The organism is Stenotrophomonas sp. 2YAF26, assembly GCF_052114625.1.
In the GTDB taxonomy this organism is placed as follows: Bacteria; Pseudomonadota; Gammaproteobacteria; order Xanthomonadales; family Xanthomonadaceae; genus Stenotrophomonas; species Stenotrophomonas indicatrix.
Map to the genome: position 1 here is coordinate 1 of NZ_JBFRFC010000024.1, position 113,027 is coordinate 113,027.

At 66.0% G+C, this 113,027-nt stretch carries 100 protein-coding genes, 1 other RNA gene and 4 pseudogenes (1 of these 105 running past the window's edge); 59 read left to right on the forward strand and 46 right to left on the reverse strand.

All coding sequences use genetic code 11. The annotated features are described in order from the left end of the window. Positions 1-228 precede the first annotated feature (228 nt). Complete coding sequence (locus AB4Y98_RS18675) at positions 229-522, reverse strand: PsiF family protein (RefSeq protein ID WP_442244905.1); 294 nt, start codon at positions 520-522, stop codon at positions 229-231. 117 nt (positions 523-639) lie between these two features. After that, positions 640-1,272, reverse strand: coding sequence for a uracil phosphoribosyltransferase (gene upp, locus AB4Y98_RS18680; RefSeq protein WP_025878832.1), 633 nt, complete (start codon positions 1,270-1,272; stop codon positions 640-642). Between the two features lie 153 nt (positions 1,273-1,425). Here upp and AB4Y98_RS18685 point away from each other — a divergent pair, with 153 nt between their 5' ends. From AB4Y98_RS18685 to AB4Y98_RS18700, 4 genes and pseudogenes are all read left to right on the forward strand, one after another. Further along, complete coding sequence (locus AB4Y98_RS18685; RefSeq protein ID WP_442244906.1) at positions 1,426-3,984, forward strand: TonB-dependent receptor; 2,559 nt, start codon at positions 1,426-1,428, stop codon at positions 3,982-3,984. Further along, the gene (locus AB4Y98_RS18690) at positions 3,984-5,102 is read left to right on the forward strand and encodes a phytase (RefSeq protein WP_394198339.1); all 1,119 of its coding nucleotides are present in this window, start codon (positions 3,984-3,986) and stop codon (positions 5,100-5,102) included. The genes AB4Y98_RS18685 and AB4Y98_RS18690 overlap by 1 nt, the downstream gene beginning before the upstream one ends. A gap of 53 nt (positions 5,103-5,155) precedes the next feature. Beyond that, positions 5,156-6,463, forward strand: coding sequence for a metallophosphoesterase family protein (locus tag AB4Y98_RS18695; RefSeq protein ID WP_363731380.1), 1,308 nt, complete (start codon positions 5,156-5,158; stop codon positions 6,461-6,463). A 10-nt stretch (positions 6,464-6,473) separates the two neighbouring features. Beyond that, positions 6,474-6,608, forward strand: a pseudogene (locus AB4Y98_RS18700) (inorganic diphosphatase); the annotation flags it as partial. Between the two features lie 105 nt (positions 6,609-6,713). Here AB4Y98_RS18700 and AB4Y98_RS18705 read toward each other — a convergent pair. Next, a complete protein-coding gene (locus AB4Y98_RS18705) occupies positions 6,714-7,295 on the reverse strand; it encodes a hypothetical protein (RefSeq protein WP_363731262.1) in 582 nt (193 codons plus the stop codon). Between the two features lie 112 nt (positions 7,296-7,407). Here AB4Y98_RS18705 and AB4Y98_RS18710 point away from each other — a divergent pair, with 112 nt between their 5' ends. Next, the gene (locus AB4Y98_RS18710; RefSeq protein WP_442244907.1) at positions 7,408-8,823 is read left to right on the forward strand and encodes a cryptochrome/photolyase family protein; all 1,416 of its coding nucleotides are present in this window, start codon (positions 7,408-7,410) and stop codon (positions 8,821-8,823) included. 141 nt (positions 8,824-8,964) lie between these two features. Beyond that, on the forward strand, positions 8,965-9,660 hold the full coding sequence (locus AB4Y98_RS18715; RefSeq protein ID WP_089240401.1) for an OmpA family protein: 696 nt from the start codon (positions 8,965-8,967) through the stop codon (positions 9,658-9,660). A gap of 181 nt (positions 9,661-9,841) precedes the next feature. Here AB4Y98_RS18715 and AB4Y98_RS18720 read toward each other — a convergent pair whose 3' ends face one another. Beyond that, on the reverse strand, positions 9,842-10,873 hold the full coding sequence (locus AB4Y98_RS18720) for a LysR family transcriptional regulator (RefSeq protein WP_025878839.1): 1,032 nt from the start codon (positions 10,871-10,873) through the stop codon (positions 9,842-9,844). Positions 10,874-11,020: 147 nt separating this feature from the next. Between AB4Y98_RS18720 and AB4Y98_RS18725 the strand changes: the two genes are divergently transcribed. From AB4Y98_RS18725 to AB4Y98_RS18750, 6 genes are all read left to right on the forward strand, one after another. Further along, on the forward strand, positions 11,021-11,248 hold the full coding sequence (locus AB4Y98_RS18725; RefSeq protein WP_223494836.1) for a hypothetical protein: 228 nt from the start codon (positions 11,021-11,023) through the stop codon (positions 11,246-11,248). Further along, on the forward strand, positions 11,245-12,015 hold the full coding sequence (locus tag AB4Y98_RS18730; protein ID WP_025878841.1) for an SDR family NAD(P)-dependent oxidoreductase: 771 nt from the start codon (positions 11,245-11,247) through the stop codon (positions 12,013-12,015). Before AB4Y98_RS18725 ends, AB4Y98_RS18730 begins: the two co-directional genes overlap by 4 nt. Positions 12,016-12,106: 91 nt before the next feature. Then, positions 12,107-13,330, forward strand: coding sequence for an efflux RND transporter periplasmic adaptor subunit (locus tag AB4Y98_RS18735; RefSeq protein ID WP_025878842.1), 1,224 nt, complete (start codon positions 12,107-12,109; stop codon positions 13,328-13,330). 127 nt (positions 13,331-13,457) lie between these two features. Then, the gene (locus AB4Y98_RS18740) at positions 13,458-16,628 is read left to right on the forward strand and encodes an efflux RND transporter permease subunit (RefSeq protein ID WP_025878843.1); all 3,171 of its coding nucleotides are present in this window, start codon (positions 13,458-13,460) and stop codon (positions 16,626-16,628) included. A gap of 63 nt (positions 16,629-16,691) precedes the next feature. Continuing rightward, entirely contained in the window at positions 16,692-17,429 is a 738-nt protein-coding gene (locus AB4Y98_RS18745; protein WP_442244908.1) for an SDR family oxidoreductase, read from the forward strand. Continuing rightward, the gene (locus tag AB4Y98_RS18750; protein ID WP_025878845.1) at positions 17,423-18,844 is read left to right on the forward strand and encodes an efflux transporter outer membrane subunit; all 1,422 of its coding nucleotides are present in this window, start codon (positions 17,423-17,425) and stop codon (positions 18,842-18,844) included. Before AB4Y98_RS18745 ends, AB4Y98_RS18750 begins: the two co-directional genes overlap by 7 nt. A gap of 41 nt (positions 18,845-18,885) precedes the next feature. Here the strand turns inward: AB4Y98_RS18750 and AB4Y98_RS18755 are convergent. Further along, positions 18,886-19,264: pseudogene (locus tag AB4Y98_RS18755) on the reverse strand (VOC family protein). Between the two features lie 139 nt (positions 19,265-19,403). Here AB4Y98_RS18755 and AB4Y98_RS18760 point away from each other — a divergent pair. Continuing rightward, a complete protein-coding gene (locus AB4Y98_RS18760; protein WP_442244909.1) occupies positions 19,404-19,667 on the forward strand; it encodes a hypothetical protein in 264 nt (87 codons plus the stop codon). Positions 19,668-19,685: 18 nt separating this feature from the next. On the opposite strand, the gene AB4Y98_RS18765 is transcribed toward AB4Y98_RS18760, so the two are convergent. The 9 genes from AB4Y98_RS18765 to ssrA form a co-directional block, all read right to left on the reverse strand. Next, on the reverse strand, positions 19,686-20,540 hold the full coding sequence (locus tag AB4Y98_RS18765; protein WP_442244910.1) for an endonuclease/exonuclease/phosphatase family protein: 855 nt from the start codon (positions 20,538-20,540) through the stop codon (positions 19,686-19,688). Between the two features lie 135 nt (positions 20,541-20,675). Continuing rightward, entirely contained in the window at positions 20,676-20,915 is a 240-nt protein-coding gene (locus tag AB4Y98_RS18770; RefSeq protein WP_223485122.1) for a hypothetical protein, read from the reverse strand. Between the two features lie 163 nt (positions 20,916-21,078). Further along, positions 21,079-21,951, reverse strand: coding sequence for a glyoxalase III HchA (hchA, locus tag AB4Y98_RS18775; RefSeq protein WP_442244911.1), 873 nt, complete (start codon positions 21,949-21,951; stop codon positions 21,079-21,081). Positions 21,952-22,028: 77 nt separating this feature from the next. Continuing rightward, positions 22,029-23,009, reverse strand: a complete 981-nt coding sequence (locus AB4Y98_RS18780; protein ID WP_442244912.1) for a hypothetical protein — start codon at positions 23,007-23,009, stop codon at positions 22,029-22,031. Positions 23,010-23,074: 65 nt separating this feature from the next. Further along, on the reverse strand, positions 23,075-25,078 hold the full coding sequence (locus tag AB4Y98_RS18785; protein ID WP_442244913.1) for an esterase/lipase family protein: 2,004 nt from the start codon (positions 25,076-25,078) through the stop codon (positions 23,075-23,077). A gap of 116 nt (positions 25,079-25,194) precedes the next feature. After that, on the reverse strand, positions 25,195-25,662 hold the full coding sequence (locus tag AB4Y98_RS18790) for a hypothetical protein (protein WP_032977818.1): 468 nt from the start codon (positions 25,660-25,662) through the stop codon (positions 25,195-25,197). Between the two features lie 92 nt (positions 25,663-25,754). Then, the gene (locus tag AB4Y98_RS18795) at positions 25,755-26,078 is read right to left on the reverse strand and encodes a hypothetical protein (RefSeq protein ID WP_279209288.1); all 324 of its coding nucleotides are present in this window, start codon (positions 26,076-26,078) and stop codon (positions 25,755-25,757) included. 24 nt (positions 26,079-26,102) lie between these two features. After that, positions 26,103-26,456, reverse strand: a complete 354-nt coding sequence (locus AB4Y98_RS18800) for a TM2 domain-containing protein (protein ID WP_442244981.1) — start codon at positions 26,454-26,456, stop codon at positions 26,103-26,105. Positions 26,457-26,575: 119 nt separating this feature from the next. Continuing rightward, positions 26,576-26,968: a transfer-messenger RNA gene (gene ssrA / locus AB4Y98_RS18805) on the reverse strand. Positions 26,969-27,131: 163 nt separating this feature from the next. Between ssrA and AB4Y98_RS18810 the strand changes: the two genes are divergently transcribed. Beyond that, complete coding sequence (locus AB4Y98_RS18810; protein WP_025878858.1) at positions 27,132-27,563, forward strand: GNAT family N-acetyltransferase; 432 nt, start codon at positions 27,132-27,134, stop codon at positions 27,561-27,563. A 141-nt stretch (positions 27,564-27,704) separates the two neighbouring features. Beyond that, the gene (locus tag AB4Y98_RS18815; protein ID WP_025878859.1) at positions 27,705-28,277 is read left to right on the forward strand and encodes a hypothetical protein; all 573 of its coding nucleotides are present in this window, start codon (positions 27,705-27,707) and stop codon (positions 28,275-28,277) included. Positions 28,278-28,358: 81 nt separating this feature from the next. On the opposite strand, the gene AB4Y98_RS18820 is transcribed toward AB4Y98_RS18815, so the two are convergent. Both AB4Y98_RS18820 and smpB read right to left on the reverse strand, forming a co-directional pair. Continuing rightward, the gene (locus tag AB4Y98_RS18820; protein ID WP_442244914.1) at positions 28,359-28,787 is read right to left on the reverse strand and encodes a GNAT family N-acetyltransferase; all 429 of its coding nucleotides are present in this window, start codon (positions 28,785-28,787) and stop codon (positions 28,359-28,361) included. Beyond that, the gene (smpB, locus tag AB4Y98_RS18825; protein WP_025878861.1) at positions 28,787-29,290 is read right to left on the reverse strand and encodes an SsrA-binding protein SmpB; all 504 of its coding nucleotides are present in this window, start codon (positions 29,288-29,290) and stop codon (positions 28,787-28,789) included. The genes AB4Y98_RS18820 and smpB overlap by 1 nt, the downstream gene beginning before the upstream one ends. A gap of 57 nt (positions 29,291-29,347) precedes the next feature. Here smpB and AB4Y98_RS18830 point away from each other — a divergent pair, with 57 nt between their 5' ends. Continuing rightward, the gene (locus AB4Y98_RS18830; protein WP_025878862.1) at positions 29,348-29,773 is read left to right on the forward strand and encodes a type II toxin-antitoxin system RatA family toxin; all 426 of its coding nucleotides are present in this window, start codon (positions 29,348-29,350) and stop codon (positions 29,771-29,773) included. A 3-nt stretch (positions 29,774-29,776) separates the two neighbouring features. Then, positions 29,777-30,034, forward strand: coding sequence for an RnfH family protein (locus tag AB4Y98_RS18835; RefSeq protein WP_428704188.1), 258 nt, complete (start codon positions 29,777-29,779; stop codon positions 30,032-30,034). A gap of 35 nt (positions 30,035-30,069) precedes the next feature. Here AB4Y98_RS18835 and AB4Y98_RS18840 read toward each other — a convergent pair whose 3' ends face one another. Next, on the reverse strand, positions 30,070-30,465 hold the full coding sequence (locus AB4Y98_RS18840; RefSeq protein WP_025878864.1) for an outer membrane protein assembly factor BamE: 396 nt from the start codon (positions 30,463-30,465) through the stop codon (positions 30,070-30,072). A 103-nt stretch (positions 30,466-30,568) separates the two neighbouring features. On the opposite strand from AB4Y98_RS18840, the gene fur reads away from it, so the two are divergent. Beyond that, positions 30,569-30,976 (forward strand): ferric iron uptake transcriptional regulator, encoded by a 408-nt coding sequence (gene fur, locus AB4Y98_RS18845; RefSeq protein ID WP_025878865.1) that lies wholly within the window; start codon positions 30,569-30,571, stop codon positions 30,974-30,976. 63 nt (positions 30,977-31,039) lie between these two features. Here the strand turns inward: fur and AB4Y98_RS18850 are convergent, their stop codons facing one another. Next, positions 31,040-32,290: an SGNH/GDSL hydrolase family protein gene (locus AB4Y98_RS18850; protein WP_442244915.1), complete on the reverse strand. Its 1,251-nt coding sequence runs from the start codon at positions 32,288-32,290 to the stop codon at positions 31,040-31,042. Between the two features lie 97 nt (positions 32,291-32,387). Here AB4Y98_RS18850 and AB4Y98_RS18855 point away from each other — a divergent pair, with 97 nt between their 5' ends. After that, complete coding sequence (locus AB4Y98_RS18855) at positions 32,388-33,305, forward strand: LysR family transcriptional regulator (RefSeq protein WP_442244916.1); 918 nt, start codon at positions 32,388-32,390, stop codon at positions 33,303-33,305. A gap of 37 nt (positions 33,306-33,342) precedes the next feature. On the opposite strand, the pseudogene recN reads toward AB4Y98_RS18855, so the two are convergent. Continuing rightward, positions 33,343-34,923: pseudogene (recN, locus tag AB4Y98_RS18860) on the reverse strand (DNA repair protein RecN); the annotation flags it as partial. Between the two features lie 115 nt (positions 34,924-35,038). Here recN and hrcA point away from each other — a divergent pair. The 4 genes from hrcA to dnaJ all read left to right on the forward strand — a co-directional run bounded on the left by hrcA (position 35,039) and on the right by dnaJ (position 40,099). Then, positions 35,039-36,103 carry a heat-inducible transcriptional repressor HrcA gene (hrcA, locus tag AB4Y98_RS18865; protein ID WP_025878869.1) on the forward strand — a complete coding sequence of 355 codons (1,065 nt, stop codon included), beginning with the start codon at positions 35,039-35,041 and terminating at the stop codon, positions 36,101-36,103. Between the two features lie 63 nt (positions 36,104-36,166). After that, complete coding sequence (gene grpE / locus AB4Y98_RS18870) at positions 36,167-36,682, forward strand: nucleotide exchange factor GrpE (RefSeq protein ID WP_025878870.1); 516 nt, start codon at positions 36,167-36,169, stop codon at positions 36,680-36,682. Positions 36,683-36,885: 203 nt separating this feature from the next. After that, positions 36,886-38,811: a molecular chaperone DnaK gene (gene dnaK, locus AB4Y98_RS18875; protein WP_099820185.1), complete on the forward strand. Its 1,926-nt coding sequence runs from the start codon at positions 36,886-36,888 to the stop codon at positions 38,809-38,811. A gap of 154 nt (positions 38,812-38,965) precedes the next feature. After that, on the forward strand, positions 38,966-40,099 hold the full coding sequence (dnaJ, locus tag AB4Y98_RS18880; RefSeq protein WP_025878872.1) for a molecular chaperone DnaJ: 1,134 nt from the start codon (positions 38,966-38,968) through the stop codon (positions 40,097-40,099). A 99-nt stretch (positions 40,100-40,198) separates the two neighbouring features. Here the strand turns inward: dnaJ and AB4Y98_RS18885 are convergent, their stop codons facing one another. Beyond that, the gene (locus AB4Y98_RS18885) at positions 40,199-40,996 is read right to left on the reverse strand and encodes an AraC family transcriptional regulator (RefSeq protein ID WP_093819924.1); all 798 of its coding nucleotides are present in this window, start codon (positions 40,994-40,996) and stop codon (positions 40,199-40,201) included. A 73-nt stretch (positions 40,997-41,069) separates the two neighbouring features. Here AB4Y98_RS18885 and AB4Y98_RS18890 point away from each other — a divergent pair, with 73 nt between their 5' ends. From AB4Y98_RS18890 to AB4Y98_RS18900, 3 genes are all read left to right on the forward strand, one after another. After that, a complete protein-coding gene (locus AB4Y98_RS18890; protein ID WP_134832383.1) occupies positions 41,070-42,269 on the forward strand; it encodes an MFS transporter in 1,200 nt (399 codons plus the stop codon). A gap of 464 nt (positions 42,270-42,733) precedes the next feature. Then, positions 42,734-43,597, forward strand: a complete 864-nt coding sequence (pdxY, locus tag AB4Y98_RS18895) for a pyridoxal kinase (protein ID WP_442244917.1) — start codon at positions 42,734-42,736, stop codon at positions 43,595-43,597. Next, complete coding sequence (locus AB4Y98_RS18900; protein WP_442244918.1) at positions 43,594-44,718, forward strand: prephenate dehydrogenase; 1,125 nt, start codon at positions 43,594-43,596, stop codon at positions 44,716-44,718. Before pdxY ends, AB4Y98_RS18900 begins: the two co-directional genes overlap by 4 nt. A gap of 168 nt (positions 44,719-44,886) precedes the next feature. Here AB4Y98_RS18900 and AB4Y98_RS18905 read toward each other — a convergent pair whose 3' ends face one another. The 5 genes from AB4Y98_RS18905 to AB4Y98_RS18925 form a co-directional block, all read right to left on the reverse strand. After that, complete coding sequence (locus tag AB4Y98_RS18905; protein WP_025875144.1) at positions 44,887-45,081, reverse strand: hypothetical protein; 195 nt, start codon at positions 45,079-45,081, stop codon at positions 44,887-44,889. A gap of 68 nt (positions 45,082-45,149) precedes the next feature. After that, positions 45,150-46,928, reverse strand: coding sequence for an ABC transporter transmembrane domain-containing protein (locus AB4Y98_RS18910; protein ID WP_442244919.1), 1,779 nt, complete (start codon positions 46,926-46,928; stop codon positions 45,150-45,152). Beyond that, complete coding sequence (locus AB4Y98_RS18915) at positions 46,921-47,517, reverse strand: IMPACT family protein (protein WP_080149105.1); 597 nt, start codon at positions 47,515-47,517, stop codon at positions 46,921-46,923. The genes AB4Y98_RS18910 and AB4Y98_RS18915 overlap by 8 nt, the downstream gene beginning before the upstream one ends. A gap of 34 nt (positions 47,518-47,551) precedes the next feature. Next, a complete protein-coding gene (locus AB4Y98_RS18920; RefSeq protein ID WP_442244920.1) occupies positions 47,552-48,532 on the reverse strand; it encodes a hypothetical protein in 981 nt (326 codons plus the stop codon). Next, positions 48,529-49,047 carry an RNA polymerase sigma factor gene (locus AB4Y98_RS18925; RefSeq protein WP_229291374.1) on the reverse strand — a complete coding sequence of 173 codons (519 nt, stop codon included), beginning with the start codon at positions 49,045-49,047 and terminating at the stop codon, positions 48,529-48,531. Before AB4Y98_RS18925 ends, AB4Y98_RS18920 begins: the two co-directional genes overlap by 4 nt. Before the next feature lie 247 nt (positions 49,048-49,294). On the opposite strand from AB4Y98_RS18925, the gene AB4Y98_RS18930 reads away from it, so the two are divergent. Beyond that, positions 49,295-52,141, forward strand: coding sequence for a bifunctional diguanylate cyclase/phosphodiesterase (locus tag AB4Y98_RS18930; protein ID WP_032977624.1), 2,847 nt, complete (start codon positions 49,295-49,297; stop codon positions 52,139-52,141). A 19-nt stretch (positions 52,142-52,160) separates the two neighbouring features. Here AB4Y98_RS18930 and AB4Y98_RS18935 read toward each other — a convergent pair whose 3' ends face one another. Together AB4Y98_RS18935 and AB4Y98_RS18940 are read right to left on the reverse strand one after the other, a co-directional pair. After that, positions 52,161-52,754 carry a TIGR00730 family Rossman fold protein gene (locus AB4Y98_RS18935; RefSeq protein WP_025875132.1) on the reverse strand — a complete coding sequence of 198 codons (594 nt, stop codon included), beginning with the start codon at positions 52,752-52,754 and terminating at the stop codon, positions 52,161-52,163. Between the two features lie 194 nt (positions 52,755-52,948). Further along, on the reverse strand, positions 52,949-54,445 hold the full coding sequence (locus AB4Y98_RS18940; protein WP_442244921.1) for an aminotransferase class III-fold pyridoxal phosphate-dependent enzyme: 1,497 nt from the start codon (positions 54,443-54,445) through the stop codon (positions 52,949-52,951). A 246-nt stretch (positions 54,446-54,691) separates the two neighbouring features. Here AB4Y98_RS18940 and queA point away from each other — a divergent pair, with 246 nt between their 5' ends. From queA to fabV, 6 genes are all read left to right on the forward strand, one after another. Continuing rightward, positions 54,692-55,723 (forward strand): tRNA preQ1(34) S-adenosylmethionine ribosyltransferase-isomerase QueA, encoded by a 1,032-nt coding sequence (gene queA, locus AB4Y98_RS18945; RefSeq protein ID WP_442244982.1) that lies wholly within the window; start codon positions 54,692-54,694, stop codon positions 55,721-55,723. Between the two features lie 140 nt (positions 55,724-55,863). Beyond that, the gene (tgt, locus tag AB4Y98_RS18950) at positions 55,864-56,994 is read left to right on the forward strand and encodes a tRNA guanosine(34) transglycosylase Tgt (RefSeq protein ID WP_312786511.1); all 1,131 of its coding nucleotides are present in this window, start codon (positions 55,864-55,866) and stop codon (positions 56,992-56,994) included. Between the two features lie 136 nt (positions 56,995-57,130). Then, positions 57,131-57,475, forward strand: coding sequence for a preprotein translocase subunit YajC (yajC, locus tag AB4Y98_RS18955; protein ID WP_089240484.1), 345 nt, complete (start codon positions 57,131-57,133; stop codon positions 57,473-57,475). 61 nt (positions 57,476-57,536) lie between these two features. Then, positions 57,537-59,393 carry a protein translocase subunit SecD gene (gene secD / locus AB4Y98_RS18960; protein ID WP_442244922.1) on the forward strand — a complete coding sequence of 619 codons (1,857 nt, stop codon included), beginning with the start codon at positions 57,537-57,539 and terminating at the stop codon, positions 59,391-59,393. A gap of 15 nt (positions 59,394-59,408) precedes the next feature. Continuing rightward, positions 59,409-60,389, forward strand: coding sequence for a protein translocase subunit SecF (secF, locus tag AB4Y98_RS18965; RefSeq protein WP_025875120.1), 981 nt, complete (start codon positions 59,409-59,411; stop codon positions 60,387-60,389). Between the two features lie 685 nt (positions 60,390-61,074). Next, a complete protein-coding gene (fabV, locus tag AB4Y98_RS18970) occupies positions 61,075-62,334 on the forward strand; it encodes an enoyl-ACP reductase FabV (RefSeq protein ID WP_223494866.1) in 1,260 nt (419 codons plus the stop codon). 108 nt (positions 62,335-62,442) lie between these two features. Here the strand turns inward: fabV and AB4Y98_RS18975 are convergent, their stop codons facing one another. The 3 genes from AB4Y98_RS18975 to AB4Y98_RS18985 all read right to left on the reverse strand — a co-directional run bounded on the left by AB4Y98_RS18975 (position 62,443) and on the right by AB4Y98_RS18985 (position 66,333). Continuing rightward, entirely contained in the window at positions 62,443-64,512 is a 2,070-nt protein-coding gene (locus AB4Y98_RS18975; protein ID WP_442244923.1) for an EAL domain-containing response regulator, read from the reverse strand. Between the two features lie 91 nt (positions 64,513-64,603). After that, positions 64,604-65,788, reverse strand: coding sequence for an NAD(P)/FAD-dependent oxidoreductase (locus AB4Y98_RS18980; protein WP_093819896.1), 1,185 nt, complete (start codon positions 65,786-65,788; stop codon positions 64,604-64,606). Beyond that, on the reverse strand, positions 65,785-66,333 hold the full coding sequence (locus tag AB4Y98_RS18985; RefSeq protein WP_033830883.1) for a YaeQ family protein: 549 nt from the start codon (positions 66,331-66,333) through the stop codon (positions 65,785-65,787). Before AB4Y98_RS18985 ends, AB4Y98_RS18980 begins: the two co-directional genes overlap by 4 nt. A gap of 180 nt (positions 66,334-66,513) precedes the next feature. Between AB4Y98_RS18985 and AB4Y98_RS18990 the strand changes: the two genes are divergently transcribed. Beyond that, a complete protein-coding gene (locus AB4Y98_RS18990; RefSeq protein WP_442244924.1) occupies positions 66,514-67,383 on the forward strand; it encodes a pseudouridine synthase in 870 nt (289 codons plus the stop codon). A 13-nt stretch (positions 67,384-67,396) separates the two neighbouring features. Here the strand turns inward: AB4Y98_RS18990 and AB4Y98_RS18995 are convergent, their stop codons facing one another. Then, positions 67,397-67,885: a YaiI/YqxD family protein gene (locus AB4Y98_RS18995; protein ID WP_363732989.1), complete on the reverse strand. Its 489-nt coding sequence runs from the start codon at positions 67,883-67,885 to the stop codon at positions 67,397-67,399. Between the two features lie 304 nt (positions 67,886-68,189). Here AB4Y98_RS18995 and AB4Y98_RS19000 point away from each other — a divergent pair, with 304 nt between their 5' ends. The 4 genes from AB4Y98_RS19000 to AB4Y98_RS19015 all read left to right on the forward strand — a co-directional run bounded on the left by AB4Y98_RS19000 (position 68,190) and on the right by AB4Y98_RS19015 (position 71,946). Further along, positions 68,190-68,399: a cold-shock protein gene (locus AB4Y98_RS19000; protein WP_025875108.1), complete on the forward strand. Its 210-nt coding sequence runs from the start codon at positions 68,190-68,192 to the stop codon at positions 68,397-68,399. Between the two features lie 151 nt (positions 68,400-68,550). Further along, entirely contained in the window at positions 68,551-69,240 is a 690-nt protein-coding gene (locus AB4Y98_RS19005) for a glutathione S-transferase (protein WP_442244925.1), read from the forward strand. Between the two features lie 31 nt (positions 69,241-69,271). Further along, positions 69,272-70,837: a protein adenylyltransferase SelO gene (locus AB4Y98_RS19010; RefSeq protein ID WP_442244926.1), complete on the forward strand. Its 1,566-nt coding sequence runs from the start codon at positions 69,272-69,274 to the stop codon at positions 70,835-70,837. A gap of 572 nt (positions 70,838-71,409) precedes the next feature. Then, the gene (locus AB4Y98_RS19015; RefSeq protein WP_230113356.1) at positions 71,410-71,946 is read left to right on the forward strand and encodes an adenine phosphoribosyltransferase; all 537 of its coding nucleotides are present in this window, start codon (positions 71,410-71,412) and stop codon (positions 71,944-71,946) included. Between the two features lie 154 nt (positions 71,947-72,100). On the opposite strand, the gene dbpA is transcribed toward AB4Y98_RS19015, so the two are convergent. The 4 genes from dbpA to AB4Y98_RS19035 all read right to left on the reverse strand — a co-directional run bounded on the left by dbpA (position 72,101) and on the right by AB4Y98_RS19035 (position 75,593). Then, complete coding sequence (gene dbpA / locus AB4Y98_RS19020; protein ID WP_230113357.1) at positions 72,101-73,477, reverse strand: ATP-dependent RNA helicase DbpA; 1,377 nt, start codon at positions 73,475-73,477, stop codon at positions 72,101-72,103. Positions 73,478-73,579: 102 nt separating this feature from the next. Next, the gene (locus tag AB4Y98_RS19025; protein ID WP_442244927.1) at positions 73,580-73,852 is read right to left on the reverse strand and encodes a hypothetical protein; all 273 of its coding nucleotides are present in this window, start codon (positions 73,850-73,852) and stop codon (positions 73,580-73,582) included. A gap of 44 nt (positions 73,853-73,896) precedes the next feature. After that, complete coding sequence (locus AB4Y98_RS19030; RefSeq protein ID WP_442244928.1) at positions 73,897-74,439, reverse strand: CbrC family protein; 543 nt, start codon at positions 74,437-74,439, stop codon at positions 73,897-73,899. 74 nt (positions 74,440-74,513) lie between these two features. Beyond that, the gene (locus tag AB4Y98_RS19035; protein WP_442244929.1) at positions 74,514-75,593 is read right to left on the reverse strand and encodes a YeiH family protein; all 1,080 of its coding nucleotides are present in this window, start codon (positions 75,591-75,593) and stop codon (positions 74,514-74,516) included. A gap of 101 nt (positions 75,594-75,694) precedes the next feature. On the opposite strand from AB4Y98_RS19035, the gene AB4Y98_RS19040 reads away from it, so the two are divergent. Both AB4Y98_RS19040 and AB4Y98_RS19045 read left to right on the forward strand, forming a co-directional pair. Continuing rightward, positions 75,695-76,570 carry a LysR family transcriptional regulator gene (locus AB4Y98_RS19040; protein ID WP_442244930.1) on the forward strand — a complete coding sequence of 292 codons (876 nt, stop codon included), beginning with the start codon at positions 75,695-75,697 and terminating at the stop codon, positions 76,568-76,570. 159 nt (positions 76,571-76,729) lie between these two features. Continuing rightward, on the forward strand, positions 76,730-78,628 hold the full coding sequence (locus tag AB4Y98_RS19045; RefSeq protein ID WP_442244931.1) for an ATP-binding cassette domain-containing protein: 1,899 nt from the start codon (positions 76,730-76,732) through the stop codon (positions 78,626-78,628). A 300-nt stretch (positions 78,629-78,928) separates the two neighbouring features. On the opposite strand, the gene AB4Y98_RS19050 is transcribed toward AB4Y98_RS19045, so the two are convergent. Then, the gene (locus AB4Y98_RS19050) at positions 78,929-79,390 is read right to left on the reverse strand and encodes a c-type cytochrome (protein WP_099821251.1); all 462 of its coding nucleotides are present in this window, start codon (positions 79,388-79,390) and stop codon (positions 78,929-78,931) included. A gap of 9 nt (positions 79,391-79,399) precedes the next feature. After that, positions 79,400-79,795: a c-type cytochrome gene (locus AB4Y98_RS19055; RefSeq protein WP_312108249.1), complete on the reverse strand. Its 396-nt coding sequence runs from the start codon at positions 79,793-79,795 to the stop codon at positions 79,400-79,402. A 205-nt stretch (positions 79,796-80,000) separates the two neighbouring features. On the opposite strand from AB4Y98_RS19055, the gene AB4Y98_RS19060 reads away from it, so the two are divergent. The 3 genes from AB4Y98_RS19060 to AB4Y98_RS19070 are packed head-to-tail and all read left to right on the forward strand — an operon-like array spanning position 80,001 to position 87,747. Further along, positions 80,001-81,152 (forward strand): efflux RND transporter periplasmic adaptor subunit, encoded by a 1,152-nt coding sequence (locus tag AB4Y98_RS19060; RefSeq protein WP_025875055.1) that lies wholly within the window; start codon positions 80,001-80,003, stop codon positions 81,150-81,152. Beyond that, a complete protein-coding gene (locus tag AB4Y98_RS19065) occupies positions 81,149-84,670 on the forward strand; it encodes an efflux RND transporter permease subunit (RefSeq protein WP_442244932.1) in 3,522 nt (1,173 codons plus the stop codon). The genes AB4Y98_RS19060 and AB4Y98_RS19065 overlap by 4 nt, the downstream gene beginning before the upstream one ends. Beyond that, complete coding sequence (locus AB4Y98_RS19070; protein WP_442244933.1) at positions 84,667-87,747, forward strand: efflux RND transporter permease subunit; 3,081 nt, start codon at positions 84,667-84,669, stop codon at positions 87,745-87,747. Before AB4Y98_RS19065 ends, AB4Y98_RS19070 begins: the two co-directional genes overlap by 4 nt. A 190-nt stretch (positions 87,748-87,937) precedes the next feature. Here AB4Y98_RS19070 and AB4Y98_RS19075 read toward each other — a convergent pair whose 3' ends face one another. From AB4Y98_RS19075 to ykgO, 6 genes and pseudogenes are all read right to left on the reverse strand, one after another. Then, positions 87,938-89,158, reverse strand: a complete 1,221-nt coding sequence (locus tag AB4Y98_RS19075; protein ID WP_442244934.1) for a TraB/GumN family protein — start codon at positions 89,156-89,158, stop codon at positions 87,938-87,940. Positions 89,159-89,162: 4 nt separating this feature from the next. Next, positions 89,163-89,693, reverse strand: a complete 531-nt coding sequence (locus AB4Y98_RS19080) for a GNAT family N-acetyltransferase (RefSeq protein WP_025875048.1) — start codon at positions 89,691-89,693, stop codon at positions 89,163-89,165. Between the two features lie 14 nt (positions 89,694-89,707). Beyond that, positions 89,708-90,595, reverse strand: coding sequence for a carbon-nitrogen hydrolase (locus AB4Y98_RS19085; RefSeq protein WP_025875046.1), 888 nt, complete (start codon positions 90,593-90,595; stop codon positions 89,708-89,710). A 125-nt stretch (positions 90,596-90,720) separates the two neighbouring features. After that, positions 90,721-91,614: pseudogene (locus AB4Y98_RS19090) on the reverse strand (agmatine deiminase family protein); the annotation flags it as partial. 39 nt (positions 91,615-91,653) lie between these two features. After that, positions 91,654-91,983 carry a hypothetical protein gene (locus AB4Y98_RS19095; RefSeq protein ID WP_442244935.1) on the reverse strand — a complete coding sequence of 110 codons (330 nt, stop codon included), beginning with the start codon at positions 91,981-91,983 and terminating at the stop codon, positions 91,654-91,656. 146 nt (positions 91,984-92,129) lie between these two features. Continuing rightward, the gene (gene ykgO, locus AB4Y98_RS19100) at positions 92,130-92,255 is read right to left on the reverse strand and encodes a type B 50S ribosomal protein L36 (protein WP_005409283.1); all 126 of its coding nucleotides are present in this window, start codon (positions 92,253-92,255) and stop codon (positions 92,130-92,132) included. A gap of 197 nt (positions 92,256-92,452) precedes the next feature. Between ykgO and cmk the strand changes: the two genes are divergently transcribed. The 8 genes from cmk (at position 92,453) to galU (ending at position 100,744) form a co-directional block, all read left to right on the forward strand. Continuing rightward, a complete protein-coding gene (gene cmk / locus AB4Y98_RS19105; RefSeq protein ID WP_025875034.1) occupies positions 92,453-93,130 on the forward strand; it encodes a (d)CMP kinase in 678 nt (225 codons plus the stop codon). Between the two features lie 201 nt (positions 93,131-93,331). Next, a complete protein-coding gene (rpsA, locus tag AB4Y98_RS19110; RefSeq protein ID WP_025875032.1) occupies positions 93,332-95,017 on the forward strand; it encodes a 30S ribosomal protein S1 in 1,686 nt (561 codons plus the stop codon). Between the two features lie 89 nt (positions 95,018-95,106). Beyond that, complete coding sequence (locus tag AB4Y98_RS19115) at positions 95,107-95,412, forward strand: integration host factor subunit beta (protein WP_005409286.1); 306 nt, start codon at positions 95,107-95,109, stop codon at positions 95,410-95,412. A 77-nt stretch (positions 95,413-95,489) separates the two neighbouring features. Continuing rightward, complete coding sequence (locus AB4Y98_RS19120) at positions 95,490-95,774, forward strand: lipopolysaccharide assembly protein LapA domain-containing protein (protein ID WP_223494898.1); 285 nt, start codon at positions 95,490-95,492, stop codon at positions 95,772-95,774. A 6-nt stretch (positions 95,775-95,780) separates the two neighbouring features. Then, positions 95,781-96,959, forward strand: a complete 1,179-nt coding sequence (gene lapB / locus AB4Y98_RS19125; protein ID WP_032977571.1) for a lipopolysaccharide assembly protein LapB — start codon at positions 95,781-95,783, stop codon at positions 96,957-96,959. Between the two features lie 3 nt (positions 96,960-96,962). Continuing rightward, complete coding sequence (locus AB4Y98_RS19130) at positions 96,963-97,940, forward strand: MraY family glycosyltransferase (protein ID WP_442244936.1); 978 nt, start codon at positions 96,963-96,965, stop codon at positions 97,938-97,940. A gap of 15 nt (positions 97,941-97,955) precedes the next feature. Next, positions 97,956-99,869 carry a polysaccharide biosynthesis protein gene (locus AB4Y98_RS19135; protein ID WP_442244937.1) on the forward strand — a complete coding sequence of 638 codons (1,914 nt, stop codon included), beginning with the start codon at positions 97,956-97,958 and terminating at the stop codon, positions 99,867-99,869. Beyond that, positions 99,866-100,744, forward strand: a complete 879-nt coding sequence (gene galU, locus AB4Y98_RS19140) for a UTP--glucose-1-phosphate uridylyltransferase GalU (RefSeq protein WP_025875017.1) — start codon at positions 99,866-99,868, stop codon at positions 100,742-100,744. The genes AB4Y98_RS19135 and galU overlap by 4 nt, the downstream gene beginning before the upstream one ends. 581 nt (positions 100,745-101,325) lie before the next feature. On the opposite strand, the gene AB4Y98_RS19145 is transcribed toward galU, so the two are convergent. The 3 genes from AB4Y98_RS19145 to AB4Y98_RS19155 all read right to left on the reverse strand — a co-directional run bounded on the left by AB4Y98_RS19145 (position 101,326) and on the right by AB4Y98_RS19155 (position 105,671). Next, complete coding sequence (locus tag AB4Y98_RS19145; RefSeq protein ID WP_025875015.1) at positions 101,326-102,534, reverse strand: acetyl-CoA C-acyltransferase; 1,209 nt, start codon at positions 102,532-102,534, stop codon at positions 101,326-101,328. 69 nt (positions 102,535-102,603) lie between these two features. Further along, the gene (locus AB4Y98_RS19150) at positions 102,604-104,976 is read right to left on the reverse strand and encodes a 3-hydroxyacyl-CoA dehydrogenase/enoyl-CoA hydratase family protein (RefSeq protein ID WP_032977563.1); all 2,373 of its coding nucleotides are present in this window, start codon (positions 104,974-104,976) and stop codon (positions 102,604-102,606) included. Positions 104,977-105,002: 26 nt separating this feature from the next. Then, positions 105,003-105,671, reverse strand: a complete 669-nt coding sequence (locus AB4Y98_RS19155) for a TetR/AcrR family transcriptional regulator (RefSeq protein ID WP_025875011.1) — start codon at positions 105,669-105,671, stop codon at positions 105,003-105,005. A 226-nt stretch (positions 105,672-105,897) separates the two neighbouring features. Here AB4Y98_RS19155 and ndk point away from each other — a divergent pair, with 226 nt between their 5' ends. From ndk to moeB, 8 genes are all read left to right on the forward strand, one after another. Continuing rightward, positions 105,898-106,323: a nucleoside-diphosphate kinase gene (gene ndk, locus AB4Y98_RS19160; protein WP_008265389.1), complete on the forward strand. Its 426-nt coding sequence runs from the start codon at positions 105,898-105,900 to the stop codon at positions 106,321-106,323. Between the two features lie 10 nt (positions 106,324-106,333). Next, positions 106,334-107,539 (forward strand): 23S rRNA (adenine(2503)-C(2))-methyltransferase RlmN, encoded by a 1,206-nt coding sequence (gene rlmN, locus AB4Y98_RS19165; protein ID WP_025875003.1) that lies wholly within the window; start codon positions 106,334-106,336, stop codon positions 107,537-107,539. Next, complete coding sequence (gene pilW / locus AB4Y98_RS19170; RefSeq protein ID WP_442244938.1) at positions 107,526-108,311, forward strand: type IV pilus biogenesis/stability protein PilW; 786 nt, start codon at positions 107,526-107,528, stop codon at positions 108,309-108,311. Before rlmN ends, pilW begins: the two co-directional genes overlap by 14 nt. An 18-nt stretch (positions 108,312-108,329) precedes the next feature. After that, entirely contained in the window at positions 108,330-109,190 is an 861-nt protein-coding gene (locus tag AB4Y98_RS19175; protein ID WP_223494902.1) for a helix-turn-helix domain-containing protein, read from the forward strand. A 64-nt stretch (positions 109,191-109,254) separates the two neighbouring features. Continuing rightward, positions 109,255-109,893, forward strand: coding sequence for a YfgM family protein (locus tag AB4Y98_RS19180; protein ID WP_025874997.1), 639 nt, complete (start codon positions 109,255-109,257; stop codon positions 109,891-109,893). Beyond that, entirely contained in the window at positions 109,893-111,101 is a 1,209-nt protein-coding gene (gene bamB / locus AB4Y98_RS19185) for an outer membrane protein assembly factor BamB (RefSeq protein ID WP_088100629.1), read from the forward strand. The genes AB4Y98_RS19180 and bamB overlap by 1 nt, the downstream gene beginning before the upstream one ends. A gap of 15 nt (positions 111,102-111,116) precedes the next feature. Next, the gene (gene der, locus AB4Y98_RS19190) at positions 111,117-112,514 is read left to right on the forward strand and encodes a ribosome biogenesis GTPase Der (RefSeq protein WP_025874993.1); all 1,398 of its coding nucleotides are present in this window, start codon (positions 111,117-111,119) and stop codon (positions 112,512-112,514) included. Positions 112,515-112,607: 93 nt separating this feature from the next. After that, positions 112,608-113,027: the 5' end (the start) of a molybdopterin-synthase adenylyltransferase MoeB gene (moeB, locus tag AB4Y98_RS19195; protein ID WP_442244939.1), read on the forward strand. Its footprint extends 717 nt past the window's final position; 420 of the gene's 1,137 nt are visible here — the first part of the coding sequence; the start codon lies at positions 112,608-112,610; its stop codon lies off the right edge, out of view.

Consider the following 113,027-nt stretch of genomic DNA (forward strand, 5'->3'; position numbering starts at 1 on the left):
GTGTCGGATTACGGGGACGCCGCAAGTACGTCCTTGTAGGCTTGGCAGCCGCATCCATGCGGCTGACACCCCGCAATCCGACACCGCCCCGCCGCTGACAGATTTTCGTGATCTGTCGGGTCGGATCCCGTTGCTGCGCAACGGGCTCTGACCCCATTCGACGGACAGGTTCCAAGTGACGGTCAGTAGATCCACGCCATGCGTGGATGGGGCCTTTCTTCGCTGTTTTTACGATGCCTTGAGGCAGCTGCTCATGAAGGTCTTGCGGGCGTCGCCGGCGAGCTTTGGGGTGGCGGCATCTGCGTTGCACTTCTTCATGCGCTCCTGCGGCGTGGCAGGGGTTGCCGGTGCGGCTGCGTGCGAACTCAGGCATGCGCTCTGTGCGGACTTGTAGGCGTCGTCTTTCAGCCCTTTGTTCTTTGCCGAACAGTCGGCCATGCGCTGTTGCTGTGGGGTGGCTGCGTTGGCGGCAAGCGGGAGGCCGACCAGCAGGGCGGCGGCGAGCAGCAAAGAGGCTTTCATGGTGGCTCCAGGGCAGGGCGGGTGCGCGGAGCATTCGCCCGTCGCTGCAAAGCCGGCGTGAAGGTGCCTGGAGCGGGTGGAGCACTTCCTTTCGAAAGCGCTCCGCCCCGGTCGATCTCAGCCCACGCGGGTACCGAAGATGCGGTCGCCGGCATCACCCAGGCCCGGCAGGATGTAACCCTTGTCGTTGAGCTGCGCATCGATCGCGGCGGTGTAGATCTCCACGTCCGGGTGCACGGCCTTGACCGCTTCGATGCCCTCCGGCGCGGCAACCAGGAAGATGCCCTTGATCCGGCGTGCGCCGGCACGCTTGAGCATGTCGATGGTGGCGATCAGGGTGCCGCCGGTGGCCAGCATCGGGTCGAGGATCAGCGCGTCGCGCTCTTCCAGGCGGCCGGTCAGGCGCTCGAAGTAGGGCACCGGCTGCAGGGTTTCCTCATCGCGCTGCAGGCCGACCACGCTGACACGGGCGGCCGGGATCAGCGACAGCACGCCGCTGAGCATGCCCAGGCCGGCGCGCAGGATCGGCACCACGGTGATCTTGGCGCCGGCGATGCGCTGCACGGTGACCGGGCCGGACCAGCCAGGCAGGGTGTGCGGCTCGGTTTCCAGGTCGGCGGTGGCCTCGTAGGCCAGCAGCGTGCCCAGTTCGTTGGCCAGTTCGCGGAAATCCTTGGTGCTGAGCGCGGCGTTGCGCATCAGGCCGATCTTGTGCTGCACCAGCGGGTGGCGCACTTCGACGATCTTCATGGGAGGGTCTGGCAGAAGGGGAGGCCCCCATTTTAAGCGGAATGCGCGGTGGTGCCGAGCCGGGTCCGGCAGGCCAGGCTCCACCGGTGTCATGCCCATGCAACCTGCCGGACATACCGTGCTGACCCAATCTTTACACCGTTGGGGATAGCTGTGCAGAAGAAGAACACGTTGGGCCTGGCAATCAGCCTCTCGCTGCTGGTGACGGCCAGCCCGTCAGTGCTGGCGGCCGAAAACGCTGCCGCTGCCGTGGCAGGGGGTGTCGCCGCAGCGACCGATCTGGACCGCATCGAAGTGCGCGCGCAGCTGGAATCGCAGGTACGCGCCGTCGACCTGAAGCGCAGCAGCGATGCCATCGAAGACGCCGTGTCCTCCGACGCGCTGGGCCAGTACCCGGACAAGAACGTGGCCGAGTCGCTGCAGCGCCTGCCGGGCATCAGCGTGACCCGCGACCAGGGTGAAGGCCGGTTCGTGGTGGTGCGTGGCCTGGATGCCAACCTCAACAGCGTCAGCGTCGACGGCATCGCCATCGGCACCCCGGAAGATTCCAGCCGCGCGGCGCCGCTGGATGTGATTCCGTCCGATTCGACCGAGCGCCTGCGCGTGGTCAAGTCGCCGACCCCGGACATGCCGGGCGACGCCATCGGTGGCGCGATCCTGGTTGAATCGGCCTCGGCCTTCGATCGTGACGGCCGCAGCCTGCGCGGCAAGATCGAAGCCAGCCACCAGCAGCTGTCCGGCGAAACCAGCCCGAAGGCGGCCTTCAATTACAGCGAAGTGTTCAACGACACCTTCGGCGTGGCGCTGGGCGTGAACTACCAGAAGCGCACGTTCGAATCCGACAACACCGAAGTGGAGTACGACGGCGAAGACGATCCCGCACCGGGCGATGTCACCGCGATCAACCTGCAGCACCGCAAGTACGAAATCGAACGCAAGCGCATCGGCGCCAACCTCAACCTGGACTGGCGCCCGAACGAGGACAGCAAGTACTACCTGCGTGCGCTGTACAGCCAGTTCGATGATGCCGAAACCCGCCAGCGCGTGATCTTCAACTTCGATGACGCGAAGATGGTGAAGACCGGTACCGACCAGTACCGGTTGGAGGGCATGCCGAAGGATTCCATCGACAAGCGCATGCGCTACCGCACCAAGGAAGAGAACACCTTTGCGGCCAGCCTGGGCGGCGAGAACACGCTGACCAACGCCGTGGTCGATTACAAGGTTGGTTTCACCCGCACCGAAGAGCGGGTGAACGATGAAATGGAGGCGCGCTTCAAGCTCAACGGCAAGGCCTTCAACGGTACGCTGGACCAGAGCAGTCGAATGCCCAGCTACAGCTTCGACAATCCGCAGTGGCTGGACAACGCGAACTACGCGTTCGACCGCTTCGTGATTTCACCCAAGCAGGTGGACGACAAGGAGCACAGCGCCCAGGTCAACGTGCGCTTCGACGGCGACAGCAGCAGCATCAAGTTCGGCCTGCTGGGGCGCTGGCGCGACCGCGACGTCAACGTAGACGAAAGCGAACTGCGCGTCGGCCCGAAGGTTGCCCTGTCCAGCTGGACCACCGGCTCCCCGGATCACCGCCACGGCACCCTGGGTGACGGCATGGATTCGGACGCGATGCGCGCGTACTGGGCGGCCAACCGTGGCCAGTTCAGTGCCCGGCCGCAGGATGTCGGCGCCAACGCGATGACCTCGCTGGAAGAGGACTACACCGCCAGTGAAGACATCTTCGCCAGCTACGCCATGGGGACCTGGGATGTCGGTGCGCTGCGCATCATCGGTGGCGTGCGTGTGGAGAACACGCGCTTCAGGGCCGAAGGCAACCAGGTCGATGTGGCGGCCAACGGCCGCAGCTACACCGTAACCCCGCGCGTGGCCAACAGCAGCTACACCAACGTACTGCCGGGCCTGCACCTGCGCTACGACGTAGCCGATGACTGGGTGCTGCGCGCGTCGGCCAACAAGACCGTTTCGCGCCCGTCCTTCGGCGATATCTCGCCGCGCGTCGGCTACAGCCGCGGCGACGAGGAAGTGCGCCTGGGCAATCCTGAGCTGGACCCGTACGAGTCGAAGAACATCGACCTGTCGGTGGAGAAGTACCTCGGCAGCACCGGCATCGTTTCGCTCGGTCTTTTCCACAAGTCCATCGACGGCTACATCGTCGAGACGGTGCGCACCAATGATCCGGCCTACGGTGGTTTCGACGTGACCCAGCCGATCAATGGCCGCAAAGCCACCGTGCGTGGTGCGGAGCTGAACTGGCAGCAGCAGCTGGCCTTCCTGCCCGCCGGCCTGGACGGCCTGCTGGTGGGCGCCAGCGGCACCTGGCTGGATACCGGATTCGACGCTGGCATCGAGGATCGCGCCGGTGAGGATTTCACCCTGCCGCGTGCCTCCAAGCACGTGTACAGCGCCCACATCGGCTATGAAAAGTACGGCCTCAGCACCCGTCTGGCGGCGGTGTACCGCAGCGAGTACCTGGACAGCATCGGCAAGGGCCGTGCGTTCGACATCTACGTGGCGCCCAACACCCAGCTCGACTTCTCGCTGGACTACAAGTTCAACGCGAACGTGAGCGTGTACTTTGAAGCGCAGAACCTGCTGGACAAGCCGTTGGAGCTGTACCAGGGCACGCGCTCGCGCACCCTGCAGATGGAGGAATATGGCCGCACCTACGCCGTCGGCCTGAAGGTGGCGCTGTGATGGCGCGTTGCATCACCCTGATGGCGGCCTCGCTGGCAGCCGTTCTTGCCGCCGGCTGCACGCCGGCCGCGGACAAAGCGCCGGCAGCGGCTGCAGCGACCGGCGCTGTGGCACCGGTCGAGCGCAACGTGGCGACCATCGCCGAGGCCTTCCTGACCCCGATGACCCCGGCCGACAACATCGATTCGCCCGCGTCCTGGCAGGCGCCGGATGGCAAGACCTGGCTGATCGCCACGGCCAAGGCCACCGACAAGCTGGTGGTCTACGACGGCAGCAACGGCCAGCACCTGCGCGACGTCGGCAGCACCGGCACCGGCCTGGGCCAGTTCGATCGTCCCAACGGCATCGCGGTGATCGATGACCTGCTGTGGATCGTCGAGCGCGACAACCACCGTGTGCAGGTGCTTTCGCTGCCGGACTTCACTCCGTTGGCCACCTTCGGTGCCGACGATCTGCGCAAGCCCTACGGCCTGTGGGTGGACCGCCGTGCCGATGGCTACAGCGTCTACGTCACCGACTCCTGGGACAACGGCGAGGACGCACAGGGCAAGGACATCCTGCCGCCGCTGGCTGAGCTGGACAAGCGCGTGCGCCAGTACCACGTGTCCCGCGATGGCACGAAGGTGCAGGCAACACTGTCGGCCAGCATCGGTGATACCAGCGAAGCCGGCGCGTTGCGTGTGGTCGAATCGATCTGGGGGGATCCGGCCAATGATCGCCTGCTGATCGCCGAAGAGGACGAAAGCTACGCCAGCGAATTCAAGGTCTACACCCTGGCCGGGCGCTTCACCGGCACCACCTTCGGTCGCGACGTGTTCAAGGCGCAGGCCGAAGGCGTGATGCTGCGCACCTGCGGCAAGGACGGCTGGTGGATCACCACCGAGCAGGGCAAGCAGCGCAGCGTGTTCCATCTGTTCGACCGCCATACGCTGAAGCCGGTGGGTGCGTTCCAGGGCAATACCGTGGCCAACACCGATGGCATCTGGATGATGCAGCAGCCGACGCCACGGTTCCCGCACGGTGCCCTGTATGCGGTGCACGATGACCAGGGTGTGGTGGCCTTCGACTGGGAGAGCATCGCCAAGCAGTTGGCCCTGCCGCTGGAGTGTGGCTCGTGAGCGCGCGTTTGGTGCGCCTGCTTGCGATCGGGCTGCTGCTGGCATTGCCATCGATGGCGATGGCTGCGGCCGAGCCCAATACGCAGGTGCCGTCGGGCAGCCGCTACTACGCGGCCACACCGGTGCCGGACCGCATCGTTGCCTCTCCATCGGTCGACCCCAGCCACGGCTTCGCAGTGGCCTGGCGCACCGATGGCAGCGTGCAGTCGCCGCTGCTGGAAATCGCACGGGCCGACGATTCGCCGGCCATCGAGGGCATCGTCCAGGTGCGCGCGAAGACCCAGGTGCTGCAGACCGAGAACGGCCTGTCGCATCATCATCGCGCCGACATCGATGGTTTGCAGCCGGACACCCTGTATGTCTACCGCGTACAGGGCAATGGCAGCTGGAGCGCGTGGAACCAGCTGCGTACGCTGGCCGCTGCCGACCAGCCGCTGACCCTGCTGTATTTCGGCGATACCCAGAACAAGAACGTCAGCCATGTAAGCCGCGTGGTGCGGGCTGCACAGAAGGCCGCGCCGGATGCACGGATCAGCCTGTTTGCCGGCGACCTGGTCAGCGGTGGCGACAACATGGACGACAGCGAATGGGGCGAATGGTTTGCCGCCACCAACTGGCTTGCACAGGAGACGCTGGTGGCGCCGGCGATCGGCAACCACGAGTACTTCGAGGAATTCGAGGACACGCCACAGGAGCGCCGTGTGCTGGGCCGCCATTGGCCGGTGACCTTCGCCCTGCCGGGCAACGGTGCCAGCGCGGCGGCGGGTACCAGCTACTGGTTCGACGCACAGGGCGTGCGCGTGGCCGTGGTCGATGGCACTTCGGCGCTGGATCTCGGTACCGCCAAGGCGCAGGCACAGTGGTTGGACAAGGTGTTGTCCGGCAACCGGCAGCCGTGGACGATCGTTCTGCTGCACCAGCCGTTCTATTCGCCGCGCGAGGGCCGCGAGAATGCTGCCCTGCGCAAGGTGCTGCTGCCGGTGGTGCGCCGCCACAAGGTGGATCTGGTATTGCAGGGGCATGACCACACCTATGGCCGTCGCGGCGAAGGGCAGGCGGCAACGCCGCAGTACGTGGTGACCGTAGCCGGGCCGAAGCAGTACCGCCTGTCGGACGAAGCACGCACGACGATGGACCCTGTGGGCGAAGACACCCAGCTGTTCCAGGTGTTGCGCATCGATCCGCAGCGCCTTCGCTACGAGGCCCGCACGGTGACCGGGCGCCTGTACGACGCCTTCGAGCTGAAGCGCGATGGCGGTGGCAGCAAGCAACGGGTGGAGCAGCAGGAGGGACGGATCGCGCCGCGTGACTGCGCGCGTGCGCAGACCGCCAAGGGCCGCACCGACCGGTGCTGGGAGTGAGGGCAGACCGATGAGCACGCGCCCGCGCCTCGTTCMCGTGGCCGCCATTGCCGTTGCCCTGCTGCTGGTAGTGGGCGCGGTGGCTGCTGCCGATACCGTACTGCACCCGTTCCTGGCCGCTCAGCCGGAGCAGGTGCCGCAGGAAAGAACGACGGACGGGTGATCAGCGAAGCGATGCAGCAGTCCAAAAGTGGATCCATGCCACGCGTGGATTGAAGCTTTCCGTGCACCATCCGCGCATGGCGTGGCTCTACTGCATTGCGTCCAGGAACAGTTCTGCTTCATCCGTGCTGCCCAGCACCACAGCGACAGCGCGCAGCGCCGCTTCGCGATGAACCGGACGGATCCCGCCATCATCGTCATCGCTGTACAGATCCTCATCGGCCTCGAGGTAAACGCTGCCGGCCGCCGCCAGTGCGGCCATCAGGGTCGGTACGTCGGCGACGAACCCGTCGGCGTCCCAGTGGCCCGCGCCATGACGGGCGAACAGAACGCGGCCATCGTCGATGTCGAGGATGAGAGGGTCGGCGCCACGGTCGGCGATCACCAGCCAGTGCGCTGGCCAGTCGCTGATCGGTTCGCCATCGATGCCGTTCCAGCGATAGCCTGCCTGGTAGGCCCACAGGCGCTGCAAGGGCGGTATCCACACCTCAAGGCCTGGAATGGTGATGCCGCTGGGCCCTTTGGCAGGATTGAATACCTCACCGAACGGGCCGACGCGTGCATAGAATCTGGCCAGCACGTCCGGCAGCGGGAACGGCCCCTGCCACGCGTCGGCGGATTGCGGTTGCAGGGGGCCGAAGCGGGCAAACGTGGCGCGAAGATCATCCATGACGTGGGCCGGGCGGAAGCGGAAGAGCGCGCAGCCTAGCAGAGCCGGTCGCACGCATTGCCTTCACCGTCACTGGCTATCATGGCCGCCCAGCAACTGAGAGGCAGTGCACGTGTCGGTAGCGTTGGTATGGTTCCGTCGGGATCTGCGGTTGCAGGACAATCCGGCGCTGCAGGCGGCGCTGGAAGCTGGCCACGATGTGGTGCCGGTGTACATCCACGCGCCGCATGAAGAGGGCGAGTGGGCGCCGGGCGCGGCCTCCAATGCATGGCGCCATCGTTCGCTGGCAGCGCTGGACGCCGACCTGCGTGCACGGGGTTCATCGCTGGTGCTGCGTGCCGGTGACAGCCTGCCGGCCCTGCAGGCGTTGATCGAGCAGACCGGCGCTGAAGCGGTGTACTGGAACCGCAAGTACGAACCGGCGACGCAACCGCGCGATGCCGCCATCAAACGCACGCTGCGCGAGCAGGGCATCGATGCGCAGAGCTGCAACGGCAGCCTGCTGTTCGAGCCCTGGGACATCGCCACCCAGCAGGGGCAGCCCTACAAGGTATTCACTCCGTACTGGCGCAACGTACTCAGCCACTGGCGTTTGCCCGCCTTGCAGGCTGCACCGGAGACGCTGCCGGCGCACACGGTCGACAGCCTCGCGCTGGATACGCTGCAACTGGCGCTCACGCTGGACTGGGATACCGGGTTCTGGGAACTCTGGCAGCCGGGCGAGACCGGTGCGCTCGAGGCGTTGTCCGTGTTCGAGGATGGTGCGCTGCGCGGCTATCGCGAGCAGCGCGACCTGCCGGATCGGGTCGGTACCTCGCGGCTGTCGCCGCACCTGCATTTCGGCGAAATCGCGCCGTGGCGCATCGCCCACGCGCTGGAAGGCCTGCGCAATGCCGGCACCGATGCCGACATCGACGGCTACCTGCGCCAGCTCGGTTGGCGTGATTTCGCCTACCACCTGCTGCACCATTTCCCGAAGACGCCCACCGACAACCTCAATCCACGCTTCGATCGCTTCCCTTGGTCCAACCCCAGTGCTGCCCAGCTGCACGACTGGCAGCGCGGCAACACCGGTGTGCCCATCGTTGATGCTGGCCTGCGCGAGCTCTGGCATACCGGCTACATGCACAACCGGGTGCGGATGATCGTTGCCAGCTACCTGTGCAAGCACCTGCGTGCGCATTGGCTGCACGGCGCGCGCTGGTTCTGGGACACGCTGGTGGATGCGGACCTGGCCAACAACACGATGGGGTGGCAGTGGGTGGCCGGCACCGGTGCCGACGCGGCTCCCTATTTCCGGGTATTCAATCCGGTTACACAGGCCGAGAAATTCGATCCACAGGCGCGCTACATCAGTCGCTGGGTGCCTGAGCTGGTGGCGCTGCCGGTGAAGGCACGGTTCGCTCCATGGCAGCACCCGCAGCTGTTGGCCGAACTCTCGCCCGGCTACCCGCGCACGCCGCTGGTGGACCTGGCGGCTGGCCGGGATGCCGCTCTGGCCGCCTACCGTCAGTCGGCGGCGGGGTAAAGCGCTGGCTGAGCGGTCCAGACAGCTAGCTGAACACGTCCCTGTCGACCGGTGTGATCATCATCCCGACATCGCGTCCGGCTGTTTATCCTCGTTGCCGCCCGCAAGCCGCCGGCCCGACCGGAAACCAAGGAGAACACCATGATCCGCAACACCACCCGCAACGTCGCACTGGCCCTGATGAGTGCGGCCGTCCTGTCGGCCTGCGCCACCGGCGGCTCCTATGTGCAGAGTGATCCGTACGGCAACCCGACCGAGCAGCAGAACCGCACCGGCCGCAATGCCCTGATCGGTACTGCCATCGGCGTGGCCGCGGGCCTGCTGACCGGCGACAGCGCGACCGAACGTCGCCAGCATGCGCTGATCGGCGCGGGCATCGGTGCACTCAGTGGCGCCGCGGTGGGTCAGTACCAGGATCGCCAGGAGCGCGCGCTGCGCGAGCGCACCGCCAACACCGGCATCGATGTCGAGCGCCAGGGCGACAACATCATGCTGAACCTGCCCGACGGCATTACCTTCGACTTCGGCAAGTCGGCACTGAAGCCGCAGTTCTACGGCTCGCTCAATGGCGTTGCCGGCACCCTGCGCGATTACAACCAGACCATGATCGAAGTGGTCGGCCACACCGACAGCATCGGCAGCGACGCGGTCAACAACCGTCTGTCCAAGGAGCGTGCTGATTCGGTGGCGCAGTACCTGATCGGCCAAGGCGTGCAGAGCGTCCGAATCGAGACCCTGGGCGCGGGCAAGTCCTATCCGATCGCTGACAACAGCACCGATGCCGGCCGTGCCAAGAACCGTCGCGTCGAGATCCGCGTGATTCCTCTCAAACAATAACGCGCAGCGTTATCGCTGTTCCGGCGCAGCCGGAACGAAAATGCCGCCCTTGCAGGCGGCATTTTCTGTAGGTGCCGAGCTTGCTCGGCACGCCGATAGCCCATGTGGAGAGCCGTGCCGACCAAGGTCGGCATCTACCGGAGGCGATCCAGGAGCAGGGTACAGGCGGCATCGCTGCAGCTTACGCCGCCGAAGCAGCCACCTTCTCCAGGATCCGCTTGCCGCTGCTCGCCAGCGCCGCTTCTTCCTGTTCCTGCTGCTGCCGCGCCAGCTTCGCACCGGGGCACTGCGCCAGCATGTAGTTGGCATCGAAGTTGAGCTTCTCCACCAGGAAATCGACGAACGCGCGCACCTTCGGCGAGACCAGCCGGCCACCGGCGAACACCGCGTTGAAATCCACTTCCGGCCCGGTCCAGCCGGCCAGCACGCGGCGCACCATGCCCGACTCGACGAACGGCTTGGCCATCACGTCGCCGGTCAGCAGCAGACCTTCGCCGCACACCAGCGCGCCATTCAGCGCAGACATGTCGTTGGCCGTCATCAGCGGCGTCACCGGGAAGTCGCGCAGCTCGCCACCGTTCTCGCCCAGCTGCCAGGTAAAGCGCGGCGAATTGCCGGTGTGGTACGGCTTGCGCATGGCCAGGATGCGGTGGAACTGCAGCTCTTCCGGATGCAGCGGCTCGCCGTAGCGCTCGATGTAGGCCGGGCTGGCGAACACCTGCGTGCGCAGGCTGCCGAGCTTGCGCGCCACCAGGTTGGAATCGGGCAGGGCACCCACGCGCAGGGCAAGATCGGCCTCACCGGCGATCAGGTCCAGCTTCTCGTTGCCCATGTGCATGTCCAGGCGGATCTCCGGGTACTGCGCATGGAACTGGCCCAGCAGCGGTGCGATCCAGGTGATGCCGATCGAATAGGGCACGGTGAAGCGCAACCAGCCGCGTGGACCGGACTGCAGCTGGCTGACCGCGCTTTCGGCTTCTTCAAGTTCGCGCGCGATGCGCTGGCAATGCTCGTGATAGATCGAGCCGGCTTCGGTGAGGCCGAGGCGGCGCGTGGTCCGGTGCAGCAGGCGCGCACCGAGGCGCGTTTCCAGTTCCTGCACCTTGCGGCTGACCGTGGTCTTGGGCAGGCCGAGCGATTTTGCAGCGGCGATGAAGCTGCCTTGCTCGACCACTTTGACGAAGATCAGCGTCTCGTTGAGATCGTGGGACATGGTCAGGAATCCTGGACGTCGGGGATGGGGCAATCGTGACAGAACGATTRGACCGGGGACGGGATGATTATTCCCCTTAATCAGGACTAATCAAGTAGGGGTTTGAGGTCTATCGTGGCGCCATTCGCTAATTGGAGCCCGTCCGCCATGAGCCTGCGCAACATTCTTGCCCGCTTCCGGATTGCCGGCCAGAACGCTCTGGACCTGGCAATGACCGTCGAATCCCGTCCTAGCTCCTTGGTTAACAAGGATTTTCGGGAGTTTACAGCACCCATGCGTCAGCAGCGTGGCGGTGCCTTGCGCCTTGCATCCCACAAGGGTGACCGACTGCGTCGAATCGGGACTATCCCGGATTTGGGAGGAAATGTCCCGTGAATGGGATTCTGACGCCCGAAGTCCTGGTTCTCGGCGGCACCGGTGCCGTGGGCCAGGGTGTGGTCGGTGCATTGCTGGAGGCCGGCAGCCCCGTGCTGGTGGTCGGCCGCGATCCGGGCCGCCTGGCGGCGTTGCACGAGCAGTTCGCCGATGAGCCGGGCCTGCAGACGATGCTGGGCTCGCTCAGCGACGACAGTTCGGCACGTGCGCTGGCCGAACGCGTGGCGCAGCGGCCGCGCCCGCTGGCAGCGGTGGTTGCCGCGATGGGCGGTCCGTACAACCGTGGCCGTGTGGTCGAGCGTGGCGGTGACGCCCTGTCGGCGGCATTGCAGGCGGACCTGATGCCGCATGTGCACGCGGTGCACCACCTGCTGCCGCTGCTGCAGGACAACGTGCACGCCCGCCGCTACGTGATGATCGGCAGCCCGGCCGGGCTCAAGCCCTGGGCAGGCTATGGCGAGACCTCGATCACCACCGCAGCGTTGCGCATGTACGCGCAGGTAGTGCACCAGGAAGCGCAGGCCGTAGGCGTACGCGCGCAGATGCTGGAAGTGTGCAGTCCGGTCTGCACGCCGGCCAACGCTGCCAACGCCTGTATCGAATGGCCGAGTTCACTGCTGGTCGGTCGCCGCGTGGTGTCCCTGCTCGACGGGTGCCGCGACAACCGCGCAATCGTCCGTTGCGACAGCAGTGATGCCGAACTGCCACGCGGCCTGCTGCACCTGGAAATACCGCCGCTGTGGCGCGACACCGCAGGCGTCGCTTGACCTCGACTTTGGTTGAGGTCGCAGGATACGCCGCCGAAAGTTGATAGCAATTCTCAAATAGCTGTACCACCCCTCCGTACGGATGCATGCCATGACTTCCCCCAATACCACTCCACATCGTTTCGGTCATCGCATCGCGATGGCTGGCGTGTCGATCCTCGCTGCCGCCGTCCTGGCGGCCTGCAGCGGAGGCCATGCCGAAGAAGCCGGCGCGCCGCCCCCGCCGCAGGTCAGCGCTGCCCCCGTGTTGCTCAAGCAGGTCAGCCAGTGGGACGAATTCAGCGGTCGCGTCGAGGCCGTGCAGAGCGTCGAGCTGCGCCCGCGCGTGTCCGGCTACATCGACAAGGTCAACTACGTTGAAGGCGAAGAAGTGAAGAAGGGCGCCGTCCTGTTCACCATCGATGCCCGCAGCTACCAGGCCGAGTACGATCGCGCCAACGCCGAACTGGCCCGTGCGCGTACCCAGGCGGTGCTGGCCCGCAGCGAGTCCGAGCGTGCCAAGCGCCTGGCCGAGCAGCAGGCGATTTCCACCGAGACCGCCGAACAGCGTCGTGCGGCCGCCGACCAGTCCGGTGCGGCGGTGCAGGCTGCGCAGGCAGCGGTGGATGCCGCCCGCCTCAACCTGGAGTTCACCAAGGTGCGTGCGCCGATCGACGGCCGTGCCGGCCGGGCGATGGTCACCGCCGGCAACCTGGTCACCGCTGGCGACAGCGCCAGCGTGCTGACCACGCTGGTCTCGCTGGATACCGTGTTCGTGTACTTCGATGCCGACGAAAGCACCTTCCTGCGCTACGCGCAGATGGCGCGCAAGGGCGAGCGCCCGAGCGAGCGCGACAGCGAGCTGCCGGTGAAGATCGGCCTGTCCGGTGAAGAAGGCTACCCGCACTCGGGCAAGGTCGACTTCCTCGACAACCAGGTGACCCGCAGCACCGGCACCATCCGCGTCCGCGCGCTGCTGGACAACGCCGATCGCCAGTTCACCCCGGGCCTGTTCGCCCGCGTGCAGCTGCTCGGCAGCGGCCAGTTCCAGGCCATGCTGATCGACGACAAGGCCGTGCTGACCGACCAGGACCGCAAGTACGTCTATGTGGTCGACAAGGATGGCAAGGCCCAGCGCCGTGACATCCGCCTCGGCCGCACCGCCGAAGGCCTGCGCATCGTCGAGCAGGGCCTGGCCGCCGGTGACAAGGTGATCATCGATGGTGTGCAGAAGGTCTTCATGCCCGGTATGCCGGTGCAGGCGAAGGCGGTGGCGATGCAGCCCACCGCTGCGCCGGCGCCGGGTCGCGATGCAACTGCCGCACTGAACCACTGATCCGCCGGCTCCTGATCCGCGTCCCCGCTTAGCTGCCGGTGCCAGCGGCAGCCGTCACTGCCTTCGCCAGATTGGCGAGGGGCAGGGCGGCTGTTGCCCGCCGACGGCCTTTTCCAGGAATTCTTCCATGGACTTTTCCCGTTTCTTCATCGACAGGCCGATCTTCGCGGCGGTGCTGTCGATCGTGATCTTCGCCGCAGGCCTGATCTCGATTCCGATGCTGCCCATCGGTGAGTACCCCGAAGTGGTGCCGCCGTCGGTGGTCGTACGCACGGTCTACCCGGGCGCCAACCCGAAGGTGATCGCCGAAACCGTGGCCACCCCGCTGGAGGAGGCCATCAACGGCGTTGAGGGCATGATCTACCTCAAGTCGGTGGCCGGTTCCGACGGCGTGCTGCAGATGACCATCACCTTCCGCCCGGGCACCGACCCGGACGAAGCGGCGGTGAAGGTGCAGAACCGTGTTGCCCAGGCCCAGGCGCGACTGCCCGAGGACGTGCGCCGGCAAGGCGTGACCACCCAGAAGCAGTCACCCACCTTCCTGATGGTGGTGCACCTGACCTCGCCCAACGGCAAGTACGACACCCTGTACCTGCGCAACTACGCCCGCCTGCACGTCAAGGACGCGCTGGCACGTATCCAGGGCGTCGGCGACGCACAGATCTTCGGCGGTGGTGACTATGCCATGCGCGCCTGGCTGGACCCGGACAAGGTGGCTGCGCGCGGCCTGACCGCCAGTGACGTTGTGCGCGCCATGCGCGAGCAGAACGTGCAGGTCTCGGCCGGCCAGCTCGGCGCCGAGCCGATGCCCAACAGCCAGTTCCTGACCCTGATCAATGCCCAGGGCCGCCTGCGCAGCGAGCAGGAGTTCGGCGACATCGTGCTCAAGAGCGGCACCGACGGTGAAGTGGTGCGGCTGGCGGATGTGGCCCGGGTCGAACTGGGTGCCGGTGACTACACGCTGCGCTCGCAGCTGGACGGCAAGAACGCGGTGGGTATCGGTATCTTCCAGGCCCCCGGCGCCAACGCGCTGGAGATCCGCGATGCGGTGATGGCCAGCATGGACGAGATGCAGAAGACCATGCCGGCCGACGTGAAGTACGAAGCGGTGTATGACACCACCATATTCGTGCGCGACTCGATCAAGGCCGTGGTCTCCACCCTGCTGGAAGCCATCGCGCTGGTGGTGCTGGTGGTGATCCTGTTCCTGCAGACCTGGCGTGCGTCGATCATCCCGCTCATCGCGGTGCCGGTGTCGATCGTCGGTACGTTCGGCGCGCTGTACCTGCTGGGCTTCTCGATCAACACGCTGAGCCTGTTCGGCCTGGTGCTGGCGATCGGCATCGTGGTCGATGACGCGATCGTGGTGGTGGAAAACGTTGAACGCAACATCGAAGAAGGCCTGACCCCGCTGGCCGCTGCGCATCAGGCGATGCGCGAAGTGTCCGGGCCGATCATCGCCATCGCGCTGGTGCTGTGCGCGGTGTTCGTGCCGATGGCGTTCCTGTCGGGCGTCACCGGTCAGTTCTACAAGCAGTTCGCGGTCACCATCGCCATCTCCACGGTGATCTCGGCGATCAACTCGCTGACCCTGTCGCCGGCCCTGGCGGCCCGCCTGCTCAAGCCGCATGGCGCGCCGAAGGATGCCCCGACCCGCATCATCGACCGCCTGTTCGGCTGGGTGTTCCGTCCGTTCAACCGCTTCTTCAAGTCCAGCTCGGAAAAGTACGAGCGTGGCGTGTCGAAGATCCTCGGTCGTCGTGGTGCGGTGTTCGTGGTGTATGCGGTGCTGCTGGTCGGTACCGGCTTCATCTTCAAGCTGGTGCCGCCGGGCTTCATTCCGACCCAGGACAAGCTGTACCTGATCGCCGGCGTGAAGCTGCCGGAGGGTTCGTCGATCGCGCGTACCGATGAAATGCTGCGCAAGGTCGCCAAGATCGCCCAGGAAACCGACGGTGTGGCTCACACCATCTCGTTCCCCGGTCTGAATGCCCTGCAGTTCACCAACACGCCCAACACCGGTGTTGCGTTCATTCCGCTCAAGCCGTTCAGCGAGCGCCATGGCCGCACCGCGGCGCAGATCAATGCGGAGATCAACCAGAAGATCGCAGGCCTGCAGGAAGGGTTCGCCTTCGCCATGATGCCGCCGCCGATCCTCGGCCTCGGTAACGGCAACGGCTACCAGATGTTCATCCAGGACCGTGGCAACCTCGGCTATGGCGCACTGCAGAACGCGGTGCAGTCGATGCAGGGTGCGGTTGCACAGACCCCGGGCATGGCCTTCCCGATCACCAGCTACCAGGCCAACGTGCCGCAGCTGGATGCCGAGGTGGACCGTGTCAAGGCGAAGGCCCAGGGCGTACAGCTGACCGAGTTGTTCGATACGCTGCAGACCTACCTGGGTTCGGCCTACGTCAACGACTTCAACCAGTTCGGACGTACCTGGCAGGTGATCGCGCAGGCCGATGGCCAGTTCCGTGACAGCGTCGAAGACATCGGCAAGCTGCGGACCCGCAACGATCGTGGCGAGATGGTGCCGATCGGCTCGATGGTCACCGTCAAGGAAACCTACGGTCCGGACCCGGTACTGCGCTTCAACGGCTATCCGGCCGCTGACCTGGCCGGTGAAGCCGACCCGCGTGTGCTGTCCTCGGCCGAAGCGATGAACAACCTCACCGCCATCGCCGCCAAGGTGCTGCCGGTGGGCATGGCTACCGAGTGGACCGACCTGAGCTACCAGCAGGCGACCCAGGGCAAGGCGGCCTTCATCGTGTTCCCGGTGGCGATCATGCTGGCGTTCCTGGTGCTGGCCGCGCTGTACGAAAGCTGGTCGCTGCCGCTGGCGGTGATCCTGATCGTGCCGATGACCCTGCTGTCCGCGCTGTTTGGCGTGTGGATGACCGGCGGCGACAACAACGTGTTCGTGCAGGTCGGCCTGGTGGTGCTGATGGGCCTGGCGTGCAAGAACGCGATCCTGATCGTCGAGTTCGCCAGAGAGCTGGAAATGGGCGGCAAGGGCATCGTCGAAGCGGCACTGGAAGCCTGCCGCCTGCGTCTGCGCCCGATCGTGATGACCTCCATCGCCTTCATCGCCGGCACCGTGCCGCTGGTGCTGTCGCATGGTGCTGGCGCCGAAGTGCGCTCGGTGACCGGTATCACCGTGTTCGCCGGCATGCTGGGCGTGACCCTGTTCGGCCTGTTCCTGACCCCGGTGTTCTACGTGGCACTGCGCAAGTTCGTCACCCGCAACGGTGGTGGCCAGCTGGTGCAGCACGGCGAGCCGACCATCCACCACTGACATGGAAAACAGCGGCGCCGGCAACCACCGGCGCCTGCTTCCCCCTACCAAGGCAATGAATCCATGAACACCCATCAGAACAAGATCGCGCTGGTCACCGGCGCAACCCGCGGCATCGGCCTGGAAACCGTGCGCCAGCTGGCACAGGCCGGCGTGCACACGCTGCTGGCCGGGCGCAAGCGCGAAACCGCAGTGGAACTGGCGTTGAAGCTGCAGGCCGAGGGCCTGCCGGTGGAAGCGCTGCAGCTGGACGTCAATGATGGCGCCAGCATCGCCGAGGCGGTCGAGCAGGTGCGTCAGCGCCATGGTCGTCTGGACATCCTGGTCAACAACGCCGGCATCATGATCGAGAACCCAGCGCAACTGCCGTCGGAGCAGTCGCTGGACACCTGGCGTCGCACGTTCGAGACCAACGTGTATGCGCTGGTGGCGGTGACCCAGGCCTTCCTGCCGCTGATCAAGCAGGCCAAGTCCGGCCGCATCGTCAACGTCTCCAGCATGCTCGGCTCGCAGACCCTGCATGCCGATCCGACCTCGGGCATCTACGACTTCAAGATCCCGGCCTACAACGCGTCCAAGGCCGCGGTGAACAGCTGGACCCTGGCTCTGGCCCATGAACTGCGCAGTACGCCGATCAAGGTCAACACCGTGCACCCCGGCTACGTGAAAACCGATATGAACGGTGGCAACGGCGAGATCGAAATCGTCGAGGGCGCGCGTTCCAGCGTGCAGATGGCGCTGATCGGCGAGTCCGGCGCCAGCGGCAGCTTCACCTACCTGGGCGAGGTGCTGCCATGGTGATCCGCACCCTGGCGATGGCCGTCTCCAGCCTGGTGCTGGCGGGCTGTGTCAGCGTCGGCCCCAACTACAAGGCACCGGTGCAGGAGCCCGTCGTCCTGCAGGGTGCACAGCAGCCGGTCTTCAGCACCACCTCGCCGGTGGCCAGCTGGTGGGCGCAGTTCGATGACCCGGTGCTTGAAGAACTGGTGCACGGCGCGCTGTCGGACAACCTGGACCTGCGCGTGGCTGTCGCCCGTGTCAGCCAGGCCCGTGCCGTGTTTGTCGAGAGCCGCTTCGACCAGGCGCCACACGTTACCGCTGGCGGCAGCTACGACCGCCGCAAGCAACCCGATCCGCAGCTGGGTGGGCAGCGGGTGTTCAGTGAAAGCTACCAGCTCGGCTTCGATGCGGGCTGGGAGCTGGATCTGTTCGGCCGCAAGCGCCGTGCTGCAGAGGCCGCGCGTGCCGACCTGGACGCCGAGCAGGCCAACCTTGCCGACGCGCAGGTGCTGATCGCTGCCGAAGTGGCACGCAACTACTTCGAACTGCGTGGCACCCAGAAGCGCATCGCGGTTGCCCAGCGCACCCTGGTCAACCTGCGCGATACGCAGCGGCTGACCGAGGCGCGCTGGGAACTGGGTGCCGGCAGCGAGCTGGACGTGCAGAGCAGCCGGGCACGGTTGAAGGCCATCGAGGCCGACATCCCGCTGCTGGAAGTGGCCGAGACGCAGTCGCGCAACCGGTTGGCTGTCCTGCTAGGCCAGCGTCCGGAAGTGCTGACCGCCATGCTGGCGCCGCACGAAGTGCCGGCGTTTGCCAAGGCATTGCCGCTGGGTGATACCCGCGAACTGCTGCGCCAGCGTGCCGACGTGCGGGTCGCCGAACGCCGCCTGGCCGCCGCCACCGCGCGTGTCGGCGTGGCCACGGCCGATCTGTTCCCGCGGTTGTCGCTGTCCGGCTTCGTCGGCTTCCTCGGCGGCGACGCCAGTGGCCTGGTCAACGGCAACAACAAGGCCTGGTCGCTGACCCCGTCGTTGAGCTGGGCGGCATTCGACTTCGGTACGGTCAAGGCACGCCTGCGTGCCAGCAAGGCCGAGGCCGAGGGCGTAGCCGCGCAGTACGAGCAGGCGGTACTGCTGGCGCTGGAAGACACCGAAAATGCGTTGACCCGCTACTCCAAGCAGCAGGCGCGGCTGGCCATCGTGGTCGAGCAGGCGCAGGCGGCACGGCGTGCCGAATCGCTGGCGCAGATCCGCTACCGCGAGGGCTCGGAAGACTTCCTGACCCTGCTGGACGCGCAGCGCACGCAGCTGGTGGCCGATGATGCACTGGCGGCCGCCGAATCAGAGGTCAATGTCAGTGTCGTGGGTGTGTACAAGGCACTCGGTGGCTGGGGCCAGTCACCGCAGGCGCCGAGCGTGGCGCAGGCGCGCTGATCGACAGGGGACGGAAGCATCTGCTTCCGTCCCTTTTTTCATCATGGCCAGTGGTTGGCCGGAGCATCGTGATCACGCATGCGCACGATGCAGAATCGATGACCGGTGGGCGCTTCCATCACCCACCAGCGTTTTGACGAAACCGACCCGGCGGGCACCGAGTTTTTCCAGCCGTTCGGCTTCGGCGTCGATGTCGTCGCTTTCGATATCCAGATGCACCCGCGACGGGTGATCGACCCGCTGCACCTCCACGTTCAAGCCTGCCGGTGCACCTGTCAGGTCGGCATACTCTGCGTCGCCTTCAGCACGGGCGGGCTCGGCCTGCAGGCCCAGCGCTGCGGCCCAGAAGCGTGCGCTGTCCGCGGCAGGCGTGTCCTGGCAATCGATGATGAAGCCCGCCAGTCGGCTGCGATGGGTCATGTGCCGTCTCCGCTCAATGAGGATGCCGGCAGGGTAGCGCGTGCGCCGCCGCGCGCGTTCTCGCGGTCATGACGTTTCTGACTCTGCCGGAACTGCGGCCCACCGTGTAACTAGTGGGGAAACCAAGGGAGGACGGGACATGAGCGAACAGAAGCAATCGGCCCAACGGACGCTGCTGGGCGATCCCGGCCTGCCTGGGGCCGGCCTGTCGGTCGCCGTGGTGATGCTGCTGGTACTGGCGGCAATGGCTGCGCTGATCGGCTTCCTGCGCCTGCCCGATTCAATGCTGGGTATTGGCCTTGTCGGCATTGCGGTGTTCCTCGCCGTCGGCGCACGCATCTGCCAGGCGCGCGACCAGCACCAGGCGCTGTACCGCCTGCTGGGCAAGCGACCCCCGCCGTAGCGAGGGTCGCTGCAGTGCTCAGTGCTTCGGCCAGTCCAGCTCAACGACCAGCGGGAAGTGGTCGGAGGGCAGCACGCCGCCGATGCGGCGGTCATCGGTCAGGAAGCTGCGCGCGTGGAAGCCACGTACCAGCACCCAGTCCAGCTCGGCGGTCGCCGTTCCTGTGAAGTTGTGGAAGGTCAGGCGCGGACCCTGCGGCGACTTGACCTGGCGACGGGTGTCCTGAAGCACCCGGGTGAAGGCCTGATAGGTGCCGCCGCCGGGCTCGCTGTTGAAATCACCGGTCAGCACCACCGGCAGATCGGAAGGCAGCGCGGCCACGCGCGTGGCGATCAGTTCTGCACCCTTGATCCGCCGCGGTTCGTCCTCGTCGCGGTAGGGCAGGTGAGTGTTCATGAAGTAGAAGCGACGGCCATCATCCAGGCGACGAAACACGGCCCAGGTGACCATGCGCGGGAACAGGTTGCCCCAGCTGATGCTGCCTGCAACCTCGGGTGTATCGGACAGCCAGAAGTTACCGGACTGCTCCACTGCCAGCACCTTGCTGTCGTAGAAAACGCCCATGTGCTCGTCGCCGCTGCCCCCGCGGCGGCCCTCGCCGAACCAGCGATAGTCGGGCAGATGCTCGGCCAGGTAGTTGGCCTGCTCCAGCACCAGCTCCTGGGTGCCGATCACCGCCGGATGCGCCTGCTGGATCACCTTGACCATGGCATCGCGGCGGTCTTCCCAGCGCTTGCCAGGGTCGGTGTCGGCGGGCGTACGCACGTTGAAGGACATCACTTTCAACGGCGCGGGCGAGGCTGCCCAGGTAACGGCGGGCAGTGCAAAAGCCAAGAGTGCGCAGAGCGCGGACGTGCGGAAGCGAGACAACATCGTGGAATCCCTCCATTCCATGAAAGCGGTTTCATGGAGAATGCCATGGAAGGCAAGGGCAGCGGTATGCCGGGATGGGCGGCTGCAAGGGCCGGGCGGACGGCGTGCGACCGCCCGGCAGATGCCACTGGGCGATCAGGGGTCGTACATCATCCCGTTCTCGTCGCGGTTGTAGTGGTCGCTGGCCACGCGGGTGCCGTCGTCATAGACCACGTACAGCGTGCAACGCTGGTGGATGCCGAAGCCGGCCCGGAAGGGCACGCACTCTTCCTGCAGGCCGACCTCTTCGGCGGCATTTGCCGGCGCTGAAGGCACCAGCGCGGCAAGAGCCAGCACGGCACCGAATGAACACGCGAACAGTTTCTTGTGCAGCATCATCGAACACGCTCCTTGTTGTCGTGGGTGCTACCAGACTCCATTGATGCAATGACTGCCGACCGCCGCTGGCAACAGCGTGCCGGCGCCACACCTGCAGCGCAGAACACAGGTGCGGTCCTGTGTAGCACGCAGCCTGCGTCGGCAGGAAGTGCCTGTCCTCTCAGCGACCGGCCAACGCATCCAGCAGGGTGCGCGCAGCCAGCTTGCCCAGCGCATTGCCCGCCAGCGGGCTGTCGCCGGTCAACAGCAGGCGGTCCTGCATCACGCTGCCATCGATGCCCTCGTTGACGATCTGCACGCCCTGCTGGGCCAGGCGCTCACSGAAGAACCACGGCAGTTGACCAGGCATGTAGCCGATATCCGGGGTCTGCCGGTCCATTGCATCGGGGAAGGCGCAGATCCGATGCCCGCGGAACAATGAACCGCCACCGGCTTCATCCACGCCGGCCGCCAGCAGTGCGGCAGGGCCGTGACAGAGGGTGATGATGTGACGTTGATTGTCCATCGCCCACTGCAGGGTGGCCTTCACCGCGCGGCTTTCCGGCAGGCCGATCAACGCACCGTGACCGCCGGGAATGAACACCGCGGCGTAGTCCGAACCGGCATCGAGTGCCCTCGCCACCTCGTCGAGGTGCAGAGGCTGGCGGAAGCGGGATTCGTAGCGTTCGTACAGGCCGCCGATCTCGCGATCTTCGCGTGGGAACGCCCACCATTCAAACTTCACCGGGTTGCCCGACAGCGTCGCCACGTCGATGCCGAAGCCGGCCTTGTGCAGGTGATACATCGGCAGCAGCGTCTCCACCGGATGGTTGCCGGTCGAGAACAGGTGGCCGTTGGCGGTCGGCAGATAACGTTCGTCGGCGGCGATCATCAGCACTTTCCAGCGTCCGTCACGGCGGGCATCGGGATAGTCCGCGCCGGACAGATCGGTGGTTGCCGAAGTGAACTGGGACAGCGAGTACGGCGACGGGAAAAACGCATCGCGCTCGGCCGGGTCGGGGCTGGGCTGACGGCTGGGCTCTGACGTGTTCATGCGGACCTCCTGCGGAAGAGAGTGGTCACCTTAGCCAGAGCGATGCGTACGCACGATGAGGGATTTCCCCAATGCGATCAGGCAGGGGGCGCTTGCTGAACCCGCTGGTAGGCGTCGTCCAGCATTGCCAGGAAAGCCTGTCGCTGCGCGGCATCAAGCACCACCGCGCGTTCGAACGCATCCACGCTCGCACTCCAGTCCGCCAGTGTGTCGTCGTTGTAGAGGGCCTGATGCCGTTCCCATGCTCCGCCTGCCTTCAGGTACAGCCACTTGTCGAACAAGTGCAGCGGGCTGCCGTTGTCCAGTCGCAGGGGGCGGGTGGTCCTGGTGTGGGCCAGCACGCTGCGCAGCGCAGGTGAATCGTGAAGCTGGCCTGCCCAGACGTGGTTGCCAAGATGTTGCTCGGCAAAGCGCAGGATCGCTTGGTGATCATCCTCCAACCCGGCCTCGTAGAGTGCCTGCGGCACCCGCAGGTGCCGGCGATCGAACAGCCACTTCAGTACCAGCGTTGCCGCCTGCGGGGTGGTGTTGTGTTCATTGCCAGGGTCGAAATCATGATGGCCGATGAACTCGCGGTCCTCATGCAGATTGAGCTGGATGGTGTCCACGCGCTGCCTGCGCTTGCAGAACCAGAGCTTGATGTCGACGTCCCCGGTAAGTGGCTTTTCAAAGTAGGCGGTGTCGCCGAATTCTTCCAACCGGCCGTTGAAGTACGCCAGGCAGTCCTGGAGTGTGGCTGATGGCTGCACGTATCCGTCCCAGAAGCCTTCGGGCTTTGGCGGATTGCCCTTGGGCCGGCGACTGAACAGGGTGGCGGACTTGAAGTGGCTCAGCAGGCTGCCACGCGCTCCGACGGTGGGCGGATAGAAGCGATCATTGATGATGTCGAAGGCAAAGTAGAACTCCATGTCGTGGAGCTTGTCCTTGACCGATTTCTGCCCCTGGTTCGCGCTGATCGTGGTCGGGGGCTTGCCGATACCGTGCTGCGCGAACCATGCCTGCAGATGAGCATCCGAGCCCTTGCTGCCGAGCAGCTCGACCAGTGTTGAGATATGCATTCCATTGCCTCGTTGTCGGTGGCCCGGTCGGGAAAGCGCGGGCCATGGTTGCTGTATGTCGTGCGCTACTTCGCCGGCAGAGGATGAGCCTCCATATCCTCATGCAGGATGCGGCGAAGTTCGACGATGGCCGGCGTGGCTTCCTGCACGCTGTGACCGGACACGATCACCTTTTCCGAGACGGCCTTCGGCAGGTGCGAGCTCCAGTAGGGGACCAGTCCATCGTCGGTCTTTTCCAGAGGACCTTCAGCCTGGGTGCGCGCGATGATCGAGTGGTAACGCACCTTCGGCGATATCGGCAGATCGGCCACGGCCTTGACGAAGGCATCGTCCTTGTCCAGGTTCTGGATGCTGTTCATCTGGTAGCCGTGCTTGTCATCGTTGCGCTCGACCTTGCCGTCGTTTGCCAATGTCGCGACATCCTCCAGCACGGTCAGCGGCAGGCGCACGAAGCGGCCGAGCCAGCGCCCCAGCCGCGTGCCGGCAACATCGGTGCCGCGATGGGGGGTAGCGATGAACACCACCCGTGAGATTTCCGGTTCCGGCTGGAATGTCAGCACCGGCGCGCCCTTCGTACGCAGCAGTTCGCGCTGCGCCGGGGTCATCTGCGCAGTCGCCAGCAGGGTGTCGACCAGATGGTCGCCGGAGGAGGACACCATCAGCCGCGAAATCACCCCGCCCATGCTGTGCGCGACCACCACCATGTCGTGCGATGCGAGCGCCTTGCCGGTTGGGTCGAAGTGCTGCAGTGCCTCGTGCAGGATCCGCCGGATCTCATCGTGGCTGAGAGCGATCGGCATGTTGGTCGGGTAGTAGAACTGCCAGATCTGGAAGTCGCCGCGGATCTCATCGTCACGCATCAGTTCGTTGGCCACGTTGACCCACGCCTCCGGGCTGCTGGCCAGGCCATGGATCATCAGCAGCACGCGGCGGTCCGGATCGTACGGCTGCATCATGAACAGATGCGGCTTGTCGATACCGCCCTTGCCGCCGAACAGCGTACGCAGTGATTGCCGGCTGAAGTTGGAGCGGGCCAGCCACAGCGCGTAACCGGCGGTGAAGTTCGCCGCCAGTGGCACCTGCTCGCCGTGCAGTTCCACCACCGCTACCTGATACGGGTCGTGGATCTCCAGTTCCGGCTCGTCGTCGTGCAGCACTTCCCACAGGTTGTTGCCGGAAAAACGCAATAGCACGGTCATCGACGGCGACGGCATCTCGCTCCAGTCGCGCTCGGCCGTCGTTGCGGTACCAGCGGCGGCGGCCGCCAGGCCGGTGCTGGCCGGGTCTGCCATCACCGCCACCAGTTCGGCGCCGAAGCCATCGCGGCGATGCACGCTGCGCAGGGTGCCGGTGAAGGACATCGATGCGGCCGGTACCAGTTCGATCGGCTCGCGCGTGTCCGCTACCGCGCCATCGTCGGCAGGCGCCAGTACGAAGGTCCAGCGTCCCAGCTGGAACCTCCCGTTGTCATTGCGCACCTGCTTGCTCGAATACGCGTCGAACAGCAGCACGGCTGATTCCTGCACGGCCAGGTTGTAGTAGTCGCGCACCTGGGTCTGGCGGTCTTCGAAGCCACGCTGGTTCGCGGTGCGTTCGGTGAAGAACAGATATGCATAGGATTGCCGCGCGATCTGCATCCACGCATCCAGGCGCGGCTGGAAGGTCGGGTCAGGCGGGGCGGTCGCGGCCTTGCTGCGGGCCACCGACGCCGACTCGCGCTTCGGCGCCGGCATCGTCATCGCGTACTGCACCCACAGTTCGGCCAGCGCCGAGCGCTTGTCTTCCTCGCGGACGACGATGCTGCCCTCCATCGCCTCGATGCAGGGCAGGCCGGGCTTGGCACAGGCGCCCTCGTCCAGCCCAGCCACGCGCAGGGTCTCCATGGTGGCCGCGCTGAGCTTGCCGCTGGTGAGAATGTCACCGCGCTTGAGCGCGATGTACTGTCCTGGCGTGACCGTGCCCACCTGCACCGATGGGCCGAACTGGCGCAGCGTCGCGCACCCGCTCAGGGCGAGCAGGGCAACGAGGACGAAGGTGGTGCGGATGACGCCGATGCCTGTTCTTGCCATGTGAACTCCCTGCGCTGGCGCCACTCTAGCGGCAGGCGTGTCAACGCGGAAGCAGGCCTGCGGAAGCGCCGGACCGTGCCCGGCGAACCCCGCCTGTCAGCCGGTCTCCCCGCAGATCATCCCTCGATCAGGCAGGTCACCGCAGCCGAATAACCTTCGTAGTCGTCACCGGCACCCACATGCAGCGTGTGCGTGGCATCAATCTTCTTGAGGTAGGAAGGCGCTTCGGTCTCGGCCGCGTCGTTGACCGTCGTCACTCCCCAGGATCGGGCCAAACGCTGGTGATCGACGCCCTGCAGATACACATGCAGGCTCTTGTAAGGCTTGGAAATACTCACATCCGCGCTGGCCACGGTTCCACCGAACAGCGCCACCGGCTTGCCCTTGGGCTCGAACACGCTGCCGGGGTCGCGGCTCAGGCCGGCGGCATGGAATGCCTGCTCCACCTGCGCTTCAGTGAAATCGGAACCCGCCTTGCAGGCCAGCAGAGTTTCCAGCGCGGTGGTGCTGGTTGCCGGAGGTGCGGCAACAGCGGCGGTTGTCAAGGGCAGGCCCAGCATCAGGGCGATAAGCGGCTTGTTCATTGCAGGTCCTTCTGTATGTCGCGGAGCAGCGGAGGCGCCGGCACCAAGTCCGGGAAGACAGGCTGAAGTGTGGGGCAGGGCAGCGTTGTCGGCTAGGCCCCCTCGCTGGGCTGCCAAGCGATTCTCCGATCAAGGGCATCCAAGGCCAGTTGCGCCCACTGGCGGACCTCTTCCAACGGATGCTGCAGCTCAGCCCGCAGGGTCGGGCTGACCGTGCTGTCGCCTGATTCGCCGAGCAGTTCCAGCAGCTTTCCGCGCGAGTAACCATCATCCACGGCCGGCAGCCGGGCAAGCAGGTGGGGCACCGCAATGGCCGCGGCCGGGCGAAGACCCCAGTAGGCGTCTTCGAAGGTTGCTGGATCCTGATCCAGGATCTGGTCGAGCCAGGAGACAACGTCGATTCTGTCGAGATCCATGGCGGCCCCTCCCGTAGCCAAGGATTACACCATCTGCACGCCAGAGGCGTCGGTTTCCACTGTGATCATTTCCACCAGTGCCCATAGGCCGGTGAACAGCACGCCGATCAAGAGCCAGCCCAACAACAGCGTGATCAGTAGTTGGCAGACCGCCCGTCCGTGGTAACCGGCATAGAAGTTGTGCACGCCGAAAATGCCCAGGAACAGGGCGAGCAGGATGTAGATGGCACGGTTCCTGGCGATAGGCGCGGATTGCGAAACCGGTGCCGCATAGACAGCGTCGCTTGGCTGCTGAGTGGCCGGTGGGGCAGCTGCATCGCAGGTCGGGCAGAGCGCCGGATCGCTGCGTGCCTTGCAGTTGCATTCGGAGCTGTTCATCAACGCCACGGTGCTTCTCCTTGTCGAGGCAGCGGTTCTGGACCTGATGCGGCCAACAAAAAAGCCAGACCCCAATCGACGGGAGATCTGGCTTTTCGTGCCCCGAAGGGCGGTACAAATGGTGGAGGTGGGCGGAATTGAACCGCCGTCCGAAGGCACTCCATCCCCAGCACTACATGCTTAGCTCACCGTTGAATCTCATCCCCGAGCAGCACGGTGTGCAAAGCGCACCCGGGAACCAGCCTGTTGTGTTCTTGTGCCGGACTGACAGGCAGCCGCCCAGCGCGATTCCATGATAATGACTCTACGCTGCGAGCATGGACACAAGCAGTTTCGAGGCTCCGCCTAAGTCGGCAGAAGGTCACGCACCGCAGTTTTTAGGCTGCGAGAGCGACCGGAGCGTAGTTGTCGTCGTTGGCAACTAGAGTTTTGCAGCTGGATTTACGAGGAAAGCTACCCCCTCGGCATGCGCCAGGCGACTTCACAACCCCCGTCGAAACCAATGCACCCCCGGTTTCTTCAAGTTCTGCAAGGTACGAGGCCTGTTCCGTGTCGCCACGGTCAGTACCTGCCCAACGCTGCGCATGCTACGCCAAAAAACCTGAACAGTCACCCGCTTCCGCAGGTCGCTTGCTAGCATCGGCGGTTCCGATAGTTGCCCAGGGAATGGACCGCATGCAGCTCGAAATCGCCGTGACCGACGCCCCCAGCCCGCAAGCACTGGAGCTGATTGCCGATGGCCTGGATCAGTTCAATCTGCAGGCGGCCGGCCATGCCGATCGACGCACCTTGGCCGTGCTGGCCACCGATCCGGCCAGCGGCGAAGTGGTGGGTGGCTTGAGCGGGCGCACCTCGCTGGGCCTGTTGTTCATCGACCTGTTCTACCTGCCGCCCGCACAGCGGGGTAATGGCCTGGGGTCGCAGATGCTTGCCGCTGCCGAAGAGGAAGCGCGCCGACGCGGCTGCCGTTCCGCCGTGCTCTACACCATTAGCTTCCAGGCGCCGGACTTCTATGTGAAGCATGGCTGGACCGTATTCGGCCAGGTCCCGTGCGATCCACCGGGGACTAGTCGCGTGTTCCTCAGCAAGGATCTCCGCGCGGCGTGAATGGCAGGCGTCGGCCGGTCGTCACGCCAATCCGCAACATGTTGTAGAGCTTCCGTCATAGCGGATTGCTAACGTCGTGGGCACGAATTTGCGACACACTGGCTACGACCATTCCAGCCAGAACAGATACGGAGACGGCCGGTGACCGAAGCAATGCAACAGCGCAGCCTGCGTCAGCTGGTTGGCCCGGTAGGGGCCGATTACCAGCGGCGGGCACTGCCGCCCGGCTGGGTCTGGGCGGTGCTGGCGGTGTTGTTGGCTGCAACCTGGGCAACCGAGTTGCCGGCCACGGCTGCAGCCGCGCTGATCGCCAGTGCGGTGGTGGTGCATTGGCCTCGGCGTGGCCGCTTCCATTGGCTGGGCTGGCGGCTGCCGGCCCTGGCGGTATTGGCCGCACTCCTGTGGGGTCCGGATGTACTGTCACAGTGGTTCGAACATGGCCTGGCCTTGACCCTGATGTCGCTGGCCAGTCTCAGTATTGGCGTGCACGTGTGGCAGTCGCGGCAACTGGCGCGGCAGCTGCAGGCCTCCGCCGACGCGCTGGACGACGCCCAGTTGCTGGCCCTGCTGCCCGTCGACGCCGCGCGGCTGGCGCAGCAGTGGCGTGCCGGTGATGATCGCCATGCCCCGGAGCTGTCGGTGGTGATGCACCTGGCGGTGATGCACGCGGCGCTGTCACCGCGTCTGCGCGGGCAGGGCATGCTGGCGGGTTGAGTCGTTGCCCGTAACGGTGGGCGATGCCCGCGCTGGGGCAGTCTGGCGCAAACCTTCGAAAGCCGACGGAGGTGCCGTGGGCTAAAGGACTGGCAGCACCTTGCGCAGATAGATCCGCTCGTGGCCCGGCGGGCAGTCGGGGAGCCGCCCGAACACTTCATAGCCCTGCCGCAGGTAGAAGTGTTCGGCCTGCCAGTCGAAGGTGTCGAGCATCACCCCGCACGCACCAACGTCACGGGCCTGGGTCTCGGCATCCGCCAACAGGCGCTGGCCGATGCCACGCCCGCGAAGTTCCGGGTCGACCCACAGGACATGCACCTGCAGCCAACCTGCGCAGACATCTGCAAGCAGTCCGCCGCGCAGTTCACCTTGTTCATCGCGCCAGGCCAGCCGGACCGGCACGTCTTCGAAGTGGAAACCGCTGCTGGCGCGGTTGAACGCAGACAACCGCGCGCACAGCTCGCGCGCGTCTTCAGCATTGGCCGCCGCAGGAGCGTCGGCGCGCTCCATCAGGCGTCGCGGTTGCCGCGACGCATTACCCGCTGCTTCTCGATCGCCCAGTCACGATCCTTGGCGGCATCGCGCTTGTCGTGGGTCTGCTTGCCCTTGGCCAGCGCCACTTCCAGCTTGATCTTGTTCTTGCTCCAGTACATGGCGGTGGGCACGATCGTGTAGCCATCACGCTCGACCTTGCCAACCAGCTTGTCGATCTCGCTCCGGTGCAGCAGCAGCTTGCGCTCGCGCCGGTCGTTGGCCACCACGTGGGTGGAGGCCTGGATCAGCGGGGTGATCTGCGCGCCGATCAGGAAGATCTCGCCGTCCTTCACATAGGCGTAGGCGTCGACGATGTTGCCGCGGCCAGCGCGGATCGACTTCACTTCCCAGCCCTGCAGGGCCAGGCCGGCTTCGAAGCGGTCTTCGATGTGGTACTCGTGACGGGCACGCTTGTTCAACGCGATGGTCTTGTTGGCCGTCGCGCTCTTTGCTTTATCCTTGCCGGTGTTCTTGCTCATTTCCGTATTGTCTCCGATTCGGGCCCGCCCGGTCGATTGCCGAAGCGTCCTGTATTCATGCCTACTATCCGCCGCAGTGCCCTGGTCGAACATTCGGCCGCGCGCATGTTCGATCTGGTCAACGACGTCCAGGCCTATCCGCGCCGCTTCCGCTGGTGCTCCGACGCCCGCATCCTCGAGCAGGGCGAAGACCGGCTGGTCGCTCGCCTGGACCTGGGCCTGGGTTCGTTCAGCACCTGGTTCCAGACCGAAAACACCCTGCAACGCCCGCACAGCATCGACATGCAGCTGCGCGAGGGGCCGTTCAAGCAACTGCACGGCCGCTGGGAATTCCACGCCCTGGCGGAAGATGCCTGCAAGGTCACCCTCACCCTGGACTTCGAGCCGAGTTCACGCCTGCTGGGTCCGGCGCTGGCCATCGGCTTCCAGGGATTGGCCGATCGCATGGTCAACGATTTCGTCCGCGTCGCCGACGAGGGCTGAACGATGATCGAGGTCGAGGTCGTGCTGGCTTGGCCACAACAGGTGCTGTCGCGCCGGCTGCAGCTGGAGGAGGGGACGACCGTGGCTGATGCCGTGGCAGCGGCCCGGCTCGAAGGCAGTGCCGACTGTCCTGCCGCCGCCGTGCATGGCGTACTGGCGCAGCCGCATCAGGTGCTGCTGGATGGTGATCGTGTGGAGCTGCTGCGTGGCCTGCAGGCCGACCCGAAGGACAACCGCCGGCGACGCGCGCGCGGCGGTTGATCTCCAAGGCCCGTCCGGAGGACGGGCAGGGTGGCTCAGCGGCCGCCCTTCTTCTTCTTGTCCTTCGGCAGATTGCGGCCGAACTGGCGCACGGTCTGCTGGGCAAGGGCCTTGTCGTTGGCCGGGAAGTAATCGCCATCCCAACGGGTGACCACATCATTTTCGAAGTACACGACGAAATTCTTCACGTCGGTACGGCCCAGGCGGTTCACGCGTTCGGTCGAGGTGTAGTCCCAACGCTGGGCATGGAACGGATCCGGCACCGACGGGGTGCCCAGCAGGGCAGTGACCTGCTGCTTGCTCTGCCCGACCTGCAGTTTGGCAACGGCATCTTCCCGGATCAGGTTGCCCTGGTAGATGGGTTGCTTGTAGATGATGCCGCACCCGGTGGTGGACAAGGCGACGGCGGCGACCAACAGGAGATTGCGCATCGGGACTGGCGGTTGGGGAAATCAATCCGATGATACACTCCCGGCGTGCCACCGCGACCCAATCCGAGGCAGCTGGCGCTAAATCGCCAATGAACGGAGACCTATGGAAACCCACGACCTGCGTAAAGTCGGCCTGAAGGTGACCCATCCGCGGATGCGGATCCTGGCGCTGCTCGAGCAGCGCAATGCCCAGCACCACATGACCGCCGAAGACATCTACCGCCAGCTGCTGGAGCATGGCGATGAGATCGGCCTGGCCACGGTGTACCGGGTGCTGACCCAGTTCGAGGCCGCCGGCCTCGTGCTCAAGCACAATTTCGAAGGCGGCCAGGCCGTCTACGAACTCGACCGCGGCGGCCACCACGACCACATGGTCGATGTGGACAGCGGCAAGATCATCGAGTTCGAAAGCACCGAGATCGAAGACCTGCAGCGCAAGATCGCTGCCGACCACGGCTACGAGCTGGAAGAGCACTCGCTGGTGCTGTACGTGCGCAAGAAGCGCAAGTAAGCCCCGCAGCCAGCTGATTGCGACGAAACCCCGGGCATGCCCGGGGTTTTTGTTTGTCTGGCCTCAGCGTCGCGGTAGATCCACGCCATGCGTGGGTGGCCCCATCAGGACGTCCAGATCCACCGCCTCGGCCATCGCCCGGTTCCCCGCATCGCCCGGGTGCAGGTGGTCACCGGAGTCGTAGGCAGCCGCCATCCGTGAGGGATCGGCCGGATCGCGCAGGGCCGCGTCGAGGTCGATCACCGCGTCGAACGGGCTGTCCGTGCGCAGCCAGGCGTTGAGCTGCTGGCGCAGGGTGTCCTTGTCCGCGGCGTAGTAGTCGTCCAACGGGGTGCCGGGCAGGGCGCCGGCAAACGGGGGCAGGGTCGCGCCGAGGATGCGCAGGCCGCGTGCGTGGGCGCGCTGGGCCAGGTCGCGGTAGCCGGCCTGCAGCTCGGCCAGGCTGGGCCGGGCCTGCGCGCGGGCAAAGGCCGTGCCCGGCCAGCTGATGTCGTTGATGCCGATCAGCACGATCACACTGGCGACACCGGGCTGGTCGAGCACGTCACGCTGGAAACGCTTGCGGGCCGATTCGCCCATGCCATCGCGCAGCAGGCGACCGCCGGATATGCCGGCATTGACCACCGCTACACCTTCTGGTGCCAGCCGCGCGGCGAGGTGATCGGTCCAGCGCTGGTCCTGGTCGAGGCTGGCGGTGGCGCCATCGGTGATCGAATCGCCGATCACCACCACGCTGCGCGCGATGGCCGGGGCCTCGACGTCGATAGCCGACAGGAGCAGGCGGGCCGTGGTGCTGCTGGCGTCGTGCAGCGCGGGCCGTTGATGCTGGTCGCCTGGCGCAATCCAACTGGTCTGCCGCCCTTCCCAATGGAAGGTCTGCAGCGGCGTGCGGTCGGGCAGGTAAACGCTGACCTGCACCGCCTGCTGATCAGCGGTGGGAAGGGACAGCGGATCGCTCAGGCGGTCCTGCCCAGGCGCAATCACGACCCCGGGCTGGCCGTCGAAGCGCAGCGGCTGCGGCGTGTCCCCCGTATGGGCGGCGATGCTGGCAGCGCCGATCCGCAAAGGTTGGGTGCCGTAGGCATTGCTCAGCCGGACCCGCAGGCGCGACCCGCCCAGGCTGATGCGAGCGCTCTGGCGGAAGGTCTGGTCCTGCAGTTGGCCGGGAATGAAGGTAGGGAACAGGAAATCGCTGCCCCACACCGGCTGCGGGCTGGCTTGCCAGCTGGCGACCCAGTGCGGGGCAGGTGACGCAGCGGCGGCGCCGGACAAGGCAAGCAGGGCGGTAGCGGTCAGTTGGCTCAGGCGATTCATCGGGATGACCTGGTGGGAGGGACGGTCATGGTGCGTCCAGGGTTATCTGTGACCTAGACTGCGCATGGACAATCATCTGTGAATCGAATTCATTGACATGGCACGCACCGACATCAACCGATCCGGCGAACTGGAAGTGTTCGTGCGGGTGATCGAAACCGGCGGCTTTTCCGCCGCCGCCCGCAGCCTGGAGATGACGCCGTCGGCGGTCAGCAAGCTGGTTGCGCGGCTGGAGCAGCGGCTGGGTACGCGCTTGCTGCAGCGTTCCACCCGCCAGTTGCAGCTGACCCCGGAGGGCTGCGCGTTCTATGAGCGCGGCCTGCGGGTGCTGGCCGATCTGGAAGAGGCCGAACGCTGCGCCAGCGCCCACGCCGAGCCGCGCGGGCGGCTGCGGGTCAATGCCAACGTGCCGTTCGGCCAGCACTTCCTGGTGCCGCTGCTGCCGGAATTCCTGCAGCGCCATCCGCAGGTCGGTGTGGACCTGACCCTGACCGACGAGGTGATCGATCTGCTGGAGCAGCGCACCGACGTGGCGGTACGGGCCGGCCCGTTGAAGAGTTCCAGCCTGGTCGCGCGCCGGCTGGGTGCAACGCGGATGATGATCGTGGCGGCACCGGCCTATGCGGCACGACACGGACTGCCGGGCAATGCCGACGCGCTGCTGGCGCACAACCGGTTGGATATCGGCCATGCACGGTCGGTGCAGGGCTGGCCGCTGCTGCAGGATGGCCAGCAGTTGCGGGTGCTGCCGAGCGGGAATGCGCGCGCCAGCAATGGCGACGCGCTGCGTCAGCTGGTGTTGGGTGGGCTGGGCCTGGCCCGGCTGGCGGCGTTCCAGGTGCAGGCCGACATCGCGGCAGGCCGGTTGCTGCCGGTGCTGGAGGACGCCAACCCGGGCGACCTGGAAGAGGTGCACGCGGTGTTCCTGGGGCAGGGGGGCTACCTGCCGCTGCGGGTGCGCGCGTTCCTTGATTTCCTGGTGGAGAACGTCGACCTGACGCAGCCGCGGGGGTAGTGCCGGCCGCTGGCCGGCAGCGTCATGACCTTCGTCCACGTGCGTTGGGTTGCCGGAGCTTCTCCACCGCGCTCTGGGTCATGCCTTCCACCGGTGCCTTGCTGACCCGGTAATGCGCGTGGCCCTTGGAGGCGACCTGCGGCAGGTGGGTCACGCACAGCACCTGGCGCTTTTCGCCGAGGGCGCGCAGCTTCTGGCCGACGATATCGGCCACCGCGCCACCGATGCCGGAGTCGACTTCGTCGAACACCATGGTCGGCACTGCATCCAGGTCGAGCGCGGCTACTTCGATGGCCAGCGAAATACGTGACAGCTCGCCACCGGAAGCGACCTTGCGCAGCGCACGCGGTGGCTGGCCCGCATTGGCTGCCACCAGGAACTCGACGCGCTCGGCGCCCTGCGGGTCCGGCTTGCCGTTGTCCTGCGGCTCCAGCTCGATCAGGAACTGGCCGCCGCCCATGCCCAGCTCCGCGATGATGCCGGTGGTGGTGGCCGACAGCTCGGCAGCAGCGGTGCGGCGGCTGGTGGTCAGTGCTGCGGCCTCGACGCGCCAGGCCGCTGCGGCCTTTTCAATTTCGCCGGCCAGACGCTGCAGGCGCTCGTCGGCGCCGCGCAGCTGTTCCACTTCGGCGTGCATGCGCTCACGCTGCGCACCCAGCTCATCCATCGGCACGCGGTGCTTGCGGGCCAGGTCGTGCAGGCGGCCGAGGCGGCGCTCGTTCTCCTCGAACTGGTCCGGATCGGCGTCCAGATCGTCATGCACCCGGTCGAGCAGGGCCAGGGCCTCGTGCAGCTGGATGGAGGCGCTGTCGATCAGGGCATCGACGTCGCCCAGCCGCGGGTCATGTTCGGCCACCCTGGCCAGTTCATGCCGCACCTGCTGCAGCAGATCCAGCGCCGAGTGGCCTTCGTCGCCGTTGAGCTGGTCCGAAGCTGCCTGGCAGGCGGCCAACAGGGCGCTGGCGTGCGCCTGACGGCGATGGCTGGCGCCGAGCGCGGTGATCGACTCCGGCTCCAGATCCTCACGGTCCAGTTCACGCAGCTGGTGTTCGAGGAAGCCGATGCGGTCACTCACGTCGCCCTGTTGCGACAGTGCGAGGGATTCATCGACCAGCGCCTGCCAGGTGGCGGCAGCGCGGCGCACCTGGCGGCGTTCGCTTTCGTTGCGGGCATAGGCGTCCAGCAGGGCCAGCTGCGACGGGCGCGTCAGCAGGGCCTGCTGCTCATGCTGGCCATGGATCTCCACCAGCAGGCCGGCGAGGTCGGCCAGCTGCGCCAGGGTGACCGGGCGGCCGTTGATCCACGAGCGCGAGCCGCCGTCGGCGCGGATCACGCGGCGCAGCTGGCACTGGTCTTCATCGTCCAGCTCATTGCTGGCCAGCCACTGGCGGGCGGCCTGCAGCTGGTCCAGCGCGAATTCGGCCGACAGTTCGGCCCGGGCCGCGCCATGGCGGACCACGCCGCTGTCGGCGCGCAGGCCGGACAGGAAGCCCAGAGCGTCGACCATCAGCGACTTGCCCGCGCCGGTCTCGCCTGAAACCACGGTCATGCCCGGCCCGAACTCCAGTTCGGTGGCGCGGACGACGGCGAAATCCTTGATTGAAAGATGTCTGAGCATGGGTAAGGGGGTGTCTGCAGCCGCGCAACGCTAGCACGCGCGGCGGGGTCGTCCAATGACTTGCCAAGGGGATGCGTCGCCATTATCTAATGTCCCTGTCTCACAGGTTGATTCCATGCACGGTTCTCCCGACCAACTTGCCCCGCGCGCGCGGCACCTGCTGCGCACGCTGATCGCGCGCTACATCCAGGATGGCGAGCCCGTGGGTTCGCAGACGCTGGCGCGCGTGGCCGGCCTGGAGGTCAGTCCGGCCACCATCCGCAACATCCTCGGTGACCTGGAAGACCTGGGCCTGCTGGCCTCGCCGCATACGTCGGCGGGCCGGATTCCGACCGCGCATGGCTACCGGGTGTTCGTCGACAGCCTGTTGCAGATGCAGCCGCCGGGCGAAGGGGAGCTGGCCCGACTGCGTCAGGAGCTGGCCGGAGGCGGCAGTACCCAGGCGCTGCTCGGCAGTGCGTCGGAGCTGCTGTCGGCGATGAGCCACTTCGTTGGCGTGGTCAGCGCGCCGCGCCGCGAGCAGTTCGCCTTCCGCCAGATCGATTTCGTGGCGCTGGACGGGCGCCGGGTGCTGGCGATCCTGGTGTTTGCCGACAATGAAGTGCAGAACCGGGTGATCGAGACCCGCCAGGACTTCGCACCGGGGCAGCTGGAGCAGGTGGCCAACTACCTCAATGCCCACTTTGCCGGGCTGCCCCTGGCCGAGATCCGTACCCGCCTGCTGCTGGAGCTGCGCGACGCCCGTTCCGAGCTGGAACAGGTGCTGGCGCACAGCGTCGAGCTGGCCGAGCAGGCCTTGCAGCCGCCGGCCGACGACATGCTGGTGGCCGGCCAGACGCGTCTGATGGGGGTGCAGGACCTGTCCGACCTGGAGCGCCTGCGCGAGCTGTTCGAGCTGTTTTCCAGCAAGCGCGAGATCCTGCAGCTGCTGGAGCGGACCATCCAGGCCCCCGGCGTGCGCATCTTCATCGGCGAGGAAACCGGCGTGGTACCTCTGCAGGGCGTCTCGCTGGTCACCGCGCCGTACACCGCCAACGGCCAGGTACTGGGCGTGCTGGGCGTGATCGGGCCGAAGCGGATGGCCTACGACCGGATGATTCCGCTGGTCCAGGCCACCGCCGATGTGCTCGGCGCGGCCTTTTCGCCGGGCGGGCGAACTCCGGGTGCATCGGACGCTTGAAACGCAGCATCCCGCCCACACTAGGGTGGGTGGAGGCGGAGAGTGACCGCCAGGGACCCAGACATGAATCAAGATCAGCCAGACATCGCCGCCCAGCAGGCCGCCGCCGACGCAGCTGCCGCCGAGGGCGTCAACGAACAGATCGAACAGCTCCGTGCCGAAGTGGAGCAGGTCAAGGCCGAAGCGCTGCGTGAGCGCGCCGACCTCGACAACCAGCGCAAGCGCGTGGCCCGCGACATCGAACAGGCGCGCAAGTTCGCCAACGAGAAGCTGCTGGGCGAACTGCTGCCGGTATTCGACAGCCTCGATGCCGGCCTCAAGGCCGCCGGTGACGATGCCCACCCGCTTCGCGAGGGCCTGGAGCTGACCTACAAGCAGCTGTTGAAGGTCGCTGGTGACAACGGCCTGGTGCTGCTGGACCCGACCGGGCAGCCGTTCAACCCGGAACACCACCAGGCGATCAGCCAGGTCGCTGCCCCCGGCGCCGCCCCGGGCAGCGTGGTGACCGTGTTCCAGAAGGGCTACCTGCTCAACGAGCGCCTGCTGCGGCCGGCGCTGGTGGTGGTTGCCGCCGATTGACCGCGGGCGCCGGGCCTGGCCTGGCGCGGGTTTTCCCGCCGCGACCGGGGCATCGGCACGACCGACGCTGAACGTGTTGGGCGAACGGAAACACAGCGTTCGGGGGATGGCTTGAATGTTCCACGAGCCTCCCCCACATCCCATTCATCCACCGGCCGAACGGCCGGGCTGACAAAAACAACATCCTTCAAGGAGTCTCCCCCATGGGCAAGATCATTGGTATCGACCTCGGCACCACCAACTCGTGCGTGGCGATCATGGACGGCGGCAAGGCCCGCGTCATCGAAAATTCGGAAGGCGATCGCACCACCCCGTCGATCGTCGCCTACACCAAGGACGGCGAAGTCCTGGTCGGTGCCTCGGCCAAGCGCCAGGCCGTGACCAACCCGAAGAACACCTTCTACGCGGTGAAGCGCCTGATCGGCCGCAAGTTCACCGACGCCGAAGTGCAGAAGGACATCGCGCACGTCCCGTACAGCATCCTGGCCCATGACAATGGCGATGCCTGGGTGGCCACCAGCGATGCCAAGAAGATGGCGCCGCAGGAAATCTCGGCCAAGGTGCTGGAGAAGATGAAGAAGACCGCCGAGGACTTCCTCGGTGAGAAGGTCACCGAAGCGGTCATCACCGTGCCGGCCTACTTCAACGACAGCCAGCGCCAGGCAACCAAGGACGCTGGCCGCATCGCCGGCCTGGACGTCAAGCGCATCATCAACGAGCCGACTGCGGCCGCGCTGGCCTATGGCCTGGACAAGGGCGACAACAAGGATCGCAAGATCGTTGTGTACGACCTGGGCGGCGGCACCTTCGACGTTTCGGTGATCGAGATCGCCAATGTCGACGGCGAGAAGCAGTTCGAAGTGCTGGCCACCAACGGCGACACCTTCCTGGGTGGCGAAGACTTCGACAACCGCGTCATCGAGTACCTGGTTGAAGAGTTCAACAAGGACCAGGGCATCGACCTGCGCAAGGATCCGCTGGCCCTGCAGCGCCTGAAGGATGCTGCCGAGCGCGCCAAGATCGAACTGTCCAGCGCCCAGCAGACCGAAGTGAACCTGCCGTACGTCACCGCTGACGCGTCGGGTCCGAAGCACCTGAACATCAAGCTGACCCGCGCCAAGCTGGAGTCGCTGGTGGAAGAGCTGATCAAGAAGTCGATCGAGCCGTGCCGCGTGGCCCTGAACGATGCCGGCCTGCGTTCGAGCGACATCAGCGAAGTGATCCTGGTCGGCGGCCAGACCCGCATGCCGAAGGTGCAGCAGGCTGTCACCGAGTTCTTCGGCAAGGAACCGCGCAAGGACGTCAACCCGGACGAAGCCGTGGCACTGGGTGCTGCGATCCAGGGCGGCGTGCTCGGCGGCGACGTCAAGGACGTGCTGCTGCTGGACGTGACCCCGCTGTCGCTSGGCATCGARACSATGGGCGGTGTGTTCACCAAGATCATCGAAAAGAACACCACCATCCCGACCAAGGCCTCGCAGGTGTTCTCCACCGCCGAGGACAACCAGTCGGCCGTGACCGTGCACGTGCTGCAGGGTGAGCGCGAGCAGGCCCGCTTCAACAAGTCGCTGGCCAAGTTCGACCTGTCCGGCATCGAGCCGGCCCCGCGCGGCCTGCCGCAGGTGGAAGTGTCCTTCGACATCGACGCCAACGGCATCCTGCACGTGTCGGCCAAGGACAAGAAGACCAACAAGGAACAGAAGGTCGAGATCAAGGCCGGTTCGGGTCTGTCCGAGGAAGAGATCGCACGCATGGTCGCCGACGCGGAAGCCAACCGCGAAGAAGACAAGAAGTTCCAGGAGCTGGTGCAGGCCCGCAACCAGGCCGATGCCCTGATCCACGGCACCCGCAGCGCGATCACCGAGCACGGCAGCAAGGTCGGTGGCGAAGTGATCGGCAAGGTGGAAGCGGCCCTGGCCGATCTGGAAACCGCGATGAAGGGTGACGACAAGGCGCAGATCGAAGCCAAGTCGAAGGTGCTGGAAGAAGCTGGCCAGTCGCTGTTCGCTGCGGCTTCGGCCGACCAGGGCGGTGCCGCCCCGGGTGCCGACGCCGGCAATGCGGGCAAGGCGCAGGATGACGTGGTGGACGCCGAGTTCACCGAAGTCAAGGACGACAAGAAGTCCTGATCCGGACCGACACGGGACGCTGGTTGCCAGCGTCCCRTTGTCGTACCAGGGTCCTGACCGCCCTCTGGCGTGTCGGGGCGCCCGACGCAAGAGCGGACCTGGTTCCGCTCTTCCGCTTTGACGAATCCCGACTTTCCGGAATGCGATCCACGATATGAGCAAGCGCGATTACTACGAAGTGCTGGGCGTTGCCCGCACCGCCACCGACGAAGAACTGAAGAAGTCCTACCGCCGTTGCGCGATGAAGTTCCACCCGGACCGCAACCCGGGCGATGCGGCGGCCGAAGCCTCCTTCAAGGAGTGCAAGGAAGCCTACGAAGTCCTGTCCGACGGCAACAAGCGCCGCATGTACGACAGCCATGGCCACGCCGCGTTCGAACACGGCATGGGCGGTGGTGGCGGTGGTCCGGGCGGCCCGGACATGAACGATATTTTCGGCGACATCTTCGGCAACATCTTTGGTGGTGCCGGCGGTGGTGGCCCGCGCCAGGCGCGTCGCGGCGCCGACATCGGTTACGTGATGGAGCTGGACCTGGAAGAAGCGGTGCGTGGCGTCGAGCGCCGCATCGAGATTCCGACCCTGGCCGAATGCGGCGACTGCGATGGCAGCGGCTCGGAAGACGGCAAGGTCGAGACCTGCAACGTCTGCCATGGTCGTGGCCAGGTGCGCATCCAGCGCGGCATCTTCGCCATGCAGCAGGCCTGCCACAACTGTGGTGGCCGTGGCCAGATCATCGCCAAGCCCTGCAAGACCTGCCACGGCAACGGCCGTGTCGAAGAAGACAAGGTGCTGTCGGTGAAGGTGCCGGCGGGCGTCGATACCGGCGACCGCATCCGCCTGGCGGGTGAGGGCGAGGCCGGCCCTGCGGGGACGCCACCGGGCGATCTGTACGTGGAAGTGCGCGTGCGTGAGCACCACATCTTCCAGCGCGACGGCGACGACCTGCACTGCGAAGTGCCGATCCGCATTTCGCAGGCCGCACTGGGCGATACCGTGCGCGTGGCCACCCTCGGTGGCGAAGCGGAAATCCGTATCCCGGCCGAGACCCAGACCGGCAAGCTGTTCCGCCTGCGCGGCAAGGGTGTTCGTTCGGTACGCAGCCGCAGCGAGGGCGACCTGTACTGCCGCGTTGTGGTGGAGACGCCGGTCAACCTCACCAGCGACCAGCGCAAGCTGCTGGAGCAGTTCGAAGCCACCTTCAACGGCGAGGATGCGCGCAAGCACTCGCCGAAGTCGGCGACCTTCATCGACGGCGTCAAGGGCTTCTGGGATCGGATGACGTCCTGATCCCTTGAGGGAAATGTTGAACGACAGCGCCGGGCCATGCCCGGCGTTTTCGTTTCCGGTGCAGCAGATCCGCACCATGCGTGCACGCGGTGCAACGGATCAACGGAAAAACGCCGCCGGCGTCTGCCCCAGCTGGCGCTTGAACATGCTGGTGAATGCACTGGGGCTGTCGTAGCCCATCGCCAGCGCCACATCGATCACCTTCTCGCCGCGGGCCAGCCGTTCCATCGCGGCCAGCAGGCGCGCCTGCTGCCGCCACTGGCCAAACGTCATGCCCAGTTCGCTGGCGAAGTGGCGCTGGATGGTTTTCACGTCGATCGCCAACGCCTGCGCCCAGTCCTGCAGGGTCGCTTCGTCGCCGGGATGTTTCTGGATGTGCTGGCAGATCCTGTGCAGGCGCGGGTCGACGGGCTCGGGCAGGTGCAACGGCAGTACGTCCATGCGGTGCAGTTCGTCGAGCATCAGCCGCACCACGCGGCCATCGCGGCTGTCTTCTTCATGCGGTCCGTCGATCAGGATGGCTGCCTGCAGCAGTTCGCGCAGCAGGGGTGCTACCTGCACGGCGAAGGGCTCGGCGGGGAGCTGCGGGGCGAATGACGGTTCGATGTACAGGCTGCGCATGTGCACCTCGGCGATGCAGTCCACCGCATGCGCCATGCCCGCCGGCATCCAGATGGCGCGGGTGGAGGGCACCACCCAGCGGCCGACCTCCGAGCGCACCACCATCAGCCCGGACATGGAATAGACCAGCTGGTGCCGTCGGTGCTTGTGCGCCGCGATGTGGGTGCCGGCGCGGTAGTCGCGTGCGCGGCAGGTGACCGGGCGATGCACCGGCACCTCGTTCCACGGCGCGGTTTCGCGGACGGGACAGGGGGTGTCCTTTTTGCGATAGGCCATGACCAGAACGCGGCAGAAGGGAGCGGATGCCCACCGTAGCATGCACGGCTCGCCCCCATCCTGACCGTGCGCAATGTCGACTCTGGCTTCTCCCGCCGTATCCGCCCGCCCCGTATCGCCAGGAGTGCTGGCGGCCATCTCCAGCTCGCACATGGTCAACGACATGATGCAGTCGCTGATCCTGGCCATCTATCCGGTGATCAAGGGCGGCTTCAATCTCAGCTTCACCCAGATCGGCCTGATCACGCTGACCTACCAGCTCACCGCGTCGATCTTCCAGCCGCTGGTCGGCCTTGCCACCGACCGCCGGCCGGCCCCGTACTCGCTGCCGATCGGCATGGCCTCGACCTTGTGCGGCATGCTGCTGCTCGGCTTTGCGCCCAACTACGCGATGGTGCTGCTGGCCGCCGCGCTGGTAGGTATCGGTTCGGCCATCTTCCATCCGGAAGCCTCGCGCATCGCACGCCTCGCCTCCGGCGGCCGTCATGGCCTGGCGCAGTCGGTATTCCAGGTGGGAGGCAACTTCGGCACGGCGCTGGGGCCGCTGATCGCCGCAGCGGTGATCGTGCCCTATGGCCAGCATGCCGCATCTTGGTTTGCCGGTGCAGCGTTGATCGGCATTGCCCTGCTGACCTATGTCGGTCGCTGGTACTCGCTGCATCTGGGTGCGCCCCGGCCAGCAGCACACGGTGTGACTGCCGCGCGCCATCCGCCGCGCACGATCGCCCGGGTGCTGGCCATCCTGCTGGTGCTGATCTTCAGCAAGTACTTCTACATGGCCAGCATCGGCAGCTACTTCACCTTCTACCTGATGCATCATTTCGGCATTCCGGTGGCGCAGGCGCAGCTGCATCTGTTCGCCTTCCTGGTGGCGTCCGCCGCGGGTGGATTCTTCGGCGGGCCGCTGGGCGATCGTATCGGTCGCAAGCCGATCATCTGGGCCTCGATCCTGGGCGTGGCACCGTTCGCGCTGATGCTGCCGCATGCCGACCTGCTGTGGACGACGGTGCTGGCGGTGCTGATCGGCTTCGTGCTGTCTTCGGCCTTCTCGGCGATCGTGGTCTACGCGCAGGAAATGATGCCGCACCGCATCGGCATGGTGTCCGGGTTGTTCTTTGGCTTTGCCTTCGGCATGGGCGGCCTCGGAGCAGCGGTGCTCGGTCTGCTGGCTGACAAGACCAGCATCGAATTCGTCTACCAGCTGACCGCGTTCCTGCCGTTGCTGGGCATCGTCGCGGCCTGGCTGCCGCCGTCAAGGCCTACTGCGCACTGAGGGGTGTTCTTCGGCAGGGCTGCGCCCTGCACCTGCAGATGCCACGGCAACGGCCGAAGCAACGGCCGAAGCAACGGCCGAAGCAACGGCGACAGCGGGGTTCCTGCGGGATGGCGGGGTGGGCCCGGTTGCGGGGGACGCTGCAAGTACGTCCCTGTAAGCTCGGTCGCGCCATCCATGGCGCTCACGCCCCCGCAACCGGACCCACCCCGCCTTCGACAGATCTCCGCAATCTGTCGGGATGGCATGACTGGATCTTGGTGGGTGTCGACCTTGGTCGACACGTCGCGGATGCTCTTCGATTCGAATTCGAAATATTCGATTCCGATGGAGATTCATCCACACATGTCGTGGCTCCATCACCATCCGTCACCGGGAAACTGTCGAGGGCGGGGCGGTATGGGGCTGCAGGACCGTTGGCGCCATGGATGGCGCCATCGAGCCCCCATGGATGGGTTTACGGCGTGTCCTGCAGCCCCATACCGATCGATGTCATTTCGGTCCAATCACAACTGGTCTACGGCCATGCCGGCAACAGCGCCGCGCTGCCCCCGATGCGTGCGCTCGGCGTGCGCGTGGCCTCGATCCCGACCACGCTGCTGAGCAATGCGCCGTTCTACGAGACCACCCGTGGCCGTGTGCTGCCCAGCGACTGGTTTGCCGATCTGCTGCTCGGCACGCATGAACGTGGTCTTCCGCAGCGGGCGAAGATGCTTGTCTCCGGTTACTTCGGCAGCGCTGCCAACGGTGCTGCGTTTGCTGATTGGCTGGACGAGATCCTGCCGGCATGTCCGCAGCTGCGCTACTGCCTGGACCCGGTGATYGGCGATACCCACACCGGTCCCTATGTGGAGCCAGGACTGGAAGCGATCTTCGCTGAGCGCCTGCTGCCGCATGCATGGCTGGTTACCCCGAATGCCTTCGAACTCGGTCGCCTGACCGGCATGCCGGCGCTGGCCGAAGTCGATGCCATTGCTGCCTCGCGCGCGCTGCTGGCGCGGGGGCCGCAGTGGGTGCTGGCACACAGCGTCGGTGGCAATCCGGGCGAGCTGGTGACGCTGGCTGTGGGTCGCGAGGAAACCTGGCGCTGGACCTCGCCGCTGTTGCCGGTGGATGTGGCAGGCACCGGCGACGTGCTGATGTCGCTGATGGTGTCCTTCCTGCTGCGTGGTGAGCCGATGCAGATGGCCATCTCGCGGGCCATCGCCGGCACCCATGCGGCGCTGGAGGCGACCCTGGCCCATGGCTTCGAAGAGTTCGACGTGATCGCGGCCGCACCGGCGGCGCTGGCCGACGGCATGCGCTTCCGCGCCGAACGGCTGGCATGAGCGATCTGCACGAACGCACGCCGCGCACGGTCGGCATCGTCGGCAGTGCCGGCGCCTATGGGCGCTGGCTGACCCGGTTCTTCGAACAGCACATGCAGGTGCGGGTGATCGGCCACGATCCGGCCGATCCGGGTTCGCATGCGCCGGAGCAGTTGCTGGAACAGGCCGACGTGTTGGTGTTCTCCGCACCGATCCGGCACACGTCCACGTTGATCGCCGAGTACGTGCGCCTGTCGGCGGGCCGCGAGCAGGAACGCTTGTGGCTGGATGTGACCTCGGTGAAGGAAGCGCCGGTGCAGGCGATGCTGGCCTCGTGCGCCGAAGTGGTGGGCCTGCATCCGATGACGGCGCCGCCCAAGGCGCCGACCCTGAAGGGCCGGGTGATGGTGGTCTGCGAGGCAAGGCTGTTGCATTGGCGGCCTTGGGTCGACGCGTTGTGCCTGGCACTGCAGGCCGAATGCGTGCGCGCCACCCCGCAGCACCATGACCAGATGATGGCGCTGGTGCAGGCGATGGTGCATGCGACCCACCTGGCCCAGGCGGGTGTGCTGCGCGAGTACCAGCCGCAGCTGGGGACGCTTGCGGCGATGCTGCCGTATCGATCGGCTTCGTTTGAACTGGATACGGCGATCATCTCGCGCATCCTGTCGTTGAATCCGGCGATCTACGAAGACATCCAGTTCGGCAATCCTTATGTGGCGCCGATGCTGCAACGTCTGATCGGCCAGCTGCAGACGCTGCAGGTACAGGTGGGGCAGGGCGACGACGCTGCGCGGGGCGCGTTCCGCGATCACCTGCTGGAGGCCAACAGGAGTGCCTTCGGCGATCAGGCGCTGGCTGCGGGCAACTACACCTTCGAGCGCGTCGGCTATCTGCTGGCCGACCTGACCGAGCGCAATGCACTGTCGGTACATCTGCCTGAAGACCGCGCCGGTTCGTTGCGTGAGCTGCTGAACGTGTTCGAGCAGCACGGCATCAGCCTCGCCTCGATCCACTCCTCGCGCACGCCTGCCGGCGAAGTGCATTTCCGCATCGGTTTCGTGGCCGGCAGCGAGCCAGGGGCTATCGCGGCAGCCGCGGCCGAAGTGGATGCCAGCGGGATCGGCCGGGTGCTGGCGTAACGCCATTCATCCACAGGGCGTGTGGATGGCTTCTGCGCAAACATGTGGATAACCTGCGGCAGGCCTTGGCGTGCAAGGCTGTCAAGATGGTTGGTCAAAAAATGACCAACCTTTTTTCTGTCCGGAACAGCAGTAGAGCCGGGGCATGCCCGGCTCTGCGGTGGATCGCTAGATCGACAACCTGACCTCGCCGCCGCTGGTGGTGAACTCGCGGCCGTTGCGTACCAGCTGGCGTCCGTCATCAAGCTCATAACGCGGCGTCGCTTCGGAGCCATGCCCACTGCCGCTGGCCTCGGGCTTGAACTCGATGATGATGTGGCTTTCGCCATTGCTGTCGACAGCGGGGAACTGACGGAACGACATGCCTGGCCTCCTACAGTGGTTCGTCGCTACGCCGCCAGAGTGATCCGGCCGGTGTTAGCCGGCCGTCATCAATCGATGAACTGCAGGCGTGCAAGCTCCGCATACAGGCCGCCTTCAGCCAGCAACTCCGCATGCGTGCCCTCGGCCACGATACGGCCATGGTCCATCACCACGATGCGGTCGGCCTTCAGCACGGTCGCCAGCCGATGGGCGATGACCAGCGTGGTGCGCCCGGCCATCAGGCGTTCCAGTGCCTGCTGCACGCCATGTTCGCTCTGTGCATCCAGCGCGCTGGTGGCTTCGTCGAGCAGCAGTATCGGTGCGTCCTTCAGCAAGGCACGGGCGATCGCCACGCGCTGCTGCTGGCCACCGGACAGGCGGGCACCGCGCTCGCCCAGTTCGCTGTCGTAGCCCTCTGGCAACGCACGCAGGAAGGCGTCGGCCTCGGCGGCACGGGCTGCGTCCTCCACCTCGGCGTCACTGGCCTCCAGCCGACCATAGCGGATGTTGTCGCGTGCGCTGGAGGCGAACAATGTCGGCTGCTGCGGCACCAGCGCCAGCTGCGCGCGAAGCTCGGCCGGATCGACCTCGCGCACATCGATGCCGTCCACGCAGATGCGGCCGCTTGCCGGATCGTGGAAGCGCAGCAGCATCGACAGCACCGTGCTCTTGCCGGCGCCTGACGGGCCGACCAGGGCGACGGTTTCACCCGGCCGCACGTGCAGGTTGAAATGGTCCAGCGCGGCCTGGTCCGGTCGCTGCGGGTAGTTGAACACCACGTCGTCGAAATGGATTTCGCCACGCAGCGGCTGTGGCAGCGCACGCGGCTTGGCCGGGGCACGGATCTCGATGTCTTCCTGCAGCAGCTCGCCGATGCGGCCCATGCCGCCGGATGCGCGCTGCAGTTCGTTCCACACTTCGGCCAGCGCACCGACCGAACCGCCGCCGATCAGCGCGTACAGCACGAACTGGCCCAACGTACCGGCGCTGAGGCGCCCGTCGATGACGTCGTGCGCGCCCAGCCACAACACCCCGACAATCGCACCGAACACCAGCAGGATGGCGCTGGCGGTCACCAGCGACTGCGCGCCGATGCGCCGGCGCGCGGCACGGATCGCATCGCCCAGCGCATGGTCGAAACGGCCGCGTTCATAGGGCTCGCGCGCATGCGCTTGCACGGTGCGCACCGCGCCCAGCGTTTCGCTGGCCAGGCTGTTGGCATCGGCGATGCGGTCCTGGCTGCTGCGCGCGATGGTACGCAGCTTGCGCGCGCCGATGATGATCGGCAGCACTGCCAGCGGGATGCCGAGCAGCGACCAGGCGGCCAGCCGCGGACTGGTGACAAACAGCATCGCCAGGCTGCCGACCACGGTGACACTGCTGCGCAGCGCCACGGACATGGTCGAGCCGACCACGCTGCGCAGCAGTTCGCTGTCGGCGGTCAGGCGCGAAACCAGCTCGCCGCTGCGGCTGCGGTCGTGGAAGCCGGCGCCGAGCTGGATGAGGTGCGCGTACAGCCGGCTGCGCAGGTCCGCCACGACCTTCTCGCCGAGCAGCGAAACAAAGTAGAAGCGCGCCGCCGTCGCCAACGCCAGCACCACAGCGACCAGCATCAGCAATGCAAAGGCACGGTTGATCTGGCCCCCGCTGCTGAAGCCGTGGTCGATCATCTGCTTCACCGCCGGCGGCAGGCTCAGGGTCGCTGCCGAAGAAACGGCCAGGGCCAGCAGCCAGGCGCTGAACAATCCGCTGTGGCGGCGCACGAACGGCCACAGTGTGCGCAGGCTGCCGAGGCGGCGCAGCGGCGGGGAGGCCGGGTCGGTCGCCGGTGCGTCCTTGTCAGTCATCGAGGGGGTCATCTTGGATACGGATACGATCACGGGTGGCGTCGCGCAGGCGGATTTTCAATGCGTCGACCTGCTCTGCGGGCAATTCCACCCGCAATCTCACGCCATTGGCATCAAACTGTTCATCGCGTTTTTCGGCCGCGTGGGCCGGCAGGGCCGCATGCAGCGCGCCCAGGTCCTCGAATCCAGCTACCAGCTGCAGCCGCGCCATCGCCACCAGTGGCAGGCGCGGCGCGGTGCGCAGGCATTCGGCAGCGGCGCCGCCGTAAGCCCGGACCAGGCCACCGGCGCCCAGCTTGATGCCGCCGAACCAGCGGGTGACCACCACCATCACCCGGTCGAATCCCTGGCCATCGATGGCGGCCAGGATCGGGCGGCCCGCGGTGCCGGCGGGCTCGCCGTCATCGCTGGAGCGATAGTCCTGGCCGTGCCGGTAGGCCCAGCAGTTGTGGGTCGCATCGGCTACCGATACGTCCTGCAGAAATGCCATCGCCGCAGATGCGCTCTCGATCGGCGCGGCATGCGCGATGAAGCGGCTGTGCTTGACGTCCAGGGTGTGGTTGACCGGTTGGGCGAGGGTGTCGGGCATTCCCTTCATTCTACGGGCTTGCCGCCGACGTGCCTCAGTCGTCCAGCAACGGTCGCACATCCTTTGGCAGGCGCGCCTCTGGATAGGTCTGCAGATAACGCTCCAGGCTCGCCCGGGCCAGGTCGCGCTGGCCGGCGTCGCGGCGCTCGCGGATCTTCTGCAGCCATTGCCGGCGTGGCAGCCCGGCATCGGCCTGCACTTCGGCCTGTACCGCGTCCGCGCTGAGGTTCGCGTCGCTTGCGCGGCGCATGACGCCAGGCGCGGTTCTGCCGGCCGCCTCCTGCTTGGCTGCGGTGAGTGCGACGCGGTCTTCGGCGATGGCCTGCGCGGAGGTCATTGATTCCGCCGTCGCCGCAGTGGCCTTGCGCGCCCTCATCGTCGCGGCAGGAGCCGCAGGGGCAGGCGCCGAATAGGCTTCGGCTGCGGGCGCTGCCGCCGGCATCGGGGGCGGCGCAAACGCTGTGTCGGCTGCAGGCGCAGGTGGCGGTGCCGGCGCCAACATTGGAGCGGGTGCCTGCCGGGGTGCGGCAGGCGCGGGTTTCACCACCTCCGCGATGGCCGGTGCCGGTGCCGGTGCTGCGTTGGCCGCCGCGGGTGCCGGTGCTGCGGCCGGTGCAGGTAGCTGTGCGGCTTCGGTGGCCGCAACATCGGCGGCCGCGCTGTCGTAGGCAGTGCCTTCGGCGCTCGCATCGGCCGCCATTTCCTGTACAGCAGGCGCAGCGGCCCCTGCCTCGGCAGGGGCCGACGGAGGCTCTGGACGCATCTGCCAGGCGATGCCAACGGCGAACACCGCCGATGCGGCAACGCCGAACACGGCCGGCCAGCGGCGGCGCGGGCGCAGCGTGCGTGGTGCCGCCGGAGACGCGGTTGCCTCGCGTACCGGCGTGTCCACGGCCGCACGCGCAGCGGCGAGGATCGCCGCGTCCAGTGCCGGCGGAGGGCCCTGTTCGGTGCGGCGCCCAAGCAGGCGTGCCAGTTCGCGTTCTTCCGGCGTCAGTGCATCGTCTCGGTTCATGCGTTCAGTCCCGCACGCAGCTTGTCCATCGCATAGCGCAGCCGCGATTTCACGGTTTCCCGGCCAACGCCGGTGATCTGGCCGATCTCCTCCAGGCTCAGTTCCTGTTCCAGCCGCAGCTGCAGCACTTCGCGCTGTTCTGCGGGCAGTTCTTCCATCGCCAGCTGGATGCGGCGACGTTGTTCGAATTCGGACAATTCCGCTTCCGGTGTCTGCCCATCTTCCAGCGCGGCCAGGCGCAGATCGGCATCGGCCGGTGCAGGGGGGCGATGGCGGGCGGCGCGCCAGTGGTCGTTCAGGCGGTTGTGGGCGATGCGGAACAGCCAGGTGCTGAAGGCGGCATCGGCCTGCCAGCCTGCACGCGCGCTGATCACCCGCTGCCAGACGTCCTGGAACATCTCCTCGGCCAGCGCGGTGTCGCGCAGCTGCCGCAGCAGGAAGCCGAACAGGCGCTTGCGATGACGGGCATACAGGCTTTCGAACGCGTGCACTTCACCGGCGGCCCAGGCCAGCATCAAGGCTTCATCGGTTGGCAGGGCGCTGGCATCCACGCCGTACAGGGTAAGCCCTGCAGGCGGTGGCGCATAGCCAGCGATGGGGTGGGACAGGGCGACAGTCACGGCAGGAACCGGGAGGGGATCGAAAGGAAAAACGCCCGAGGGCACGTTTCGGGGTTGCCGGGCTTCCATTGCCCCCCGGGTGGCGCGTTATGCTCGGTAATTCAGGGGAGGCGGCGCTCAGGCGGCGCCAAGAGAACGTCATTTGTCCACCGAAGCCGACCGCGCGCTGGAAGCGTCAAACAACGAGCCTGTGCTGAGCGCAGCGCTGGTGCGCGCGCTGCATGCGCTGCTGCCGGAAACGGCGATCGTGCGCGTCGGCTGGGACGATCCGCAGCTCGGCAGCGGGCAGGGTGGTTGGCCGATCGGCGGTGGCGAGGAGGACATCTGGCAGCCGCTGGCCGACCATGCTGAAGGCCGCCACGGCTGGGAATACGACGGCGCCCGGCTGCTGCTGTCGGTACGCGGCGCGACGCCTTCCCCGGCCTGGTGGGGGCTGGCCCGGCAGGCCATGGAGCTGGCCCTGCAGCGGGGCCGCCAGGCGGGGCAGATCAAGGCGCTGGAAGAAGCTGAGCGGTTGCAGCAGGCCCTGTTCCAGATTGCCGACCTGGCCGGTGCGGACCTGGAAATGAGCGAGATGCTGCGCCACGTGCATGGCGTGCTGGGCACGCTGATGTACGCGCAGAACTGCTACATCGTCGAGTATGACGATGCCCGCCGGCAGATCCGCTTCCTGTACTTCGCCGACCAGGTCGATGACTTCGTCGCCGATCCGGCGCAGGGCTACGACATCGACCAGATGCCGCGCAGCCTGACAGTGGCGCTGCTGCGGCATGGCCGGCCGTTGAGCGGGCCTTCGCGCGAACTGCTGGCGCGGGTAGACCAGGAGCACGACCCGCAGCGCGGCCCGGAGAGCCTGGACTGGCTGGGCGTGCCGATGCTGCGCGATGGCCGGGTGTGTGGTGCGATCGTGGTGCAGAGCTACGAGCATGCCGACCGCTACGGCGAGGCCGAACGGGCCCTGCTGGGTTTTGTCGCCCAGCACGTGCAGACCGCCATGGACCGCCGCCAGGCGCAGGTGCGGCTGGAGCAGCAGGTGGAACGGCGCACGCAGGAGCTGCAGCGCGCCAATCTCAGCCTGCAGGATGAAGTGGCCGAGCGCCGCCGCGCCGAGCAGTTGCAGACCGCGCTGTACAACATCGCCGAAATGGCGATGTCGGCCGACAGCCTGGCGCAGTTCTACGGGCAGGTGCACGGCGTGGTCGGGCGCTTGCTGGATGCGCGCAATTTCTATATCGCGCTGGTCAATGCCGAGGGCGATGGGCTGGATTTCGTCTATTCGGTCGACGAGCACAACGCGAGTCGTGCACCGCGCGCGTTCAGTCGTGGCCTGACCGAGTACGTAGTCCGCCATCGTCGGCCCCTGCTGGCCTCGCGTGCGCAGATCGATGCGCTGCTGGAAACCGGCGAGGTGCGCGAATCCGGCGCACGTTCGCAGTGCTGGCTCGGCGTGCCGTTGCTGCGCGACGACGAAGTGGTCGGTGCGATCGTGGTGCAGAGTTACACCGAGCAGATCGCCTTCAGCGTGCATGACCAGCGCCTGCTGATCTTCGTTGCGCAGAACATCGGCACCGGTCTTGCGCGCCAGCGCGACCAGCAACGACTGCGCTCGGCGCATGCCGAGCTGGAAAAGCGGGTGGAGGAGCGCACCCGCGAGCTGGGCGAGGTGAACGAAAAGCTGCTGGGCCAGATCGGCGAGCGCCTGCGCGCCGAGCAGCGACTGACCCACCAGGCGATGCACGACGCGCTGACCGGACTGCCCAATCGCCTGCACCTGCTGGACAGGCTGCAGGATGCGCTGGCGCTGGCCCGGCGCGAAGGCGGCCCGGTGTTCGCGGTGCTGTTCCTGGACCTTGACCGCTTCAAGCTGGTCAACGACAGCATCGGTCACGCCGCCGGCGATCGCATGCTGGTGGAAGTAGCCAAGCGCATTGTGTCCATGGCCGGCGACAATGATGTGGTGGCGCGCCTGGGCGGTGATGAGTTCGCCGTGCTGCTGCACTGTCCGGAGGGCCTGGCGCAGGCGCTGGATTTCGGCCAGCGGCTGTTGCTGGCGCTGCAGGAATCGATGTGGATCGCCGGTCGCGAGCTGTTCCCCTCCGGCAGCCTGGGCATCGCCTTGTGGAACCCGCGCTATCGCACCGGCGAGGAACTGCTGCGCGACGCCGATGCGGCGATGTACCGGGCCAAGGCCCAGGGCCACGACCGCTGCTCGATCTTCGATGAGGAGATGCGCGAGCAGGCGCTGCGCAGCCTGGATCTCGAGGCCGACCTGCGGCGGGCGATCAACAACCGTGATTTCGTGCCGTTCTACCAGCCGATCGTGCGCCTGTCCGACGGCGAGGTGGTCGGCCATGAGGCCCTGTTGCGCTGGAAGCACGAGCGCCGCGGCCTGTTGCTGCCGGGCGCGTTCCTGGAGCTGGGCGAGGAAAGCGGCCTGATCGAACAGGTCGACTGGTTGATCTACGAGCAGGTCATCGCCGGCCTTGCCGATGGTGGGCGTGGCTATGTGTCGGTCAACGTGTCGCCGCGGCATTTCCGCTCCGCCGAGTTCAGCGGGCGCCTGTATGGCCTGCTGGAGGCGAGCAACGCGGACCCGCGGCGGCTGCGCCTGGAGATCACCGAGGTGGCGCTGCTCGATGACGGTCCACACACGCTGCGCATCCTGAAGGGCCTGCGTGAACGCGGCATCCAGGTGCAGCTGGATGATTTCGGTACGGGCTTCTCGGCGCTGTCCTACCTGCACCGTTTCCCGATCAGCACGTTGAAGATCGACCAGAGCTTCATTGCCGGCCTGCACGGCCCGGAGGCGCAGAGCACGCGCGCGCTGGTCGAAGGCGTGCTGTCGCTGGCACGCACGCTGGGCATCGAGACGATCGGCGAAGGCATCGAGACCGAGGCGCAGCGTGACACGCTGTTCGAGCTCGGCTGCGACTACGGCCAGGGCTACCTGCTGGGCCGGCCGGCACCGTGGACGCGCGCGGCAGCCTGAGCCACCGCGCACGTAGTCCTCAACGCAGCGCCGCGCGGCGCTTCTCGTCGATCCACTTCGAGGCCTGGGCCGGTTGGTAGTTCTTCATCCAGGCCAGCATCTCCTCGATGTCCGAGCCGTACCACAGGTCCTGGCGCTGCTCGGGGTGCAGGAAGCGCTCTTCCACCATGCGATCGATCATGCCGATCAACGGCGCATAGAAGCCGTCCACATCGAGGAACGCGCAGGGCTTGTTGCCGATGCCGAGTTGGCGCCAGGTCAGCATCTCGAAGATCTCTTCCATGGTGCCGAAGCCGCCGGGCAGGGCGACGAAGCCATCGGACAGATCGAACATGCGCGACTTGCGTTCATGCATCGAACCGACGATCTCCAGTTCGGTCAGGCCGCGATGGGCCACTTCCCAGTCGGCCAGCTGGCGCGGAATCACGCCGGTGACCTCACCGCCGGCGGCGAGCACGGCATTGGCCACGGTACCCATCAGGCCGACATTGCCGCCGCCGTACACCAGGCGCATGCCGTCGCGGGCGATGCGATCGCCCAGCGCGATGGCGCGTTCGGTGTAGACCGGCTTGCTGCCAGCGTTGGAACCGCAGTACACACAGATCGACTTCATGGATCTTCCTGTCTTGGCCGGAAACGAAAACGCCCCGCGGTCAACCAGTGAAGCCGGTCGCAGGGCGGGGTGTCCGGGCAATTATGAGGCTTTGCCGTTGTTCTCTGTAGCGCCGGGCTTTGCCCGGCGATATTTCGTTCAGATCAGGGCCAGCCCTTCAGCCGGGCAGCGCCCGGCTCTACGAGGGTCTGGGATTACGCGGCGGCAGCCTGTTCGCGGCGCGGCCCTTCACGCAGCGCACGGCCCACCATGCCTACCAGCAGGTCCAGCTCGCTGCTGTCCGTGCCGAAGTGCGGGGTGAAGCGCAGCGAGTTCTCGCCACCATGGATCACGTTGATGCCGTGCTGGCGCAGCCATTCCTCGGTGGAATTGGCGCCATAGCACTTGAACTGCGGGGCCAGTTCGCAGGAGAACAGCAGGCCGGTGCCCTGCACCTTGGTGATCAGGCCGCCCAGCTCGTTCTTCAGCTGCTCCAGCTTGCGCACCGCCTCGGCGCCACGCTCGGTGATCGCCGCGCGGACCTGCGGGGTCAACTGGGCCAGAGTGGCGCAGGCCACGTCCAGCGCACGCGGGTTGCTGGTCATGGTGTTGCCATAGATGCCCTTGCGGTACAGCTGCGCGGCGTGCTCGGTCACGGCCAGCACCGACAGCGGATACTGCGCGGCGTTCAGTGCCTTGGAGTAGGTTTCCATGTCCGGCGCATCCAGCCCTTCGAAGCCGGGATAGTCGACCACCGACAGCACGCCATGGGCGCGCAGGCCGGCCTGGATCGAGTCCAGCAGCAGCAGGCTGCCGTGAGCGCGGGTCAGTTCGCGGGCCAGCGCATAGAACGCCGGCGGCACGGAGCGGCCCGGGTCACCTTCGCCCATCACCGGTTCCAGGAACACCGCTTCGATGAACCAGTTGTTCTGCGCGGCATCCTCGAACACCTTGCGCAGGCCGGCCTCGTCGTACGGGGCGACGGTGATCACCGACTCCTCGCCACGGTAGCTGGCCAGGTGCTGCATGTAGGTCTTGCGGCTGGAATCGGAATACAGCGCCGGTCGGTCGGTGCGGCCGTGGAAGCTGCCCTTGATGACCACGCGCTTGATTGCCGCACCGGCATGGCGGGCACCCGGGTCGGTCTGCAGCTTGGCGTTGACGTCGGCGATGCGTGCGGCCAGCCCAACCGCTTCAGAGCCGGAATTCAGGCACATGAAGCGCGTGAACGGGCAGCCGCCACGACGGTGGCCGATCTCGGCCCGCAGGGCGGCGATGAAGCGCTGCTGGGACAGGCTGGGGGTCATGATGTTGGCCATCACCTGCGGCCGTGACATCGCTTCCATGACGGCGTCCGGGGTGTGGCCGAAGCCCAGCATGCCGTACCCACCGGCGTCGTACAGCACCGCGCCCTTCAGGGTCACCACCCACGGACCGCGCGCGGCCAGCGCCACGTACGGGGTCACCGCATCATCGGCGTAGAAATTGACGAAGCCGTCCTGCATGGCATCGATCTGCGCCTGCTCATCCTGTGCCAGCAGCGGCCCCAGCTCAGCCTGCACGCGCGCGAATTCGGCAGCAGCGGCATCGACCGCGGCGACCAGCTGCGGGTGGTTGGCGGCGAGGGCGGTCAGGGTTGCGTCATCCAGGCCGTTTGTGAGGCGGGTGCCGGGCTGGGCGCGGAGGGGGGCGAGGCGTTCGATGAAGCTCATTGCAGATCTCCTGAAACGTTGGGTCGCACGGGCCTTCAAAAGCAAAACGCGCGTCTTCACGCGCGCTTGGGGCGGGCTCGTGCATCGGACTTCCTCGTCGATGCTAGCACTTGTTTTTTTGCGCGATAACCCCGCAAAAGACTGCTGCATAGCAGCATTTTGCGCGACGTTCGGGTGCGCCCGTGCCGGCTCGCAGACGCTGGCCGTACAATGCGCGCCATTGTCGACCTGTTGCCGTCCACTGCCTTGAAGAAGTCCGATTTCCATTACGAACTGCCGGCCGAACTGATCGCCCAGGCCCCCTTGGCCGAACGCTCTGCGAGCCGCCTGCTGCTGGTGCCGCCGGCGCCGGCTGCCTTCACCGACCTGCAGGTGCGCGACCTGCCATCGCTGCTGCAACCGGGCGACCTGCTGGTGTTCAACGACACCCGGGTGATTCCGGCGCGCCTGTTCGGGCAGAAGGCCAGCGGTGGCCGCGTGGAGATCCTGATAGAACGCCTGCTCGGCGGCCAGCAGGCCCGGGCCCAGGTCGGTGCCAGCAAGTCGCCGAAGGCCGGCAGCCGCATCGCCCTGGATGCCGGTGGCGAAGCTGAAGTAATGGGCCGCGACGGCGAGTTCTACGTGCTGCAGTTCCATGTGCCGGAATCGCTGGAGCAGTGGCTGCTGCACGCCGGCCGGCTGCCGTTGCCGCCCTACATCCAGCGCGAGCCCGGTGTGGACGACCGCGAGCGCTACCAGACCGTGTTCGCGCGCGAAGTGGGCGCCGTGGCGGCGCCGACCGCAGGCCTGCACTTCGATGAGGCGCTGCTGGCAGCACTGAAGGACAAGGGCGTGGATTTCGGCCACGTCACCCTGCACGTGGGCGCAGGCACGTTCCAGCCGGTGCGCGCCGACGACCTGAAGGACCACGTCATGCACCGCGAGTGGCTGAACGTCGGTGCCGAGCTGGTGCAGCAGGTGCGACGCACGCGTACGGCCGGTGGCCGGGTGATCGGCGTCGGCACGACGGTGGTGCGCGCGCTGGAAAGTGCGATGCGTGAGGGGGAGCTGCTGCCGTTCGCGGGCGAAACGCAGATCTTCATCACCCCGGGCTACCGGATCCGCAGCGTCGACGCGATGGTGACCAATTTCCACCTGCCGGAAAGCACGCTGCTGATGATGATCTCCGCGTTCGCCGGCAAGGACCGCGTGTTCGAGGCCTACCAGCACGCGATCGAACAGCGCTATCGCTTCTTCAGCTACGGCGACGCGATGCTGCTGTTCCCGCAGGCGGGGTAGGGCGCCGGCATTCGCTTCTGGTGGGTGCGTACCGTTGGTGCGCACTTGCGGGTCATCCGCCGGGCATGGCCCGGCGCTACCGGAGCAGGAAAGGCGGTTTTGGGAGACAATGGGCGACTATTTGCCCGAACGACCGCTCCATGTCCCGATTGCAGTTCCAGCTCCAGACCCGTGATGGCCGCGCCCGCCGTGGCCGCCTGACCTTCCCGCGTGGCACGGTGGAAACGCCGGCCTTCATGCCGGTGGGGACCTACGGCTCGGTCAAGGGCATCCTGCCGGACCAGGTGCGCGCGCTGGGCGCCGAGATCATCCTCGGCAACACGTTCCACCTGTACCTGCGGCCGGGCCTGGACATCATCGCCGACCACGGCGGCCTGCACGGCTTCTGCCGCTGGGATGGCCCGATCCTGACCGACTCAGGCGGCTTCCAGGTGTTCTCGCTGGCCCACCGCCGCAAGATCACCGAGCAGGGCGTGACCTTCGCCTCGCCGACCGACGGTGCCCGGGTGTTCCTGGGCCCGGAGGAGAGCATGAAGATCCAGAAGGTGCTCGATTCGGACGTGGTGATGATCTTCGACGAGTGCACGCCGTACCCGGCCACCGAGGAAGTCGCCCGCCGGTCGATGGAACTGAGCCTGCGCTGGGCCCAGCGCAGCCGCAATGCGCATGACGAGCTCGGCAATGACGCCGCCCTGTTCGGCATTGTCCAGGGCGGGGTGCACACCGACCTGCGCAGCCGTTCGGCCGAGGCCCTGCAGGGGATCGGCTTCGACGGCTATGCCATCGGCGGCCTGGCCGTGGGCGAGCCGGAAGACGAGCGCAACGCCATGCTCGACCATCTGGATCCGGAGCTGCCGGCCGACCGTCCGCGCTATCTGATGGGCGTTGGCCGCCCTGAAGACCTGGTAGAGGGTGTCGCACGTGGCGTGGACATGTTCGATTGCGTGATGCCGACCCGGAACGCGCGCAACGGCCACTACTTCACCTCGTTCGGCACCGTTCGCATCCGCAATTCACAGTACGCACGGGATATGGACCCGATCGAGCCGGGCTGTGGCTGCGTGGCCTGCGCCGGCGGCTATACCCGCTCGTACCTGCGTCATCTGGACCGCTGCAACGAGATGCTGGCGCCGATGCTGGGCACCCAGCACAACCTCTTCTATTACGAAAAACTGATGGCCGACATCCGCGCGGCCATTGAGGCGGGAACCTTCCTGGCCTTCCGCGAGTCCTTCTACGCAGCACGCGGGGCGGTAGCGCCGCCCCTGTAAACCCGCAGCACCCCCTGCCAAACGGCCCAAGGACGAATGCCCGGGGCCGTGGCATACTTCAAGGCTGACCCAGATCCGCGGTCGACACCTCGTGCCCGTGAAACGGCCGAAGCGCCGCCCAACCAAAGGACCAACGATGAACCTGCTTGCCTTCCTGATTCCCGCCGCCCACGCCCAGGCCGCTGGCGGCCAACCGCAGGGCATGGGCCTGACCACGCTGCTGTTCCCGATCATCCTGATCGCCATCATGTACTTCCTGATGATCCGCCCGCAGATGAAGCGGCAGAAGGAGCACAAGTCCATGCTGGAGAAGATCAAGCGCGGCGACGAAGTGCTGACCAACGGCGGCATCGCCGGCAAGGTCACCGATATCGGCGACAACTTCGTGACCGTCGAAGTGGCCGAGAACGTGCGCATCCGCGTGCAGAAGGGCGCTGTCGGCAGCGTGCTGCCGACCGGCACCCTGGATTCGGCCAAGTAAGCCACTCCCTTTCTGAAGCACAACCGCGGCGCCGGGGATGGCGCCGCGCGGGACCCAAGCAATGCTCGAATTTCCACGCTGGAAGTACGTCGTCATCGTGATCGTACTGGCGCTCAGCGCGCTGTACGCACTGCCCAATATCTACCAGAAGGACCCGGCCATCCAGATCACCGCCAACCGTGGCGGCCAGGTCGACGATGCGCTGCGCGACCGTGTGCTGGCCGACCTGAAGAAGGCCGGTGTCACCACGCTCGGCGCAGAGAAGGAAGGAGACAGCCTGATCGTCCGCCTGTCGGACCTGAAGTCGCAGTCTGCCGCCAGCGATGCGCTGCGTGACAGCGTGGGCGAGAACTACACGGTGGCCCTGAACCTGGCCTCGACCGTGCCGGACTGGCTGGCCAAGATCGGCGGTCGCCCGATGGTGCTGGGCCTGGACCTGCAGGGCGGCGTGCACTTCGTGCTGCAGGTCGACCAGAAAGCCGCGCTGGACAAGCGCCTGGATGCCTACACCGAAGACGTGCGCAGCACCCTGCGTGATGCGCGCATCGCCTACCAGTCGGTCGAGCGTCGTGCCGACAACACCATCGTCGCCAACCTGAGCCCGTCGGCTGGCGAAGATGCCGGTACCCGTGCCCGCGCCGCGCTGGCCAAGGCGCAGCCGACCCTCGGCTACGACGTCAGCGGCAACCGCATCACGGTGTCCATTCCGGAAGCCGAGATTGCGCAGATCGCCAACGGCGCCATCGAGCAGAACATCAACACCCTGCGCAACCGCGTGAACCAGCTCGGCGTGTCCGAGCCGATCATCCAGCGCCAGGGTGCTGATCGCGTGGTCGTGCAGCTGCCGGGCGTGCAGGACACGGCCGAAGCCAAGCGCATGATCGGCGCCACCGCCACCCTGGAATACCGGGCCGTGGTGGAAGGCAACGCGCAGGACGCCATCGCGTCTGGTCGCATTCCGCCGGAAGCGAAGGTCTACCAGCGCCGTGACAACGGCGGTCCGGTGCTGCTGAACAAGCGCGTGATCGTTACCGGTGACCAGATGGTGGCAGCGCAGGCGGTGACCGACTCCACCAGCGGTACCCCGGCAGTCAGCGTGACGCTGAACAACGTCGGTGGCCAGCGCATGTTCGACTTCACCAGCGCCAACGTTAACAAGCCGATGGCAGTGGTCTACACCGAGCGCGTGCCGACCGTGACCGTCGTCGACGGCCAGGAAGTGCGTGGCTTCAAGGTCAACGAGGAAGTGATCTCGGTGGCCAACATCAACGGCGTATTCGGCAAGAACTTCCAGACCACCGGTCTGCAGAAGAAGGAAGCCGAGGACCTGGCCAAGCTGCTGAAGTCGGGCTCGCTGGCTGCACCGATGGACTTCGTTGAAGAGCGCGTGGTCGGCCCGAGCCTGGGTGCGGAGAACGTCAAGAACGGCATCACCGCGGTGGTCTACGCGTTCATGTTCACCCTGGTGTTCTTCACCATCTACTACCGCATGTTCGGTCTGATCACCTCGATCGCGATGCTGTTCAACCTGCTGATCGTGGTGGCGGTGATGTCGCTGTTCGGCGCGACCATGACCCTGCCGGGCTTTGCCGGCCTGGCGTTGTCGGTCGGTCTGTCGGTCGACGCCAACGTGCTGATCAACGAGCGTATCCGTGAAGAGCTGCGTGCCGGCGTGCCGGGCAAGACCGCGATCGTGACCGGTTACGAGCGCGCTTCGGGCACCATCCTCGACGCCAACCTGACCGGCCTGATCGTCGGTGTGGCGCTGTTCGCATTCGGTACCGGTCCGCTGAAGGGCTTCGCGCTGACCATGATCATCGGTATTTTCGCTTCCATGTTCACCGCGATCACCGTATCGCGTGCACTGGCGACGCTGATCTACGGCCGTCGCAAGAAGCTCCAGAACGTGGCCATCTGACGGGACGACACGCACATGAAACTGTTTCCGCTGCACATCCTCCCGAACGATACCAAGATCGACTTCATGCGCTGGCGCCATGTCGCGATGGTCGTCACGATCATCGTGTTCCTGGCCTCGATCGGCATCATCGGCTTCAAGGGCTTCAACTACGCTCTGGACTTCACCGGCGGCACCCTGATCGAAGCCCGCTTCGAACACGCGGTGGATGTCGAGGACGTCCGCAGCAAGCTTGAGCAGAACGGCTTCGACGGCGCTCAGGTACAGAGCGTCGGTGGCAACACCGACCTGCTGATCCGCCTGGCCCCGCACGGTGAGCACGCTCCGGGTACCGGCGGCGCTTCGGCCGAGGACAAGGCGACTGCCGCGGCCGTGGTCAAGGCGGTCTCTTCGGCTGACAACCAGGCCACCGTGCTGCGCAACGAGTTCGTTGGCCCGCAGATCGGCAAGGACCTGGCGATGAATGGCCTGTACGCCACCATCTTCATGCTGGCCGGCTTCCTGATCTACATCGCGGTGCGTTTCGAATGGAAGTTCGCGGTCACCGCGAGCATCGTGGCGATGTTCGACCTGATCGTGACGGTGGCCTACGTGTCGCTGCTGGGCCGTGAGTTCGACCTGACCGTGCTGGCCGGCCTGCTGTCGGTGATGGGCTTTGCGATCAACGACATCATCGTGGTGTTCGACCGCGTCCGCGAGAACTTCCGCAGCCTGCGCGTGGAGCCGATGGAAGTGCTGAACCGTTCGATCAACCAGACGCTGTCGCGTACGGTGATCACCGCGGTGATGTTCTTCCTGTCCGCACTCGCCCTGTACCTGTACGGCGGCAGCTCGATGGAAGGCCTGGCCGAGACGCACATGATCGGTGCGGTGATCGTGGTGCTGTCCTCGATCCTGGTGGCAGTGCCGATGCTGACCGTGGGTGCCCTGCGCGTGACCAAGCAGGACCTGCTGCCCAAGGCCAAGGACGTCGAGGCCCTGGCGCGCCGTCCGTAAGCATCTGCTGCACGCAGTACACAGAGAACCCCGCGCAAGCGGGGTTTTTTGTTGGCAGGGCTGCGCCCTGCACCTGCCGAAGCAACAGCAACAGCCAAATCCAAAGCGAAGCGGCATTCCGTGGGATGGCGGGGCACTGTGAGTTTGCGGGGACGCCGTAAACCCATCCATGGGGGCTTGGTCGCCGCATCCATGCGGCTCACACCCCGCAAACCCACAGTGCCCCGCCTTCGACAGGTTCACGCGGCTATTGGTGGGTGCCGACCGTTGGTCGGCACATCTGTCAGATATCGATACAAACAAATGGGGTCAGATCCGTTTTCCTTCGGAAAACGGATCTGACCCCAAGAGCTGTTCCAACAGATCGCGGAAGACTGTCGAAGGCGGGGTGGGTCCGGTGGAGGGGGTGTGAGCGGCATGGATGCCGCGACCAAGCCCCCATGGACGGGTTCACGGCGTCCCCCTCCACCGGACCCATCCCGCCATCTCACAGGAACCCAGCTTTTGACGTTGCTCCGGTCTCTGCAGGTGCAGGGTGCAACCCTGCAAAAGAAATACCACCCTACGCCGCCGTCGGTTGTGCAATCTCTCCCCGCGCACTACGATCCTGCGGTTCGCGCGCACGCGCGCGCCACGTATTCCTGCTGAGCGCCCCGTGCGCCGCACCTGCCAACCCGAGGTATCCATGGTCATCAAACCGCGCGTCCGCGGCTTCATCTGCGTCACCACCCACCCGACCGGCTGCGACGCCGCCGTCAAGCAGCAGATCGACTACATCCGTGCGCGCCCGCCGATCCAGAACGGCCCCAAGCGCGTGCTGGTGATCGGCGCCTCGACCGGCTACGGCCTGGCCGCGCGCATCACTGCCGCCTTCGGCAGTGGCGCGGCAACCCTGGGCATCTTCTTCGAGCGCCCGGGCAGCGAAACCAAGCCGGGCACGGCGGGCTGGTACAACTCGGCGGCGTTCCACAAGTACGCCGACGAAGCGGGTCTGTATGCCAAGAGCATCAACGGCGATGCGTTCTCCGATGAGGTGAAGGCCAAGACCATCGAGATGATCAAGGCCGATCTCGGCCAGGTCGACCAGGTGGTCTACAGCCTGGCTGCGCCGCGCCGCAAGCATCCCAAGACCGGCGAGATCATCAGTTCCACGCTGAAGCCGATCGGCGAGCCGATCACCCTGCGTGGCCTGGATACCGACAAGGAAGTGCTGACCGAAACCCACCTGCAGCCGGCCACCCCGGAAGAAATCGCCGGCACCGTCGCGGTGATGGGCGGCGAGGACTGGCAGATGTGGATCGACGCGCTGGCCGATGCCGGCGTGCTGGCCAATGGCTGCACCACCACGGCCTTCACCTATGTGGGCGAAGAGATCACCCAGGCGATCTACTGGAATGGCTCCATCGGTGCTGCCAAGAAGGATCTGGACGACAAGGTGCTGGGGCTGCGCGAGAAGCTGGCCAAGATCGGCGGCGATGCGCGCGTATCGGTGCTGAAGGCGGTGGTGACCCAGGCCAGCTCGGCCATTCCGACCATGCCGCTGTACCTGTCGCTGCTGTTCAAGGTGATGAAGGAAAAGGGCACCCACGAAGGCTGCATCGAGCAGCTCGACGTGCTGTACGACATCCTGTACGGCGCCAAGGCCGATGGCGTGGCGGTCGATCGCCTGCGGCACGACCTGGTCGACGGCGATGGCCATACCGTTGCGCTGATCGATGAGGAAGGCCGCCTGCGCGCCGACTACAAGGAAATGGCCGCTGACGTGCAGGGCAAGGTTCTGGCGCTGTGGCCGCAGGTGACCAACGAGAATCTTTACGAGATCAGCGACCTGGCCGGCTACAAGGCCGATTTCCTGCGCCTGTTCGGTTTCGGTGTCGAGGGCGTCGATTACGAAGCGGACGTCAACCCGGATGTGAAGATCGATAATCTGGTCGATCTGACCTGATCGAAAAAGGCCGGCGCAAGCCGGTCTTTTTTTGCGCTGAGGTGCCGGTCGCTGGCCGGCAACCCAAGGGTTCCCGAGCTGCCGGCCAGCGGCCGGCACTACCTTCTGTCAACCGAACTCGAAGTTCATCGCCGGCGCTGCGGGGCCGACGAAATCGCCCTGCACGTAATCGACGCCGGCACTGAACAGCAGTGTCATCGAGTTGGCGTCGCTGACGAACTCAGCCATGGTGCGGATGCCGGCTTCCTGCGCGCGTGCGGTGATCTGGCTGACCCGGTCGATGTTCTCGCGGGTGGCGGCCAGGTCGCTGGTGAAACCGCGATCGAGCTTGAGGAACTGCGGCTGGAAGTGGGCCAGCAACTGGAACGAATCCAGGCCCGAGCCGAACTGTTCCAGGCCGATCCGGCAGCCGAGCGGTGCCACTTCCGCCAGGAACTGCTGGGCGCTGCGCAGGTGGGTGAACACCTTCGACTCCGGCGCATGCAGCCACAGTCGTTCGCCCGGCACGCCGTGTGCCTGCAACTGCTGGCGCAGCGTGGCGATCATCTTTGGATCATCGAACGATTCCGGCGTGACCTTCACCAGCATCTGCGTGGTATGACCCTCGCGGGCACGCGCACCCAGTTCCGTGATTGCCTGCGAGACGACCCAGCGATTGATGTCCGCCAGCAGGCCATGCTCTTCGGCAATGCCGAGGAACGCGGTCGGGCTCAGCAGCTCTCCGTTGTGTTCCAGCCGCAGGTAGGCTTCGTACAGCTCCAGCGACTCGCCCTGCAGGTTCAGCACCGGCTGGTAATGCAGGTGGAAGCCATCGCCTGCCAGGGCTTCGCGGATACGCGCGACCCAGCGTTGCACGCGCTCTTCTTCCACGCGATCAACGGCGGCCGGGTCGAAGATGCGGCAGGTATTGCCGAGGGCGGCTGCGGCCTGCGTGCATTCACTGGCGCGCGCCAGCACTTGGCCGATGCTGGCGATCTTCTCGCCCACCTGCACCCCGCCAATGCTGACGGTCACCGTGGCCGAGCGCGCGCCGATGCTGAAGACGTGTGCGGCGTAGGCTTCACGGATGCGCTCGGCCAGTGCCACAGTCTGTGCATAGGGGCCGGACTGCAGCACGGCGAAACTGTGTTCGCCGAAACGGGCCAGCTGCGCATCTTCGCCAACGACGTCGGCCAGTAGCGCGGCGAGTGCGCCGATCAGGGCGTCGGCCGAGGCCAGTCCGATATCCGGGATCAGGCGCGCGTAGTGGTCCGGTTCGACCATCAGCAGGCCGAACTGACCCTCGCTGCGCCCCGCCTGGGCAACTGCGTCCTCGACCTGCAGCATGAAGGTCGGGCGGTTGAGCAGGCCGGTGACCTGGTCGCGTTGGCGCAGGTCTTCGACCTCACGCGCCAGCTCCGGGTCGAATTCCATGCGCCGGCGGAACACTACCTGCAGGCAGGATTCGCCCTCGTAGGTGGCCGCGGTGAACTCCATCGTCGCCGGGAAGGCGTTGCCGTCCTGGTGGCGGGCGTCGAGCTGGTACTGCGGGGGGGGCGCTTCGCCGCGGCTCAGTGACTTCAGCAGCTGCTTGAAATCATCCACGTGCTGGGCGGCGACCATGTCCAGCAGCGAGATGCCTTCGACTTCCTCGAAATCCTCGTAACCGAACATGTCCAGATAGGCATCATTGGCGCGGATGTGCATGCCTTCGTGGACATAGGCAATCGGCTCGCGCGACGAGGCGATCAGCGCGTCACAGCGACGCTCGGTCTCGCGCATCTGCGCTTCGATCCTGCGCAGGCCGCGGCGTGCCTGCAGGTCGACCCACTGGTCGCGGACCACGGCCAGCAGGTGTTCGGCGCGCTGGCGCAGGGCGAGGGCGCGAACGCCGTTGCTGCTGGCCTGTACCAGTTCGTCCTCGTCGATGCGCTCGGCCAGCAGCACCAGCGGGATGTCCTTGCCGCTGGCGGCGATGTGCTGGGCCACCAGTGGCAGCGGGATGCTCTGCGAGGGCGCAGCCAGCACCAGGTCGATCGCCTGGCTGGCCAGTACCTGCGACAGCTCGGCCGAGTCCTGCGGGCGCCATGGGCGCACGGCGATGCCGCTGTTGCGCAGGGTGCTGACGATGGCTTCGGCGTTCTCGCCGCTGTCATCGACGATCAGCAGGCGGATGGTGATGTCGTTCGCGTTCTGCATGCACTGCTCCCCAATCTGCAAATCTAGATACACGATGCGTGGCGGCGCGTCCATGCGCGCAACGCTTGCGTGCCCGGAACGGCGATGCGGTTCACACCACGCCGCCGGCCGCGTGCCCGCTGGCCCAGGCCCACTGGAAGTTGTAGCCGCCCAGCCAACCGGTCACGTCCAGCACCTCGCCGACGAAATGCAGGCCGGGTACGCGCTTGGATTCCAGCGTCGAGGAAGAGACCTCGTTGGTATCGACACCGCCCAGGGTGACTTCGGCGGTGCGGTAGCCCTCGGTGCCGCTGGCCACCAGTGGGAACGCTGAAAGTACCTGTGCTGCCTTGCGCAGGTCCGGCTCGTCCAGCTGGCGTACCGGGCGGTCGGGCAGCCAGTGCTCGCACAGGCGCTGCGCCAGTCGCTTGGGCAGCACATCGCCCAGCACCGTACGCAGTTCCGCGGCGGGGCGTTCACGCTTCATCTGCCGCAGCCACTCGGCGGCATCCTGGCCGGGCAGCAGATCCAGCGACAGCGCGTCGCCGGGCTGCCAGAACGAGGAAATCTGCAGGATGGCCGGGCCACTGACGCCACGATGGGTCAGCAGCATGAAGTTGCGGAAACTCGTGCCATTGCAGCTGGCCTCGACCGGCAGGGCGACGCCGCTAAGCTCGGCCAGACGCTCCTGGTGGGTGCCGCTGAGGGTCAACGGCACCAGGCCGGCACGGGTGGGCAGCACCTGGTGGCCGAACTGGCGCGCGATCTCATAGCCGAACCCGGTTGCACCCAGGCTGGGAATGGACAGGCCGCCGGTGGCGACCACCAGCGAGGCGCAATGGAACAGGCCGTGGGTGGTGTGCACGCGGAAGCCGTCAGTGCCGTGCTCGATGCGCTCCACGCTGCACTGCGTGCGGATCTGCACGCCGGCCTGCTGGCATTCGTCCACCAGCATCTTCACGATCTGCTTGGACGAAACATCGCAGAACAGCTGGCCCAGTTCCTTCTCGTGATAGGCGATGCCGTGGCGCTCGACCATCTCGATGAAGTGGTACGGCGAGTAACGCGCCAGCGCCGATTTGCAGAAATGCGGATTGGCCGACAGGAAGTTGGCCGGTGTGGTGCCGGTGTTGGTGAAGTTGCAGCGGCCACCGCCGGACATCAGGATCTTCTTGCCGATCTTGTTGGCGTGGTCGATCACCTGCACATGCCGACCTCGCTGGCCCGCCGTGATCGCGGTCATCAGCCCGGCCGCGCCGGCACCGATCACCAGCACGTCGCAGCGGATCGTGCTCATGCCTTGGCGCGCTTGCGCCAGTTGGGGATCACGTCCAGCTGCATCTGATCGTTGAGCAGCTGCACTTCGGCGTCCTGGATCAGCACGCTCCAGCGCATCGCACGCTGGATCTGCTGGCCCCACAGATCGACGAAGCCGCCGTCCAGGTCGACCACCGACAGGTTGTCGAAGCGGGCCAGGCCCTTGCTCTGTTTCTGCCACCAGATGTCCGACGCATTGCCGCCGTAGTTGACCACCTGCACCTGCCGGCTGCGGTTGCTGGCCTTGCGGATGCGTGACTCGTCCGGATGGCCGAGGTCGATCCACTGCAGGATGTCACCGGTGTAGTCGTGCTCCCACAGGTCGGGCTCATCGTCGGTGCTCAGGCCGCGGCCGAACTCCAGGCGGTCGCCAGCGTTCAGCGCGAAGGCGAGCAGGCGCACCATCAGGCGTTCGTCGGTTTCAGACGGATGCTGGGCCAGGGTCAGGTTGTGGGTCGCGTAGTAGCCGCGATCCATGTCGCTGATCTGCAGTTCGGCCTTGCGGATGGTGGCGGTGAGGGCCATGAAGATCCAGAGGGGTAAAGACCGTCAATGATAGAGGTTTGCCCCGGGGGTGTCCGGTATGGGGGTGTCGGCAGGGCGTGATCGGTGGCACGCTGGCCGTCCTGATTCTTCCGACTTGCCCTGTCGTATGTCCCGTTCACGTCCGCGCCGTCTGCAGATCGATGGCGCCCCGATCGCGCCATGACCACGCCCAGCCGACTGCAGCTGCCGCCCGGTGACTGGGTTTCCCTGCTGGAGGGCCTGTGCGCGCGCTTCCCGCGCATCGACCGGCTGCAATGGGAGAGTCGCTTCGCACGCGGGCGGATACAGGACGCGCAGGGCAGGGCGCTGGCGCCGGACATGCCGTGGCAGGTGGGGCTGGAGATCCGCTACTTCCGTGAAGTGGCCGATGAGCCGGTGATTCCTTTCGTAGAGAGCATCCTGCATCACGACGCGCACCTGCTGGTGGCCGACAAGCCGCACTTCCTGCCGACTGCGCCGGCCGGCGCATTTGTGCGCCAGACCCTGCTGGCGCGCTTGGTCGAGCGCACCGGCAACGTCGACCTGGTGCCGTTGCACCGGCTGGACCGGCTGACGGCCGGCCTGCTGCTGTTTTCCACCCAGCCGGAAACGCGCGACGCCTACCAGCGACTGTTTCGTGAGCGCCGCATCGAGAAGACCTACGAGGCGCTGGCGCCGGCCTTGCCGGAGCTGCGGTTTCCTCTGGAACGGCATAGCCGACTGCAGCCGGGGGAACCGTTCTTCCGTATGGCTGAAGTTCCCGGCGAGCCGAATGCGCGGACCCGTGTCGAGGTCATTGATGCGCACGGCCCGGTCTGGCGCTACCGGCTTGCGCCCGAATCCGGCCGCAAGCATCAGCTGCGCGTCCATATGGCCGCGCTCGGGGCGCCGATCCTGGGGGACGAGCTCTATCCGCAGCTGCACGTGCGGCCAGAGGGGGCGGCCGAGCCGCCGTTGCAGCTGCTGGCGCAGGCGTTGGCCTTCGATGATCCGTTGACCGGCCAGCGACGCAGCTTCCGCAGCGCGCGCACCTTGTGCGTTCCCGGCTGACGCACAGCCGGATTCACCTGCCCGGTCGTCGCGCCAGCCAGCGGTCCAGCTCGGCAGCGAACAACTGGCGGTCGCGCGCGCCGAGCGGCGGTGGCCCGCCAGTCTGGACGCCGGCGCCACGCAGTTCTTCCATGAAATTGCGCATCGACAGCCGCTCGGCCATGTTGTTGGGGGTGTACAGCTGGCCGCGCGGGTTCAGGGCCACGCCCTTCTTCTCCAGCACCAGGGCCGCCAAGGGGATGTCCTGGGTGACCACCAGGTCGCCGGCAGCCATCCGTTCGACAATGGCGCTGTCAGCCACATCCAGTCCCTGCGGAACTTGGATGGAGCGCAGCCAGCGCGAAGGCGGGGTGCGGATCCACTGGTTGGCGACCAGGGTCAGCTCCACGCCGACCCGTTCAGCTGCGCGGAACAGGATGTCGCGGATGACAACAGGGCAGGCGTCTGCGTCCACCCAGATGCGGTGGAGCAGGGGTTCAGCTCGGGTTTCAGCTTCAGTCATTTACCCAGTGTAGGGTAGGAAAAACCTGAATGGGGACCCGGGTTTAGCCTCGATCTGGTGCAACCCCTTGCCCTGTCTAGGGGCTGGCCGTTTGACGCTGAATATCATGGCTATCGCTTTTTGCTCAAAACACGCGTATCGTCTGGCCCACTGTGTTTGCTAGGGTCACCGTGAATCGTGGCCTGGTGCAGTTGATCTCACGATCCGCTCATCGATCCGCTTTACCAACGCCTGCAACTCAGTCTCGGCCCCGATACCCGGTGGCTGCGATTTTTTTCAACATGTGTTTCAGGAGTTAGTAAATATGTCTGATCGTCAGACCGGCACTGTCAAGTGGTTCAACGACGCCAAGGGCTTCGGCTTCATCACCCCGGAAAGCGGCCCGGACCTGTTCGTGCATTTCCGCGCGATCCAGGGCACCGGCTTCAAGACCCTGCAGGAAGGCCAGAAGGTTACCTTCGTCGCCGTCCAGGGTCAGAAGGGTATGCAGGCTGACCAGGTGCAGGCGGTCTAATCCGTCTGCTACCGTTTGGTAGCCAGAACGCCGGGAGCGAAAGCTCCCGGCGTTTTTCGTTATGGCTTCTTGTAGCGTCGAGCCAGGCCCGGCTCTACAAAGGGCATGCACCCGGCACGGTACGATGCAGGCCTCCCCAAGGATCGTACCCATGCGCATCGTCCATCATCTGGAAAACTCCCGTTCGCTGCGTGTGCTGTGGATGCTGGAGGAGCTGGGGCTGGACTACGAGCTGCGCCGCTACCCGCGCGACCCGAAGACGATGCTGGCGCCGCCGGAACTGCGCCAGGTGCACCCGCTGGGCAAGGCGCCGGTGCTGCAGGATGGCGACCTCATCCTGGCCGAATCCGGCGCCATCCTCGACTACCTGGTTGACCGCTACGACGTGCATCGCCAGCTGTCGCCGTCGCCGGTACCGGCCGAAGGCAAAGAGCGCATCGATTACCTCTACTGGCTGCACTATGCCGAAGGTTCGGCCATGCCGCCGATGCTGCTGACCCTGGTGATCAGCCGCATCCGCAGCGCGCCGATGCCGTTCTTCGCGCGTCCGATCGCCCGCAGCATCGCCGACAAGGCCGAGCGCGGTTTCATCGGCCCGCAGCGACGCCTGCATCTGGACTGGATGGAACGGCGCCTGGCCGAAAGCCCGTGGTTTGCAGGCGAACGCTTCACCGCTGCGGACATCCAGATGAGCTTCCCGATCCAGGCGGCGGCCGCACGCGGCGGCGGGCTGGACGACAAGCCGGCATTGCGTGGCTTCCTCAAGCGCATCGGCGAGCGACCGGCCTACCGGCGCGCCGAGGCGCACGGCGGGGCATTGCAGGCCCTGCGCGGCGATTGAGGACGGCCGTCGTCGCCCCCATGCTGTGCTCATGGATACCACAGCTCCCCAGTTCGACAACCGCCTGCTGAATCTGCTGCCGGGCGATCCCGAGTCCGGTCCGCGCCGGCGCGAAGTGCTGGGTGCGGCCTGGTCGTCGGTAATGCCGACGCCTGTCGCAGCGCCGGTGCTGCTGGCGTGGTCGCCGGAGGTTGCCGGGATGCTGGGGTTCGATCCTGCGCAGGTCGATGACGAAGGCTTCGCCGAGGTGTTCGGCGGCAACGCGTTGTACGCGGGCATGCAGCCGTGGGCGGCCAACTATGGAGGCCATCAGTTCGGCCATTGGGCCGGTCAGCTCGGTGATGGCCGCGCCATCTCGCTGGGCGAGGTGATCGCCCCCGATGGCCGGCACTGGGAGCTGCAGCTGAAGGGTGCCGGGCCGACGCCGTATTCGCGCGGCGCCGACGGCCGTGCGGTGCTGCGCTCGTCGATCCGTGAATTCCTGTGCAGCGAGGCCATGCATCACCTGGGTGTGCCGACCACGCGCGCCCTGTCGCTGGTCGGCACCGGCGAAGACGTGGTGCGCGACATGTTCTACGACGGTCATCCGCGTGCGGAACCTGGCGCGATCGTCTGCCGGGTATCGCCCTCGTTCCTGCGCTTTGGTTCGTTTGAACTGCCTGCTTCACGTGGCGAGACCGCACTGCTGAAGCAACTGGTCGAGGCGTGCATCGCCCGCGATTTCCCGGAACTGACGGGGCAGGGCGAAGCGCTGTATGGCGACTGGTTCGCACAGATCGCCGTGCGTACCGCAGAGATGATCGCGCACTGGATGCGCGTGGGCTTCGTGCACGGGGTGATGAACACCGACAACCTCTCCGTGCTCGGCGTGACGCTGGACTATGGCCCCTATGGCTGGGTCGAAGACTTCGACCCGGACTGGACCCCGAACACCACCGATGCGCAGGGACGCCGCTATCGTTTCGGCCCCCAGCCGCAGGTGGCGTACTGGAATCTCAACCGGCTTGCGCAGGCGCTGTCGCCGTTGTTCGCCGACGTGCAGCCGCTGCAGGCAGGGCTGGCCGCTTACCAGGCGACCTTTGTCGCCTGCACCCGCCGCGATGTTGCGGCCAAGCTGGGGCTGGCCGCGGCCGACGATGCCGATCTGCAGCTTTACCAGCGCTGGCAGCAGCTGATGCAGGACGGCGGCATGGACATGACCCTGGGATGGCGTGCGTTGATGCGCATTGATGCCAACGCACCCGATGCAAGCGTATTGGCCGAGGTCTTCTACGACGCCGAGCGCCAGCACGCGGTGCAGGAACCTCTGCAGCAGTGGTTGCAGGAGTACGCGGCGCGGCTGCGTGCCGATCCGCTGCCGGCAGCCGAGCGTGTCGCGAAGATGGGCGCGGCCAGTCCACTGTATGTGCTGCGCAACTGGCTGGCACAGGAAGCGATCGACCGCGCCGAGCAGGGCGACCTGGGCGGTGTGCATGCCCTGCAGGACGTGCTGCGTGATCCATACACCGAACGCCCGGGTCTGGAGCATTACGCCGGCAAGCGCCCAGCGTGGGCAGACAATCGTGCCGGCTGTTCAATGCTGTCCTGCAGTTCCTGAAGAGTGTTCTTCTGCAGGGCTGCGCCCTGCACCCGCAGCAGCAACAGCAACAGCAACAGCCGAAGCAACAGCAACGGCGCGCATTCCGTGGGATGGCGGGGCACTGTGGGTTTGCGGGGACGCCGTGAATCCGTCCATGGAGGCTTGGTCGCCGCATCCATGCGGCTCACACCCCGCAAACCCACAGTGCCCCGCCTTCGACAGTTGGCCGGTGGCCAGTAGATCCACGCCATGCGTGGATGCTTTTCGTTCAATTCGCGAGATATTCGATTTCGATGGAGATTCATCCACGCACGGCGTGGATCTATGACAGATCGCAGGAAACTGTCGAAAGGTGGGGCGGTGTCGGATTGCGGGGTGTCAGCCGCATGGATGCGGCTGCCAAGCCTACAGGGACGTACTTGCGGCGTCCCCGCAATCCGACACCGCCCCGCCAAACCACGTGATTCAGCTTTTGCTTTGGCTCTTGATCTGGCCTCTGCAGGTGCCGGGCGCAGCCCGGCCGAACCCCTCATCAGGCAGCCGGCGCCCGGAACAGGTACCCTATGCCGCCATCAGACAACCGAATCGCCATGACCGACGCCATCGTCGCTCCGCAGTGGGCCTCGCGCCTGCGCGACATCGCCGACTTCCCCAAGCCGGGCATCCTGTTCAAGGACATCATGCCGCTGCTCGCCCACAGCGACGATTTCCGTGGCGCGATCGTTGCGATGTCCGAGCGCTGGCGCGAGCAGAAGCTGGACGCGGTGATCGGCATCGAATCGCGCGGCTTCATCCTTGGCGCCGCCATGGCGCTTGAGCTCGGCGTGGGCTTCGTGCCAGTGCGCAAGCCGGGCAAGCTGCCGGGCAAGGTGCTGCGCGAGGAATACACCCTCGAATACCGCAGCGACTGCATCGAAGTACATGCGGATGCACTGCCCGCAGGCGCGCGCGTGGCGATCATCGACGACGTGCTGGCAACCGGCGGTACGCTGGTTGCTGCGTTGTCGCTGGTGCGCCGCCTGGGCGTGGAAGTAGTCGGCGCCGGCGTGCTGGTCGAGCTGGACGGCCTGGGTGGCCGTGGCCGCTGGGAAGCGGATCTGCCGCTGCACACCGAACTGGTGTTCTGATTCCGCAGGTGCCAACCAAGGTTGGCGCCTACCCGGGCGAATCGCGGTGAACCGGTAGTTGCCAACCTTGGTTGGCACCGCATGGATGGGCCAACCAAGGTTGGCCACTACCAGGCCACGTCGCTGCCAACCGTGATTGGCAGCGCTCCTTCAATCACATCATCCGCACGCGGAATCGTCGGCCCTTGATCTTGCCGGCTTCCAGCTTCGCCACTGCCTTGTTCACCTGTTCACGGGCGATGGCCACGTAGGAGCGGGTCGGGAAGATCGCGATCTTGCCGATGTGCTTGGCCGACAGGCCGGCGTCGCCGGTAAGTGCACCGAGGATGTCGCCCGCGCGCAGCTTGTCGGTCTTGCCGCCATCGATACGCAGGGTGCGCATCGCCGCCTGCGGCAGCTCGGCCGGGCGCGACGTCGCCAGCGGCGTCTTCTGCCAGTCCAGCGGCTCGCCGCGCTGTGTTTCGATGGCCTCGGCGCGGTTCTTTTCGCGGCCCGCTACCAGGCTGATCGCCAAGCCACTGGCGCCGGCACGACCGGTACGGCCGACACGATGCTGGTAGCTCTCCACATCGGTGGGCAGCTCGTAGTTGATCACCGCCGCCAGGTCTTCCACGTCCAGCCCGCGCGCGGCGACGTCGCTGGCAACCAGCACGTTGCAGCTGCGGTTGGCCAGGCGCAGCAGCACTTCCTCGCGGTCGCGCTGTTCCATGTCGCCATGCAGGGCGAGCGCGGAGAAGCCGAACTGCTGGAGCGAGTTGGCGACTTCGTCCACGTCCTTGCGGGTGTTGCAGAACACCACCGCCGATTCGGGCGTGTACTTAAGCAGCAGGCCAGCCAGCGCCTTCTGCCGATGCGCCGGCTCCACTTCGCAGAACACGTGGCGGATGGCCGGGGCCTGGTCGGCGCCATCCACCGTCACTTCAGCGGCATCGCGCAACAGGTCGCGGGCCATGGCGCGGATGGTGTCGGGGAAGGTGGCCGAGAACAGCAGGCTCTGGCGATCGCGATGGGTGCGGCCGGCGATCTCGCGGATCGGTTCCTCAAAGCCCATGTCGAGCATGCGGTCGGCTTCGTCCAGCACCAGCGTGCGCACTGCGCCCAGGTTCAGTGCGCGCTTGCGCGCCAGTTCCTGCACGCGGCCAGGCGTGCCGACCACCACGTGCGGATCATGGCTTTCCAGCGACGCCAGCTGCGGGCCCAGCGGCGTGCCGCCGGTCAGCAGCAGCAGCTTCAGGTTGGGGATGCCGGTGGCCAGCTTGCGGATCTGCTTGGCGACCTGGTCGGCCAGCTCGCGGGTCGGGCACAGTACCAGTGCCTGCACGCGGATCAGGCTGGGATCGATGGCCTGCAGCAGGCCGAGGCCGAACGCCGCCGTCTTGCCGCTGCCGGTCGGCGCCTGCGCGATCACATCGCGGCCATCCAGGATCGCGGGCAGGCTCTGCGCCTGCACGGGGGTGAGAGTGGTGTAGCCGAGGGCATCAAGGCCGGGCTGCAGGGCCGGGCTCAGCGGCAGGGTCGAGAAATCAGTCATGGCGCATTGTACCTGCGCGCGCGCCCGGTCCCGCCGTCGTTCACGATTGTGGGGGCGCCTGGTAGCGGCCGACCTTGGTCGGCACCTTGGCCGAACGTCTTCTCAGCCCAGCCCGATGGCCACCAGCCGCGCAGCCATGGCCTGCAACTGCTCCCGGCTGGCCGGTTTTCCAGCGACCCGGGGCTCCAGCAGCAGCTGGTGGAACCACGGGTTGGCGTGCCGCGTGTCGACGTCGAACGAGCAGGTCGCCTGCGCGCCCATCACCGCCTGAACGATCTCGACCAGCGTGTCTTCGGCTTCATCCACATTACCCGGCCCGTAACGGTCATCCAGCAATCGCAACGGGATAGGCAGCAGGGCGGGGGAGGCGGGCATGTCTCAAGTCTAACGATCCACGTTGGACATGCGCAGCAGGAGGCTCAGGCCGCGTCAACATGGAACTGGATCAGGCCGCAGTGCAGGCACTCGAACGTGTAGAAGCCGATATCTCCACCGGGTTCGTAGTCGCTGACCAGCTCCGACCAAAGTGCTTGGTCGGCGTCGTTGGCCGCGCACCATGCCGCGATGCTCGCTGCCGAGGCCTGACTCAGCTGTTCCATGGTGGCATCGCCCAGGAAGCGGCAGACATCACTGCAATGGGCCAGCCATTTTTCCCCTTGAAAGCTGACGTAGCCTGGCGTGCGCAGGGACAGCTCTTCCAAAGCGGTTACGGGCACGCCGTGGTCGACGTCCAGGCTGCAGGCAAATGCGATATTCAGTGCCGACGCTGCTCGGCCATCGGCAATGCACCAAGGGCAGATCTGCTCTGAATAATCTTCGCGCCCTGCGTGGATGGCATCGCGCAGGTACACGTATCCACGCGCTTGCTGGCAGACCCTGCAGGCAGCAGTGGACGACCCCACGTTGCCCGTCGCAACCGGGTCCGGGTGGTAGCGGAAGTTTGGAAAGTCATTGATGCTCATGGCGTCCATCCGGTGCAGCGCAGGGTACGGTCTTGTACGACCTGCGGATGGTCCCGGCAAGCTGGGAGGGTCGCTCAGCCAAGCACCGCCAGCACACCCTGGTGGATCGCCAGGCCGCCGAACAGCAGCCAGCCGAACAGGATCAGCGCCAGCAGCAGCGGCTTCAGGCCGGCCTGGCGCAGGGCCGAGACGTGGGTGGTCAGGCCCAGTGCGGCCATCGCCATCGCCAGCAGCACCGTATCCAGCTGCACCAGTCCTGCCTGCAGCCCGGCCGGCAGCAGGTGCAGCGAATTGAGGCCGGCAACCGCCACGAAACCGAACGCGAACCACGGCACCACGATCCGGGCCTTGCCACCGTCCGCCGTCGCCTTGCCGCCACGCGCCAGCCACAGCGACAGCGCGATCAGGAACGGTGCCAGCAACATCACCCGCACCATCTTGGTGATGACGGCGGTATCGGCGGCCGGCTCGCTTACCGCGCGTCCGGCAGCGACCACCTGTGCGACTTCGTGCACGGTCGCGCCGGTGAACAGGCCGTACTGCTGCGCGTCCATCGCCAGCCAGCCATGTGACTGCACCAGCGTGTACAGCGCGGGATACAGGAACATCGCCACCGTTCCAAACACCACCACCGTCGATACCGCTACCGTTACCTGCGCGGCGCGACCGCGCACCACGGGTTCGGCGGCCATGACGGCGGCCGCACCGCAGATGGCACTGCCGGCACCGATCAGCATGGCGGCCTCGCGCTCCATCTTGAACACGCGCACGCCCAACCAGCAGGCCAGGCCAAAGGTGCTCGCCACTACCAGCACGTCCATCAGCACGCCGGCGACGCCGACGTGGCCGATGTCCTGGAAGGTCAGCCGCAGGCCGTACAGCACGATGCCGGCGCGCAGCAGCCAATGCTTGGAGAAGCCGACGCCCGCCGCGCTGGCAGGGGTCAGCCGCGGGTAGAGCGTGTTGCCGACCACGATGCCAGCGACGATTGCCACCGTCAGTGCGCTCAGGCCATGCGCCTGCAGCCACGGCAGCTCGGCCAGGTACAGCGAGGCGGCCGCGACGAGGCCGACCAGCAGCAGGCCGGGCAGCCGCGGTTGCCAGCGCTGGCGCAGGGCGGGCGGGGACCAGGAGGAGAGAGCAGGGGCGTTCATGGCAGTGGAAGGGTCTGAAGAGGCCATGCCAGCGTGCGCTCGCCACATTGACCAGTAAAACGAATAATATTGGTGAAAATTACCTATCCAGTAGGTTGAATGTGCGCCTGACCCTCCGCCAGCTGCAGGTCTTCGTCGCCATCGCCGATCACGGCAGCACCACGGCTGCCGGTCAGGCCATCGCCCTCTCGCAATCGGCCAGCAGCGCCGCATTGCAGGAACTGGAGGCCCATTTCGGCACGCCGCTGTTCGACCGCATCGGCCGTCGTCTGGCGTTGAACGGCCACGGCCGGGCATTGCTGGAACCGGCGCGCGCGTTGCTGGTCAATGCCGCCGATCTGGAGCGGCAGTTGGCGGCGGGCGGTGACCCCGCCCAAGGTGCACCCCTGCGGCTGGTACTGGCGGCCAGCACCACCGTCGGCAACTACCTGCTGCCGCCGCGTATCGCCGAACTGCTGCGGCAGGCGCCGCAGGCCGAGGTCGACCTGCGCATCGACAACAGCGCAGGCGTGGTGGCGGCCGTTCAACGGTTGGACGTGGATGCAGGATTGATCGAAGGCCCATGCCATGAACGCGGACTGCAGGTTACGGCCTGGCAGCAGGATTCGCTGGTGATCGTGGCAGCCGCGGACGCGCCCCCGCGTTGGTCGCTGGATGAACTGCGCGCCGCCCGTTGGCTGCTGCGCGAACCCGGATCCGGCACCCGCGAGGCCGTCGAACAGGCGTTGCTGCCGCACCTGCGCGGCTTCGCGCAGACCCTGCAGCTGGGCAATACCGAAGCCATCAAGCAAGCCGCCATTGCCGGCCTCGGCCTGGCCTGCCTGTCCCGCCACGCCCTGGAAGAACCCTTGGCCCTCGGTCGACTGCGCATTCTGGAAACCCCGCTGCCCGCCCTGCAGCGCACCCTGTGGCTGGTACGCCACCCCGGCAAGCGATGGTTGCCGGGTTTGCAGGCGTTGTTGGGAGACGTGCAGTAGCAGGGATTCATTTTCCCCAGACGCGAATTCCACGAAGGGGTCAGAGCCCGTTGCGCAGCAACGGGATCCGACCCCGTGCCGACCAACGGTCGGCACCCACCAACAGCAGCGGAAATCTGTCGAAGGCGGGGTGGGTCCGGTTGCGGGGGTGTCCGCGGCATGGATGCCGCGGCCAAGCCCCCAAGGACGGGTTTACGGAACGTCGACTTCAGCGTCGGCGGCCCGCTGTTGCTGGAAAAAGCCGAACTGTCGATCGAGCCGGGCGAGCGTATCGCCCTGATCGGCCGCAACGGCGCCGGCAAATCGACCCTGCTCAAGCTGCTGTCCGGCGACCACAAGCCCGATGATGGTGAAGTGCGCGTGCAGCAGGGCGTGCGCGTGACTCGCCTGGAGCAGGAGGTGCCGCATGGCGCCGCTGGCAGCGTGTTCGACGTCGTCGCCGATGGCCTGGGCGAACTGGGCCAATGGCTCGCCGAATTCCATCACCTCAGCCACGCCGACGTGTTCGATGGCGAAGCGCTGGGCAACGTCCAGGCCAAGATCGATGCCGCCAACGGCTGGGGCTTGGACCAGCGCGTCAGCGAGACCCTGACCAAGCTCGACCTCGATGGCGACGCGGAGTTCGCGCGCCTGTCCGGCGGCATGAAGCGCCGCGTGCTGCTCGGCCGCGCGCTGGTCTCCAGCCCCGACCTGCTGCTGCTGGACGAACCGACCAACCACCTCGACATCGAAGCCATCGACTGGCTCGAAATGTTCCTCAAGAACTGGAACGGCAGCGTGGTGTTCGTCACTCATGACCGCCGCTTCCTGCGAGCACTGGCCACCCGCATCGTCGAGATCGATCGCGGCCAGGTCACCAGCTGGCCGGGCGACTGGGCCAACTACGAGCGCCGTCGCGAAGAACGCCTCAACGCGCAGGCCCAGGAAAACGCACGGTTCGACAAGCTGCTGGCGCAGGAAGAAGTGTGGATCCGCCAGGGCATCAAGGCACGCCGCACCCGCGACGAAGGCCGCGTACGACGCTTGAAGGCGATGCGCAACGAGCGTTCCGCCCGCCGCGACCTCAGCGGCAACGTCAAGATGGAAGCAGCCCAGGGCGTGAGCTCGGGCAAGAAGGTCATCGACATCAAGGACATTTCGTTCGCCTTCGGCGATCGCACGATGGTCCGCGATTTCTCCACCACCATCCTGCGTGGCGACCGCATCGGCCTGATCGGCCCCAACGGCAGTGGCAAGACCACGCTGTTGAAGCTGCTGCTGGGCGAACTGCAGCCGCAGAAGGGTGAGGTCAACGCCGGCACCAACCTGCAGGTTGCGTACTTCGACCAGTACCGTGCAGTGCTGCGCGAAGACTGGAGCGCGATCGAGAACGTGGCCGAAGGCCGCGATTTCCTCGAGTTCAACGGCAAGCGCAAGCACGTGCACGCCTACCTGCAGGACTTCATGTTCACCCCCGAGCGCGCGCGCGCGCCGATCACCCGCCTGTCCGGTGGCGAGCGCAACCGCCTGCTGCTGGCCAAGCTGTTCGCGCAGCCGTCCAACCTGCTGGTGATGGACGAACCGACCAACGATCTGGACGTGGAAACCCTGGAGCTGCTGGAAGAGCTGCTGGGCGAATACAACGGCACGTTGCTGCTGGTCAGCCATGATCGTGACTTCATCGACAACGTGGTGACCTCCACGCTGGTGATGGAAGGCGATGGCGTGATCGGTGAGTACGTGGGTGGCTACAGTGACTGGCAGCGTTACGCGGCCAGCGTCGCTGCTGCGCCTGCGGTGGTTGCCGCGGCCAAGCCCGCTGCCGCTGCGCCGGCGGCGGCTGCGGAGCCGGCAGCGCCCAAGCGCAAGCTTCCCTACAAGGAGGCACGCGAGCTGGAGCAGTTGCCGAAGACAATTGAAAAGCTCGAAGGCGATGTCGAAGGCCTGACCGCAGCGATGAACGATCCGTCGTTCTACACGCGCAGCAGTGCCGAAGTGACCGCGCACACCCAGCAGCTGGCCAAGGTGCAGGCCGAACTGGACGCCGCGTACGCGCGCTGGGAAGAACTGGAAGGCTGATCGGCCACCACGGCCACCACGGCCGTCTCGCCTTGGCGGGCGGCTGTGGCTTCTGATCTGATTCCGCCTTGTAGCGAGCCGAGCACCGCAGGTCCGGCGAGGGCGGAGAGGTGCGGGTGTCTGAGCGCAGCGAGTTCCCGCGCCGTCCCTCGGCGGACCGAGGAGCGCAGGGTACCGGTGCGTAGCACCGGCTCGCGGATGGCGGAGCGTTTCTTTTGGTTACTTTTCTTTGCGCGCAAAGAAAAGTAACGCCCATGAACGCATCAGATTGCAGCAGCAGTCGCGATCCGCCCAGCGCGATCACTTGACCCCGTGCAGATCCCGCAGCTGGCTCGTGCGGCTGCCGAAGTACGCCGCCAGATCGGCGATGTCCTGATCGCTCAGGTCCTTCGCCTGCGGTGTCATCAGCGCATGCTGGCGATCACCGGCACGGTAGGCCTGCAGCGCATGCGCGAGGTAATCGCCATATTGCCCACCCAGCTTCGGATAGGTCGGATCGATCGGCGCATTGCCGTCGGCACCGTGGCAATCGATGCAGCTCTGGCTGGTCGCCTTGCTCTTGACCTTGGCGCGGGCCTCGCCGGCGGCTTCACGCCCGGCAGGCAGGCCCGCGGAGGAGGACGATCCGTGCTCGCCGCTGGCGTGGCCGGGATCGCCGGCGGATTTCTCGCTGTTCTCCACCTGTGACTGCGAGCAGGCCGCCAGCAGCAGGGCGACGGACAGGGCGATGGCGTGACGCAGTGGATGCGCGGCTTTCGACATGGGCGGGCCTTACTTGACGGTGGACAGGTAAACAGCGAGATCGGCGATCTCCTGTTCGCTGAAACTCATCGACTGCGCCTGCATCGTCGGATGCCGGCGCTTGCCCTGGCGGTACTCGGTCAGGGCCTGGGTCAGGTACTGCTGGGTCTGGCCACCGATCTTCGGTACCCGGTAACTGGGGTAGGCGTTCTTGTAACCGGTGATGCCGTGGCAACCCTGGCAGGTGTAGGCCAGCACACGGCCATTGTCGAAACTGCCGGTGGGCGTGGCAGCCGTCGGCACAGGGGCCGGAGCCGGTGCCGGGGCGGGTGCTGCAGGAGCAGAAGCAGGTGCGGGCTGTGCGGCGGCCCCGAGGGGCAGGAGGACGGCCAGAGCGAGACAAGCGGCGAGCGGCTGCGGGCGCATGGTGTCTTTTCCGGGGATTCGGGTCTGGTCGTTCCGGCGTGGGGTACGGAACGACCCGAGTATAGCCTCAGGTTTCATCTAGCTGAAATGGGGTCGGCCCGACCGGCGGCGTGAAGACACCATGACCTTTGGGATATGGTGTTGCCGTGAAGTGGTGCATTACTTTGCTACCACACCTGCCCACGCATCCTCCAGGGATCTGACGATGTCGCACCAAACCTTCCTGCCCGGCCCCCGCAGCGGACTCTGCGCTGCCGCGCTGCTGCTCTCCACCTCCCTGCTGCTGAGCGGTTGCGCCGCTGGGCCCAACAACGAGGCCAAGGCGGCCGAGACCAAGGACGAGAAGAAGGTCGACGCGGTGCCGGTGGAAGTGGCCGTGGCCAGCCATCGTGCGGTGGCCGCCAGCTACACCGGAACCGCAGCACTGGAGCCGCGCGCCGAATCGCAGGTGGTCGCCAAGACGTCGGGCGTTGCCTTGGCGGTACTGGTCGAGGAAGGGCAGCGGGTCAGCGCCGGGCAGCCTCTGGTGCGGCTGGATCCGGACCGCGCACGCCTGGCCGTTGCCCAGAGCGAGGCGCAGATGCGCAAGCTGGAAAACAACTACCAGCGCGCACAGAAGCTGGTCGGCCAGCAGATGGTCAGTGCTGCCGATGTCGACCAGCTGCGCTACGACCTGGAAAACGTGCGCGCGCAGTACCGCCTGGCCACGCTGGAACTGTCCTACACCACCGTGGTCGCACCGATTTCCGGCGTGATCGCCTCGCGATCGATCAAGACCGGCAACTTCGTGCAGATCAACACGCCGATCTTCCGCATCGTCGACAACTCGCGGCTGGAAGCCACCCTCAACGTGCCCGAGCGCGAGCTGGCGACCTTGCGTGCAGGCCAGCCGGTCACGCTGTCGGCCGATGCGCTGCCGGGCCAGACCTTCACTGGTGTGGTGGACCGTATCGCGCCGGTGGTGGATTCGGGCAGCGGTACGTTCCGTGTGGTCAGTGCTTTCGATGGCGCCGCGCAGTCGCTGCAGCCGGGCATGTTCGGCCGTATCCGCATCGACTACGACCAGCGTGCCGATGCACTGGTGGTACCGCGCCTGGCGCTGCTGGACGATGGTGAGCCGGCAGTGTTCCGCGTGCGCGAGGGCAAGGTCGCGCGGGTGCCGGTCAAGCTTGGCTACGCCGAAGGGCCGTGGGTGGAAATCCGTGAGGGACTGGCGGCGGGTGACCAGATCGTCACCGCCGGCAAGGTCGCCCTGCGCGACGGCACGGCGGTGCAGGTGATCGCCGATCCGAAGGCCAAGGCGAAGACCGTAACCGCCTCGGCCAAGCCGGCAGAGAAGGCCGGGAGCACGCAATGACCGCGCCCGGCCACGACCACGGTGCCTCGCCAGGGAGCGACGGCGCCGCCGCAGGCATGCGTGGCGGCCTGGTGGAGTTCGCCACTCGCCGCCGCGTCACCATCGCCATGTGCACGGTCACCCTGCTGCTGTTCGGCCTGATCGCACTGGGCAACCTCAAGGTCAACCTGCTGCCCGACCTGAGCTATCCGACGCTGACCGTGCGCACCGAGTACACCGGTGCGGCGCCGACGGAAATGGAAACCCTGATCACCCAGCCGGTCGAAGAAGCCGTGGGCGTGGTCAAGAACCTGCGCAAGCTGAAGTCGGTCTCGCGCACCGGCCAGAGTGATGTGGTGCTCGAGTTCGCCTGGGGCACCAACATGGACCAGGCCAGCCTGGAAGTGCGCGACAAGATGGAAGCGCTGAACCTGCCCCTGGAAGCCAAGGCGCCGGTGCTGCTGCGTTTCAATCCCTCCACCGAGCCGATCATGCGCCTGGTGCTGTCGACCAAGGCCGCGCCTGCGACCGACGAAGAAGCGATCCGTGAATTGACCGGCCTGCGTCGCTATGCCGACGAAGACCTGAAGAAGAAGCTGGAGCCGGTTACCGGCGTGGCGGCGGTGAAGGTTGGCGGTGGCCTGGAAGACGAGATCCAGGTCGACATCGACCAGCAGAAACTGGCCCAGCTCAACCTGCCGATCGACACCGTCATCAAGCGGTTGAAGGAAGAGAACATCAACATTTCCGGCGGCCGCCTGGAGGAGGGCTCGCAGCGCTTCCTGGTGCGTACCGTCAACCAGTTCGCCGACCTGGAAGAAATCCGCAACCTGCTGGTCACCACCCAGTCCGCCAACGGCAGCGCGGCCGACTCGGCGCTGCAGCAGATGTTCAACATCGCCGCCTCTACGGGCTCGGCTGCAGCCGTCGCCGCCGCCTCCGCTGCACAGAGCGCTTCCTCTGGCGGCGCCTCCAGCGTGGTCGCCAACGGCGTGCCGGTGCGCCTGAAGGACGTGGCCACCGTGCGCCAGGGCTACAAGGAGCGCGAAGCGGTCATCCGCCTGGGCGGCAAGGAATCGGTCGAACTGGCGATCTACAAGGAAGGCGACGCCAATACCGTGGCCACCGCCGAAGCGCTGCGCAAGCGTCTGGAACAGATCAAGGCAACGTTCCCGGCCGATGCCGAACTGACCACGATCGAAGACCAGTCGCGCTTCATCGAGCACGCCATCGCCGACGTCAAGAAGGACGCAGTGATCGGTGGCCTGCTGGCGATCCTGATCATCTTCCTGTTCCTGCGCGACGGCTGGAGCACGTTCGTGATCAGCCTGTCGTTGCCGGTCTCGATCATCGCCACGTTCTTCTTCATGGGCCAGCTTGGCCTGAGCTTGAACGTGATGTCGCTGGGCGGCCTGGCACTGGCCACCGGCCTAGTGGTGGATGACTCCATCGTGGTGCTGGAGAGCATCGCCAAGGCGCGCGAACGCGGCCTGGGCATCCTGCAGGCGGCGATCGCCGGTACCCGTGAAGTGAGCATGGCCGTGGTCGCCTCGACCCTGACCACCATCGCGGTGTTCCTGCCGCTGGTGTTCGTCGACGGCATCGCCGGCCAGCTGTTCCGCGACCAAGCGTTGACCGTGGCCATCGCCATCGCGATTTCGCTGCTGGTGTCGATGACCCTGATTCCGATGCTGAGCTCGCTGAAGGGCCGGCCGCCGCTGGCCTTCCCGGAAGAAGCTGCAGCCGAGCCGTGGCAACCGCAGAGCCGCTGGCAGAAGCCGGTCGCACTCGGCCGTCGTGGTGTGGTGGCGACGATGCGCTGGAGTTTCTACGCGCTGGCATGGCTGGTGGTGCGCCTCTGCCGTGGCGTGGCTGCAGTGGTCGGCCCGGTGATGCGCAAGGCCAGCGACATCGCCATGAAGCCGTACGCCGGTGCCGAACGTGGCTACCTGCGGCTGCTGCCGGGTGCGTTGGCCCACCCTGGCAAGGTGCTGGGCCTGGCTGCGCTAGCGTTTGTCGGCACGATGGCGCTGGTGCCGATGCTCGGCGCCGACCTGATCCCGCAGCTGGCGCAGGACCGTTTCGAAATGACGGTCAAGCTGCCGGCCGGCACGCCGCTGAAGCAGACCGATGCGCTGGTGCGTGAGCTGCAGTTGGCGCATGGCAAGGGCGAAGGCGTGGCATCGCTGTACGGTGTCAGCGGCAGCGGTACCCGCCTGGATGCCAGCCCGACCGAGAGTGGCGAGAACATCGGCAAGCTGACCATCGTGATGGAAGGCGGCGGCAACCCGCAGACCGAAGCGGAGATCACCGAGCGCCTGCGCGACACCATGGGCCAGCATCCGGGTGCGCAGGTCGACTTCGCGCGGCCGGCATTGTTCAGCTTCTCCACGCCGCTGGAAATCGAACTGCGCGGGCAGGACATGGCGACCCTGGAAGTGGCAGGCCAGCGCCTGGCGGCGCTGCTGCGCGGCAATGCGCACTACGCCGACGTCAAATCCACCGTGGAAGAGGGCTTCCCGGAAATCCAGATCCGCTTCGACCAGGAGCGAGCCGGTGCACTGGGCCTGACCACGCGGCAGATCGCCGATGTGGTGGTGAAGAAGGTGCGCGGCGATGTCGCCACCCGCTACAGCTTCCGCGACCGCAAGATCGACGTGCTGGTGCGCGCGCAGGAAACCGATCGTGCCAGCGTGGAGAGCATCCGCCGCTTGATCGTCAATCCGGGCAGCACCCGTCCGGTCACCCTGGATGCGGTGGCCGACGTGGTGGCCACCACTGGCCCCAGCGAAATCCATCGTGCCGACCAGACCCGGGTGGCCGTGGTCTCGGCCAACCTGCGCGACATCGACCTGGGCGCGGCCATGCGCGAAGTACAGCAGATGGTGTCCGAACAGCCGCTGGGCGCTGGCGTGGGCCTGCACATCGGCGGCCAGGGCGAGGAACTGGCACAGGCGGCGAAGTCGCTGATCTTCGCCTTCGGCCTGGCGATCTTCCTGGTCTACCTGGTGATGGCGTCGCAGTTCGAATCGCTGCTGCATCCGTTCGTGATCCTGTTCACCATCCCGCTGGCGCTGGTCGGCGCGATCCTGGCGCTGATGCTGACCGGCAAGCCGATCTCGGTGGTGGTGTTCATCGGCCTGATCCTGCTGGTCGGCCTGGTCACCAAGAACGCGATCATCCTGATCGACAAGGTCAACCAGCTGCGCGAGGCCGGCGTGGCCAAGCACGAGGCACTGGTGGAAGGTGCGCGTTCGCGCCTGCGGCCGATCATCATGACCACCCTGTGCACGCTGTTCGGCTTCCTGCCGCTGGCGGTGGCGATGGGCGAGGGCGCCGAAGTGCGCGCACCGATGGCGATCACCGTGATCGGTGGCCTGCTGATGTCGACCCTGCTGACCCTGCTGGTGATCCCGGTGGTGTACGACCTGATGGACCGCCGCGGCGATGCCTACTATCGCGAACGTGGCCGCAAGCATGCCGGCGAAGGTCTGCATGCCGCGCAGGGCAGCAGCGCGGGCGGGGAGGAGCCGGCATGAGTATTGCCGAGTTCTCCATCCGTCGGCCGGTCACCACCATCATGTGTTTCGTGTCGCTGGTGGTGGTCGGCCTGATCGCCTCGTTCCGGCTGCCACTGGAAGCGCTGCCGGACATCTCCGCACCGTTCCTGTTCGTGCAGATTCCCTACACCGGCTCCACCCCGGAAGAAGTCGAGCGGACCATCATCCGGCCGGTGGAGGAGTCGCTGGCGACGATGACCGGCATCAAGCGCATGCGGTCGTCGGCGACCTCCGAAGCTGCGTCGATCTTCATCGAGTTCAGTGACTGGGATCGTGATATCGCCATCGCCGCTTCAGATGCGCGCGAGCGCATCGACGCGATCCGCAGCGACCTGCCTGACGATGTGCAGCGCTACAACGTGTTCAAGTGGTCCAGCAGCGACCAGCCGGTGCTGAAAGTGCGTCTGGCCAGTACCACCGACCTGACCACTGCCTATGACATGCTCGACCGCGAATTCAAGCGGCGTATCGAGCGGATTCCGGGCGTGGCCCGGGTCGAGATCACCGGCGCGCCGCCGAACGAGGTGGAGATCGCGATCGATCCGAACCGCCTGAACGCCCACGGCCTGAGCATCAATGAGCTGAGCGATCGCCTGCGGACGCTGAATTTCTCGATCTCGGCCGGGCAGATCGATGACAACGGCCAGCGGGTGCGCGTGCAGCCGGTGGGCGAGATCACCGACCTGCAGGAAATGCGTGACCTGGTCATCAATGCCAAGGGGCTGCGCCTGGGTGACATTGCCGATGTGCGGCTGAAGCCGGCGCGGATGAGCTACGGCCGGCGCCTCGATGGCAATCCTGCCGTCGGCCTGGACATCTACAAGGAGCGCAGCGCCAACCTGGTGGACGTCTCGCGCGGCGCGCTTGCCGAGGTTGAAGCAATCCGCGCGCAGGACTCGATGCGCGACGTGCAGATCAAGGTGATCGACAACCAGGGCAAGGCAGTGACCTCGTCCCTGCTGGAGCTGGCCGAGGCCGGCGGCGTCGGCCTGATCCTGTCGGTGACGGTGCTGTTCTTCTTCCTGCGCCACTGGCCGTCCACGCTGATGGTGACCTTGGCCATTCCGATCTGTTTCACCATCACCCTCGGCTTCATGTACTTCGCCGGCGTCACGCTCAACATCCTGACCATGATGGGCCTGCTGCTGGCCGTGGGCATGCTGGTCGACAACGCCGTGGTGGTGGTCGAGAGCATCTACCAGGAACGCGAGCGACTGCCGGACCAGCCACGCCTGGCCTCGATCATCGGCACCCGCAACGTTGCCATCGCGCTCAGCGCCGGCACCTTGTGCCACTGCATCGTGTTCGTGCCCAACCTGTTCGGCGAAACCAACAACATCAGCATCTTCATGGCGCAGATCGCGATCACCATCTCGGTCTCGCTGCTGGCCTCGTGGCTGGTGGCGGTCAGCCTGATCCCGATGCTGTCCGCACGCATGGCCACACCGAAGCTGGTGCACTCGCAGACCGGCGTGATCGCGCGCCTGCAGCGTCGATACGCGCAGCTGTTGGACTGGTCACTGCGCCATCGTGGCTGGAGCCTGCTGGGCATCCTGCTGGTGGTGCTGGTCAGCCTGGTACCGATGAAGCTGACCAAGATCGACATGTTCGGTGGTGATGGTGGCAAGGACATCTTCATCGGCTACATGTGGAAGGGCGCCTACACCTACCGGCAGATGTCCGAGGAAGTGGCCCGCGTCGAAGCCTGGGTCGAGGAGAACCGCGAGCGTCTGCACGTGCAGCAGGTCTACTCCTGGTACAGCGAGCAGGAAGGCAGTTCGACCGTGGTCACCCTGGACGAGAAGTACGCCAAGGACATCAAGGCGCTGCAGGAGGAGCTGCGCAAGGGCCTGCCGAAGTCCGCGCGCACCGACTACTTCGTCGGCAACCAGGGCGGTGATGGTGGTGGTGGCGGCAACCAGGGCGTGCAGGTGCAGCTGGTCGGCGACTCCAGCGCGATGCTGCAGGAGATCGGCCAGGAAGTCCTGCCGCTGCTGGCCCAACGCACTGAGCTGCGCGATGTGCGCATCGACAATGGCGAGAAGGGTGGCGAGCTGAAAGTGCACGTCGACCGCGAGCGTGCAGCGGCGTTCGGATTCAATGCCGAGCAGGTGGCCAGCTTCGTCGGCCTGGCGCTGCGTGGCGCGCCGATGCGCGAGTTCCGTCGTGGTGACAACGAAGTGCCGGTGTGGGTGCGCTTTGCCGGTGCCGAACAGAGCAGCCCCGAAGACCTGGCGGGTTTCAGCGTACGCACCGGCGATGGCCGCAGCGTGCCGCTGCTGAGCCTGGTCAGTGTCGACGTTGGTTCATCGGCGACCCAGATCGGCCGCACCAACCGCCAGACCACGTTGACCATCAAGGCCAACCTGGCCGAGAAGATCACCGCGCCGGACGGCCGCAAGGCCATGGAAGCAGTGCTCAAGCCGATGAACTTCCCGGCCGGCTACGGCTTCACCTTCGACGGTGGTGACTACGGCGATGACAACGAGGCGATGCAGCAGATGGTGTTCAACCTGCTGATCGCGCTGGTGATGATCTACGTGGTGATGGCCGCGGTGTTCGAATCGCTGCTGTTCCCGGCGGCGATCATGAGCGGCGTGCTGTTCTCGATCTTCGGCGTGTTCTGGCTGTTCTGGATCACCGGCACCTCGTTCGGGATCATGTCCTTCATCGGCATCCTGGTGCTGATGGGCGTGGTGGTGAACAACGGCATCGTGATGATCGAGCACATCAACAATCTGCGTCGGGGCGGGATGGGGCGTACCCAGGCGCTGGTGGAGGGCTCACGCGAGCGTCTGCGCCCGATCATGATGACCATGGGCACGGCGATCCTGGCGATGGTGCCGATCTCGCTGACCGATACGCAGATGTTCGGCAACGGGCCGGAGTACTCGCCGATGGCGCGTGCGATTGCCGGTGGCCTGGCGTTCTCTACCGTGGTCAGCCTGCTGTTCCTGCCGACGATCTACGCGGTGCTTGATGACCTACGCAATGCGGTGGTGCGGCTGATCCAGCGCGCTCGCGGCCGCGAGGTCGTGGCGGGAACCCCGGTGTAGTGGTCGAGCTTGCTCGACCGTAGGGGCGGAAACGTGTTGTGGTGGGGGGAGACCGGTCGTAGTGGGGCGGTCTCCCCTTTTTTTTTCGCCGGGCATGGCCCGGCCTACCAATGCCGTGGGTGTAAATGACGTGCCAACCAAGGTTGGCACCTACCGGTAGCGCCGGGCCATGCCCGGCGGGGCAGCCCGATCAGCTCGCCACCTTGCTCCACACCTTGCCTGCAGTCAGCCACAGGCCCAGCATGCTGCCCAGGTTGGTCAGCATGAAGGTCAGCACCACGCGGGTCACGCGATTGCGGTACCAACCCTTCAACGACTGTGCATCGTCACGCAGCTTGAGGAAATCCTCGTAGGTCGGCTTGCGCAGGCGCGCTTCCACCAATGCCGCGAATGCGCCGGTGGGGATGCTCAGGCGGAACGGCTTGAACGGCGCCACCACAATCGCGGTGAGGATGCTCAGCGGGTGGCTGCCGGCCACCAGGCAGCCCAGGCCAGCCAGGCCGCCGGTATACATCGCCCAGGTCGCCAGCAGCTCGGTGCCCACGCCCAGTCCACCACGATAGAAGCCAACACCGATGCCGGTGGCCACGATGGCGAGGATCGCCAGGGTGAACCACGGGATGTTGCGCTTCTTCGGCACCACTTCCAGTTGCTCGCGCAACGGCGCAGGCGCCTCGGTATCGGTTTCCAGGTAACGCGCCAGGCCGGCCAGATGGCCGGCGCCGACCACCGCCAGCACTTCGCGCTGCTGCGGATCATGCGCTTCACGCAGGCGCGTGGCCATGTAGCGGTCGCGCTCGCCGATGATCGTTTCGTACAACGCCGGGTTCTCGCTGGCGAACTCGCCGAAGCTCGATTCCAGCATGTCGCCCTGCTTCAGCTTCTCGATCTCGTCTTCGCCGACATCCTCGGACGAGAACAGGCCGGCGCCAAGCCCGGCGACCAGCTTCAGCTTGCCGAAGAAGCCCAGTCGCTGCGAAGCACGGCGGAATGTCAGGCCGACTTCGCGGTCGATCAGGTGCACCGGCAGGTTGCGCTCGCGCGCCAGGTCCACCGCACGCTTCAGTTCCGCGCCTGGCTCGATGCCGAGCTGTTCGGCCAGTCGGCGCTGGTAGGCCGACAACGCGAGGTTGGCCGCGAACAACGCGACGCGGCCCTTGCGGATCACTTCCACCAGGTCCAGTTTGGCCAGCGTGTCCGGGTCGCTCAGCGCCTGCAAGCGCTGCGGGTCCAGCTCGACGGCCACCGCATCGAATCGTCCGCTATCGATGGCTTTCTCCACCGCCTCGACGCTGGCATGGGAGACGTGGGCAGTGCCCAGCAGGGTGTAGCGCACGCCATCGCGCTCGACGACGCGCACGGGCTGGCCGGCGAACAGATCGTCGCCGGTTTCGGGAAGGGTTTCGGTCATGGAATCATTCATTGGAAGGAGCGGAATCGGCGCCATCGCCGAGCGCGCGCTGCATCTGTACGGTGTCCAGCCAGCGGCCGTGCTTGCGGCCGAGGCCACGGAACACGCCCACCAGCTGGAAACCGAAGCGTTCGTGCAGCTTGATGGAGGCCGTGTTGGTCGGCTCGCCGATCACCGCCACCATCTGTCGATGGCCGCGCGCGGTGCAGGCATCGATCAGTGCCTGCAGCAGGCTGGTGCCGACGCCACGGCCCTGGAAACGGGCATCGACGTAGACCGAGTTCTCAACGGTCCACTGGTAGGCGATGCGCGTGCGGTAGGTGTTGGCATACGCATAGCCGGCAACCTGGCCGTCGACCTCGGCCACCAGGTAGGGGAAGCCGCGGTCGATGATGTCGCGCATGCGGCGCAGCATCTCGGCCTGGTCGGGGATCTCGTACTCGTAGGTATTGACGAAGTCGGTCACTTCCACCGCGTAGATCGCGGTGATCGCAGCGATGTCGGCAGGGCCGGCATCACGGATGAGTACGGCCATGCGCGGGCTCCGGGTCAGTCGATGTAGCGCTTGAGCAGGTCGCCGTAGGCGTCGATGCGACGGTCACGCAGGAACGGCCAGATGCGGCGCACGTGTTCGCTGCGCTGCAGGTCGACCTCGCACATCAGGATGGTCGCGTCGGTGCCGGCTTCGGCCAGGAACTCGCCCTGCGGGCCCAGCACGTGGCTGTTGCCCCAGAACTGGATGCCCGAGGCGCCCAGCGGCGAAGCCTCGTGGCCGACGCGGTTGCAGCTGAGCACTGGCACGCCATTGGCTACGGCATGGCCACGGTGGCTCAGTACCCAGGCATCGCGCTGGCGGGTCTTCTCGTCCTGCACATCATCCGGGTCCCAGCCGATCGCGGTGGGGTACAGCAGCAGCTCAGCACCGGCCAGCGCCATCAAGCGCGCCGCTTCCGGGTACCACTGGTCCCAGCACACCAGCACGCCGAGGCGGCCCACGGAGGTGTCGATCGGCTTGAACCCGATGTCGCCCGGGGTGAAATAGAACTTTTCGTAGAAGCCCGGGTCATCCGGAATGTGCATCTTGCGGTACTTGCCCAGCAAGGTGCCGTCCTTCTCGAAGACCACGGCAGTGTTGTGGTACAGACCGGCAGCGCGGCGCTCGAACAGCGAGCCGACCAGCACCACGCCATGCTTCTTCGCCAGCGCGCCCAGGCGCTCGGTGCTCGGTCCCGGAATCGGCTCGGCCAGGTCGAATTCATCGACCGATTCGTGCTGGCAGAAGTAGGGACCGTTGTGCAGTTCCTGCAGCAGCACCAGCTTCGCGCCCTGTGCCGCGGCGTCGGCAACACGCGCTTCGATCACCGCCAGGTTGGCGGCGGCATCACCGTGGTTGCGCTCCTGGATCAGGGCGACGGTAAGGGGGCTGCGCGAGTTCATGCGGGGCGATCCTGCGGGGGAAAACCCGCATGTTAACGCGGATGCGCCATGACAGCGTGTTGGCTGCTGAATGGTTGAAGGGTGGTGCCGGCCGCTGGCCGGCAACTCCGTCAATCCATCAGGCCCGGGTCGCCATAGGCCGGCATCAGCACCGCGCCGTTGACGATCAGGTAATTGGCATACGAAGCAGCCAGGCGGCGGCCTTCATCGATCACCGGCTTTGCCCACGGCAACGGGAACAGGCGGTACGGCTTTCCGTCAGCCGTGCGCAACGCGGCCAGCTCGGCGCCCATCGCCTGCAGCTCGGCGTAGTGCGAATCGCTGGCGTCGTCGCAGGCCTGGTAGACGATGCTGTCGGCCGAGGCGAAGCGGGCGAGGGTGTCGATATGGGCGTCGGTGTCGTCGCCTTCCAGGTAGCCATGATCCAGCCACAGCACGCGTTCCTGCTCCAGCCAGTTCGCCAGGTCGGCGCTCAGGCTGTCGCGGTCACGGTCGGGATGGCGCTCGTGCAGGCACTTCCAGGTGGTCAGCAGGGTGCCTTCACCATCGGTCTCGATGCCGCCGCCTTCCAGTGCGAACGGAATGCTGCGCACCGCCGCATCGTTGAACACGCCGGCCTGGTCGAGCACGCCAACCAGCTGGTCATCGAGGGTGGCATCGAACTTGCCGCCCCAGCCGGTGAAGCGGAAGTCCAGCAGCTGGAAGCTGCCGTCGGCGCGGCGCAGGGTGATCGGGCCCGAATCACGCAGCCAGGTATCGTCGTACGCGGCGGTGGTGAAGTGGACCTTGTCCATGTCGATGCGGTTGGAGCGCAGCCGCATCTCGGCATAGGTCTCCACGTCATCGTCGGCCACGCAGATCAGCACCGGCTGGAAGCGGGTGATCGCCGCAACGAGGGCGATGTAGGTCTCTTCCACCTGGCCCAGGCGGTCGGCCCAGTCGGTGTCGGCGGTGGGCCAGGCAATCAGGACGCCGCTCTGGGCTTCCCATTCGGCAGGAAAACGAAGGGTCTGGTTCATGGTCTCGCTACACGCGCCCGCCGGTGGCGGGCATGGGGGTCAACGGATCGGCGGCTTGGGGCCGATTTCGTTCGGATCCGCCTGGTTTGCCACCACGTCGATCACCTTCTGCTTCTCGAAGTAGACGGTGAACTGCGGGTACACCCAGCGGTGGATGGTCGGCCATTGCCGTTTCTGTCCGCCGCGCGGCTGCAGCTGCTCTGCCGGCGCGCCGAACTGGGACTGCACCTGCTGCATGCTCTGGCCGCGGGCGGGCAGGGCGCCGGCCGGCTTCTCGCGGGCGCGGTCGACAAGCAGGGTATCGGCCATCGCCGGAGTGGCGGCAGCCAGGGTGGCCAGTACGGCCAGGGTGCACAGGTAACGCGTCATCTCGATCTACTCCCCAGTGGTCAAGAACAGCGATTACAGCAAAAACGGCAGGAAAAAACCGCATAAACAAAAAACCGCCCGAAGGCGGCTTTTTGCATCGGGTCGGCCCCGCGTGGGGCCAGCCGCGGTCACAAGGACCGTTGGGCTTAGCGCTGACGCGCCTTGAAACGCGGGTTCGACTTGCAGATGACGAAGATCTTGCCACGACGACGCACGACCTTGCAGTCACGGTGACGGGCCTTCGCCGACTTCAGGGAGGACAGAACTTTCATGGCATACCTCGGCGTAAACAGTAGTTGTTCGGGTGGAGCGTGGCCGCGATATGCGAAAGACAATCGGCAGTGGACGCTCGTTCAAGCCCGCCATTCTACCGGGCTTTTCCCCATGGTTTCAAGTGGTTGCACAATAGGCCCGTTGCGGGGTGTCTGGCAGGGGCTAGAATGCCCCCTTCACACGCGCAAGGACCCCCATGAATCCACTCGTTCCCGTCCTGACCATCGACGGCCCGTCAGGGGCCGGCAAGGGTACCATCAGCCGCATCGTGGCGCGCCGGTTGGGCTGGCACTACCTGGATTCGGGCGCTCTGTACCGTGCCGTCGGCGTGGCGGCCAGCTGGGCCGACATCGACACCTCCGATGCCTCCGCGCTGGTGCGCTGCACCTTTGACACCCATGTCCAGTTCGTCGAGCAGGGCGATGGCATGCGGGTCCTGGTCAATGGCACCGACGCCACCGACGAGCTGCGGCTGGAGACCACCGGGGCGCTGGCGTCGGCGATTGCCGCCATCCCCGAAGTCCGGGCCGCCCTGAAGGAGCGCCAGCGCGCATTCAGGATGGAGCCGGGGCTGGTCGCCGACGGCCGCGACATGGGCACCGTCATCTTCCCGGACGCCCCCTACAAGGTCTTCCTGACCGCCAGTGCCGAGGAGCGCGCCGAGCGCCGGCATAAGCAGTTGAAAGACAAGGGGGTTTCTGTTAACTTTGAAGACCTCCTGCGCGAGATCATGGCCCGCGACGCCCGTGATGCTCAGCGTACCGTGGCGCCCCTGAAGCCGGCAGACGATGCTGTCCTCATCGACACCACAGGCATCGGCATCGAAGATGTCGTTGCCAGAGTGATGGATCTGCTTCCGGTTCCGGCTGCCTGATCCGTTCGCGCGGGAGCTCTGCCAGCAGCATCGGTGGAGGTCGCGCATCTGCAGTGCTGTAAAAGCTCCGTCGCGCAATGATGCGTGGCGGTTTTCCTACTTCCACACACGACCTGCATTTCCGGGGTCGACCAACAGGCGGGCGGCAGCCATTCCCTGAAGGGAAGCCAGCCGACCCATGTGTCCAACAGAGTAAATCTAATGACCGAATCATTTGCCGAACTGTTTGAAGCCAGCCAGGCCAACCTGGCCAAGCTGAAGCCGGGCGCCATCGTCAGCGGTACCGTTGTTGAAGTCCGCGGCGACGTCGTGGTGATCAACGCCGGGCTGAAGTCGGAAGGCATCGTGCCGATCGAACAGTTCCGTAACGACGCTGGCGAAATCGATGTTGCCGAAGGCGACATCGTCAAGGTCGCCCTCGACTCGATCGAGAACGGCTTCGGTGAAACCGTCCTGTCGCGCGAGAAGGCCAAGCGCGCGATGGTGTGGGACGAGCTGGAAGAAGCGTTGGAAAAGAACGAAACCATCACCGGTCGCATCAGCGGCAAGGTCAAGGGTGGTTTCACCGTGGACATCAAGGATGTCCGCGCCTTCCTGCCGGGTTCCCTGGTCGATGTGCGCCCCGTGCGCGATCCGGCCTACCTGGAAGGCAAGGAGCTGGAATTCAAGCTCATCAAGCTTGACCGCAAGCGCAACAACGTCGTGGTCTCGCGCCGCGCTGTCGTCGAAAGCGAGCACTCGGAAGAGCGCGAGCAGCTGATGGACAAGCTGCAGGAAGGCGCGATCCTGAAGGGTGTCGTCAAGAACCTGACCGATTACGGCGCATTCGTGGACCTGGGCGGTATCGACGGCCTGCTGCACATCACCGACATGGCATGGAAGCGCGTGCGCCATCCGTCCGAAGTCGTGAACGTCGGCGACGAGCTGGACGTGCGCGTGCTGAAGTTCGACCGCGAGCGCAACCGCGTTTCGCTGGGCCTGAAGCAGCTGGGCGAAGATCCGTGGGATAACATCGCCCGTCGTTACCCGGCCAACAGCCGCGTGTTCGGCAAGGTCTCCAACGTCACCGATTACGGCGCATTCGTCGAAATCGAGCCGGGCGTCGAAGGTCTGGTGCACGTTTCCGAGATGGATTGGACCAACAAGAACGTCAACCCGTCCAAGGTTGTGCAGGTCGGTGACGAAGTTGAAGTCATGGTCCTGGACGTCGACGAGGAGCGTCGCCGCATCTCGCTGGGCATGAAGCAGGTTGCCGCCAATCCGTGGGAAACCTTCGCTGCCACCCACAAGAAGGGTGACAAGGTGTCGGGCCAGATCAAGTCGATCACCGACTTCGGCATCTTCATCGGCCTGGACGGCGGCATCGACGGCCTGGTTCACCTGTCCGACATCAGCTGGGCGACCACTGGCGAAGACATCGTTCGCAACTTCAAGAAGGGCGACAACCTGGATGCAGTCGTCCTGGCCGTCGATCCGGAGCGCGAGCGCATTTCGCTGGGCGTCAAGCAGCTGGAGCAGGATCCGTTCGGCCAGTACATGGCGACCAATCCGAAGGGCTCCAAGGTCGAAGGCGTGGTGAAGGAAGTCGACGCCAAGGGCGCGATCATCGAGCTGTCCGACGGCATCGAAGGCTATGTTGCAGCTCGCGACATCGCCAACGAGCGTGTCGACGACGCGACCCAGCACCTGAAGGTCGGCGACAAGGTTGAAGCCAAGTTCGTGGGCATGGATCGCAAGGGTCGTACCCTGCAGCTGTCGATCAAGGCCAAGGACGACGCGGAAATGCGCGAAGTGCTGGAGGAATACCAGTCCTCTTCGGCTTCCAGCGGCACCACCCAGCTGGGCGCGCTGCTGCGTGCACAGCTGAACGGCAACAAGTCCGAGTAATATCGGCCTTACGCTGTTCGTTGTTTCCTGGACGGCCCGGGCACTGCCCGGGCCGTTTCAGGCTGAGATGCCCCTGATGTGAGCCGGTAATGACCAAATCCGAACTGATCGAAATCCTTGCGCGCCGGCAGGCGCACCTGAAGGCCGATGATGTCGATCTGGCGGTCAAGTCATTGCTGGAAATGATGGGGGGCTCACTGTCGGCCGGCGATCGCATCGAGATCCGCGGCTTCGGCAGCTTTTCGCTGCACTACCGTCCGCCGCGCCTGGGGCGCAACCCGAAGACCGGCGAATCGGTTGCCCTGCCGGGCAAGCATGTCCCTCATTTCAAGCCAGGCAAGGAATTGCGCGAGCGGGTCAGCAGTGTGCTGCCGCTGGACGCAGATCCGGCCTGAGCCGTCCGTCGCGCGACTTCGTGCGAATCCCACCACGAGTCGGATAAGCTACGACCTCCTGCCAATGGAGCTGTCGCATGAAAGTTTTTCGTCTGCTGGTCCTGCTGGCGGTTCTGATCCTTGGTCTGATCATCGGTGCGGTCAACATGACGGCCATGTCGATCAACCTGCTGTTTACCCAATTGAACACGTCCGTCGGTGTGGCGCTGATTGCCGCCCTGCTGATCGGTGTCGTGGTCGGCGCTGGCCTGGTGCTGGTAAGCGTGGTCATTCCGCTCTACAGCCAGCTGCGCCGTGCCAACAAGTCGGCGGCTGCACCGTCGACGCCGGTGGCCCCCTCCCAATCTTTTGATGGACGTTGATCGAAGATGGAATTCGTTTCCGAGTGGTTCTGGTTCTTCCTCTGTCTTCCGTTGGCGGCTCTGGCCGGCTGGGTGATCGGACGCCGCGGTGGTCAACGCCACGGTGACAACCAGGTCAGCCACCTGTCCAGCACCTATTTCCGTGGCCTGAACTACCTGCTCAACGAGCAGCCGGACAAGGCCATCGAACTGTTCCTGCACATCGCCGAGCTGGACAAGGAAACCTTCGAGACCCAGGTCGCGCTGGGCCATCTGTTCCGTCGCCGTGGCGAAGTGGACCGCGCGATTCGTCTGCACCAGGGCCTGGTCAACCGCCAGGACCTGAGCGACGCACAACGCGTGCAGGCGCTGCTGGCACTGGGCGAGGACTACATGAAGTCTGGTCTGCTGGACCGTGCCGAAACCGTGTTCACCGAACTGGCACAGCTGGACCAGCGGGCACCGCAGGCGCTCAAGCACCTGATCGGCATCTACCAGGCCGAGCGCGACTGGGAAAAGGCGATCGACAACGCCACCCGCTTCGAGGATGTCACCGGCGAGCCGATGGGCAAGCTGATCGGGCAGTTTGAATGCGAGCTCGCCGAGCGCTTCCGTGGCGCTGGCAAGCTGGAAGAGGCGAGGGCGGCCATTGCCCGCGCCTACCAGGCTGATGCCATGTCGGTCCGTGCCGGCATCATCGAGGGCCGCCTGGAAACCGATGCAGGCAATGCCGAGGCCGCCGTGCGTGCCTTCGAGCGTGCCGCCCGCAACGATCCGGAGTACCTGCCGGAAGTGCTGCCGGCGCTGATGGAAAACTACCGCAAGGTCGGCGACCTGGGCGGCGCGCGCGCCTTCCTGTCCGAGATGACCGAGCATTACCGCGGCATCGCCCCGGTGCTGGCGCTGACCCGCCTGATGGAAGAGCAGGAGGGTGTTGCACCTGCCCGCGCCTACCTCGGCCGCCAGCTCAAGGATCGCCCATCGGTGCGTGGCGAATCGGCGCTGATCGACCTCACCCTGGCCGAGGGCGCAGATTCCACCGCGACCCTGCATGACCTCAAGCACATCACCGACCAGCTGCTGGTGCGTAACCCCGCTTACCGCTGCACCCGCTGCGGGTTCGGCGCCCGCACCCACCATTGGCAATGCCCCAGCTGCAAGGAATGGGGCACGGTCAAGCCGCTGTTGAATTACGCGGTGCTCTGAACTATGCCGTGGCTTGTGATGGCCGCGCTGCTGGGCCTGGCCCTGCTCAGCGCAGCATTGACCTGGGCGGCGCGCGTGTATGCGCTGCGCAGGCAGCTGTTGGATCAGCCCGGCGAGCGCCGCAGTCATAGTGTCGCCACCCCTCGCGGTGGCGGCATCGCCATCGTGATCAGTCTGCTGGTTGCTGCGGCCGTCGCCGCTTTTTTCTGGCCGGGCGCTGCGCTCAGCCTCGCTGTCGCCGGTCTCGGCCTGTTGCTGGTCGCCGGCATCGGCTGGTGGGATGACCATCGACCGCTGCCAGCCATGCGCCGGTTGCTGGTGCATTTCCTCGCCGCCGCCCTGCTGGCGGGGCTGGTCAAGATGCACGGCGGCGGCTGGTTGTTGAGCCTGTTGGTGCTGTTCTTCACCGCCTCGCTGATCAACATCTGGAACTTCATGGATGGGATCAACGGGATCGCCAGCAGTCAGGCGGTCATCGTTGCGCTGGGCTTCGCGACGGTGCTGCCCTGGCCCTATTCGCTGGTGGCCATCGTGCTTGGCCTGGCCTGCCTGGGTTTTCTGCCATTCAATTTCCCGCAGGCGCGGATCTTCATGGGTGATGTCGGCAGTGGCGCGCTGGGTTATGCCGTGGCGGTGGTGCTGGCCGTCGCGGCAGTGCACACCGACATCAACTGGATCCTGCTGCTGCTGCCGTTGTCCGCCTTCCTTGTGGACGCGGGCTTCACGCTGTTGGCGCGCATGCTTTCCGGGCAACGCTGGATGGAACCCCACACCCAGCATGTCTACCAGCGCGCGGTGCAGGCAGGAGCCAGTCACGCTCTGGTGACAGGGATGTACTTTGTTTTGGGCCTGTTCAGTATTACAGTGTTCAATATCTGCACCAATTTGCAGCCGAGGTGGGAGGCTGTCGTAGCGGTCGCGTGGTTTGTCGCGCTGACCCTGCTGTGGCTACTCCTGCGCAATGGATTGCGCCACCGATAAGGAATTACTCGATCTATGTCTTCACCCTGGCGGGACAGAATCCTCGGCCTGATGCCGCGTACGGCCATCGTCTGCCACGACTTGTTCATGGTATGGGCCTGTTGGCAGCTGTTGCATGCGGGTCGCTACTCGATCCTCGCCGACGCTCCCGCATTGCCGCTGTGGAACGTGGATACCACGCTGGTGCTGGCGCTGCAGGGCCTGGTGTTCTGGCGTATCGGCCTCTACCGGGGGCTATGGCGTTTTGCCAGCGTCAGCGACCTGCTGAACATCTTCAAGGCCAGCTTCATCGGCCTGATCGCCATTGTTCTGGTGCTGGCCTGGAAGCGCTTCAACGGCGTGCCGATGTCGGTGCTGGTGATCTATCCGTTCGCGCTGTCGGCACTGCTGGGCGCGCCGCGTCTGTTGTACCGGGCGTGGAAGGACTACCAGTCGCTGCAGTCCGATTCGACCGCACGCCGCGTGCTGATTCTCGGCGCCGGCCAGGCTGCTGAAACCCTGGTGCGCGACCTACGCCGATCCGGCAATTTCGAGCCGGTCGGCCTGCTTGATGATGCACCGCACCTGCGTGGCGCCAAGCTGCAGAGCCTGCCGATCCTGGGCACGCTGGACGACGCACCGGCGGTGGCCCGCGAGACCGCAGCCAAGCTGCTGGTGATTGCCATGCCCTCGCTGGATGCCGTCGGCATGCAGCGCGTGGTGGCCATCTGCGAGAGCACCGGCATTCCGTTCCGCACGGTGCCCAAGCTCAGCGACATCCTGCAGGGACAGTCGCTGCCGGGCCAGTTGAAGGAAGTGGCGATCGAAGATCTGCTCGGGCGCAAGCCGATCATGCCGGACTGGAACCTCATCCGCGGCTGGTTGGGCGGGCGCACGGTGATGGTGACCGGCGCCGGTGGCTCGATCGGATCCGAGCTGTGCCGCCAGTGTGCGCGCCACGGTGCGGGTCGTATCGTGCTGCTTGAGATCAGCGAGCTGCTGCTGTTGACCATCGAAGGCGAGCTGCGCCGCAGCTTCCCCGATGTCGAGATCGAAGCGGTGCTCGGTGACTGTGGTGATCCTGCGGTGATCCGCCACGCGCTGTCGCTGCACCCGGTCGACACCGCCTTCCATGCGGCTGCCTACAAGCACGTGCCGGTGCTGGAGCGTCAGCTGCGTGAAGCCGTGCGCAACAACATCCTGGCTACCGAGAACGTGGCCCGCGCCTGCCTGGAAGCCCACGTCGAGCATTTTGTGTTCATCTCGACCGACAAGGCGGTGGACCCGGTCAATGCGCTGGGCGCCAGCAAGCGCTATGCGGAGATGATCTGCCAGAGTCTGGACCAGAAGTCCACGCACACCCGTTTCGTGACCGTGCGTTTCGGCAACGTGCTGGCGTCGGCCGGCAGCGTGGTGCCGCTGTTCCGCGAGCAGATCCTCAAGGGCGGCCCGGTCACGGTGACAGACCCGGAGGTCAGCCGCTATTTCATGACGATTCCCGAGGCGTGCCAGCTGATCCTGCAGGCGGCCGCGTCGGCGTCGCACGGCGCAATCTACACCTTGGACATGGGCGAGCCTGTGCCGATCCGGGTGTTGGCCGAACAGATGATCCGCCTGGCCGGCAAGCAGCCTTACAAGGACATCCCGATCATCTACACCGGCATGCGCCCGGGCGAGAAGCTGCACGAGACGCTGTTCTATTCCGACGAGGACTACCGGCCAACCGCGCATCCGAAGATCCTGGAAGCCGGCGTGCGTTCGTTCTCGCGTGACATCGTGCTGGGCAACGTGCCCAAGCTGCGCGAGGCGATTGCCAGGTACGACATCGATACGATCCAGGAAATCCTGTTCGCGACCATGCCGGAATTCTCGCCAATCGAACAGGATGCTTACATTTCATCCGCTAAGGTTGTGCCCTTTCCGGCACGTGAGGCCAACAGGCACCAATGAGCAAGCGCATTCGCAAGGCGGTATTCCCGGTAGCGGGTCTGGGCACGCGTTTTCTTCCGGCGACCAAGACGGTGCCGAAGGAGATGCTGCCGATCATCGATCGGCCGCTGATCCAATACGCAGTGGATGAGGCGATCGAAGCAGGCTGTGACACCCTGGTGTTCATCACCAACCGTTACAAGCACGCCGTCGCCGACTATTTCGACAAGGCTTATGAGCTGGAGCAGAAGCTCGAGCGCGCAGGCAAGCACGAGCAGCTCGAATTGATCCGCCATGTACTGCCGGAAGGCGTGCGCGCGATCTTCGTTACCCAAGCCGAGGCTCTGGGCCTGGGCCACGCGGTGCTGTGTGCCAAGGCGGTCATCGGTGACGAGCCGTTCGCCGTGCTGTTGCCAGATGATCTGATCTGGAACCGCGGCGCGGGTGCACTGAAGCAGATGGCCGACCTCAACGAAGCCAGCGGCGCCAGCGTGATCGCCGTGGAAGACGTGCCACACGACAAGACGGCCAGTTACGGCATCGTTGCTACCGAGGCGTTCGATGGCCGCAAGGGGCGTATCTCGCAGATTGTGGAGAAGCCCAAGCCGGAAGACGCGCCGAGTGACTTGGCGGTGGTGGGGCGCTACGTGCTGAGCCCGAAGATCTTCGAGCTGCTTGAGCAGACCCGCACCGGTGCCGGTGGCGAGATCCAGCTGACTGATGCGATCGCCGAACTGCTGAAGACCGACGAGGTCGATGCCTATCGTTTCGAGGGCACCCGTTTCGACTGCGGCACCCATCTGGGGCTGGTCGAGGCGACGATCCGCTTTGCGCTGGACAACCCGAAGCTGGCCGGCCCGGCGCGCGAGAAGCTGGCGGCGATGCTGGCGGAGTAAGGGTTTTTCGAGCGCTCCGGCAGCGCCTTCCTGCATAGCTGGGGGAGGCGCAGGCAGGCCGCTGCAGGACACGCCGTAAACCCATCCTTGGGGGCTCGATGGCGCCATCCATGGCGCCAACGGTCCTGCAGCGGCCTGCCCACGCCTCTCGACAGTTTCCTGCGGGCGCGGACGGGCAGGGCGGAATCAAAGGCAGAAGCAAGAGCAAAAAGGCAGCCATTGGCTGCCYTTTTTCGTGGGTTGGGGTCGGATCCCTTTGCGCAGCAAAGGGCTCTGACCCCAAGGCCGAAAGCATCCACGCATGGCGTGGATCTACTACCTTTGCTCACCCCACCGCCGCGCGGAATGTTGGGTGGCGCGGGTGGGTGAGGCTGGCCGGGACTGTCAGCGGCATGGGCCAGGCGCATGCGCCTGGCGGGTTGGGCAGGACGCCCAACCCCGGTCTTGCCGTGTGCGCAGGACAGCGCACACGAGCAAGCCGCTGCCAAGCCCCCAGGGACGGGTTTACGGCGTGTCCCGGGCAGCCTCACCCGCCCGGGCCCTTCCGCAAACCGACAGGTCCGCCGGCAACGCCTTGAACCTTACAGCGCCTCGAAAATGCCGGCCGCACCCATGCCGGTGCCGATGCACATCGTCACCATGCCGTACTTCTGCTGGCGACGGCGCAGGCCGTGCAGCAGGGTCGCGGTACGGATCGCGCCGGTCGCACCCAGCGGGTGGCCCAGGGCAATCGCGCCGCCCAGCGGGTTGACCTTGCTCGGGTCCAGGCCGCAGTCACGGATGACGGCCAGCGACTGCGCGGCGAAGGCTTCGTTGAGCTCGATCCAGTCCAGCTGGTCCTGGGTCAGGCCGGCCTGCTTCAGTGCCTTCGGAATCGCGGCGATCGGGCCGATGCCCATCACTTCCGGGCGCACGCCGGCCACCGAGAAGCTGACGAAACGGGCCAGCGGGGTCAGGCCGTAATCCTTGATTGCCTGTTCCGACGCCAGCAGTACCGCGCCGGCGCCATCGCTCATCTGCGAGGAGTTGCCGGCAGTGACGGTGCCGCCGAACTGGCCGTTGCGGAACACCGGGCGCAGCTTGGCCAGGCCTTCAGCGGAGGAATCCGGGCGCGGGCCTTCGTCGGTGTCGGCCACCTTGTTGCGGGTGATGATGCGCTTGCCGTCGGCCAGGTCAGGCTGGTGCGAGACGATCTCGTACGGGCTGATCTCGTCCTTGAAGTCGCCGTTCTGGATGGCGGCCATGGCCTTCTGGTGCGAGGCCAGGGCGAACGCGTCCTGTTCTTCGCGCGAGACCTTCCACTCTTCAGCGACCTTCTCGGCGGTGATGCCCATGCCGTAGGCGATGGCGACGTGGTCGTTGTCGAACACGCTCGGGGCCATCGCAATCTTGTTGCCCATCATCGGCACCATCGACATCGATTCGGTGCCGCCGGCCAGCATCAGGTCGGCGTTGCCAAGGCGGATCGCGTCGGCCGCCTGCGCCACGGCCTGCAGGCCGGAGGAGCAGAAGCGGTTCACGGTCTGCGCGGCGATGGTGTTCGGCAGGCCGGCCAGCAGCACGCCGATGCGGGCCACGTTCATGCCCTGCTCGGCTTCGGGCATCGCGCAGCCGATGATCGCGTCATCGATGCGGTTGACGTCCACGCCCGGCGCCTGCGCCACGACGCTGCGCAGCACGTGGGCGAGCATGTCGTCGGGGCGGGTGTTGCGGAACATGCCCTTGGGCGCCTTGCCAACCGGGGTACGGGTGGCGGCGACGATGTAGGCGTCCTGGATTTGCTTGGTCATTGCAGTGATCTCTTGAATAGGGGTTGGAAGAGGTTGCCGGCCAGCGGCCGGCACTACCGATGTCTTCCGTCAGTTCCGCAGCGGCTTGCCGGTCTTGAGCATGTGCGCGATGCGGGCCTGGGTCTTTTCCTGCTGGGCCAGTTCGACGAAGTGCTTGCGCTCCAGGGTCAGCAGCCACTCTTCGTCGACCAGGGTGCCGCGGTCGACCTTGCCGCCGCACAGCACGGTGGCGATGCGCTCGGCGATCTCGTAGTCGTACGGGCTGATGAAGCGGCCTTCCAGCATGTTGACCAGCATCATCTTGAAGGTGGCGATGCCGACGTCACCGGCCACCTGGATGCGGCGTGCCGGCAGCGGCGGACGGTAGCCCGCTTCGGCCAGGGCGCGTGCTTCGGCCTTGGCGATGTACAGCGCCTCATAGCTGTTGAACACCACCTTGTCGGTGCTGCGCAGCAGGCCCAGTTCCTGGGCGTTGACCGCCGAGTTGGACACCTTGGCCATCGCCACGGTCTCGAAGGTCTTCTTCAGTTCGGCGAACACGTCACCGCCCGGGCCAGCGGCCTGCGAGGCACGCACGGCCAGTTCCTTCAGGCCGCCGCCTGCCGGCAGCAGGCCGACGCCGGCCTCGACCAGACCGATGTAGCTTTCCAGGAAGGCCACGGTCTTGGCGCTGTGCATCTGGAACTCGCAGCCGCCACCCAGGGCCAGGCCACGCACCGCAGCCACCACCGGCACCAGCGAGTACTTGATGCGCTGGCTGGTGCGCTGGAAGTTGTGCACCATTTCTTCGAACTGGTCGACCTTGCCGGCCTGCAGCAGGCCGAGGGCGCCAGCCAGGTCGGCACCGGCGGAGAAGGGCTCCTTCTGCTGCCAGATCACCAGGCCCTGGAAGTCCTTCTCGGCGCGGGTGACGCATTCCTGCAGGCCATCCAGCACGTGGTCGGACACGGTGTTCATCTTGGTCTTGAAGCTGACCACGGCGATGCCGTCGCCGTCGTGCCACATGCGCAGGCCGTCGTTCTCGAACACGGTCTCGCCCGGCGCGAACTTCTCACCCAGCAGCGGATCGGGGAAGCGCTGGCGCTGGTACACCGGCAGCGACGAACGCGGCAGCTTGGCGTTGCGCGACGGGCTGTAGCTGCCCTCGGCGGCGTGCACGCCATCGCGGCCATCGAACACCCAGTCCGGCAGCGGGGCGTTGCTCATGCTCTTGCCGGCGACGATGTCATCGGCAATCCACTGCGCGACCTGCTTCCAGCCGGCAGCCTGCCAGGTTTCGAACGGGCCCAGCGACCAGCCGTAGCCCCAGCGGATGGCCAGATCGACGTCGCGCGCGGTCTCGGCGATGTCGGCGAGGTGGTAGGCGCTGTAGTGGAACAGGTCGCGGAAGGTCGCCCACAGGAACTGCGCCTGCGGGTGCTGGCTCTCGCGCAGCTTGGCGAACTTCTCGGCCGGGTTCTTGATCTTCAGGATCTCGACCACTTCCGGCGCAGCGGCGCGGTCAGCCGGACGGTAGTCCTGCTTTTCCAGGTCCAGCACCACGATGTCCTTGCCGACCTTGCGGAAGATGCCGGCGCCGGTTTTCTGGCCCAGTGCGCCCTTGGCAATCAGCGCGTCCAGCCACTTCGGCGACTTGAAGAATTCATGCCACGGATCATTGGGCAAGGTATCGCCCATGGTCTTGATCACGTGCGCCATGGTGTCCAGGCCGACCACGTCGGAGGTGCGGTAGGTCGCCGACTTCGGGCGGCCGACCAGCGGGCCGGTCAGGCCGTCCACTTCGTCGAAGCCCAGGCCGAATTCCTGGGTGTGGTGGATGGTGGACAGGATCGAGAACACACCGATGCGGTTGCCGATGAAGTTCGGGGTGTCCTTGGCGTACACCACGCCCTTGCCCAGGGTGGTGACCAGGAACGCTTCCAGGCCTTCCAGCACGCTGGCGTCGGTGGTGGTGGCCGGGATCAGCTCGGCCAGGTGCATGTAGCGCGGCGGGTTGAAGAAGTGCACGCCGCAGAAGCGGTGGCGAAGCTGTTCGGGCAGCACGTCGGCCAGCTTGTTGATGCCCAGGCCCGAGGTGTTGGAGGCCAGCACGGCGTGGTCGGCCACGAACGGGGCGATCTTCTTGTACAGGTCCTGCTTCCAGTCCATGCGCTCGGCGATGGCCTCGATGATCAGGTCGCAGTCCTTCAGCTGTTCCAGGCCGGTCTCGTAGTTGGCCGGGGTGATGGCTTCGGCCAGCGACTTGCTGGCCAGCGGCGCCGGGCTCAGCTTGCCGAGGTTGGCGATCGACTTCAGCACGATGCCATCGGCCGGACCTTCCTTGGCAGGCAGGTCGAACAGCACGGTGTCGACGCCGGCATTGGTGAGGTGGGCGGCGATCTGGGCACCCATGACGCCGGCACCCAGCACGGCGGCGCGGCGGACTAGCAGGGAATTGGACATGGTGTAGGGCCTTTGTTGGTCAGCAGTTACTGGGTGGAATCAATGGAGGCGGGCAGGGCGCTGCCACTGCGGGCGGCGGCGCGGAATCCGGCCTCGGCGAAATGGATCAGTTCATGGGCGGCATGGGCACGATGCGCCGTTTCGGTGACACCGGCAGGTCGCTTGATCAGTCCGAAATCGGCCATGGCATAGGTCAGCGAGCCAGCGAGGAAATCCAGGCGCCAATAGAGCTCTTCCTTGCTCAGGCCGGGCACGCAGGTGGCGATCGCCTTGCCGAACTCACGCAGCACGTGGCCGTAGTGGTCGGACAGGAACTTGCGCAGGTTGTCGTTCTTTTCAGCGTAGGCACGGGCGATCACGCGGACGAAGGCACCGCCGTTCTGGCGGTCCTGGGCCAGCGCCAGGGCCGGCTCGACGAAGGCGGCGAGCACCGGCCGCAGTTGGCCGGGGTGTTCGTTGCGGGCACGCTCGAGCTGGGCCAGGCGGGCGCCGGTCATCTCGTCCATGCGGCGGCGGAACACCTCGTTGACCAGGTTTTCCTTGGAGCCGAAGTGGTAGTTGACCGCAGCGATGTTGACGTCGGCCTGGCTGGTGACCTGGCGCAGCGAGGTGCCGGCAAAACCGTGCTGGGCGAACAGCTCCTCGGCGGCGCCGAGGATCCGGTCCTTGGTCGAGAAGTGGGCGGGCTTGGCCATCGGGCGGGCGGACCTTAATCAAACGATTGTTTGATACTAGAACCAGACGGTACCGTATGGCATTTTGCAGTGCAGCAAAAATACCCCGATTGGTCAGAATCTGCTCAGGTGGGTGAATGGGGGTAGTGCCGGCCGCTGGCCGGCAGCCCGCCAATCCCGTTTCGACGCGGCTTTTTTTTTGTTACCCTTCGGGCCATCAGCGGCCCGATTCCATTGGAGACATCCCATGGCGCTGGAGCGCACCCTTTCGATCATCAAGCCGGACGCCGTTGCCAAGAACGTCATCGGCGAAATCTACGCCCGCTTCGAAAAGGCCGGCCTGAAGGTCGTGGCCGCCAAGTACAAGCAGCTGTCGCGTCGTGAAGCCGAAGGCTTCTACGCCGTGCACCGCGAGCGTCCGTTCTTCAACGCACTGGTCGAGTTCATGATCTCCGGCCCGGTGATGATCCAGGCCCTGGAAGGCGAGAACGCCGTCCTGGCCCACCGCGACCTGCTGGGCGCCACCAACCCGAAGGAAGCCGCTGCGGGCACCATCCGCGCCGACTTCGCCGAATCCATCGATGCCAATGCCGCCCACGGCTCGGACTCGGTCGAGAATGCCGCGATTGAAATCGCGTACTTCTTCGCCGCCACCGAAGTCGTCTCGCGCTGAGAGTAATGCCGTGAACGAGGTCGTACAGAAAATCGCCATCCAGCCGCTGCCGAAGTCGGCACCCACGGCTGGCAAGCAGAACCTGCTCGACCTCGATCGCGCGGGCCTGGAGAAGTTTTTCGTCGAGGTTCTCGGCGAGAAGAAGTTCCGCGCCCATCAGGTGATGAAGTGGATCCACCATCGCTACGTCACCGAGTTCGATGAGATGACCGACCTCGGCAAGGTCCTGCGCGCCAAGCTGCAGGAGCATGCCGAGGTCCTCGTCCCGAACATCATCTTCGACAAGCCCTCCGCCGACGGCACCCACAAGTGGCTGCTGGCGATGGGCGTGGATGGCAAGAACGCCATCGAGACCGTGTACATCCCCGACAAGACCCGTGGCACGCTGTGCGTGTCCTCGCAGGTCGGTTGTGGCCTGAACTGCACGTTCTGCTCCACCGCCACCCAGGGCTTCAACCGCAACCTGACCACCGCCGAGATCATCGGCCAGGTGTGGATCGCGGCGCGCCACCTGGGCAACGTGCCGCACCAGATGCGCCGCCTCACCAACGTGGTGATGATGGGCATGGGCGAGCCGCTGATGAATTTCGACAACGTCGTGCGCGCCATGAGCGTGATGCGCGACGACCTGGGCTACGGCCTGGCCAACAAGCGCGTGACCCTGTCGACCTCCGGCCTGGTGCCGCAGATCGACCGCCTGTCCACCGAAAGCGACGTGTCGCTGGCGGTGTCGCTGCATGCGCCGAACGACGAGCTGCGCGAGACCCTCGTGCCGCTCAACAAGAAGTATCCGATCGCCGAGCTGATGGCTTCGTGTGCACGTTACCTGCGCGCCAACAAGCGCCGCGAATCGGTCACCTTCGAATACACCCTGATGAAGGGCATCAACGACAAGCCCGAGCATGCCCGCGAGCTGGCCCGCCTGATGCGCCAGTTCGACAACGCGGTGCAGGCCAAGGATTCGGGCAAGGTCAACCTGATCCCGTTCAACCCGTTCCCGGGCACCCGCTACGAGCGGTCCGAAGAGGCGCATATCCGCGCCTTCCAGAAGATCCTGCTCGACAGCAACGTGCTGACGATGGTGCGCCGTACCCGTGGCGACGATATCGACGCCGCCTGCGGCCAGCTCAAGGGCCAGGTGATGGATCGCACCCGCCGCCAGGCTGAGTTCAACAAGACACTGCAGGCAGGGAAGGGGAGCGATGCCGCGGCCTGATCGCTTCTGGCTGGCACTGCTTGCAGGCGTGCTGGCCCTCTCGGTCACCGCTTGCAAGTCGCAACCCAAAGCCAAGCTGGGCCCCAGCCAGGCGACGGTCTATTCGGTCCGCGACCCCGAAGGTGTTCGCCGGCAGGTCCGCGCTGCGGATCTGCTTGCCCTGGCTGTCCGCGACATGCAGAGCGGCAACCTGGATGCCGCCGAGCGCAAGACGCGCGACGCGATCAAGCTGACCCCTGCCGACCCCGATGCACTGGTGCTGCTGGCCGGCATCGATGATCAGCGTGGCCGCACCCGGCAGGCCGGGGAAGGCTTCCGCATGGCCGCCGAGCTGGCGCCGCAGCGGGGTGACGTACTCAATAATTATGGTGCTTGGCTGTGCCAGAACRGGCAGGCCGCCGAGTCGTTGGCCTGGTTCGACCGTGCGCTGCAGGCGCCCAACTACACCACGCCGGCCGAGGCGCAGGCCAACGGCGGCAGCTGTGCGTTGGACGCTGGCCAGCTTGAACGTGCCGAACGCAACCTGCGTGCCGCCCTGTCTCAGGTGCCTGGCAACCCGGTCGCGCTGGAGGCAATGGCCCAGTTGAGCTTCCGCCGCGGTCAGTTCATGGAAGCCCGCGCCTTCGCCGAACGTAGGATTGCGGCTGCACCGGCCACGCGTTCCGTGTTACAACTTGCGTCTCAAATCGAGGCGCGGCTGGGTGATCAGGCGGCATCTGATCGCTATCTTCAGCGGATTCGACAGGAATTTCCGCAGGACGCGGGCTCCTAACTCCAGGGTTGATGCATTGTGATTGATGACCAGACTGTGAGCGATCTCGAGACTGTGGCCGGCTGCGGCACCCGCCTGCGCCAGGCCCGCGAGGCCGCCGGACTGACCCTCGAAGACGTCGGCCAGCGCCTGCGCATGCCGGTTCAAGTGGTGAAGTCGCTCGAGCAGGAGCAGTGGCAGAAGCTCGGCGCGCCGGTGTTCGTGCGCGGCCAGCTGCGCAGCTATGCCCGCCTGCTCGGTGTCGACGTCAGCGAACTGCTGGAACAGGCCCAGGTTGGCCCGGTGGTTCCGCCGACCCTGGTCAGTCACACCCATACCCCGCGTGCGCGCCGCATTGCCGAGAATCTCGGCCGCCGTGCGCTGTATGTCGGTATTACCGCCGTGCTGGCCGTCCCGGTCTGGTTCGCCACCCGTGGCCACTTCGATGGCGTCGCGCCCTCGCCGAACACCGCCTCGCTGGACGTGATCCCGGCCGCCGTACCGGTTACCCCGGCCGGTCCCGGGTCCGCCGCTGCCGCACCCGCCGAGGTGGCGGCCGCGCCTGTCACCAAGCCGACCGCTACCCCCTACGTTGCCTCGCTGGCCCCGGTGCCACGCGCTGCGCCGGCCGCTGCCGCCAACCTGGACATGCAGTTCAGCGGCGACAGCTGGGTCGATATCGCCGGTCCGGATGGCGGTAGCGTCGAGAAGGCGTTGATCAAGGCGGGCGAGACCCGCAGCTTCACCCCCGGCCAGGTGGCCCGGGTCACCCTGGGCAACGCCTCGGCGGTCCAGGTTCAGCAGAATGGCGCTATCGTCGATCTGACGCCCTATCAGCGAGCCAACGTGGCACGCTTTCAGGTATCCTCTGAAGGCTCCGTTGTCCCGGTTTCACACTGAGGCGCGGTTTCACCACCTTCGATAATCCCAATGGTCCCTCCCGATGGGCGGGGCGAGAGTACGCATGGCGATCGACGACCTGCTCGACGAGCACGAACAAAGTGAACGCGTCCGCAGCTGGCTGCGGAAGAATGGTGCCAGCATCCTCGGTGGCGTAGTCATCGCCATCGGTGCCATTGCCGGCTGGCAGTGGTACCAGAAGGATCAGGGCGGCAAGCTGGCTTCGGCCAATGTCGAGTACCAGAAGGCCCTGGTGGGCCTGCAGCAGAACAAGCTCGATGACGCGGCCAAGGCGGTCAAGGCGCTGGAGGCTGGCCCGTCCAGCATCTACGGCGACTTGGCTGCGCTGCAGCTGGCCAAGGCCCAGGTCGATGCCGGCAAGAATGAAGAGGCGCTGGCCACCCTGCGCGCGGTGAAGGTCGAAGGCGACCTGCAGCGCGTGGTCGACCAGCGCGTGGCACGCCTGCTGGTGGCTACCGGCAAGGGCGATGAAGCGATCAAGCTGCTGGGCAGCGCCACCGACAGCAGCAGCCTGGAAATCCATGGCGATGCGCTGATGGCGCAGGGCAAGCGTGACGCGGCCCGCGAACAGTATGAGAAGGCGCTGAAGACGCTGGACGTGGCAGCGCCGCAGCGGCGACTGCTGGAAACCAAGGTTATGGACGCCGGCGGCACCGTCGCCGCCCCTGCGGAGTCGGTTTGATGAGTCAGAAGGTCATGATCACGCGCGTCGCCACCGTACTCCTGCTCGGTATGGCGCTGTCCGGTTGCAGCACCATGAAGGGCTGGTTCGCGGGCAAAGACGCAGCAGCGAAGAAGGCACAGGAGCCGGCGGAACTGGTCAAGTTCGAGCCGACCCTGAAGGTCAACAAGGCCTGGTCGGTCAACCTGGGCAAGGGCGAGCGCCGCATCGGCGTACGCCAGGGCCCGGCAGTGGCCAATGGCCACGTGTTCGCCGCGGCGATCACCGGTGGCGTGCACGCCATCGACCTGCAGACCGGCAAGAAGGTCTGGACCTGGGAGCCGAAGAAGGAAAAGAAGAAGGCCAAGCTGCGGCTGTCCGGTGGTCCGGGCGTCGGCGAGAACCTGGTGGTTATCGGTACCCTCGATGGCCAGGTGATCGCGCTGGACATCAACGATGGCAGCGAGAAGTGGCGCGCACGCGTGCCGAACGAAGTCATCGCCGCACCGGCCATTGCCCAGGGCATGGTCTTCGTGCGCAGCAATGATGGTCGCGTCACCGCGTTCGATGCCGGCAACGGCACCCAGAAGTGGTTCAACCCGAGCGAGCTGCCGGCGCTGACCGTGCGTGGCAACGCGGCGGTGGTGGCCGGTCCGGGCGTGCTGTTCATCGGCAAGGACGAGGGCAGCGTTGCTGCGCTGGCCATGCAGGACGGCCGCACGCTGTGGGACCAGAACGTGGGTACCGGCGAAGGCCGTACCGAGCTGGACCGCATGGCCGACGTCGATGGCGCCCCGGTGCTCGACGGCAATACGCTGTTCGTGAGCAGCTTCAAGAACCAGACCATGGCCATCGAAGGCCCGACCGGTCGCCCGATGTGGGCGCGTGACCACGGCGGTGCCGGCGGTGTGGCGGTGTCTTCGGGCAATGTTTTCGTTACCGACAACAAGGGCGGCGTGTTCGGCCTGGACAAGGCCAGCGGCGCGGCGATGTGGTCGCAGACCGCACTGGCCCGGCGCTCGCTGACCGGTCCGGCGCTGCACGGCGACTACGTGGTGGTCGGTGACTACAAGGGATACCTGCATTGGCTGCAGGCCTCCGATGGCGCGATGGCGGCGCGGGCGAAAAGCGGCGGTGATGCGCTTCTGGCCCAGCCAATCGTCGTCGATGGAGTGCTGCTGGTGCAGAACGTTGATGGCAAGCTGACCGCATTCCGGTTGGCAAATTAATACGGAGTAATCGCGATGCTGCCTTTGGTCGCCCTGGTTGGACGGCCGAATGTCGGCAAGTCGACCATATTCAATGCACTGACCCGAACACGTGACGCCCTGGTCCATGACCAGCCCGGCGTCACCCGGGACCGCAACTATGGCGTCTGCCGGCTTGACGAGGACAACCATTTCCTCGTCGTCGATACCGGCGGCATCGCAGAGGAAGAAGAAGGCCTGGCTGGTGCTACCACGCGCCAGGCCCGCGCTGCCGCTGGCGAAGCTGACCTGATCCTGTTCGTCGTCGATGCCCGCGAGGGCACCTCGGCGATGGACGATGAGATCCTGGCCTGGTTGCGCAAGCTGTCGCGCCCGACGCTGCTGCTGATCAACAAGATCGACGGCACCGACGAGGACACCGTGCGTTCGGAGTTCGCCCGCTACGGCTTCAGCGAGATGCTGACCGTGTCGGCTGCCCATCGCCAGGGCCTGGACGACCTGCTGGACGAGGTCATCCAGCGCCTGCCGGAAGAGGGCAGCGGCGAAGAGCTGGACAACGATCCGAATCGCGTGCGCATCGCCTTCGTCGGCCGCCCCAACGTGGGCAAGTCGACCCTAGTCAACCGCATCCTCGGCGAAGAGCGCATGATCGCCTCGGACGTGCCGGGCACCACCCGCGATTCGATCTCGGTGGACCTGGAGCGTGACGGCCGCGAGTACCGCCTGATCGACACCGCCGGCCTGCGTCGCCGTTCGCGCGTGGACGAGGTCGTCGAGAAGTTCTCGGTGGTCAAGACCATGCAGTCGATCGAGCAGTGCCAGGTGGCCGTGCTGATGCTCGATGCTACCGAAGGCGTGACCGACCAGGACGCCACCGTGCTCGGCGCCGTGCTGGATGCCGGCCGCGCGCTGGTGATCGCGATCAACAAGTGGGACGGCCTGACCGACTACCAGCGTGAGCAGGCCGAAACGATGCTGTCGCTGCGCTTGGGCTTCGTGCCGTGGGCCGAATCGGTGCGCATCTCGGCCAAGCATGGCTCGGGCCTGCGTGAGCTGTTCCGTGCGGTGCACCGCGCGCACGAATCGGCGAACAAGACCTTCACCACCAGCGAAGTGAACAAGGCGCTGGAAGTGGCCTACGAGACCAACCCGCCGCCGACCATCCGCGGCCACGTCTCCAAGCTGCGTTACGTGCACCCGGCCGGCGCCAACCCGCCGACCTTCATCGTGCACGGCACCCGCCTGAAGGAACTGCAGGAGTCGTACAAGCGCTACCTGGAGAACTTCTTCCGCAAGCGCTTCAAGCTGATCGGTACGCCGGTGCAGTTCATCTTCCGCGAGGGTGCCAACCCGTACGAAGGCAAGAAGAACGTGCTGACCGAACGGCAGGTCAAGGCCAAGCGGCGCTTGATGAAGCACGTCAAGGGCAAGTGATCCACGAGAAGGCGGCCGCAGGGCCGCCTTCTCGTTTGCGGTAGTGCCGGCCGCTGGCCGGCAACCTCATGAACATCACGCGGCAATGGCGGCATGAGCATTCCAGAGCTTTCCCCCGAGCAGGCGCGGGCACGCGTGGCCCATGGTGCGGTGCTGATCGACGTGCGCGAGACGCATGAGCGGGCGGGCGGCATGGCCGAGGGCGCGCGTGGCGTGGCCAAGGATGAACTGCTGGACGACCCCGCCGCACACCTGCCTCTGCCGGAACAGGAAATCCTGCTGATCTGCCAGAGCGGCAAGCGCTCGGCCGATGCGGCGCAAGCGCTGCTGGATGCGGGCTATGCCAACGTAACCTCCGTTGCCGGCGGCACCGTGGCCTGGCGCGAGCTGGCGTTGCCGCTGGTGCAGCCACTGACCAGCGCCGCCGACCGCGATTTCTATGACCGCTATTCGCGCCACCTGCTGCTGCCGCAGGTGGGCGAGGCCGGCCAGCGCCGCCTGCAGCAGTCGCGG

Bases quoted from the DNA above. Each gene is read 5' to 3' on its own strand.
- der (WP_025874993.1), top strand. From the start codon at position 111,117: ATGCTGCCTTTGGTCGCCCTGGTTGGACGGCCGAATGTCGGCAAGTCG.
- AB4Y98_RS18990 (WP_442244924.1), top strand. From the start codon at position 66,514: ATGACCACGCCCAGCCGACTGCAGCTGCCGCCCGGTGACTGGGTTTCC.
- AB4Y98_RS19180 (WP_025874997.1), top strand. From the start codon at position 109,255: ATGGCGATCGACGACCTGCTCGACGAGCACGAACAAAGTGAACGCGTC.
- AB4Y98_RS18750 (WP_025878845.1), top strand. From the start codon at position 17,423: ATGGTGATCCGCACCCTGGCGATGGCCGTCTCCAGCCTGGTGCTGGCG.
- AB4Y98_RS18975 (WP_442244923.1), bottom strand. From the start codon at position 64,512: ATGCAGAACGCGAACGACATCACCATCCGCCTGCTGATCGTCGATGAC.
- AB4Y98_RS19115 (WP_005409286.1), top strand. From the start codon at position 95,107: ATGACCAAATCCGAACTGATCGAAATCCTTGCGCGCCGGCAGGCGCAC.
- AB4Y98_RS18900 (WP_442244918.1), top strand. From the start codon at position 43,594: ATGAGCGATCTGCACGAACGCACGCCGCGCACGGTCGGCATCGTCGGC.
- AB4Y98_RS19070 (WP_442244933.1), top strand. From the start codon at position 84,667: ATGAGTATTGCCGAGTTCTCCATCCGTCGGCCGGTCACCACCATCATG.
- AB4Y98_RS18840 (WP_025878864.1), bottom strand. From the start codon at position 30,465: ATGCGCAATCTCCTGTTGGTCGCCGCCGTCGCCTTGTCCACCACCGGG.
- AB4Y98_RS19005 (WP_442244925.1), top strand. From the start codon at position 68,551: ATGCGCATCGTCCATCATCTGGAAAACTCCCGTTCGCTGCGTGTGCTG.
- AB4Y98_RS18925 (WP_229291374.1), bottom strand. From the start codon at position 49,047: ATGCTGGCCTGGGCCGCCGGTGAAGTGCACGCGTTCGAAAGCCTGTAT.
- AB4Y98_RS18890 (WP_134832383.1), top strand. From the start codon at position 41,070: ATGTCGACTCTGGCTTCTCCCGCCGTATCCGCCCGCCCCGTATCGCCA.
- AB4Y98_RS18855 (WP_442244916.1), top strand. From the start codon at position 32,388: ATGGCACGCACCGACATCAACCGATCCGGCGAACTGGAAGTGTTCGTG.
- secD (WP_442244922.1), top strand. From the start codon at position 57,537: ATGCTCGAATTTCCACGCTGGAAGTACGTCGTCATCGTGATCGTACTG.
- AB4Y98_RS18785 (WP_442244913.1), bottom strand. From the start codon at position 25,078: ATGGCAAGAACAGGCATCGGCGTCATCCGCACCACCTTCGTCCTCGTT.
- AB4Y98_RS19080 (WP_025875048.1), bottom strand. From the start codon at position 89,693: ATGGCCGTACTCATCCGTGATGCCGGCCCTGCCGACATCGCTGCGATC.
- AB4Y98_RS18675 (WP_442244905.1), bottom strand. From the start codon at position 522: ATGAAAGCCTCTTTGCTGCTCGCCGCCGCCCTGCTGGTCGGCCTCCCG.
- AB4Y98_RS18795 (WP_279209288.1), bottom strand. From the start codon at position 26,078: ATGGATCTCGACAGAATCGACGTTGTCTCCTGGCTCGACCAGATCCTG.
- AB4Y98_RS18770 (WP_223485122.1), bottom strand. From the start codon at position 20,915: ATGCTGCACAAGAAACTGTTCGCGTGTTCATTCGGTGCCGTGCTGGCT.
- hrcA (WP_025878869.1), top strand. From the start codon at position 35,039: ATGCACGGTTCTCCCGACCAACTTGCCCCGCGCGCGCGGCACCTGCTG.
- dnaJ (WP_025878872.1), top strand. From the start codon at position 38,966: ATGAGCAAGCGCGATTACTACGAAGTGCTGGGCGTTGCCCGCACCGCC.
- AB4Y98_RS18920 (WP_442244920.1), bottom strand. From the start codon at position 48,532: ATGAACCGAGACGATGCACTGACGCCGGAAGAACGCGAACTGGCACGC.
- AB4Y98_RS18760 (WP_442244909.1), top strand. From the start codon at position 19,404: ATGAGCGAACAGAAGCAATCGGCCCAACGGACGCTGCTGGGCGATCCC.
- AB4Y98_RS18850 (WP_442244915.1), bottom strand. From the start codon at position 32,290: ATGAATCGCCTGAGCCAACTGACCGCTACCGCCCTGCTTGCCTTGTCC.
- AB4Y98_RS19015 (WP_230113356.1), top strand. From the start codon at position 71,410: ATGACCGACGCCATCGTCGCTCCGCAGTGGGCCTCGCGCCTGCGCGAC.
- AB4Y98_RS18745 (WP_442244908.1), top strand. From the start codon at position 16,692: ATGAACACCCATCAGAACAAGATCGCGCTGGTCACCGGCGCAACCCGC.
- smpB (WP_025878861.1), bottom strand. From the start codon at position 29,290: ATGAGCAAGAACACCGGCAAGGATAAAGCAAAGAGCGCGACGGCCAAC.
- AB4Y98_RS18715 (WP_089240401.1), top strand. From the start codon at position 8,965: ATGATCCGCAACACCACCCGCAACGTCGCACTGGCCCTGATGAGTGCG.
- AB4Y98_RS18810 (WP_025878858.1), top strand. From the start codon at position 27,132: ATGCAGCTCGAAATCGCCGTGACCGACGCCCCCAGCCCGCAAGCACTG.
- AB4Y98_RS19010 (WP_442244926.1), top strand. From the start codon at position 69,272: ATGGATACCACAGCTCCCCAGTTCGACAACCGCCTGCTGAATCTGCTG.
- AB4Y98_RS19135 (WP_442244937.1), top strand. From the start codon at position 97,956: ATGTCTTCACCCTGGCGGGACAGAATCCTCGGCCTGATGCCGCGTACG.
- AB4Y98_RS19025 (WP_442244927.1), bottom strand. From the start codon at position 73,852: ATGCCCGCCTCCCCCGCCCTGCTGCCTATCCCGTTGCGATTGCTGGAT.
- AB4Y98_RS18910 (WP_442244919.1), bottom strand. From the start codon at position 46,928: ATGACTGACAAGGACGCACCGGCGACCGACCCGGCCTCCCCGCCGCTG.
- AB4Y98_RS19150 (WP_032977563.1), bottom strand. From the start codon at position 104,976: ATGTCCAATTCCCTGCTAGTCCGCCGCGCCGCCGTGCTGGGTGCCGGC.
- ndk (WP_008265389.1), top strand. From the start codon at position 105,898: ATGGCGCTGGAGCGCACCCTTTCGATCATCAAGCCGGACGCCGTTGCC.
- AB4Y98_RS18940 (WP_442244921.1), bottom strand. From the start codon at position 54,445: ATGAGCTTCATCGAACGCCTCGCCCCCCTCCGCGCCCAGCCCGGCACC.
- AB4Y98_RS18780 (WP_442244912.1), bottom strand. From the start codon at position 23,009: ATGCATATCTCAACACTGGTCGAGCTGCTCGGCAGCAAGGGCTCGGAT.
- lapB (WP_032977571.1), top strand. From the start codon at position 95,781: ATGGAATTCGTTTCCGAGTGGTTCTGGTTCTTCCTCTGTCTTCCGTTG.
- AB4Y98_RS19065 (WP_442244932.1), top strand. From the start codon at position 81,149: ATGACCGCGCCCGGCCACGACCACGGTGCCTCGCCAGGGAGCGACGGC.
- yajC (WP_089240484.1), top strand. From the start codon at position 57,131: ATGAACCTGCTTGCCTTCCTGATTCCCGCCGCCCACGCCCAGGCCGCT.
- AB4Y98_RS19145 (WP_025875015.1), bottom strand. From the start codon at position 102,534: ATGACCAAGCAAATCCAGGACGCCTACATCGTCGCCGCCACCCGTACC.
- grpE (WP_025878870.1), top strand. From the start codon at position 36,167: ATGAATCAAGATCAGCCAGACATCGCCGCCCAGCAGGCCGCCGCCGAC.
- AB4Y98_RS19130 (WP_442244936.1), top strand. From the start codon at position 96,963: ATGCCGTGGCTTGTGATGGCCGCGCTGCTGGGCCTGGCCCTGCTCAGC.
- bamB (WP_088100629.1), top strand. From the start codon at position 109,893: ATGAGTCAGAAGGTCATGATCACGCGCGTCGCCACCGTACTCCTGCTC.
- tgt (WP_312786511.1), top strand. From the start codon at position 55,864: ATGTCCCGATTGCAGTTCCAGCTCCAGACCCGTGATGGCCGCGCCCGC.
- AB4Y98_RS18830 (WP_025878862.1), top strand. From the start codon at position 29,348: ATGCCTACTATCCGCCGCAGTGCCCTGGTCGAACATTCGGCCGCGCGC.
- fabV (WP_223494866.1), top strand. From the start codon at position 61,075: ATGGTCATCAAACCGCGCGTCCGCGGCTTCATCTGCGTCACCACCCAC.
- AB4Y98_RS18985 (WP_033830883.1), bottom strand. From the start codon at position 66,333: ATGGCCCTCACCGCCACCATCCGCAAGGCCGAACTGCAGATCAGCGAC.
- ykgO (WP_005409283.1), bottom strand. From the start codon at position 92,255: ATGAAAGTTCTGTCCTCCCTGAAGTCGGCGAAGGCCCGTCACCGTGAC.
- AB4Y98_RS18735 (WP_025878842.1), top strand. From the start codon at position 12,107: ATGACTTCCCCCAATACCACTCCACATCGTTTCGGTCATCGCATCGCG.
- AB4Y98_RS18725 (WP_223494836.1), top strand. From the start codon at position 11,021: ATGAGCCTGCGCAACATTCTTGCCCGCTTCCGGATTGCCGGCCAGAAC.
- AB4Y98_RS19085 (WP_025875046.1), bottom strand. From the start codon at position 90,595: ATGAACTCGCGCAGCCCCCTTACCGTCGCCCTGATCCAGGAGCGCAAC.
- AB4Y98_RS18905 (WP_025875144.1), bottom strand. From the start codon at position 45,081: ATGTCGTTCCGTCAGTTCCCCGCTGTCGACAGCAATGGCGAAAGCCAC.
- AB4Y98_RS18720 (WP_025878839.1), bottom strand. From the start codon at position 10,873: ATGTCCCACGATCTCAACGAGACGCTGATCTTCGTCAAAGTGGTCGAG.
- AB4Y98_RS18690 (WP_394198339.1), top strand. From the start codon at position 3,984: ATGGCGCGTTGCATCACCCTGATGGCGGCCTCGCTGGCAGCCGTTCTT.
- AB4Y98_RS19035 (WP_442244929.1), bottom strand. From the start codon at position 75,593: ATGAACGCCCCTGCTCTCTCCTCCTGGTCCCCGCCCGCCCTGCGCCAG.
- AB4Y98_RS19045 (WP_442244931.1), top strand. From the start codon at position 76,730: ATGGATGCCGCGGCCAAGCCCCCAAGGACGGGTTTACGGAACGTCGAC.
- AB4Y98_RS19060 (WP_025875055.1), top strand. From the start codon at position 80,001: ATGTCGCACCAAACCTTCCTGCCCGGCCCCCGCAGCGGACTCTGCGCT.
- AB4Y98_RS18915 (WP_080149105.1), bottom strand. From the start codon at position 47,517: ATGCCCGACACCCTCGCCCAACCGGTCAACCACACCCTGGACGTCAAG.
- dbpA (WP_230113357.1), bottom strand. From the start codon at position 73,477: ATGACTGATTTCTCGACCCTGCCGCTGAGCCCGGCCCTGCAGCCCGGC.
- AB4Y98_RS19155 (WP_025875011.1), bottom strand. From the start codon at position 105,671: ATGGCCAAGCCCGCCCACTTCTCGACCAAGGACCGGATCCTCGGCGCC.
- AB4Y98_RS19095 (WP_442244935.1), bottom strand. From the start codon at position 91,983: ATGACGCGTTACCTGTGCACCCTGGCCGTACTGGCCACCCTGGCTGCC.
- AB4Y98_RS18800 (WP_442244981.1), bottom strand. From the start codon at position 26,456: ATGAACAGCTCCGAATGCAACTGCAAGGCACGCAGCGATCCGGCGCTC.
- galU (WP_025875017.1), top strand. From the start codon at position 99,866: ATGAGCAAGCGCATTCGCAAGGCGGTATTCCCGGTAGCGGGTCTGGGC.
- AB4Y98_RS18885 (WP_093819924.1), bottom strand. From the start codon at position 40,996: ATGGCCTATCGCAAAAAGGACACCCCCTGTCCCGTCCGCGAAACCGCG.
- AB4Y98_RS18935 (WP_025875132.1), bottom strand. From the start codon at position 52,754: ATGAAGTCGATCTGTGTGTACTGCGGTTCCAACGCTGGCAGCAAGCCG.
- AB4Y98_RS19000 (WP_025875108.1), top strand. From the start codon at position 68,190: ATGTCTGATCGTCAGACCGGCACTGTCAAGTGGTTCAACGACGCCAAG.
- AB4Y98_RS18790 (WP_032977818.1), bottom strand. From the start codon at position 25,662: ATGAACAAGCCGCTTATCGCCCTGATGCTGGGCCTGCCCTTGACAACC.
- AB4Y98_RS19055 (WP_312108249.1), bottom strand. From the start codon at position 79,795: ATGCGCCCGCAGCCGCTCGCCGCTTGTCTCGCTCTGGCCGTCCTCCTG.
- rpsA (WP_025875032.1), top strand. From the start codon at position 93,332: ATGACCGAATCATTTGCCGAACTGTTTGAAGCCAGCCAGGCCAACCTG.
- AB4Y98_RS18740 (WP_025878843.1), top strand. From the start codon at position 13,458: ATGGACTTTTCCCGTTTCTTCATCGACAGGCCGATCTTCGCGGCGGTG.
- AB4Y98_RS18835 (WP_428704188.1), top strand. From the start codon at position 29,777: ATGATCGAGGTCGAGGTCGTGCTGGCTTGGCCACAACAGGTGCTGTCG.
- AB4Y98_RS18765 (WP_442244910.1), bottom strand. From the start codon at position 20,540: ATGTTGTCTCGCTTCCGCACGTCCGCGCTCTGCGCACTCTTGGCTTTT.
- cmk (WP_025875034.1), top strand. From the start codon at position 92,453: ATGAATCCACTCGTTCCCGTCCTGACCATCGACGGCCCGTCAGGGGCC.
- AB4Y98_RS18980 (WP_093819896.1), bottom strand. From the start codon at position 65,788: ATGAGCACGATCCGCTGCGACGTGCTGGTGATCGGTGCCGGCGCGGCC.
- AB4Y98_RS18995 (WP_363732989.1), bottom strand. From the start codon at position 67,885: ATGACTGAAGCTGAAACCCGAGCTGAACCCCTGCTCCACCGCATCTGG.
- AB4Y98_RS18705 (WP_363731262.1), bottom strand. From the start codon at position 7,295: ATGGATGATCTTCGCGCCACGTTTGCCCGCTTCGGCCCCCTGCAACCG.
- AB4Y98_RS19120 (WP_223494898.1), top strand. From the start codon at position 95,490: ATGAAAGTTTTTCGTCTGCTGGTCCTGCTGGCGGTTCTGATCCTTGGT.
- AB4Y98_RS19075 (WP_442244934.1), bottom strand. From the start codon at position 89,158: ATGACCGAAACCCTTCCCGAAACCGGCGACGATCTGTTCGCCGGCCAG.
- AB4Y98_RS18695 (WP_363731380.1), top strand. From the start codon at position 5,156: ATGGCGATGGCTGCGGCCGAGCCCAATACGCAGGTGCCGTCGGGCAGC.
- AB4Y98_RS18820 (WP_442244914.1), bottom strand. From the start codon at position 28,787: ATGGAGCGCGCCGACGCTCCTGCGGCGGCCAATGCTGAAGACGCGCGC.
- upp (WP_025878832.1), bottom strand. From the start codon at position 1,272: ATGAAGATCGTCGAAGTGCGCCACCCGCTGGTGCAGCACAAGATCGGC.
- fur (WP_025878865.1), top strand. From the start codon at position 30,569: ATGGAAACCCACGACCTGCGTAAAGTCGGCCTGAAGGTGACCCATCCG.
- secF (WP_025875120.1), top strand. From the start codon at position 59,409: ATGAAACTGTTTCCGCTGCACATCCTCCCGAACGATACCAAGATCGAC.
- AB4Y98_RS19050 (WP_099821251.1), bottom strand. From the start codon at position 79,390: ATGTCGAAAGCCGCGCATCCACTGCGTCACGCCATCGCCCTGTCCGTC.
- AB4Y98_RS19030 (WP_442244928.1), bottom strand. From the start codon at position 74,439: ATGAGCATCAATGACTTTCCAAACTTCCGCTACCACCCGGACCCGGTT.